Origin of the sequence: Lichenicola cladoniae (genome assembly GCF_013201075.1) — a bacterium.
Lineage (GTDB): Bacteria > Pseudomonadota > Alphaproteobacteria > Acetobacterales > Acetobacteraceae > Lichenicola > Lichenicola cladoniae.
On sequence record NZ_CP053708.1, the window covers coordinates 2,116,374 to 2,227,682 of the forward strand.

110 protein-coding genes and 3 tRNA genes (2 of these 113 running past the window's edge) are annotated in these 111,309 nt (G+C 66.0%); 64 read left to right on the forward strand and 49 right to left on the reverse strand.

Annotated elements, in window-relative coordinates; translation table 11 throughout:
• The 3 genes in view from HN018_RS09790 to HN018_RS09800 are tightly spaced (each overlapping or abutting the next) and all read right to left on the reverse strand, a layout consistent with a single transcriptional unit that may run on beyond the window.
• A protein-coding gene (locus HN018_RS09790; protein WP_171834026.1) for a CinA family protein crosses the window boundary here: on the reverse strand, positions 1-237 show its 5' end (the start). 270 nt of this gene lie to the left of the window's left edge; only the first 237 of its 507 coding nucleotides appear in the window; its start codon is at positions 235-237; its stop codon lies beyond the left edge, outside the window.
• A complete protein-coding gene (locus tag HN018_RS09795) occupies positions 234-734 on the reverse strand; it encodes a phosphatidylglycerophosphatase A family protein (protein ID WP_171834025.1) in 501 nt (166 codons plus the stop codon). The genes HN018_RS09790 and HN018_RS09795 overlap by 4 nt, the downstream gene beginning before the upstream one ends.
• The gene (locus tag HN018_RS09800) at positions 731-2,986 is read right to left on the reverse strand and encodes a lytic transglycosylase domain-containing protein (RefSeq protein ID WP_171834024.1); all 2,256 of its coding nucleotides are present in this window, start codon (positions 2,984-2,986) and stop codon (positions 731-733) included. Before HN018_RS09800 ends, HN018_RS09795 begins: the two co-directional genes overlap by 4 nt.
• A 125-nt stretch (positions 2,987-3,111) precedes the next feature.
• Between HN018_RS09800 and dapA the strand changes: the two genes are divergently transcribed.
• Both dapA and smpB read left to right on the forward strand, forming a co-directional pair.
• Positions 3,112-3,990: a 4-hydroxy-tetrahydrodipicolinate synthase gene (gene dapA, locus HN018_RS09805; RefSeq protein WP_171834023.1), complete on the forward strand. Its 879-nt coding sequence runs from the start codon at positions 3,112-3,114 to the stop codon at positions 3,988-3,990.
• Between the two features lie 8 nt (positions 3,991-3,998).
• Complete coding sequence (gene smpB / locus HN018_RS09810) at positions 3,999-4,484, forward strand: SsrA-binding protein SmpB (protein WP_171834022.1); 486 nt, start codon at positions 3,999-4,001, stop codon at positions 4,482-4,484.
• A 148-nt stretch (positions 4,485-4,632) separates the two neighbouring features.
• Here the strand turns inward: smpB and HN018_RS09815 are convergent, their stop codons facing one another.
• Genes HN018_RS09815 through HN018_RS09825 form a run of 3 tightly spaced genes read right to left on the reverse strand, consistent with a single transcriptional unit; the run spans position 4,633 to position 7,257 of the window.
• Positions 4,633-5,922: an Hsp70 family protein gene (locus tag HN018_RS09815; RefSeq protein WP_171834021.1), complete on the reverse strand. Its 1,290-nt coding sequence runs from the start codon at positions 5,920-5,922 to the stop codon at positions 4,633-4,635.
• On the reverse strand, positions 5,919-6,596 hold the full coding sequence (locus HN018_RS09820; RefSeq protein ID WP_171834020.1) for a uracil-DNA glycosylase: 678 nt from the start codon (positions 6,594-6,596) through the stop codon (positions 5,919-5,921). Before HN018_RS09820 ends, HN018_RS09815 begins: the two co-directional genes overlap by 4 nt.
• 58 nt (positions 6,597-6,654) lie before the next feature.
• A complete protein-coding gene (locus tag HN018_RS09825; protein WP_171834019.1) occupies positions 6,655-7,257 on the reverse strand; it encodes a LabA-like NYN domain-containing protein in 603 nt (200 codons plus the stop codon).
• Between the two features lie 78 nt (positions 7,258-7,335).
• Here HN018_RS09825 and folK point away from each other — a divergent pair, with 78 nt between their 5' ends.
• The gene (gene folK / locus HN018_RS09830; protein WP_171834145.1) at positions 7,336-7,872 is read left to right on the forward strand and encodes a 2-amino-4-hydroxy-6-hydroxymethyldihydropteridine diphosphokinase; all 537 of its coding nucleotides are present in this window, start codon (positions 7,336-7,338) and stop codon (positions 7,870-7,872) included.
• A gap of 213 nt (positions 7,873-8,085) precedes the next feature.
• On the opposite strand, the gene HN018_RS09835 is transcribed toward folK, so the two are convergent.
• Entirely contained in the window at positions 8,086-9,783 is a 1,698-nt protein-coding gene (locus HN018_RS09835) for a winged helix-turn-helix domain-containing protein (RefSeq protein WP_171834017.1), read from the reverse strand.
• A 217-nt stretch (positions 9,784-10,000) separates the two neighbouring features.
• Here HN018_RS09835 and HN018_RS09840 point away from each other — a divergent pair, with 217 nt between their 5' ends.
• From HN018_RS09840 to gloA, 20 genes are all read left to right on the forward strand, one after another.
• Positions 10,001-10,387: a UrcA family protein gene (locus tag HN018_RS09840; RefSeq protein WP_171834016.1), complete on the forward strand. Its 387-nt coding sequence runs from the start codon at positions 10,001-10,003 to the stop codon at positions 10,385-10,387.
• Positions 10,388-10,527: 140 nt separating this feature from the next.
• Positions 10,528-10,926 (forward strand): DNA-directed RNA polymerase subunit omega, encoded by a 399-nt coding sequence (rpoZ, locus tag HN018_RS09845; RefSeq protein WP_171834015.1) that lies wholly within the window; start codon positions 10,528-10,530, stop codon positions 10,924-10,926.
• An 11-nt stretch (positions 10,927-10,937) separates the two neighbouring features.
• A complete protein-coding gene (locus tag HN018_RS09850) occupies positions 10,938-13,253 on the forward strand; it encodes a RelA/SpoT family protein (protein WP_171834014.1) in 2,316 nt (771 codons plus the stop codon).
• A 37-nt stretch (positions 13,254-13,290) separates the two neighbouring features.
• Positions 13,291-13,710, forward strand: coding sequence for a holo-ACP synthase (gene acpS, locus HN018_RS09855; RefSeq protein ID WP_171834144.1), 420 nt, complete (start codon positions 13,291-13,293; stop codon positions 13,708-13,710).
• Positions 13,711-13,852: 142 nt separating this feature from the next.
• Positions 13,853-14,656, forward strand: a complete 804-nt coding sequence (lepB, locus tag HN018_RS09860; RefSeq protein ID WP_171834013.1) for a signal peptidase I — start codon at positions 13,853-13,855, stop codon at positions 14,654-14,656.
• A 26-nt stretch (positions 14,657-14,682) separates the two neighbouring features.
• On the forward strand, positions 14,683-15,435 hold the full coding sequence (gene rnc / locus HN018_RS09865) for a ribonuclease III (RefSeq protein ID WP_171834143.1): 753 nt from the start codon (positions 14,683-14,685) through the stop codon (positions 15,433-15,435).
• Positions 15,432-16,364 (forward strand): GTPase Era, encoded by a 933-nt coding sequence (gene era / locus HN018_RS09870; protein WP_171834012.1) that lies wholly within the window; start codon positions 15,432-15,434, stop codon positions 16,362-16,364. Before rnc ends, era begins: the two co-directional genes overlap by 4 nt.
• A 140-nt stretch (positions 16,365-16,504) precedes the next feature.
• Positions 16,505-17,266 carry a UMP kinase gene (gene pyrH, locus HN018_RS09875; RefSeq protein ID WP_171834011.1) on the forward strand — a complete coding sequence of 254 codons (762 nt, stop codon included), beginning with the start codon at positions 16,505-16,507 and terminating at the stop codon, positions 17,264-17,266.
• Positions 17,267-17,412: 146 nt separating this feature from the next.
• Positions 17,413-17,934: a ribosome recycling factor gene (gene frr / locus HN018_RS09880; RefSeq protein ID WP_239479273.1), complete on the forward strand. Its 522-nt coding sequence runs from the start codon at positions 17,413-17,415 to the stop codon at positions 17,932-17,934.
• A gap of 116 nt (positions 17,935-18,050) precedes the next feature.
• Complete coding sequence (gene uppS, locus HN018_RS09885) at positions 18,051-18,725, forward strand: polyprenyl diphosphate synthase (protein ID WP_239479274.1); 675 nt, start codon at positions 18,051-18,053, stop codon at positions 18,723-18,725.
• On the forward strand, positions 18,709-19,626 hold the full coding sequence (locus HN018_RS09890; protein WP_239479183.1) for a phosphatidate cytidylyltransferase: 918 nt from the start codon (positions 18,709-18,711) through the stop codon (positions 19,624-19,626). Before uppS ends, HN018_RS09890 begins: the two co-directional genes overlap by 17 nt.
• A gap of 4 nt (positions 19,627-19,630) precedes the next feature.
• Positions 19,631-20,788 carry a 1-deoxy-D-xylulose-5-phosphate reductoisomerase gene (gene dxr / locus HN018_RS09895; RefSeq protein ID WP_171834007.1) on the forward strand — a complete coding sequence of 386 codons (1,158 nt, stop codon included), beginning with the start codon at positions 19,631-19,633 and terminating at the stop codon, positions 20,786-20,788.
• A 34-nt stretch (positions 20,789-20,822) separates the two neighbouring features.
• A complete protein-coding gene (gene rseP, locus HN018_RS09900) occupies positions 20,823-21,944 on the forward strand; it encodes an RIP metalloprotease RseP (RefSeq protein ID WP_171834142.1) in 1,122 nt (373 codons plus the stop codon).
• 109 nt (positions 21,945-22,053) lie between these two features.
• Positions 22,054-24,555: an outer membrane protein assembly factor BamA gene (gene bamA, locus HN018_RS09905; RefSeq protein ID WP_171834006.1), complete on the forward strand. Its 2,502-nt coding sequence runs from the start codon at positions 22,054-22,056 to the stop codon at positions 24,553-24,555.
• 7 nt (positions 24,556-24,562) lie between these two features.
• Positions 24,563-25,510: an OmpH family outer membrane protein gene (locus HN018_RS09910; RefSeq protein ID WP_171834005.1), complete on the forward strand. Its 948-nt coding sequence runs from the start codon at positions 24,563-24,565 to the stop codon at positions 25,508-25,510.
• Positions 25,510-26,607 (forward strand): UDP-3-O-(3-hydroxymyristoyl)glucosamine N-acyltransferase, encoded by a 1,098-nt coding sequence (lpxD, locus tag HN018_RS09915; RefSeq protein WP_171834004.1) that lies wholly within the window; start codon positions 25,510-25,512, stop codon positions 26,605-26,607. Before HN018_RS09910 ends, lpxD begins: the two co-directional genes overlap by 1 nt.
• 61 nt (positions 26,608-26,668) lie before the next feature.
• Complete coding sequence (gene fabZ / locus HN018_RS09920) at positions 26,669-27,187, forward strand: 3-hydroxyacyl-ACP dehydratase FabZ (protein ID WP_171834141.1); 519 nt, start codon at positions 26,669-26,671, stop codon at positions 27,185-27,187.
• A gap of 223 nt (positions 27,188-27,410) precedes the next feature.
• Complete coding sequence (lpxA, locus tag HN018_RS09925) at positions 27,411-28,274, forward strand: acyl-ACP--UDP-N-acetylglucosamine O-acyltransferase (protein ID WP_171834140.1); 864 nt, start codon at positions 27,411-27,413, stop codon at positions 28,272-28,274.
• On the forward strand, positions 28,271-29,116 hold the full coding sequence (locus tag HN018_RS09930; protein WP_239479186.1) for an LpxI family protein: 846 nt from the start codon (positions 28,271-28,273) through the stop codon (positions 29,114-29,116). The genes lpxA and HN018_RS09930 overlap by 4 nt, the downstream gene beginning before the upstream one ends.
• 16 nt (positions 29,117-29,132) lie before the next feature.
• Positions 29,133-29,519 (forward strand): lactoylglutathione lyase, encoded by a 387-nt coding sequence (gene gloA / locus HN018_RS09935; RefSeq protein ID WP_171834003.1) that lies wholly within the window; start codon positions 29,133-29,135, stop codon positions 29,517-29,519.
• Between the two features lie 119 nt (positions 29,520-29,638).
• On the opposite strand, the gene HN018_RS28645 is transcribed toward gloA, so the two are convergent.
• Complete coding sequence (locus HN018_RS28645) at positions 29,639-30,070, reverse strand: hypothetical protein (protein ID WP_239479188.1); 432 nt, start codon at positions 30,068-30,070, stop codon at positions 29,639-29,641.
• Positions 30,071-30,284: 214 nt separating this feature from the next.
• On the opposite strand from HN018_RS28645, the gene rpmH reads away from it, so the two are divergent.
• The 6 genes from rpmH to argB all read left to right on the forward strand — a co-directional run bounded on the left by rpmH (position 30,285) and on the right by argB (position 34,648).
• On the forward strand, positions 30,285-30,419 hold the full coding sequence (rpmH, locus tag HN018_RS09945) for a 50S ribosomal protein L34 (protein ID WP_171834002.1): 135 nt from the start codon (positions 30,285-30,287) through the stop codon (positions 30,417-30,419).
• A gap of 160 nt (positions 30,420-30,579) precedes the next feature.
• The gene (gene rnpA, locus HN018_RS09950; protein WP_171834001.1) at positions 30,580-30,957 is read left to right on the forward strand and encodes a ribonuclease P protein component; all 378 of its coding nucleotides are present in this window, start codon (positions 30,580-30,582) and stop codon (positions 30,955-30,957) included.
• A 47-nt stretch (positions 30,958-31,004) separates the two neighbouring features.
• Positions 31,005-31,268, forward strand: a complete 264-nt coding sequence (gene yidD / locus HN018_RS09955) for a membrane protein insertion efficiency factor YidD (RefSeq protein ID WP_171834000.1) — start codon at positions 31,005-31,007, stop codon at positions 31,266-31,268.
• Complete coding sequence (gene yidC, locus HN018_RS09960; protein ID WP_171833999.1) at positions 31,268-33,034, forward strand: membrane protein insertase YidC; 1,767 nt, start codon at positions 31,268-31,270, stop codon at positions 33,032-33,034. The genes yidD and yidC overlap by 1 nt, the downstream gene beginning before the upstream one ends.
• Positions 33,031-33,696 carry a ribosome biogenesis GTP-binding protein YihA/YsxC gene (yihA, locus tag HN018_RS09965; protein ID WP_408886792.1) on the forward strand — a complete coding sequence of 222 codons (666 nt, stop codon included), beginning with the start codon at positions 33,031-33,033 and terminating at the stop codon, positions 33,694-33,696. The genes yidC and yihA overlap by 4 nt, the downstream gene beginning before the upstream one ends.
• Positions 33,697-33,742: 46 nt before the next feature.
• On the forward strand, positions 33,743-34,648 hold the full coding sequence (gene argB, locus HN018_RS09970) for an acetylglutamate kinase (protein ID WP_171833998.1): 906 nt from the start codon (positions 33,743-33,745) through the stop codon (positions 34,646-34,648).
• A 4-nt stretch (positions 34,649-34,652) separates the two neighbouring features.
• On the opposite strand, the gene HN018_RS09975 is transcribed toward argB, so the two are convergent.
• Entirely contained in the window at positions 34,653-35,645 is a 993-nt protein-coding gene (locus tag HN018_RS09975) for a hypothetical protein (RefSeq protein ID WP_171833997.1), read from the reverse strand.
• Positions 35,642-37,111 (reverse strand): sensor domain-containing diguanylate cyclase, encoded by a 1,470-nt coding sequence (locus HN018_RS09980; RefSeq protein WP_171833996.1) that lies wholly within the window; start codon positions 37,109-37,111, stop codon positions 35,642-35,644. The genes HN018_RS09975 and HN018_RS09980 overlap by 4 nt, the downstream gene beginning before the upstream one ends.
• 186 nt (positions 37,112-37,297) lie before the next feature.
• Here HN018_RS09980 and dapD point away from each other — a divergent pair, with 186 nt between their 5' ends.
• From dapD to HN018_RS09995, 3 genes are read left to right on the forward strand one after another with little or no spacing between them, the layout of a single operon-like run.
• The gene (gene dapD / locus HN018_RS09985) at positions 37,298-38,173 is read left to right on the forward strand and encodes a 2,3,4,5-tetrahydropyridine-2,6-dicarboxylate N-succinyltransferase (RefSeq protein ID WP_171833995.1); all 876 of its coding nucleotides are present in this window, start codon (positions 37,298-37,300) and stop codon (positions 38,171-38,173) included.
• Complete coding sequence (dapE, locus tag HN018_RS09990) at positions 38,170-39,339, forward strand: succinyl-diaminopimelate desuccinylase (protein ID WP_171833994.1); 1,170 nt, start codon at positions 38,170-38,172, stop codon at positions 39,337-39,339. The genes dapD and dapE overlap by 4 nt, the downstream gene beginning before the upstream one ends.
• Positions 39,336-39,938, forward strand: coding sequence for a hypothetical protein (locus tag HN018_RS09995; protein ID WP_171833993.1), 603 nt, complete (start codon positions 39,336-39,338; stop codon positions 39,936-39,938). The genes dapE and HN018_RS09995 overlap by 4 nt, the downstream gene beginning before the upstream one ends.
• A 21-nt stretch (positions 39,939-39,959) precedes the next feature.
• On the opposite strand, the gene truA is transcribed toward HN018_RS09995, so the two are convergent.
• The 3 genes from truA to def are packed head-to-tail and all read right to left on the reverse strand — an operon-like array spanning position 39,960 to position 42,244.
• Positions 39,960-40,748, reverse strand: coding sequence for a tRNA pseudouridine(38-40) synthase TruA (gene truA, locus HN018_RS10000; RefSeq protein ID WP_171833992.1), 789 nt, complete (start codon positions 40,746-40,748; stop codon positions 39,960-39,962).
• A gap of 7 nt (positions 40,749-40,755) precedes the next feature.
• On the reverse strand, positions 40,756-41,673 hold the full coding sequence (gene fmt / locus HN018_RS10005; protein WP_171833991.1) for a methionyl-tRNA formyltransferase: 918 nt from the start codon (positions 41,671-41,673) through the stop codon (positions 40,756-40,758).
• Between the two features lie 16 nt (positions 41,674-41,689).
• On the reverse strand, positions 41,690-42,244 hold the full coding sequence (gene def, locus HN018_RS10010) for a peptide deformylase (RefSeq protein WP_408886793.1): 555 nt from the start codon (positions 42,242-42,244) through the stop codon (positions 41,690-41,692).
• A 156-nt stretch (positions 42,245-42,400) separates the two neighbouring features.
• Between def and HN018_RS10015 the strand changes: the two genes are divergently transcribed.
• Both HN018_RS10015 and HN018_RS10020 read left to right on the forward strand, forming a co-directional pair.
• A complete protein-coding gene (locus HN018_RS10015; protein WP_171833990.1) occupies positions 42,401-42,904 on the forward strand; it encodes an Hsp20 family protein in 504 nt (167 codons plus the stop codon).
• Between the two features lie 74 nt (positions 42,905-42,978).
• Positions 42,979-43,227, forward strand: coding sequence for a DUF1150 family protein (locus HN018_RS10020; RefSeq protein ID WP_171833989.1), 249 nt, complete (start codon positions 42,979-42,981; stop codon positions 43,225-43,227).
• 52 nt (positions 43,228-43,279) lie between these two features.
• On the opposite strand, the gene hpf is transcribed toward HN018_RS10020, so the two are convergent.
• From hpf to HN018_RS10055, 7 genes are all read right to left on the reverse strand, one after another.
• Positions 43,280-43,879: a ribosome hibernation-promoting factor, HPF/YfiA family gene (gene hpf / locus HN018_RS10025; RefSeq protein WP_171833988.1), complete on the reverse strand. Its 600-nt coding sequence runs from the start codon at positions 43,877-43,879 to the stop codon at positions 43,280-43,282.
• A 47-nt stretch (positions 43,880-43,926) separates the two neighbouring features.
• Entirely contained in the window at positions 43,927-45,462 is a 1,536-nt protein-coding gene (rpoN, locus tag HN018_RS10030) for an RNA polymerase factor sigma-54 (protein WP_171833987.1), read from the reverse strand.
• A 9-nt stretch (positions 45,463-45,471) separates the two neighbouring features.
• Positions 45,472-46,248 carry an LPS export ABC transporter ATP-binding protein gene (gene lptB, locus HN018_RS10035; RefSeq protein ID WP_171833986.1) on the reverse strand — a complete coding sequence of 259 codons (777 nt, stop codon included), beginning with the start codon at positions 46,246-46,248 and terminating at the stop codon, positions 45,472-45,474.
• Entirely contained in the window at positions 46,245-47,303 is a 1,059-nt protein-coding gene (locus HN018_RS10040; protein WP_408886774.1) for an LptA/OstA family protein, read from the reverse strand. The genes lptB and HN018_RS10040 overlap by 4 nt, the downstream gene beginning before the upstream one ends.
• Positions 47,300-48,205, reverse strand: a complete 906-nt coding sequence (gene lptC, locus HN018_RS10045) for an LPS export ABC transporter periplasmic protein LptC (protein WP_171833985.1) — start codon at positions 48,203-48,205, stop codon at positions 47,300-47,302. The genes HN018_RS10040 and lptC overlap by 4 nt, the downstream gene beginning before the upstream one ends.
• Before the next feature lie 219 nt (positions 48,206-48,424).
• Positions 48,425-49,078, reverse strand: coding sequence for a ribonuclease D (locus tag HN018_RS10050; protein WP_171833984.1), 654 nt, complete (start codon positions 49,076-49,078; stop codon positions 48,425-48,427).
• Positions 49,079-49,227: 149 nt separating this feature from the next.
• Positions 49,228-49,314 (reverse strand) — tRNA-Leu (locus HN018_RS10055).
• Between the two features lie 204 nt (positions 49,315-49,518).
• Between HN018_RS10055 and HN018_RS10060 the strand changes: the two genes are divergently transcribed.
• From HN018_RS10060 to gltB, 3 genes are all read left to right on the forward strand, one after another.
• Positions 49,519-50,466 carry a complex I NDUFA9 subunit family protein gene (locus tag HN018_RS10060; RefSeq protein WP_171833983.1) on the forward strand — a complete coding sequence of 316 codons (948 nt, stop codon included), beginning with the start codon at positions 49,519-49,521 and terminating at the stop codon, positions 50,464-50,466.
• Between the two features lie 173 nt (positions 50,467-50,639).
• A complete protein-coding gene (locus HN018_RS10065) occupies positions 50,640-52,097 on the forward strand; it encodes an NAD(P)-dependent oxidoreductase (protein WP_171833982.1) in 1,458 nt (485 codons plus the stop codon).
• Positions 52,098-52,107: 10 nt separating this feature from the next.
• Positions 52,108-56,667, forward strand: coding sequence for a glutamate synthase large subunit (gltB, locus tag HN018_RS10070; protein ID WP_239479189.1), 4,560 nt, complete (start codon positions 52,108-52,110; stop codon positions 56,665-56,667).
• Positions 56,668-56,767: 100 nt separating this feature from the next.
• On the opposite strand, the gene HN018_RS10075 is transcribed toward gltB, so the two are convergent.
• Together HN018_RS10075 and HN018_RS10080 are read right to left on the reverse strand one after the other, a co-directional pair.
• Positions 56,768-58,795: a glycosyltransferase 87 family protein gene (locus HN018_RS10075; RefSeq protein WP_171833981.1), complete on the reverse strand. Its 2,028-nt coding sequence runs from the start codon at positions 58,793-58,795 to the stop codon at positions 56,768-56,770.
• Between the two features lie 15 nt (positions 58,796-58,810).
• Positions 58,811-59,896 (reverse strand): class I SAM-dependent methyltransferase, encoded by a 1,086-nt coding sequence (locus HN018_RS10080; RefSeq protein ID WP_171833980.1) that lies wholly within the window; start codon positions 59,894-59,896, stop codon positions 58,811-58,813.
• Between the two features lie 467 nt (positions 59,897-60,363).
• Between HN018_RS10080 and HN018_RS10085 the strand changes: the two genes are divergently transcribed.
• From HN018_RS10085 to HN018_RS10100, 4 genes are all read left to right on the forward strand, one after another.
• Positions 60,364-61,995, forward strand: a complete 1,632-nt coding sequence (locus HN018_RS10085) for an inorganic phosphate transporter (protein ID WP_171833979.1) — start codon at positions 60,364-60,366, stop codon at positions 61,993-61,995.
• Positions 61,996-62,294: 299 nt separating this feature from the next.
• Positions 62,295-63,365 (forward strand): DUF1176 domain-containing protein, encoded by a 1,071-nt coding sequence (locus HN018_RS10090; RefSeq protein WP_171833978.1) that lies wholly within the window; start codon positions 62,295-62,297, stop codon positions 63,363-63,365.
• Positions 63,362-63,685 carry a YnfA family protein gene (locus tag HN018_RS10095; RefSeq protein ID WP_171833977.1) on the forward strand — a complete coding sequence of 108 codons (324 nt, stop codon included), beginning with the start codon at positions 63,362-63,364 and terminating at the stop codon, positions 63,683-63,685. The genes HN018_RS10090 and HN018_RS10095 overlap by 4 nt, the downstream gene beginning before the upstream one ends.
• Positions 63,686-63,776: 91 nt before the next feature.
• A complete protein-coding gene (locus tag HN018_RS10100) occupies positions 63,777-64,679 on the forward strand; it encodes a cation diffusion facilitator family transporter (protein WP_171833976.1) in 903 nt (300 codons plus the stop codon).
• Between the two features lie 19 nt (positions 64,680-64,698).
• Here HN018_RS10100 and HN018_RS10105 read toward each other — a convergent pair whose 3' ends face one another.
• From HN018_RS10105 to HN018_RS10140, 8 genes are all read right to left on the reverse strand, one after another.
• Entirely contained in the window at positions 64,699-65,472 is a 774-nt protein-coding gene (locus HN018_RS10105) for a FadR/GntR family transcriptional regulator (protein WP_171833975.1), read from the reverse strand.
• A gap of 48 nt (positions 65,473-65,520) precedes the next feature.
• Entirely contained in the window at positions 65,521-66,489 is a 969-nt protein-coding gene (gene yjfF, locus HN018_RS10110; RefSeq protein WP_171833974.1) for a galactofuranose ABC transporter, permease protein YjfF, read from the reverse strand.
• Positions 66,486-67,538: an ABC transporter permease gene (locus HN018_RS10115; RefSeq protein ID WP_239479191.1), complete on the reverse strand. Its 1,053-nt coding sequence runs from the start codon at positions 67,536-67,538 to the stop codon at positions 66,486-66,488. The genes yjfF and HN018_RS10115 overlap by 4 nt, the downstream gene beginning before the upstream one ends.
• On the reverse strand, positions 67,535-69,055 hold the full coding sequence (locus HN018_RS10120) for a sugar ABC transporter ATP-binding protein (protein WP_171834133.1): 1,521 nt from the start codon (positions 69,053-69,055) through the stop codon (positions 67,535-67,537). Before HN018_RS10120 ends, HN018_RS10115 begins: the two co-directional genes overlap by 4 nt.
• Before the next feature lie 29 nt (positions 69,056-69,084).
• Entirely contained in the window at positions 69,085-70,041 is a 957-nt protein-coding gene (gene ytfQ, locus HN018_RS10125) for a galactofuranose ABC transporter, galactofuranose-binding protein YtfQ (protein ID WP_171833973.1), read from the reverse strand.
• A 162-nt stretch (positions 70,042-70,203) separates the two neighbouring features.
• A complete protein-coding gene (locus HN018_RS10130) occupies positions 70,204-70,803 on the reverse strand; it encodes a LysE family translocator (RefSeq protein ID WP_171833972.1) in 600 nt (199 codons plus the stop codon).
• A 204-nt stretch (positions 70,804-71,007) separates the two neighbouring features.
• Entirely contained in the window at positions 71,008-71,787 is a 780-nt protein-coding gene (locus HN018_RS10135) for an exodeoxyribonuclease III (RefSeq protein WP_171833971.1), read from the reverse strand.
• Between the two features lie 20 nt (positions 71,788-71,807).
• On the reverse strand, positions 71,808-72,188 hold the full coding sequence (locus HN018_RS10140; protein WP_171833970.1) for a HesB/IscA family protein: 381 nt from the start codon (positions 72,186-72,188) through the stop codon (positions 71,808-71,810).
• A 228-nt stretch (positions 72,189-72,416) separates the two neighbouring features.
• Between HN018_RS10140 and HN018_RS10145 the strand changes: the two genes are divergently transcribed.
• The 11 genes from HN018_RS10145 (at position 72,417) to HN018_RS10195 (ending at position 85,447) form a co-directional block, all read left to right on the forward strand.
• Positions 72,417-74,222, forward strand: a complete 1,806-nt coding sequence (locus tag HN018_RS10145) for an arginine--tRNA ligase (RefSeq protein ID WP_171834132.1) — start codon at positions 72,417-72,419, stop codon at positions 74,220-74,222.
• Complete coding sequence (locus tag HN018_RS29095; protein WP_171833969.1) at positions 74,219-75,037, forward strand: SPOR domain-containing protein; 819 nt, start codon at positions 74,219-74,221, stop codon at positions 75,035-75,037. The genes HN018_RS10145 and HN018_RS29095 overlap by 4 nt, the downstream gene beginning before the upstream one ends.
• A 1-nt stretch (position 75,038) precedes the next feature.
• Entirely contained in the window at positions 75,039-76,037 is a 999-nt protein-coding gene (gene nagZ / locus HN018_RS10155; RefSeq protein ID WP_171833968.1) for a beta-N-acetylhexosaminidase, read from the forward strand.
• On the forward strand, positions 76,034-76,807 hold the full coding sequence (locus HN018_RS10160; protein ID WP_171833967.1) for a segregation and condensation protein A: 774 nt from the start codon (positions 76,034-76,036) through the stop codon (positions 76,805-76,807). The genes nagZ and HN018_RS10160 overlap by 4 nt, the downstream gene beginning before the upstream one ends.
• A complete protein-coding gene (scpB, locus tag HN018_RS10165) occupies positions 76,804-77,400 on the forward strand; it encodes an SMC-Scp complex subunit ScpB (protein ID WP_171833966.1) in 597 nt (198 codons plus the stop codon). Before HN018_RS10160 ends, scpB begins: the two co-directional genes overlap by 4 nt.
• Positions 77,401-77,450: 50 nt before the next feature.
• Positions 77,451-78,083: a Sec-independent protein translocase protein TatB gene (gene tatB / locus HN018_RS10170; protein ID WP_171833965.1), complete on the forward strand. Its 633-nt coding sequence runs from the start codon at positions 77,451-77,453 to the stop codon at positions 78,081-78,083.
• Complete coding sequence (tatC, locus tag HN018_RS10175; RefSeq protein WP_239479193.1) at positions 78,083-78,862, forward strand: twin-arginine translocase subunit TatC; 780 nt, start codon at positions 78,083-78,085, stop codon at positions 78,860-78,862. Before tatB ends, tatC begins: the two co-directional genes overlap by 1 nt.
• Positions 78,862-80,133, forward strand: coding sequence for a serine--tRNA ligase (gene serS / locus HN018_RS10180; protein WP_171833964.1), 1,272 nt, complete (start codon positions 78,862-78,864; stop codon positions 80,131-80,133). The genes tatC and serS overlap by 1 nt, the downstream gene beginning before the upstream one ends.
• 110 nt (positions 80,134-80,243) lie before the next feature.
• Positions 80,244-82,202: a glycosyltransferase family 2 protein gene (locus HN018_RS10185; protein ID WP_171833963.1), complete on the forward strand. Its 1,959-nt coding sequence runs from the start codon at positions 80,244-80,246 to the stop codon at positions 82,200-82,202.
• Positions 82,203-82,272: 70 nt separating this feature from the next.
• Positions 82,273-83,808, forward strand: coding sequence for a glycosyltransferase family 4 protein (locus HN018_RS10190; protein ID WP_171833962.1), 1,536 nt, complete (start codon positions 82,273-82,275; stop codon positions 83,806-83,808).
• 7 nt (positions 83,809-83,815) lie between these two features.
• Positions 83,816-85,447, forward strand: coding sequence for a glycosyltransferase family 4 protein (locus tag HN018_RS10195; protein ID WP_171833961.1), 1,632 nt, complete (start codon positions 83,816-83,818; stop codon positions 85,445-85,447).
• A gap of 63 nt (positions 85,448-85,510) precedes the next feature.
• Here the strand turns inward: HN018_RS10195 and HN018_RS10200 are convergent, their stop codons facing one another.
• Positions 85,511-86,377 carry an ATP-binding protein gene (locus tag HN018_RS10200; protein WP_171833960.1) on the reverse strand — a complete coding sequence of 289 codons (867 nt, stop codon included), beginning with the start codon at positions 86,375-86,377 and terminating at the stop codon, positions 85,511-85,513.
• A 102-nt stretch (positions 86,378-86,479) separates the two neighbouring features.
• Here HN018_RS10200 and yajC point away from each other — a divergent pair, with 102 nt between their 5' ends.
• Positions 86,480-86,863 carry a preprotein translocase subunit YajC gene (gene yajC / locus HN018_RS10205; protein WP_171833959.1) on the forward strand — a complete coding sequence of 128 codons (384 nt, stop codon included), beginning with the start codon at positions 86,480-86,482 and terminating at the stop codon, positions 86,861-86,863.
• A 54-nt stretch (positions 86,864-86,917) separates the two neighbouring features.
• Here yajC and HN018_RS10210 read toward each other — a convergent pair whose 3' ends face one another.
• A complete protein-coding gene (locus HN018_RS10210; RefSeq protein ID WP_171833958.1) occupies positions 86,918-87,526 on the reverse strand; it encodes a superoxide dismutase in 609 nt (202 codons plus the stop codon).
• A 125-nt stretch (positions 87,527-87,651) separates the two neighbouring features.
• Here HN018_RS10210 and HN018_RS10215 point away from each other — a divergent pair, with 125 nt between their 5' ends.
• Positions 87,652-88,530, forward strand: a complete 879-nt coding sequence (locus HN018_RS10215; protein ID WP_171833957.1) for a squalene/phytoene synthase family protein — start codon at positions 87,652-87,654, stop codon at positions 88,528-88,530.
• A complete protein-coding gene (locus HN018_RS10220; protein ID WP_171833956.1) occupies positions 88,527-89,384 on the forward strand; it encodes an SDR family NAD(P)-dependent oxidoreductase in 858 nt (285 codons plus the stop codon). The genes HN018_RS10215 and HN018_RS10220 overlap by 4 nt, the downstream gene beginning before the upstream one ends.
• Positions 89,385-89,454: 70 nt before the next feature.
• On the opposite strand, the gene HN018_RS10225 is transcribed toward HN018_RS10220, so the two are convergent.
• Complete coding sequence (locus tag HN018_RS10225) at positions 89,455-90,000, reverse strand: DUF6622 family protein (protein WP_171833955.1); 546 nt, start codon at positions 89,998-90,000, stop codon at positions 89,455-89,457.
• A gap of 147 nt (positions 90,001-90,147) precedes the next feature.
• On the opposite strand from HN018_RS10225, the gene HN018_RS10230 reads away from it, so the two are divergent.
• Positions 90,148-90,585 (forward strand): hypothetical protein, encoded by a 438-nt coding sequence (locus tag HN018_RS10230; protein ID WP_171833954.1) that lies wholly within the window; start codon positions 90,148-90,150, stop codon positions 90,583-90,585.
• 18 nt (positions 90,586-90,603) lie between these two features.
• Entirely contained in the window at positions 90,604-91,014 is a 411-nt protein-coding gene (locus tag HN018_RS10235; protein ID WP_171833953.1) for a LytTR family DNA-binding domain-containing protein, read from the forward strand.
• Here HN018_RS10235 and HN018_RS10240 read toward each other — a convergent pair.
• Positions 90,969-91,847 (reverse strand): NAD(P)-dependent oxidoreductase, encoded by an 879-nt coding sequence (locus HN018_RS10240; RefSeq protein WP_171833952.1) that lies wholly within the window; start codon positions 91,845-91,847, stop codon positions 90,969-90,971. The two genes, HN018_RS10235 and HN018_RS10240, sit on opposite strands and share 46 nt — an antisense overlap.
• Before the next feature lie 20 nt (positions 91,848-91,867).
• The gene (gene uvrA, locus HN018_RS10245) at positions 91,868-94,798 is read right to left on the reverse strand and encodes an excinuclease ABC subunit UvrA (protein WP_171833951.1); all 2,931 of its coding nucleotides are present in this window, start codon (positions 94,796-94,798) and stop codon (positions 91,868-91,870) included.
• Between the two features lie 166 nt (positions 94,799-94,964).
• Here uvrA and ssb point away from each other — a divergent pair, with 166 nt between their 5' ends.
• From ssb to HN018_RS10270, 5 genes are all read left to right on the forward strand, one after another.
• A complete protein-coding gene (gene ssb, locus HN018_RS10250) occupies positions 94,965-95,540 on the forward strand; it encodes a single-stranded DNA-binding protein (protein ID WP_171833950.1) in 576 nt (191 codons plus the stop codon).
• 308 nt (positions 95,541-95,848) lie between these two features.
• On the forward strand, positions 95,849-98,692 hold the full coding sequence (gene gyrA, locus HN018_RS10255; protein ID WP_171834130.1) for a DNA gyrase subunit A: 2,844 nt from the start codon (positions 95,849-95,851) through the stop codon (positions 98,690-98,692).
• Entirely contained in the window at positions 98,685-99,191 is a 507-nt protein-coding gene (gene coaD / locus HN018_RS10260; protein ID WP_171833949.1) for a pantetheine-phosphate adenylyltransferase, read from the forward strand. Before gyrA ends, coaD begins: the two co-directional genes overlap by 8 nt.
• Before the next feature lie 34 nt (positions 99,192-99,225).
• Positions 99,226-99,729 carry a peptidylprolyl isomerase gene (locus tag HN018_RS10265; protein WP_171833948.1) on the forward strand — a complete coding sequence of 168 codons (504 nt, stop codon included), beginning with the start codon at positions 99,226-99,228 and terminating at the stop codon, positions 99,727-99,729.
• A gap of 52 nt (positions 99,730-99,781) precedes the next feature.
• Positions 99,782-99,856, forward strand: a tRNA-Lys gene (locus HN018_RS10270).
• A gap of 205 nt (positions 99,857-100,061) precedes the next feature.
• Here the strand turns inward: HN018_RS10270 and HN018_RS10275 are convergent.
• Genes HN018_RS10275 through HN018_RS10290 form a run of 4 tightly spaced genes read right to left on the reverse strand, consistent with a single transcriptional unit; the run spans position 100,062 to position 102,370 of the window.
• Positions 100,062-100,859: a sulfite exporter TauE/SafE family protein gene (locus HN018_RS10275; RefSeq protein WP_171833947.1), complete on the reverse strand. Its 798-nt coding sequence runs from the start codon at positions 100,857-100,859 to the stop codon at positions 100,062-100,064.
• Between the two features lie 37 nt (positions 100,860-100,896).
• Entirely contained in the window at positions 100,897-101,271 is a 375-nt protein-coding gene (locus tag HN018_RS10280; RefSeq protein ID WP_171833946.1) for an ArsR/SmtB family transcription factor, read from the reverse strand.
• Positions 101,268-101,945, reverse strand: a complete 678-nt coding sequence (locus tag HN018_RS10285) for a peroxiredoxin (RefSeq protein ID WP_171833945.1) — start codon at positions 101,943-101,945, stop codon at positions 101,268-101,270. The genes HN018_RS10280 and HN018_RS10285 overlap by 4 nt, the downstream gene beginning before the upstream one ends.
• Entirely contained in the window at positions 101,942-102,370 is a 429-nt protein-coding gene (locus tag HN018_RS10290) for a TIGR01244 family sulfur transferase (protein ID WP_275434294.1), read from the reverse strand. Before HN018_RS10290 ends, HN018_RS10285 begins: the two co-directional genes overlap by 4 nt.
• Positions 102,371-102,478: 108 nt before the next feature.
• Here HN018_RS10290 and HN018_RS10295 point away from each other — a divergent pair, with 108 nt between their 5' ends.
• Both HN018_RS10295 and HN018_RS10300 read left to right on the forward strand, forming a co-directional pair.
• On the forward strand, positions 102,479-103,720 hold the full coding sequence (locus HN018_RS10295) for an NAD(P)/FAD-dependent oxidoreductase (protein WP_171833943.1): 1,242 nt from the start codon (positions 102,479-102,481) through the stop codon (positions 103,718-103,720).
• Positions 103,721-103,731: 11 nt separating this feature from the next.
• The gene (locus tag HN018_RS10300; RefSeq protein ID WP_171833942.1) at positions 103,732-104,625 is read left to right on the forward strand and encodes an MBL fold metallo-hydrolase; all 894 of its coding nucleotides are present in this window, start codon (positions 103,732-103,734) and stop codon (positions 104,623-104,625) included.
• Between the two features lie 39 nt (positions 104,626-104,664).
• On the opposite strand, the gene HN018_RS10305 is transcribed toward HN018_RS10300, so the two are convergent.
• From HN018_RS10305 to hisG, 10 genes are all read right to left on the reverse strand, one after another.
• A complete protein-coding gene (locus HN018_RS10305) occupies positions 104,665-105,552 on the reverse strand; it encodes a hypothetical protein (RefSeq protein ID WP_171833941.1) in 888 nt (295 codons plus the stop codon).
• 59 nt (positions 105,553-105,611) lie between these two features.
• Complete coding sequence (locus HN018_RS10310) at positions 105,612-106,445, reverse strand: ABC transporter ATP-binding protein (protein WP_171833940.1); 834 nt, start codon at positions 106,443-106,445, stop codon at positions 105,612-105,614.
• Between the two features lie 5 nt (positions 106,446-106,450).
• A complete protein-coding gene (locus tag HN018_RS10315; protein WP_171833939.1) occupies positions 106,451-107,302 on the reverse strand; it encodes an ABC transporter permease in 852 nt (283 codons plus the stop codon).
• Positions 107,303-107,373: 71 nt separating this feature from the next.
• Positions 107,374-107,449: transfer RNA gene (locus HN018_RS10320), tRNA-Phe, on the reverse strand.
• 50 nt (positions 107,450-107,499) lie between these two features.
• Positions 107,500-107,766 (reverse strand): DNA gyrase inhibitor YacG, encoded by a 267-nt coding sequence (locus tag HN018_RS10325; protein ID WP_171833938.1) that lies wholly within the window; start codon positions 107,764-107,766, stop codon positions 107,500-107,502.
• Positions 107,759-108,880, reverse strand: coding sequence for a ribonuclease E/G (locus tag HN018_RS10330; protein ID WP_239479194.1), 1,122 nt, complete (start codon positions 108,878-108,880; stop codon positions 107,759-107,761). Before HN018_RS10330 ends, HN018_RS10325 begins: the two co-directional genes overlap by 8 nt.
• Positions 108,877-109,467, reverse strand: coding sequence for a Maf family protein (locus HN018_RS10335; protein ID WP_239479197.1), 591 nt, complete (start codon positions 109,465-109,467; stop codon positions 108,877-108,879). The genes HN018_RS10330 and HN018_RS10335 overlap by 4 nt, the downstream gene beginning before the upstream one ends.
• Positions 109,468-109,474: 7 nt before the next feature.
• Complete coding sequence (gene infA / locus HN018_RS10340) at positions 109,475-109,693, reverse strand: translation initiation factor IF-1 (protein ID WP_171833937.1); 219 nt, start codon at positions 109,691-109,693, stop codon at positions 109,475-109,477.
• 136 nt (positions 109,694-109,829) lie between these two features.
• A complete protein-coding gene (hisD, locus tag HN018_RS10345) occupies positions 109,830-111,131 on the reverse strand; it encodes a histidinol dehydrogenase (RefSeq protein ID WP_171833936.1) in 1,302 nt (433 codons plus the stop codon).
• Positions 111,128-111,309 carry the final stretch of an ATP phosphoribosyltransferase gene (hisG, locus tag HN018_RS10350; RefSeq protein WP_171833935.1) on the reverse strand. 535 nt of this gene lie beyond the right edge of the window, so only the last 182 of its 717 coding nucleotides appear in the window; its start codon lies beyond the right edge, outside the window; its stop codon occupies positions 111,128-111,130. Before hisG ends, hisD begins: the two co-directional genes overlap by 4 nt.

The window sequence follows — 111,309 nt, forward strand, 5'->3', positions numbered from 1 at the left end:
ACTGACGGCTCCCATGCGGTCGAACAGCTCCATGCCGACGCCCAGCAGCTCGTGCTTCATCGGGTTGGAATAGGTCACCGCACCGCCAAGCACGCTGGCCGAACTTCCCGCATGATGGGTCAGCGACGCGGCAATCAGGCCGCCAGTGCAGCTTTCGGCGGTCGCGACGGTCAGATGCGCCGCCGCCAGCAGGTCGAGCAGTTCCCTGGCCTGCGCCAGCGTGCGTTCGCCGATCATTGCATCCACCTCGAAGCCAGCCGGATCGCCAGCAGCAGGAACGCGCCCACGATCCCAGCCAGCATGTCATCGCCCATGACGCCGAACGCGTCGTGCCGCCGGTCGATCCGCCCGATCAGGCCAGGCTTGCTGATGTCGAGCAGCCGGAACAGACCGAACGCGAGGAGAAGGTAGATCACCATCGCCAGCCCGTGCGGTCCGGCCAATCCCGGTAGTGCCACCAGCCCGAGCAGGGTGATCCAGATGCCGGCCACCTCGTCGATCACGATCCAGCCATGGTCGGCACCGCCAGAGGCGCGCCCGATCGCCGCCCAGCCAACTATCGAAACCGCAACGATCCCGATCACCAGCAACGGCGGTGATTGCAGCAGCGCGTAGCCGAACGGCATGGCGGCCAGCGATCCCACCGTCCCGGGCGCCGAGGGTGCGAAACCGCATCCGCCGAAACTGGCGATCATCCGCGGCCAGAACGCCGCGCGTCCGGGATCTCCGGTCATGCGCGGCCACCTGGATCGTTCTGATACACCCCCATGTTCTCGATGACGCGCTGGACGTAGTTGCGGGTTTCGGCGAACGGGATCATCTCGATCCAATCGATCATCCTCGCCTGCGCATCATCCGCGCTGCCGGCTCCGGCTGTTGCATCGCCGTTCTCGACCAGCCATCGATCGACCCGGTGAGGTCCGGCATTGTAAGCGGCGATCGCGTAGGGAGCCACGTTTCGGAAGCGCGTCATCAGTCCGCCCAGGTAGGCCGTGCCGAGTGCGAGATTGACGTCCGGATCGAACAGCGAGGCTCCGTCCGGACCGGGCGTGAGGTCCGGCCGCCCGAGCGTGCGGGCGGTATCCCGAGCTGTGCCAGACGTCAATTGCATCAATCCCCTGGCACCGGCGGGACTGGCGATCTGCGGATCGAAGCTGCTTTCCTGGCGCATCACCGCAAGAGCCAGCCCAGGCGGCAGGACCGGCGACGGCGGTGGCGCATACGGCCTTGGCCAGCCCGCACCGGCAAGCACCAGCCCATGTCGCCCGGCGGAGCGCGCGATCGCCACCGCGACGTCCGGCAACCCCAGCCTGACCGCCAGCGAAGCCGCCAGCGCGTGGTCGGTATCGCTGCTTACCGACTGGTCGAGCATGAGGAGGAAGGCGCGCGCGTGCCTAGGATCGTTCCAGGCGACTAGTGTCTCGGCAGCGCGGGCGAGCTCCAGGCCTGCGAAGTCGATCGCCTGCGCACTGGTCCAGCGCAGATCGTGAAGGTTGCCCAGCCCGGTGGCCAGAACGGACCGATCGAGCGAGGGATCGAGCAGGATGTCGAGGCCGGATGCGGGGCCCTGCAGACGTGCGATCGCCAGCTGGCCATAGAAGGTGGTGGGAAACGCACTTGCTTCGGTGAGCGCCGCCCGGCCGCCGGCCACGTCGCCGCGCGCCAGCCGGGCACGCCCGGTCCAGTAGTCGCCGCGGCTCCGGGTGATCGCGGAGGTGGATGACAACAGGTGCGAGAACCGCGCCTCGGCACCCGCCGGGTCATGCAGCCGGCGCAGGCTGATCCAGCCGGTCAGGAACGCTCCATCGACCTGGGCGGACGGATCGCTCTGGTAGCCGTCATCCGCCATGACGAGCGCATCGGCATCGTGATGGTCACGCAGCAGGTCCCGGGCCAGCGCGTCCCGCTCGGTCCAGAAGGGGGTCAGCCTCGGACGCGAGACCCGCGTCTCCGCCGTGAAGCCGCGCGCCTTCCAGAGCGCGAGCGCCTCGTCCGGCCGGTCGCGCCGGCGCAGCCAGCGTGCAAGATCCAGAACAAGCACCGGGTCACGCGATGCATCCCCCTGCATGGCTGCGGCAACGCCGTCCGCCCCGTCGGCATTGCGCCGCAACGACAGGCGGGCAGTCGCCAGCTGCTGCTGGCTGGCCTGCAGTAGCGGAATGACACGATTGGCAGCGGCTACGTTGCCGCCCCACTCCAGCCGGTCGAACCGCTGCCAGTTATCGTCCGCGGTCAGGAACCTCCCCCAGCTATGCAGGAAGGCCCTTTCCCGGTCGGGTTGGTCGATGCCGTTCACCCAGGCCGTCCGCGCCGCCTGGATGATGGCTGGAGGAACGATCGCCGCCATGAGGGGCAGCGTCGCGTCTGCTCCCGGCTGTGACGGAAGCCATGCACCGGAGCATCGGAGCAGCGACTCGGAGGATGCGAGGGTTGCCGTGCCGCACAGCGAGCCGAGGGCCGCAACGTCCGTCTCGCTCGCGATCGCCTGATCGAGGCGCTGGGTCAGCAGGCCGCGGTTCGGCCAGGTCGGATTGCGGTGCAGGAAGTCGGCGATCTCGGCCGCGGACCCGCCGCCTGGCGCCAGCAACCGCAGATACCGCACGAGCCGCTCTGCGACGGGATCGGCGGAGCCGGCCGCCAGCGCCTGATAGCCGGCGACACGTGCCGCCTCTTGGGTGCCCGGCGTGGCGGCACCGGCGATCGGCGGGACCGCTGCGGCGACTTGCGTCCGCGCGCAGCCGGCGATCTGCGTAGGGGCAAGCAGCGCCAGGCTTGGCAGCAGCAATCTGCGCAGCAGCCGTGACGCGCCCGGCCGGGAGCCAGGGCGTGCCGATGATGGAGGTGTTCGGGGCTCCAGGACGATCGACGACATCATGGTGCGCTGAACCTGGCATTGCGAGCGCCGCAGCATCAGTCGATCGGCCGGATCGAGCAAGACCCGCCGCCCATCCGGCGTCGTGCCCTCCGTCCCGGGTGGTTCCAGCAACCGCAGGACCGGGCTAGACTGGCCAAGCCTGCTGCGCGTTGACCCGAGGGATCTTCCCACGTTGCCGCCATCACGAGCGCTCACACTCAGGCGGCCCGACCGGGTCGGATACTCTGGAGAAGCCGATGTTCAAGGGGTCCATTGTCGCCCTGATCACGCCGATGCGGCCCGACGGCGCGCTGGATGAAGCGGCTTTCGAGCGCCAGATCGAGTGGCAGGTCGAGTGCGGCAGCAACGGCGTCGTGCCATGCGGGACGACCGGCGAGAGTCCGACCTTGACCCACGCCGAGCATCGCCGGCTGATCGATATCGCGGTACGTGTCGCCGCCGGGCGTATCCCGGTGATCGCCGGCACCGGTTCCAACAGCACCGCCGAGGCGATCGAGACGACGCGCCATGCGCACGAGGCTGGCGCGGATGCCGCCCTGGTGGTCACGCCCTATTACAACAAGCCGACCCAGGACGGGCTGTTCCGGCACTTCACGGCAATCGCCGACGCGGTCGATATCCCTATCATCATCTATAATATTCCCGGCCGCAGCGTCATCGACATGGGCGTCGAGACCATGGCGAAGCTATCGCGGCACCCAAATATCGTCGGCGTGAAGGACTCCACCGCAAACCTGTTGCGCCCGCTTCAGGTCCGGCGCCGGGCCGGTCGGGCGTTCTGCCAGCTTTCCGGCGAGGACGGCACAGCGATTGCCTTCAACGCTGCGGGCGGCAGCGGCTGCATCAGCGTCACCGCCAACGTTGCACCGGCCTTGTGTGCGCAGATGCACGCGGCGTGGGAACGCGGCGACGTAAGGGCCGCGATGGACATCCAGGACCGGCTGCTGCCGCTGCACGACGCCCTGTTCATCGAGAGCAATCCGGCCCCGGTCAAATACGCGGCGAGCCTGCTCGGTCGTTCGGCGGAGTTCTGCCGGCTGCCGCTGGCACCGCTGCAGGACCAGACGCGCGAGCTGGTCCGCGCCGCAATGGAGGAGGTCGGCCTGCTCGGCTGACCCATACGATGACAGCAGACAAGAAAAAGAGCGGGATGATCTCGCACGGGATCGCTTCGCAGAATCGCAAGGCGCGCTTCGACTACACCATCAAGGAGACCGTCGAGGCGGGCCTCGTCCTGAAGGGGCCGGAGGTCAAGAGCCTGCGCCTGGGTCGTGCCACCCTGACCGAGGCCTATGCCGCCGAGCGGGACGGCGAGGTCTGGATGTTCAATTGCTACATCCCGGAATACCAGGGCGGGGTTCTGTCCCGGTTCGAGCCGCGAGCGCCGCGAAAGCTGCTGCTGCACCACAAGCAGATCTCCAAGCTGCTCGGCGAGGTGAAAAAGAGCGGCTATACGCTGGTGCCGCTCGACATCCACTTCAATGAACGCGGCGTCGCGAAGGTTCTGATCGGCGTCGGCGAGGGCCGCAAGAACGTCGACAAGCGGCATGCGATCGCCGCGCGCGACTGGCAGCGCGACAAGGCCAGGCTGCTGCGCGGGCGCGGCTGAACTTCCCGGGCGATGACAGGCAACACACCGCGGCCTGCGCGCTTTTGTTCCGCCCGAAGGGGGCGAGACCGTGAGGTACCGACCGCCTGCATAGTCTGCCGGTCCTACATCGAGCCGACCGGCCTGGACGCCATTCCAGAGCGAGGAGTCAGCGCCCGCGGGTGGCGCCGATCAGGGCCAGGCCTTCAGCGACCGAGACGAACTCGCCGCCATCGGCGATGCAGTCCGGTCCGAACCGGCTGGTGAACAACCGGCGCACCGCCGGCACAAAGGAAGTGCCGCCGGTCAGGAACACCCGGTCGATCCCGCCGGCCGCGATTCCCGCATCGTCCAGGGCGCGGCCGATTGCCGCATCGAGCTGTTTCAGGTCCGGCGCGATCCAGGTCTCGAAGTCGCCGCGCTCGATCGGCTGCTCGATGCGAAGATCCTGGTGGCTGAAGCGAAGCACGGTCCGGTCGTCGCGCGAGAGCTCGGCCTTCGCGGTTGCGACGGCCCGATACAGCGCATGGCCCTGCTGTTCCTCGACCAGCCTGCTCAACTGACGAAGCTGGTCCGGCGCGGATGCGGTCCGGGTGACATCCGCGATCGAGCGGAGCGTTTGCGGCGCACGCATCAGCGACAGCAGGTGCCAGCGCGACAGGCTCGAATACCACTCTGCCGGGACCGGCAGCGGGGTGCCGCCCATGATCCGGTAGGTGCTGTCGCGTCCGAGAAGCGGCGAGACCACCCGGTCGATGATCCGGCTGTCGAACTGGTCGCCGGCCAGCCCGACTCCGGCATGGCCCAGCGGCACGACCGGCCGAACCGAGCCCGGATCGAAGCGCATCACCGAGAAATCGCTCGTGCCACCGCCGAAATCGCCGACCAGCACTACCGACGGCGCATCCAGTCGCTGCATGAAGCGCCAGCCGGCCCCTTCCGGCTCGAGTGCGATGTCGATCCGCCCGAATCCGGCCTCGGCGAACGCGCCGCGCAGCCTGCTCTCGCCGAGCGTGTCGTCGGGCCTGTCGCCGGCGAATCGGACCGGCCGACCGACCGTGGCTGCGATGTCGCCCGGCCGGTAACCGACCGCGCGCATCAGGGCCGCCAGGAAGCGCGCCACCAGTGCTTCCAGCGTCATCACCTGGCCGAACAACCGGGTCTCCCGGAACGAAGATTGTGCCAGGTAGCTCTTCATCGACATGATGAGGCGGCTGTCGGCCGGATCGTCGAGATAGGCCTCGATCGCCTCCTGGCCGATCGCATCGCGCAGTTGGGCGTTGCCGGCGGCATGCTCCAGCCACAGGCACAGGAGCGTGCGGCAGGTATCGCTCGACGGCCCTCCGTCGGTCCCGAACTTCAATGTGTGGGTGGTGCCGGTGTCGTCGACCAGCACCACGACGCTGTTGGTGGTGCCGAAATCGATTCCCAGCCTGACCGGTGCTACGAGCGTGGTCACTCGCCGATACGATCCCGCAACGCCTGCACCACGGCCTCGAACATCGGCGTGGTCAGTCGTCCGGTGTTCGTGTTGTAGCGGGACACGTGATAGCTGTCGGTCAGTAGCAGCCCGTCCGGAAGCGTCAGCACCTGGCCATGCTTGAAGGGTTGGCGGGTCGGTGGAAGGCCACGCGCGCGCAGCACCGCGTTATGCGCCACCACGCCGAGCGCCAGGATCGCGCGCAGCCGGGGCAGGGATGCCAACTCCGCCTGAAGGAAGCCGTTGCACGTCCTGATCTCGATCGGCAGCGGGAGATTGGCCGGCGGAACACATCGCACGGCGTTCACGATGCGTGTGTCCCTCAGGACCATTCCGTCATCGGGCTCCGCGCCGTAGGTGCCGGTGGCAAAACCGAACCTGATCAGGGTCTGGTAGAGCAGCACCCCCGCGAAATCGCCGGTGAACGGACGACCGGTGCGGTTGGCGCCGCGCACACCCGGAGCCAACCCGACGACGAGTAGTTGCGCCGACCGGTCGCCCCAGCTCGGCACCGGGGCGTTCCACCAATCGGGCTGGGCCAGCCGATTCGCATCCCGATAGGCGGCCAGCCTCGGGCAGAGCGGACAATCGTGCGGCGGCTCGGCCGCGTCGGACGGAGCGGAAGATTTAGGACGGGAAGCGGCCTTGGACATCGGCAGCGATCTAGCGCAGCCGATGTCCGATCACAAACGCCGCGCCGTTCGCGTCCGGTCAGACGGTCGCGCCGGCCTCGGCAAGCGGTTCGCCGGCGGGCATCCTGGCCGGTGATCGCGGTCGCGGCTCCACCTGTCTCCTGGTGAATTCCGGTGCGATGTCGGCCAGGTCCAGGAACTGGTCTGCCTGGCGCCTGAGATCGTCGCCCACCATCGGCGGCGTGGTGCGGATCGACGAGACGACCGACACCTTCACCCCCTGCCGCTGCACGGCCTCGACCAGCCGCCGGAAGTCGGCGTCGCCGCTGAACAACACCGCGTGATCCATCTTCGGCGCGAGTTCGAGCATGTCGATCGCGAGCTCGATATCCATATTGCCCTTCACCCGCCGACGCCCGCTCTGGTCGGTGAACTCGCGGGCTGCCTTGGTGACCAGCGTGTAGCCATTGTAGGCAAGCCAGTCGGTCAACGGCTTCAGGGGTGAATATTCCTCGGTATCGAGCACGGCGGAATAGTAATATGCCCGCACGAGGTTGCATCGAGATCGAAAAAACCCGAGCAGGTTGCGGTAATCGACGTCGAAACCGAGGTTGCGGGATGCGGAATAGAGATTGGCCCCGTCGATGAAGAGACAGACCCGTTCGTCCTGCCTGAAAATCATTGTTTGTGATCCTTGCCGATGTTTCCCTCCGGCACATCGCTCTGCGGCAATGTTTCCGGCCCGATGGCGGCGCTGGCGATGATCCTGATCGCGGTCGGCGCTAATCTGTCCGCGCATGACGGACGAACATCGTATCAGGTTTGCACCGAAGCGGTAGATGCGTTGGCACGACTGCCGGGCATCAGGCTGGTCGCCATGTCACCGTGGTATCGGTCCGCCCCGGTTCCGCGCTCGGACCAGCCGGACTACCTCAACGGCGTCGCGCGACTGGCGCCGACAGGCTCGATCGAACCCGACCCGGCGACACTCCTGGCGATGCTGCAGGAAATAGAACAGGCGAACGGTCGTGAGCGCAGCGTTCCGAACGCTGCACGAACGCTGGACCTGGACATTATCGCAATGGGGGAAGGCGGCCAGATCGTCCGGGAACAACCCGACCCGGTGCTGCCGCACCCACGCGCTCATCTCCGGGCTTTCGTGCTGCTGCCCGTGCAGGACGTCGCACCGGACTGGGTTCACCCGGGCCTGGGATGTATCGTCCGTGATCTGATCTCCGGCTTGCCGGCTGGGCAACTGCACCGATCGGCGATCAGCCTTGTTGGTGAGCAACCCTGATCCGGATGTGCAGGCGACGGTCGATCAATGAACCGGCGTGGTGACGCCACGGTAAGGAATGGGGGCAGCCCAGTGATGTCGGTGCCGCCGCTTCGCCGCTAAGAACGCCAGAGTCAACGCAGCGCCGACCAGCAGGAGATAGATATTGTGCGCAAGCGCCGACTTCTTGATGGGTGAGGATGACACGATGGACTCCTGAAGCTCGAGAGATTGTCAGAGAGGCATGCCGGCGGCCTGAAGGTCCTGAACAAAGAGCGTCCAGGCTCCCGGCGGCAGTGCGTAATAACAGCGTCGCAGCGCAGAGACGTGCCGGAACCGTGGCGCAAGTTCTGCCAGCGCATCATGAAGAGCTTTCTTTGCTTCGCGGACTTTGTCGAGCTTCATCAGGATCGACACCTTGAAGAGCATCGTGAAGCCGGTGCTCCAGCTGGTTCCACTCGAGATCAGGACATTATCGATCTGACGAAGGGCCATCGCATAATCGGTCTCGAGATACGAAAGATAGGCCGGCCGATCATCCCAGGGATCTCCGGGATTACTTCCGATATGGATACCGGCCTCGCCAAGCTGGTTTGTCATCATGAACGCCGCAACCAGGAGCTGTTCAAGCGAATAGTATCCAGGACTAATGCTCAAACCGTTTTCCGCAATCAGCTGAGCCTCATTTTCTCTCTCGAGCGTCAGCATGATATAAACCTTGAACCCAATATAGACCGGGTTCATCGGGTAATCGTGAAGTACTTCTTGGATGAGCGACTGTGCCTCAACAGCATCGGCCTCTCCAGCCGAGGCGACGCTGAGTTGCACGGAGTCTGCCAGCAGAAGTGCGAGGAACGCTTTTGCCGGTATCAGGCCGTGGTTCTTTCTGAGCGCCTGCCTGGCAAGCAAGACTCCTTTCGCGACCGGGACTGGGTCGTTGGTATCGGCTGCGGCCAACTGAGCATCGACGAGGAGATCCAGCGCATCCGGTCGCCGATCACCGCGAAGTTCATGTTCCGCGCGGAAAACACTTGATCGAATGCCGGCGATCATCTGGGTCGCGGCATTGGCGCGTTGAACATCCGTGACTTGTGGCGGAAGATGCCTGACCTCAGTATCGATGATCTGCCAGCTCGGTCCCTCCTGGACGGTGATTTCGGCCCTTATGCCATGGTCATCGACAGTGATCGAACCAGTGAGCTTGAAGCGGGGCGCGATGGTTATTCCGCTTAGCGGGTAGAGCTTCAGCTCGGGAAAGTCCTCCAGGTTCGATAGCGTGAGCCTGCGATACTCCTCCGCGAGAATGGCTGCCTCGCTCTTGCCCCCGATCCCGACGAACTCACCGACGCCGACGCTGAGGCGGAGGTCCGGAGCGATCGCTACAACAGTCTGTGTCGACGTTGACATGACTCTTATGATCTCCACCGAGGATACCGTGACGATCAAGATCAAGCCGGCTACCACCAGGGCCGTTGAACGGCGCGGCCTGTAGCGGTTCGGGATTTTGATGTGGGATCCTTCGGTCTTCTGGTCGGCGGCAGAAGGTCGGGCCTGATCAACAGCAGGTTCATCGAGTTCTATCTGTGCGTCGACCTCGACGATGAAGCGGTAGCCCCTTCCAGGGATGTTCACGATTAACTGTTTTTTACCACAGGGCTCTGCAAGCGCGTGGCGAAGAACCGACATCTGGACTGAAAGATTGTTTTCCCCGACCGTAACGCCCCGCCAGACATGGGCCACGATCTCCTCGCGCGTTACGACACGTTCCCGGTTGCGCACGAGATACTCCAGAATATCGAATGCCCTGGACGTAAGCGTGATGGGCCTGCCATTCGCCATGAGCAGGCGCCGTTCCGGCTGAAACCGGAACGGTTCGAAAACAAAGATTTCTGTGCGCGCATGCACGCTTGCAGTTCCATCCGTGCCGTCCACGTGAAACTATACTGATTCCAGTGCCGAAAACTATCTGCATTCGGGTCACAATCATTCTTGTTGCCGTTGTAACAAGCGAAATCGTTAACCGGCATCTCAAAGCGATGACGACGCTGGATTTATTCCGATTAGCTAGTTTTAGCAGCGATTGATTACCGGCCGAGCCAGGCCGGCGCCTATCCAGCGAGCGGTCAAACATCAGCAAAGGATCGCTTCCATGTTCCGCTTTCTGTCGATTATCGACTATCGGGCTTCCCGCCCAACCCAGGCGCTTCTTGCCGGGCTCCTTTTCGCCGCATTCGCGACCACCGCGTCGGCGCAACCTGGGGTCGTGAACGATGATGGGAGCATGACCGAACAGGTCAGCTCGGTCGGGCTCGATCTTGCATCGCCATCGGCTCAGGTCACGATGAGGCAGCGCATCGAGATGGCCGCGCGTCGGGTATGTGGCTTCGACGACCAGGGCGACGCGTCGGGCAGGCGGGCCTACACCGCCTGTCATGAAGCGGCGATGGCAAACGCCATGGGTCAATTCACGACGCTGGTCGCACGCGCGGGTGGCATCGGGAGTGCCAATCTGGAAATGGCCGATACCCGGCACTAGGTCATACCAGCCGGTTGCCGCTATCCAGGGCTGACCCTCGGTCGGAGCATCGGCCGAGGGTGCGCTGCAGCATCGCTTGCGATTGTGATCGCGGCTCCTTATATGCTGCGGTTCCCTGAATTGATCCGGAGATCGGCCGCATGGCGCGCGTCACCGTCGAAGACTGTGTCCAAAGAGTTCCCAACCGCTTCGAGCTTGTGCTGCTGGCTGCCCAGCGCGCGCGCAACCTGAGCCGTGGCGAAGAACTCACCGTGGACCGGGACAACGACAAGAACCCTGTGGTGGCTCTTCGCGAGATCGCCGAAGAGACCGTTGAACTGAGCCGCCTGCACCAGGATCTGGTGAAGTCGTTGGCCCGGGCTCCCGAGCCCGAGCCTGCCGACGAGGAGGTGCTCGACCTCATCCCGACCGACCAGAACATCTTCGGCCTGCAGGATGTGTCGGTCGAAGAGGAAGCCAGTGCCATGGGGACGGAATTGACCCCGGAAGAGCTGGAAGCTGCTATCGAGGCTGAACTCGGCGGACGTTCGCGCCGATAGGAGCATCGGCAATGTGGCCAGGAGCTGACGACAGGATCGGAGCTCCCGGCCGCCCTTCGCGGGCACCTCGCGCACCCGACGGGCCGGTTATCGGCCAGACCGTCGGCCACGACCCGTCGCCGCCCGCGGTGCCCGAGCGCGCGATCAGCTGTGCCGGCCTGATCAGGCGGGTCCGTTCCTACGATCCCAATGCCGACACCGCGCTTATAGAGCGTGCCTTCGAGGTTGCCCGCGCCTCACACGCCGACCAGAAGCGTGACAACGGCGAGCCTTATATCACCCATCCACTCGCGGTCGCCGGCATCCTGGCGGGGCTCCGACTCGATGTCGCCAGCATCTGTACCGGGCTGCTGCACGACACCGTCGAGGATACCGGCCTGAAGCTGCCGCAGCTCGAGGCGCAGTTCGGCCCGACCGTTGCCGCCCTGGTGGACGGCGTCACCAAGCTGACCAGGCTCGAGCTCCAGTCGGATCGCACCAAGCAGGCGGAGAACTTCCGCAAGCTGGTGTTGGCGATGAGCCGCGACATCCGTGTGCTGATCGTCAAGCTGGCCGACCGGCTGCACAACATGCGCACGCTTCACTACGTCAAGGCGCTCGACCGGCGGCAGCGGATCGCTGGCGAGACCATGGACATCTATGCGCCCCTGGCCGGCCGCATCGGCATGGACAAGGTCAAGACCGAGCTCCAGAACCTGTCGTTCCAGGAGCTGGAACCCGAGCACAACGCCACCATCCAGGCACGGCTGAACTACCTGCGCGGGCAGGGTGCCGACGTGATCGAGGAGGTCAGGCGCGAACTGACCCGCCTTTGCCTCGAGGCCGGAGTTCCGTCGGTCGAGGTCACCGGACGCGAGAAATCGTCCTTCTCCATCTGGGAGAAGATGCAGAGGCGCAGCATCGCCTTCGAGCAGCTGTCGGACATCATGGCGTTCCGGGTGCTCGTTCCCTCGAAGGAGAGCTGCTACATCGCCCTCGGCGCGGTCCATTCGGCCTATCCGGTCATCACCGGGCGCTTCAAGGACTACATCTCCACCCCGAAGGCGAACGGCTACCAGAGCCTGCATACCGGGGTGACGCTGCGCGAACCGCGGAACCAGAAGATCGAGGTGCAGATCCGCACCGCCGAGATGCACGACGTGGCCGAGAACGGCGTCGCCGCGCACTGGTCCTACAAGGGACTGGGCGAAGGGGAAGAGGGCACCCCCAAGGTCAAGCGGCTGCGCTGGGTGCAGGACCTCCTGGAGATCCTGGAGAACAGCCAGGCGCCGGACGAATTTCTCGAGAACACCAAGCTCGAGCTCTACCAGGACCAGGTGTTCTGCTTCTCGCCGAAGGGCCAGCTGATCCCGCTGCCGCGGGGCGCCACGCCGGTCGATTTCGCATACGCCGTACACAGCCAGATCGGCGATAGCTGCGTCGGCGCCAAGGTGAACGGCCGGCTGATGCCGTTGCGCCACGAGCTCCAGAACGGCGACCAGGTCGAGATCATGACCGCCCGCGGCGGTACGCCGTCGCCGTCCTGGGAGCGCTTCGTCGTCACCGGCAAGGCGCGTGCGCGAATCCGCCGCTATGTCACTGCGCAGCAGCGCGAAACGCATGTCGATGCCGGTCGAGCATCGCTCGCCAAGGCGTTCCGCCAGGAGGGTCTCGACGGCTCCGAGAAGGTGCTCGAGGCGGCGCTGAAGGGGATGAAATGCCCGACTCTCGCCGACCTCTATGTCTCTGTCGGTAACGGCAATCTCGGCCCGCGCGAGGTTGTGCAGGCGGCCTATCCGGAACTGCGGCAAGCCGGTCGCGGGCCCCGGATGATCCCGAGCCTGCCGCCGCGCAGCGGGCCACGACAGGATGCGGCCGGAACCTCCGGCATGTCGCTGGTCGGGCTCGGATCGGGCGTTGCCACCCATTTCGCGGGCTGTTGCCACCCGCTGCCAGGCGACCGGATCGTCGGCATCGTTGCCACCGGCAAGGGCATCACCGTGCATACCGCCGGCTGCCAGACGCTGGAGAGTTTCGCCGCCACGCCGGAGCGGTTCATCGATATCGACTGGGACTACGACGCGATCGCCCGTGGCTCGAAAGTCGAGACGCATGTCGGCCGGATCAGCGTGATCGCCGCCAACGAGCCGTCGATCCTGGCGACCCTGACCAACACCGCGTCGCGCCACGACGGCAGCGTGGTCAACCTCAAGATCGTCAATCGCCAGCTCGACTTCATGGAGATCCTGATCGACGTCGAGGTGCGCGACCTGCGCCATCTTTCGTCGGTCATCGCGGGCCTCCGGTCCGCAGGCGGCATCACCCAGGTGGAGCGGGCAAAAGCTTGATCGAACGATTGCGCATCCGGACGAGCCCGCAATGTCGATGATGATCGGGCTGGGCTCCGACCTCTGCGACATCAGGCGGGTGGAGCGGGTGCTGGAACGACACGGGCAGCGCTTCATCGAGCGCTGCTTCACCGAAATCGAGCGCGCCAAGGCCGAGCGCCGGACCAGCGCGTTGCGGGCCGCGACCTACGCCAAGCGCTGGGCCGCCAAGGAGGCCTGCGCCAAGGCGCTCGGTACCGGGTTCGCGCAGGGTGTGTTCCACAGCGACATGGGCGTGGTGAACCTGCCCAGTGGCCAGCCGACCCTGCACCTCACCGGGGGCGCGTTGATCAGGCTGCGCCGGTTGATGCCGGCCGCCCATCATCCGAGCCTGCTGCTGACGATGACCGACGAACCCCCCTACGCGTTCGCCCAGGTGATGATCCAGGCAATGCCCGAAGGGCACGGCACCTTCTGACCCAGGCGTTCTGCTTGACAGGGCATGGCCTCGTCGGCTTGATCCGCCTTCCTCCGGTCCGCCTGCTCCGGAGACGACACTGCCGCTCCCCCTGGCGCCATGCGCCATCCCGGACCAGCACAGACCGGACACAATCCACCTCATGACACCGTTCAAGAACGCCTCGCGCAACGCCCGCAACCGTACCCGCTCCACTGCGGCGGCCGGGTCCGGGCTCGGCGAGACCATCCGGACCGTGGTCTATGCGTTGCTGATCGCGGTGGTGGTGAGGACCGTGGCGTTCGAGCCGTTCAACATCCCGTCCGGCTCGATGATCCCGACGCTGCAGGTCGGCGACTACCTGTTCGTGTCGAAGCCGTCCTACGGCTTCTCGAAATTCTCGCTGCCGTTCTCACCCAACCTGTTCTCCGGGCGCATCCTCTATTCGGCGCCGCACCGGGGCGACGTAGCGGTGTTCCGCTACACGCGCGACACCTCGATCGACTACATCAAGCGCATCGTCGGGCTGCCCGGGGATCACGTGCAGGTGCGTGACGGATTGCTCTACCTCAACGGCACCCAAGTCCCGCGCAGCGACGACGGCGACTATGTCGCCATCGACGAGCATCGCAGCGAATTGCAGGGCCGGCTCTTCACCGAGACATTGCCAGGCAGCGGTGGCCATAAGGACGTCATCCACAAGATCCTGCGCCTGACCGACGAAGGCATGCAGAACAACACGCCGGACTATGTTGTTCCTGCGGGATATTTCTTTGCCATGGGCGACAACCGGGACGACAGCGCGGATAGCCGCTTCATGGATGATCTCGGCTACATCCCGATCGAGAACCTGGTCGGCAAGGCCGAACTGATCTTCTTCTCTTACGATGCCCGTCACCCGGTCTGGCAGTTCTGGCAGTGGCCGGCAGAGATCCGCTGGAACCGGTTGCTGAGCTGGGTGCGCTGAACCAGGTGAGCGCGATCCTCCCGGAAATGCACGAGCCCGCCTCGCCGCTGGCCGTTGCCATGGCGAAGGTCGAGGGGGTCATCGGATGGCAGTTCCATAAGCCGGCCTTGTTGCGCGAGGCACTCACGCATCGGTCCGCGGCCCATGAGGCCCAGACCGCCGGCACCGCGCCGGGCGGCGGTCACAAGCGCGGCCGTCGTACGACCCAGAAGGGCCTCGGCTCGAACGAGCGGCTCGAGTTCATCGGCGACCGGGTGCTGGGACTGCTGATGGCCGAATGGCTGATCAGCCGGTTTCCGGACGAGCAGGAGGGCAAGCTCGGCCCGCGTCTGGCACAGCTGGTGTCGCGGCCGGTGCTGGCCCGGATCGCGATCGATCTCGGCCTGCGCGAGGCGCTCGACGTGGCTCCGCACGAGGAGCGTGCCGGGATACGCGATGCCGCCAACGTGCTGGCGGACTCGGTCGAGGCGGTGCTGGGTGCGACATACCTGGATGGTGGGCTGGATCCGGCGCGTCGCTTCGTTCACCAGGCCTGGAACGCGGCGATGACCGGGCAGGCGCTGCCGCCCAAGGATGCCAAGACCGCGCTGCAGGAGTGGCTGCTCGGTCGCGGGCTGGCGCTGCCGATCTATACGGTGGCATCCGCCGAGGGACCGTCGCATGCGCCACGGTTCGTGATCAGGGTCGAGGCGAACGGCCGGTCCGGCACCGGTGAGGCGGGAGCCAAGCGTGCAGCAGAGAGCCTAGCGGCTTCCGATCTGCTAAGTCAGCTCGCATGAGCGATGAAACACCAACGAAACAGATAACCCAGCGCTGCGGATTCGTGGCGATCGTCGGCGCGCCGAACGCCGGCAAGTCGACGCTGCTGAACAAGCTGACCGGCGCCAAGCTGTCGATCGTCAGCCCGAAGGCGCAGACGACGCGCTTCCGCGTGCTCGGCATCCTGATGCGCAAGATCGCCGACGTCAGCGCGCAGATCCTGCTGGTCGATACGCCGGGCATCTTCAAGCCGAAGCGCAAGCTGGACCGGGCCATGGTCGCCGCCGCCTGGACCGGTTCCGAGGATGCGGACATCACGCTCCTGCTGATCGACAGCCAGAAGGGCATCACCGAGGGCGTCCGGGCGATCGCCGAGCGGCTGAAGACCACGCGGCGCCGCACCTGGCTGGTGCTGAACAAGACCGACCTGATCGAACGCGGCCTGCTGCTGCCGCTGACCCAGTCGCTGTCCGAGCTGGTTCCGTTCGAACACGTCTACATGGTGAGCGCACGCAAGGGCGATGGGCTCGACGACCTGCTCGATGCGCTGGCGCTGGCGCTGCCGGACAGTCCGTTCCTCTACCCCGAAGACGACCTGACCGACCTGCCGGACCGCCTGTTGGCGGCCGAGCTCGTACGCGAGCAGATTTTCCTGCAGACGCAGGAGGAGATCCCGTACGCGTGCACCGCCGAGACCGAAAGCTTCCAGGAGAAGCCGGACGGCTCGGTGCGGATCGAGGTCACGATCTATGTGTCGCGCGCCGGCCACAAGGCGATCCTGATCGGCGAGAACGGCAGCCGCATCAAGGAGATCGGCCAGAAGGCGCGGCATGGGCTGGCATCGTTGCTGGAGCGGCCGTGCCACCTGTTCCTGAACGTCAAGGAACGCGCCGGCTGGGACGAGGAACGGGCTCGTCTCCGTGCGATCGGCCTCGACGAACTCGACTGATCGCCCGAGGGGCATCCGGGTTATCCCGGGCCGTGACGCTTGTCGTCAGAATGGCTGGGGATTATGAGGATCGCGTCGTTGCACTATGTTGCCTGCGGCACCGCCACCGCCCTGGCTCCCGCCCTAGCTCTTGAGGATCGATGACCGGACCTTCCGCCGAACCGAACCCTGGCGCGCCCGAAATCTCGCCGACCTATCGTCGCGTCCTGCTCAAGGTGTCCGGCGAGGCGCTGATGGGCAAGGGCAGCTTCGGGCTTGACCCGGAGACCGTCTCGGCGATCGCCAACGATGTCGCCGACGTGCACCGCATGGGCGTCGAGGTTGGGCTGGTTATCGGCGGCGGCAACATCTTCCGGGGTATTGCGGCGGCCGCGCGCGGCATGGAGCGGGCCCAGGGCGATTATGCCGGTATGCTGGCGACCGTGATCAACGCGCTGATGATGCAGAACGCGCTCGAGAATTGCGACGTCGATACCAGGGTGATGTCGGCGATCCACATGTCGAGCATCGCAGAGCCCTACATCCGCAGGCGGGCGGTCCGGCACATGGAAAAGGGCAGGGTGGTGATCTTCGCCGCCGGCACCGGCAACCCGTTCTTCACGACCGATACGGCCGCAGCCCTTCGCGCCGCCGAGATGAATTGCACGGCGCTGTTCAAGGGCACGCAGGTCGATGGCGTGTATTCCGCCGATCCGCGTCTGGACCCGAACGCGACCCGTTACGAGGAGCTGACCTACCTCGACGTGCTGACGCAGGACCTGAACGTCATGGACGCATCGGCGATCAGCCTGGCGCGTGAGAACAGCCTGCCGATCATCGTGTTCAACATCCACATGCCGGGCGCCTTCGCGAAAGTCATCCGGGGCGAGGGGCGGTTCACACGCATCGTCGATCCGTCCTAGACACGTCATCTTGGTCGCGGGCGCCTGCCCGCGTTTGATTGGCCGTCCATCGGCCTCGACACGACGCAGCCAGGTCAGAGGCCGGTTGCCGGGGGAGACGTCAAGTGGCTGACCTGAATACCCTCAAAGAGGATCTCACGCGCCGCATGGACGGTGCGATCGAGACCTTGCGGCGCGACTTCACCGGCCTGCGCAGTGGTCGTGCGAGCCCGGCCCTGCTTGAGCCGGTTCGGGTAGAGGCCTATGGCGGCGAGGTTCCGATCACCCAGGTTGCGACCATCGCCGTTCCCGAGGCACGCATGGTCACCGTCCAGGTCTGGGACCGCACCTTGGTTGGCGCTGTCGAGCGGGCGATCCGCGATGCCGGGCTCGGCCTGAACCCCGCCTCCGACGGCCAGATCGTCAGGGTGCCGATCCCGTTGCTGACCGCCGAGCGCCGGGTCGAGCTCGCCAAGGCAGCCGGGCGCTATGCGGAGAACGCCAAGATCTCGATCCGCGGCGTGCGTCGCGACGGCATGGACCAGATCAAGGGCTTCGAGAAAAAGACCGAGATTGCCGAGGACAGCGTCAAGGAATGGTCGGACGTCGTGCAGAAACTGACGGATTCCTACGTGCGCCGGATCGACGAGAATCTCGCGGAGAAGGACCGCGAGATCAAGCAGGTCTGACGCGCTTGGCCGATCCAGTCTCCGCATTGCTCCAGGCCGCGAGCCTGGCCGCGTCGCCTGCCGCTGTTCCTGCCGGAACGACTGCGACGAAGGTGTGCGATCATGTTGCCGTCATCATGGACGGCAACGGCCGTTGGGCCGCCGCCCGCCGATTGCCGCGCGTCGCGGGCCATCGGGCCGGCGCGAAGGCGGTGAAGCGCGTCATCCAGGCGGCCATCCAGAACAAGGTCCGCTGGCTGACGCTCTACGCGTTCTCCAGCGAGAACTGGGGTCGCCCGGCCGACGAGGTTACCGACCTGACCGGCCTGTTGCGCCATTACCTGCGCAACGAGATCTCCGAACTGCATCGCGAGGGCGTCAGGGTCCGGGTGATCGGCGAGCATGAGCGGTTCGGACCGGAGGTTCGTGCCGAACTCGAGGCCGCGGAGCGACTGACCGCCGGCAATACCCGCCTGACCATGGTGGTAGCTTTGTCCTACGGCGCGCGCGGCGAGATACTGCAGGCGGCCCTGAAGGTGGCGGAGGCGGTGAAGGCCGGCACGCTGGATCCGGCCAAGCTCGACGAGGCCGGATTTGCGCGGTTTCTGTCGACCACCGGGATCCCGGACCCGGACCTGGTGATCCGCACCAGCGGTGAATGCAGGCTGTCGAATTTCCTGCTTTGGCAGTCGGCCTATGCCGAACTGGTGTTCCTGGACGTGCTTTGGCCGGACTTCGACGCCAGCCACTTCGCCGCTGCCCTCACCGCCTTCAACCAGCGTGAACGCCGCTTCGGTGCGCGTCCTGGCTGAGGCGGTATCAGCCAGCCCGGCGGATCCTGCGGCCAAAAAGCCGCGGAACTGGCGCGATCTTCGACTGCGCCTGATATCGGCGGCGATCCTGGCACCGCTCGGGCTGCTGTGCGTGGGGCTCGGCTCGTGGCCATTCGTCGGGCTGGTCCTAGTGGGGATGGTGGGTCTCGGATCCGAATGGGCCGGTATGCTGCAGCAACCGGCCCGCAGCCTGCGCGGGATCGTGCTGCTGGCCTGGCCGGCGATCGCCTGCATCGCGACGCTCACCGTCGGACGCTGGAACGAGGCGCTGCTGATGCTTCTCGCACCGCTGGCGCTCGGGCCGTGGATCGGAATAGGTTCCGTCGCGATCGGGATCGGCGGCATCGGCCTGCTCTGGCTTCGTTTCGCGACCGGCAGCGGCTACGACGGCGTGCTGTTCGTGATCCTGGTGGTCTGGGCCAGCGATACCTTCGCCTACGTCGCCGGCCGGGCCATCGGCGGCCCCAAGCTGGCGCCGCGGATTTCGCCCGGCAAGACGCGGTCCGGTTCACTTGGCGGATTGGCCGGCGCGATGCTGGTCGGCGCCGTGCTGGCGCTGCTGCTGCCCTCGCCCGTCGGTGCGGCGGCATCGGCGCTGCGCGGGCTCGGTTTCGGCCTGCTGCTGGGAATCGCCAGCCAGGCCGGCGATCTGGCCGAAAGTGCGTTCAAGCGCCGGTGCGGGGTCAAGGATTCCGGCCGGTCGATACCGGGCCATGGCGGCTTGCTCGACCGGTTCGACGGGCTCCTCGCCGCAGCTCCGCTCGCCGCGATGTTGTCGCTCGCAGCGCCAACCGGCCAGGGCTTCTGGTATGCCGGTGTGCAAGCCGTATCCCCGCCCGCTTCTCCGTCAGGGCCGGCATCTTCCGTGCCCAAGGACTGACCACATGAAGAGCGTGACCATCCTCGGCAGTACCGGCAGCATCGGCGCCAATACCGTCGATCTGCTGCTCCAGGCGCCGGACCAGTACCGGGTCGCGGTGCTGGTCGGAGGCCGCAACGCTGCCAAGCTCGCCGAGCAGGCGAAGGCGCTCGATGCATCCCACGCGGTGATCGCCGACGAGAGCTGTCATGCCGAGCTGGCGAGCTTGCTCGCCGGCACCGGCATACACACCTCGGCGGGTCGGCAGGCGGTGTGCGATGCGGCTGGTGAACGGGTCGATTGGACCATGGCGGCAATCACCGGTGCCGCGGGCCTGGCCCCGACGCTGGAAGCCATCAAGGGCGGCGGGGCAATCGCGCTGGCCAACAAGGAAGCGCTGGTCTGCGCAGGCGACGTGATGTTGCGCGCCGTGGCGGATGCCGGAGCCACCCTGCTGCCGGTCGATTCAGAGCACAACGCGATCTTCCAGGCGATGGCCGATCGACAGGCCGACCAGGTCGAGAAAATCATCCTGACCGCGTCAGGCGGACCGTTCCGGACCGCCTCGATCGAGGAAATGGAACGCGCACCTCCTGAAGTCGCCCTTCGTCATCCGGTCTGGTCGATGGGCGCCAAGATCACCATCGACTCGGCGACCCTGTTCAACAAGGGCCTCGAGGTGATCGAGGCGGCTCGCATCTTCGGCCTCCCGAGCGAGCGGATCGATGTTCTGGTGCATCCGCAATCGGTGGTCCACGGACTGGTCCAATACACCGATGGCAGCCTGCTCGCGCAGCTCGGTTCGCCGGACATGCGCATCCCGATCGCGCATGCGCTGGCCTGGCCGAAGCGTATGAAGACGAACTCGCCCAGGCTCGATCTCGCACGCGTGGCGCAGCTCACCTTCGAGGCGCCGGACATGGTCCGGTTCCCGGCGTTGCGGCTGGCGCGTGCGGTACTTGCCGCGGGAGGTGCCGCGCCGGCGATCCTGTCGGCCGCGAACGAGGTCGCGGTGGAGGCTTTCCTCGCACGACGGATCGGCTTCCTCGATATTGCCCGCATGGTAGAGGCGGTGCTTGACCGGATCGGGGCGCAAGCCGCCGACACGCTCGAAGCTGTGCTATACTGGGACCAGGAGGCGCGGCGGCAGGCAGGGCTGCACGCGTCGTCCCGCGCTGCTTGACGCGGCCGCGGCACAGGAGACAGCGCTCATCATGATACCCGACTTTCTTCGGACCGTTCTTGCGGCAGCCGTCGTGCTGGGCGTGCTGGTGTTCATCCACGAGCTTGGCCATTATTCGGCGGCACGGTGGCGGGGCGTGCATGTCGAGGTATTCTCGATCGGCTTCGGCAAGCCGCTGTTCCGCTGGCGCGACAAGCACGGCACCGAATGGCGCATCTGCATCCTGCCGATTGGCGGCTACGTGAAGCCGCATGGCTTCGAGGGGCCGGAAGAGGCCTCGCCTGAGACCCGTTCGACCTGGCTGCCGGGACGCACCTTTCACGACAAGCCGGTCCTGAGCCGTGCCATCGTCATCGCCGCCGGCCCGATCTTCAACTTCCTCCTGGCGATCGTGCTGTTCGCGGTGGTGTTCGCGATCAGCGGCAAGCCGGCGGACCAGTCGGACTATGCGGCTCTGCGGCCGAGCATCGGCGGCGTGAGCGTGGGTAGCCCTGCCGACAAGGCGGGGATCAAGCCGGGCGACGTGATCGAACAGGTCGACGGCGTGTCGATTCCCAATTTCGCGAACCTGCAGCGGCTGATCGGTGCCAGCCCTGGGCGCCAGGTGCGGCTCACGGTGCTGCGCGACGGCCACGAGCTTGATCTCCCGGTCAAGCTCGGTTCGACGACGAGTGGCGGCCAGGCGACCGGGCAACTCGGCGTCCAGGCGCAGCTGCCGCCGCCGAAGCATGTTTCCCCGGGTGAGGCCTTCGTCGCCGCCATACAGACGACAGGCGTGGTGATGGTGGGCTGGGTGTCCGGCTTCTGGCAGATCATAACCGGCCATGTCAGCCCGTCTCACCTCGGGGGTACGCTCAGGATCGCGCAGATGTCCGGCCAATTCGCCGCTGCCGGCTTCACCAGCCTGCTGACCTTCATGGCGATCCTGTCGATCAACCTCGGCATGGTGAACCTGCTGCCGGTGCCGGTGCTGGATGGCGGCAGGTTGGTGTTCTACGCGATCGAGGCCCTTCGCGGCCGGCCGGTTTCTCGAGGCGTCCAGGAATACGGCTTCCGCGCCGGCTTCATGCTGATCGTCGGGATATTCCTGTTCGCGACCGTCAACGACTTGACCCAGTTCGGCCTGTTCGACTGGCTTCGTCACGTGATTGGTTGAACAACGGCACGTAACGGCAGGAGCGTGCTTGCGCTCTCGCCTTATATTCGGGTAGCTCGGCGCGAGTGGGTGCAGCCGGCGGTTACCGACAGTTGGTGCCGCACCCGGCATGAAGCAAGCGGGCGATACTGTTCCTCGATGGAACGTCATCGCGTGTGGGGGATGGGTCGTCTTGTCCGGTAAACGTTCTGCGCTGCTCGCTTCGGCCTGCCTTGTCCCTTTCGCCCTCGATGTTCCGGCTCAGGCCCAGGACGTCGCGCAGTCGCATCCTGCGACCCAGCCGGCCTCCGGCCAGGTCCGGCATCGCGCCGCGCATCCGTCGCAGCATCGTTCCGGCACCGTGCCGGTCGCGAGCGGTGGCACGATCGAGGCGATCCGGATCAAGGGCAACGAGCGTATCGAGACGGGCACGATCCTGTCCTACCTCGTCGTCCAGGCCGGTGAGCCGTTCAACCAGGAACAGCTCGATCGCAGCCTCAAGACGCTCTACGCGACCGGCTTGTTCCGGGATGTCACGCTGCACCGCGACGGCGGCACTCTGCTGGTGACGGTAATCGAGAATCCGATCGTCAACCGCATCTCGTTCGAGGGTAACCACGCTGCCAAGGACGAGGATATCCGCAAGGAGATCGGCCTGCGGCCCCGCGCCGTCTACACCTCCGAGACCGCCAGCCGCGACCGCCAGAAGATCCTCGACCTGTATGCCCAGAAGGGACGTTACGCCGTCACCGTGACGCCGCAGATCATCCGCCTGTCGCATAACCGGGTCGACGTGATCTTCCAGATCACCGAGGGCGAGCTGACGCTGATCCAGAAGGTCAGCTTCGTCGGCAACAAGGCGTTCAGCGAGGCGAGGCTGGCGCAGGTCATCACCTCCAAGCAGAGCGCCTGGTACCGGTTCTTCTCGTCGTCGGACGAGTACAATCCGGACCGCGTCAAGTACGACGCCGAACTGCTGCGGCGCTTCTACCTCCGTAACGGCTACGTCGATTTTACCGTCGCCGATTCGACTGCGGAGCTCTCCCCGGATCGCAAGTCGTTCTACGTGACGTTCACCATCAACGAGGGCCCGCGCTATCGCATCGGGCATATCGAGGTGAAGTCGTCCCTGCGCCACGTCACGTCCGAAAGCCTGCGCCCGCTGATCGCCCTCTACGAGCACCAGTGGTACGACGGCGACGACATCCAGCATGTCGCCGAGGGGCTTCAGGATCGACTGCAGGCGACAGGCCAGCCCTTCGCCTCGGTGAAGCCCGAGATAGCTCGCAACACCGACAACCACACGGTCGACCTGCTGTTCGACGTGAGCGACGGCCCGCGGGTCTATGTCGATCGCATCGACATCAACGGCAACACCATCACCCAGGATCACGTGATCCGCCGGCAGTTCGACTTTGCCGAGGGCGACCCGTTCACCCCGGCACAGCAGCGCCGGTCAAAGCAGAGCCTGCAGGATCTGGGCTTCTTCAACAGCGTGACGATCGATACCGCGCCGGGCTCCGCGCCCGACCGGGTCAACGTCAACGCCAACATTTCCGAGAAGCCGACCGGGCAGATCACCCTTGGTGGTGGTTATTCGACGGATGCCGGTGTTCTCGGCAACGCCGGTATCAGGCAGTCGAACCTGGTCGGCACCGGGATCGATGCCAGCCTGACCGGCACGGTCGCTCAGTATGAAAACCAGGTCGACCTATCGATCACCGACCCATACTTCCTCGGCCGCAACATGGTAGCCGGCATCGACCTGTTCGACATCCAGACCGAGGGCAACAGCTCGAGCGTCCAGAACTATTACGAGACCAGGATCGGTGCGACGGCCCGTATCGGCTACGCCTTCAACCGTTATCTGTCGCAGTCGTGGAACTACTCGCTGATCCACCGCAACGTGAACAACGTCTATTCGGCGGCCAGCATCTACGTGCAGGCCGAGCATGGGACGTCGAACCTGTCGCAGGTCGGGACGACACTCGCCTACGATCGCCGCGACAGCCGGTCGGCACCGCACAAGGGCTACATCATCACCGCCGGCGTCGATGTTGCCGGCCTGGGCGGAAACGAGAAATACGTCCGCACCAAGATCGACACCTCGTACTACATCCCGCTCGATTACCTGACCGGCAACCATGACTGGACGATCTCGCTCAAGGCCGGCGCCGGCTACTTGGCCGACTATGGTGGTGGCCGCCAGGACATCGTCGACAACTTCTACCTCGGCGGCGACAATCTGCGCGGCTTCTACGACGGCGGTGTCGGTCCCTATTCGAAGCCGACCAACCAGCATCTGGCGACCGATGCCCTTGGTGGCCGGTTCATCTATACCCAGTCCACGCAGCTGAACTTCCCGCTGCCGCTGTCTCCTGATCTCGGCCTGTCCGGACGTTACTTCGTCGATGTGGGCGGCCTGTCCGGATCTCGCGTGCTCAACAATATTCCCAACCCGAGTGGCGATGCGATTCTCGGCAACAATCTGCGTCCGCGCGTCGGCACCGGCGTCGGCGTTTCATGGAAAAGCCCGTTCGGCCTGATCAACGTCGATCTCGGTCTCCCGGTGGTGAAGCAGAACTCCGACAAACAACAAGTCTTCCGTTTCGGCTTCGGCTCGCAATTCTGAGGTGACTATGTCTCGTTCTACCGGCGCCCTGCTTTTCGCGGGCGCCCTTCTCGCGCAGGCTCCGCTTGCATTCACCTCAGCCGCGTTGACGTCTGCGCACGCACAGCAAAGCGGCGGCTGGTTCGTCCCGAAGAGCAGCCAGCCCGCAGCCGATACCGCTCCCGCTGCCCATCGTCGCACCGGCACGCCGGAGGCGCGTCAGGCCCCGGTCGCGGTACCGCAGCCCGAACCTTTGCAGGATGACAGCCAGGGCGGGGGGCAAGGTCAGGCTCAGGGTCCGCAGGTGCAGCCGGTCCTGCCGCTGCCGCCGATTCCGACACTAGCCGAGCTGCCCAAGAGCGCTCCCCCTCCGGCTGCGGTATTCGGCCTGATCAGCGTGCCGGACGTGATGCGTCAATCGTTCGCCGCCCAGCAGGTTGAGAAGGTGCTCGGTGCCCGCCGCGACAAGCTGAACCAGGAAGCCCAGAAGGAACAGGCAAGCTGGCGCGATACCCAGCAGCAGATCCAGGCTGCCAAGGGCCTGAGCAATGAGCAGCTGCAGGGCCGTGTCCATGCACTCCAGGCGCGCGTCCAGGCTGCGCAGAAGGATTTCCGCAACCGCAACCGCATCATCCAGGACGCGGCGCAGGTCGCGATCGGCCAGATCGAGCGGGAGCTGGTGCAGGTGATCAAGCAGGTCGCGGCGTCGCACGGCATGAACTTCGTGCTGCATCGTGAACAGGTCGCCCTGAACATGCCCGAGTTCGACGTCACCCCGCAGGTGGTCAACCAGCTCAACACGACGCTGCCCGCGGTGTTCATCCCCGCCGATGGCGTCGATCCGGAGCAGCTGGCCAAGACCGGAACCTATCCGACGACGGCGAACCCGGGCCCGACGCCCGTCGCAGCGACTGCCCCGGCACCCGCGACGGCACCGGCCCCGGCCCCGGCACCGGCAGCGGCGACCAAGAAGTAATGCTCTCACCGGCATCAGACGCGCCGGGCGATGCGCGTTTCTTTGCGCGCAGCGGTCCGTTCGGTCTGGAGCGGCTGGCCGAGTGCATCTCGGCCAGCCTACCGACCTCGAACCGGGCGAACGGTGTTGCCGCGTCGTTTACCGGCGTGGCACCGCTGCAGGCTGCAGGACCGGATCAGGTCAGCTTCCTGGACAACCGGCGTTACCTGAAGCAGCTCGCGCTGACCCGGGCAGGGGTGGTGATCGTCTCGCCGGCGTTTGCCGACCAGGTGCCGGCGACCAGCACGGCCCTGGTCACACCCGACCCGTATCTTGCCTGGGCGCTGGTCGCCTCGCTGTTCCACCCACGCTTGTCGGTCTCCGGGAGCATTCATCCCAGTGCCGTCGTCGAGCCGGGTGCCCTGATCGATCCGTCGGCCGAGATCGGTGCCTTCGCGTTCGTGGGTAGGGATGCGGTCGTTGGCGCCGGATGCTCGATCGGCTCGCACGCATCGATCGGCGCCGGGGTGATTATAGGCAGCGACTGCCGGATCGGGACCCATGCAAGCGTCAGCCACAGCATACTCGGCGATCGCGTGACATTGTTTCCAGGCGCCCGGATCGGTCAGGAAGGTTTCGGATTTGCTGTCGGTAAGGCGGGTTTCGTCACCGTTCCGCAACTCGGCCGTGTCCTGATCGAGGACGATGTGGAAATCGGCGCCAATGCCGCCATCGACCGCGGTTCAGCGCAGGACACCGTCATCGGCGCCGGCTCGCGGCTCGACAATCTGGTGCAGATCGGGCACAACGTGCGGCTTGGTCGCTGCTGTATCGTGGTGTCTCAAGCAGGCATCTCCGGCTCGACCGAGCTTGAGGATTACGTGACGATCGCGGCGCAGGCAGGGTTGATCGGCCATATACGCATTGGCCGGAAGGCTCGCGTCGGTGCCCAGTGCGGTGTCATGTCGGATGTGGAACCGGGTGCCGACGTGATCGGCAGCCCGGCAATGCCGTTCCGTGAGTTCTTCCGTAACGTCGCTGCCTTGCGGCGGCTGGCGCGACGCCCGGCAGCCTCTGGCACCGCGGCATCGACTGCGGGCGAGAATGGGGCGGGTTGAGGATAAGGGTTCAATCCCGATGGACGGCCTGATGGATGGAACAACCCGGAACGATGCCCCGATGACACAGGACGTGACTGCATCCTCCGGCGTGACGGTGCCAGCGGATCATGATGGTCCGGTGTCGCAGGACAATGCGTTGGGCACGACGTTCGATGTCCTGCAGATCATGGCGGCGATCCCGCATCGCTATCCCTTCCTGATGATCGACCGGATGATCGATGTCGTGAAAGGCCAATCGGCGGTCGGCATCAAGAACGTCACGATCAACGAGCCGTTCTTCCAGGGACATTTCCCGAGCAAGCCCGTCATGCCCGGCGTGCTGATCATCGAGGCAATGGCGCAGACGGCGGCGGCGCTGGTCGTGCTGACGCTCGGCGACCGGTTCGAGGGCAAGCTGGTGTATTTCATGACGATCGAGAACGCCAAGTTTCGACGACCGGTGGTGCCGGGCGATCAGCTCCGCATCCACGTGGACAAGGAGCGCCAGCGCGGCAACGTCTACAAGTTCCGCGGCGTGGCTCGCGTCGACGGCGTGTCGGTGGCGGAAGCCCACTTCGGCGCGATCATCATGGAGTGATCCGTCGTCGGTCCAGGCAGGCCGGACGCCGGAAAAGCCCCGCAACATGTCTTGTGTTGGACGTTTCCTTGGTGCTGCCTAGTCTGACTGTCGGATGGCTGTGGCTGGCGTACCGTCTTCCTGAATTCGCAGCCGAAGCTGGCCGTCTGGCCAAGCCATGGCGCATCTCGGAGTTTTTAACGTCATGGCGGCTGATCTCGCCGGGCTGCAGCAGGCCGGGCGCATGCACCAACCCGCTCCCCAGCCCACCGCGTCATCCTCGACGATCCACCCGAGTGCACTGGTGTCGTCCGATGCGCGGATCGGCAACAATATCCGTATCGGACCCTGGTGCAGCGTCGGCCCCAATGTCGTGCTCGGCGACGATGTGCAGCTGATTTCCCATGTCGTCATCGACGGCCACACCGAAATCGGCGCGGGCGTGCAGTTCTATCCCTTCTGTACCGTCGGCCTGGCGCCACAGGACCTGAAATATCGTGGCGAGCCGACCCGGTGCGTGATCGGGGCGCGGACGGTCATTCGCGAGAACGTCACCATCCATCGTGGCACCGCGACCGGCGGCGGGGTGACCCGGGTCGGCAGCGATTGCCTGATCATGGCCAATGCCCACGTGGCGCACGACTGCCTGCTTGGCGACCGGGTGATCATCGTGAACAACGTGGTCATGGGCGGCCATGTCGAGATCGGTAACGATGCGCGGATCATGGGTGCCGCCGCCCTGCACCAGTTCGTCAGGATCGGCCGCGCGGCCATGGTCGGCGGTGTGTGCGGTGTCGAGAGCGACGTGATCCCCTACGGCAGCGTCATGGGCAACCGGGCGCGTCTGGTCGGGCTGCACTGGGTGTGGCTGCGCCGCAGTGGGGTCTCGCCGTCCGACATGCACCGTCTGCGTCACGCGTTCCGGATGCTCTATCCGCGCCAGCCCGTCGGCACCCCGGTGTTCGAGCAGCGGCTGGCCCACGTCCGCGCCGAATTCGGCGACGATCCGCGCGTAGCGGAAATCCTGGGCTTCATCGACGCGCCGAGCCGTCGCGGGCTGGTGCGGGTCGCGATCAAGGGCGCCACCGAGGAGAGCGAGGGCGCTTGACCGGCACGCTCGGGATCCTGGCCGGCGGCGGACCGCTGCCGGGACGGGTCGCCGAGCATGCCGTGCAGATGGGCAGGGACGTGTTCATCGTGGCGTTCCAGGATTTTGCCGAACCGGCAATCGTGGGCAGCTGGCCGCACGAGTTCATCCGCCTCGCTGCGGCCGGACGGATATTGTCGTCCCTGCGAGACCATGGCTGTACCGAGCTGGTGCTGATCGGCCCGGTCCGCCGTCCGTCGCTTCGTGATCTGCGTCCGGACGTCGAGGGCGCCCGGATCCTGGCGCGGATTGGCCGGGCACTGTTCGCCGGTGACGACGGCCTGCTGGCCGCATTGGTCCGGGTGCTTGGCGAGGAAGGCTTCGTCGTGCGTGGCGCCCAGGAATTCCTGGGCGCCGGTGTGGGTCGGCTGGGAACGATCGGCCGTCATGCTCCCGATCACGAAGCGCTTGCCGATATCGCGCGCGGTGTCGCCGTGGTGCAGGCGCTGGGGCAGCTAGATATCGGTCAGGGATGCGTTGTGCAGACCGGGCTGGTGCTGGCTGTCGAGGCACTGGAAGGCACCGACCGGATGCTGGAACGGGCAGGAACGCTTCGTCAGCCGGGGCCGGGCGGGGTATTGGTGAAGCTGGTCAAGCCGGGCCAGGACCGCCGGGCCGACATGCCGACGATCGGCCCGCTGACCGTGAGTAATGCCGCTGCCGCGGGACTTCGGGGTATTGCGTTCGAAGCCGGTGGTACCCTTTTGACGGATCCGGAGCGGCTGCGAGACGCTGCAGACCGGTACGGCATCTTCCTGGTCGGTATCGATCCTGCTTCATGCGGCACGGGCGGCCAGGACTGACTGGAGACACACACCAATGAGCAGCTACCTCCACACCATGGTCCGGGTAAAGAACCTGGATGCGAGCCTGGCCTTCTACAGTCTACTCGGCATGCATGAGCTGCGCCGCAGCGAGGTGCCGGACGGGAAGTACACGCTCGTGTTTGTCGGCTACGCCAACAATGCCCAGGGTCAGGCCGAGATCGAGCTGACATACAACTGGGGAGACGATGACGGCTACGAGGTCGGCACCGGTTTCGGACATTTCGCGGTCGGCATGCCGAACATTGCCGATGCGGTGGAGAAGGTCCGTGCTGGCGGCGGAAAGGTGACGCGGGAAGCCGGTCCGGTGAAGTTCGGCACCACCGTCATCGCATTCGTCGAGGATCCCGACGGCTACAAGATCGAACTGATCCAGCGCTAGGACGGTTCGTGCCCGGTCGGTTTCTTGGGATAGCCGGCCGGGCATATCCAACGCGTGAACTCGCAGGCTTATTCAGGCTGCCAGATCGGGGCAGGGGGCCTGCGCTCTAGGCAAGCGCGTCAGGCTCGATACATCCCCTGCGCGGGCTGATCGCGATCGGGTCGCTTCAACCGTTCATCGGCACGCTCGATCGTCGAGATCATCGCCTCTCCGGTGCGACGCGATACCGGGTCCTGGCTGAGTGCCAGCCGATCCGCCGTCAGCATCGCCGGCGACAAAATCCCCCGCAGGTCGTGGCGCATCTCCGCAGCCGCCTTGAGCAGACCTTGCACCCGCGCTTCGGCGATGGCCGCGCGATAAACAGCGTCGGTTTCGGTCGGGCTGGCACCGGGCCAGGCAGCTCGTATGAAAACGATCCCGCCCAGCATCGCGATCAGCGCGGGGACGAGCAGCACGAGGGCAGAGGGCGCGTGCATCCACGCCAGGACAAGCGAGGAGAGCAACACCAGACCGGCTATGCCGGCTGATGGCAGGAGCGAACGCAGCAACATGACGAACCGTTTGTCCGACGAAGCGGGCCTGAGCTCAAGCGTCCAGGACGATTCGCCGCGGCGTAGTGCGCCATGGTTGACGGTTCCGCACCCGGACGACTATAAGGCGCCCCTCTGGAGGCGTCTGCCACGTGCAGGTCGCTTTCGATTATTCGTGTCTAAGACCGGTCCGTGCTGACAAGCAGCGGATCAACTCGATCAGGAGAGTGCAGCCGTGAAGCGCACCTATCAACCGTCCAAGCTGGTCCGCAAGCGGCGCCATGGTTTTCGCGCCCGCATGGCGACCGTCGGCGGTCGCACCGTGCTCGCCAATCGCCGTGCAAAAGGCCGCAAGCGCCTCTCCGCTTAAAACGGCATGGTCCGGGCAGCCGCTGGTGGCTGCCCGGATGATGTATCTACCCCGGGCCGGTTGCGCCGTTGATCAAGTGATCGCGGCCAGCAACAGTGCGGACGGATATGCCGCGAGGCATCCGGCTGGCGGCCCGGTCGGTCGCAGGAGCGACCCGGCCATGGCGACATCCGAAGTCCGCTTGAAGCAGCGTAAGCAGTTTCTGCTTGTTGCCGCCAGGGGCGCGAAGGCACCCATGCCTGGTCTCGTTCTTCAATCAATGAAACGCGACGACCTGCTGCCGGCCCGTCTTGGTTTCACCGTGACCAAGAAAGTCGGCAATGCGGTTGTCCGCAACCGAACCAAGCGCCGCCTGCGCGAAGCAGCCCGGCTGCTGATGCGTGACGAGGCGCGACGTGGAACGCCTCTGGCCGGTGTCGACCTGGTGCTGATCGGCCGCGACAAGACCCGCGGTCGGCGCTTTCCCGCCTTGATCGACGACCTGCGCCGGGCGCTCAAGAAAACCGGCGTTGCGCTCGCCGACCGGGCCTCATCGTGATCAGGCAGTTGGGCAGCCGGATAGGCGCGGGCACAGCGTTCTGCCTCATGTGCTTGATCCGGCTCTACCAGGTCGGGCTCAGCCCGATCCTCGGGCCGAATTGCCGGTTCATGCCGACGTGCAGCGATTACGCACTCCAGGCGATCACGCTACATGGCCCCGTGCGAGGCTCCGCTCTTGCAGGCCGACGCATGCTCCGCTGTCACCCTTGGCACGCCGGCGGCCATGACCCTGTTCCGACCGGATGTTCCTGCTCCGGAGCATCCCGCATTGCCCACCCATTCATCAAACGAGATCGGCCTGCCTGCTGATGGACAATAAACGCCTTTTCCTCGCGGTCGTGCTCTCGGTCGCGATCCTCGTCGGCTTCGAGTGGCTGATGCCGAAGCAGAGCCACCCGGTTCTGCATCGCCAGGCCCAGCAATCGACCCACGCGACACCGGCCGGAAGCGCACCGCGTCCGGTCACCGACCTCGCTCCGCCAGGCACCCAGCCCGCCGCCATCGCACCGTTGTCACCCGACGCGCGACTGCCGATCGACGCGACCCGCATCCAGGGCAGCATCGATCTCGTGGGTGCGCGTCTCGATGATCTGGTGCTCCGCGACTACCAGGAAACCATCAAGCCCGGCAGCCCGCATGTCCGTGTGCTCGAGCCGCAGGACCAGAAGCAGCCCAACCTGGTGCAGCTCGGCTGGAGCTCCAGCGGCACCGACGTGAAGGTGCCCGACGGCACCACGCTGTGGACCGCGGACCAGCCCAAGCTGACCCCCGAGACGCCGGTGACGCTCTCATGGGAGAACGGTGCCGGCCTGACCTTCCAGATCGCGCTCGCGGTCGACCGGAACTACATGTTCACGATCGAGCAACGGGTGCGGAACACCACCGGGCAGCCCGTTTCCCTCTATCCGTGGTCGCGCATCAGCCGCAGCTACACGCCCCAGGTGACCGGTGGCTACCTGGTGCATGAGGGCCCGATCGCCGTCGTCGATGGACGGCTCGAGGAGATGTCCTACACCAGCCTCAAGAGCAAGGCGGCCGAAGGCGGCGGCACCGGCTGGTCGGCGTTGCAGGCCTCGGGCCCGGATGGTGGATGGGGTGGCATCACCGACAAGTACTGGCTGACCGCGATCATTCCCGGCCACGACCAGCCGGTCACCGCCAGCTACCGTTATCAGCCCAACGACGGTGCCGGCACCTACCAGGTCGATTTCATCAGTCAGGCGCCGATGGTCGTGGCGGCCGGTGCGATCGCGAGCACGGCGAGCCACGTGTTCGCCGGCGCCAAGGAAGTGCATCTGCTCGAGGCATACCAGACCCAGCTGCATGCGACCGACTTCTGGAAGGCGGTCGATTTCGGCTGGTTCGCGTTCCTGACCAAGCCGATCTTTTACGTGCTGGACTGGCTGAACACCGCACTCGGGAATTTCGGCCTGGCGCTGCTGGCGTTCACCCTGATCGTCAAGACGCTGTTCTTCCCGCTGGCGATCAAGCAGTTCCGCTCGATGGGCAAGATGAAGCTGCTCACGCCGAAAATGACCGCGGTTCGCGAGCGTCACAAGGGCGACGCGATGGCGATGAATACCGAGATGATGGCCCTGTACAAGCAGGAGGGCGTCAATCCGGCCAGCGGCTGCCTGCCGATGCTGGTGCAGATCCCGGTCTTCTGGTGCCTCTACAAGGACCTCGTGGTGACCATCGAGATGCGGCACGCGCCGTTCTTCGGCTGGATCCGCGACCTTTCCGAGCCTGACCCGACCAACATCTTCAACCTGTTCGGATTGATCCCGTTCGATCCCGGCGTGCTGAGCCCGTTCCTCCACCTGGGCGTCTGGCCGATTGTGCTCGGCGGCACCATGCTGCTGATGCAGAAGCTCAACCCGCCGCCGCCGGACCCGATGCAGGCGCGGCTGTTCCAGCTGATGCCGCTGATCTTCATGTTCGTGCTGGCCCGCCAGCCGGCCGGTCTCGTGATCTATTACTGCTGGAACAACTTGCTGACCGTCTCGCAGCAGTGGCTGATCCAGCGCCGGACTCACCTGGGCGGTTCACGCCAGGTCAGCACGGTGTCCCGCTGACCTCTCCGGACTTCTCCATCAAGCCGCCTTCCGTCGAGGAGCAGGCGGATGCGCTAGAGGCGGGCCGCCTGCTGTTCGCCGGCGAGTGCAAGTTCTTCTATGCCGCCCAACGGCTGGACCAGCTGCCCGAGCCGGATCTGCCGGAGATCGCGTTCGCCGGCCGCTCCAACGTCGGCAAGTCGAGCCTGATCAACGCGCTCACCGGGCACAAGGCGCTGGCGCGGGCCTCGTCGGAACCCGGCCGGACCAAGCAGCTCAACTTCTTCGCGCTTGCCGACCGGCTGACGCTCGTCGACATGCCGGGCTATGGCTACGCCAAGGCCGCAAAAGAAGTGAAGGAAGACTGGCAGGGCCTGATGTTCGACTTCCTGCGCGGTCGGCCGACGCTCCGACGGGTGGTGCTGCTGCTCGATGCCCGCGTCGAGATCAAGCAGAACGACGTCGAGGCGATGAAGCTTCTGAACCGCGCCGCGGTCATCTTCCAGCTGGTGCTCACCAAATGCGACGCGCCCAAGCCGCCGAAGCTGGCGGCCAAGCTGGCGGAGGTCGAGGGGCTGGCAAAGCTCTATGCGGCGGCGTTCCCGGTCGTTGCCGCGACTAGCAGCGGAACCGGCTTCGGCATTCCCGAACTCCGTGCATCGCTCGCCGAACTGGCTCTATGACCATACGGGACGCCCTTTCGTTGCCGAGAATCCAGGAACCGTGCCGATGCCGATGAGCGAGGACGCCCTCAAGACCGCGCGTGAGCAGGCTGCAGTCCTTGCGAGCGCGTTACCATTCCTGCGCCGCTATGCCGGCGACACCATTGTCGTGAAGTACGGCGGTCACGCGATGGGCGACCCGGCATTGTCGGAGGCATTCGGCCACGACATCGCGCTGCTGAAGCTGATCGGGGTCAATCCGGTCGTGGTGCATGGCGGCGGTCCGCAGATCAACGCGATGTTGCAGCGGCTCGACATCAAGTCGACCTTCATCGACGGTCTGCGCATCACCGATGCCGCGATGATCGACGTGATCGAGATGGTCCTGTCGGGCTCGGTGAACAAGCAGGTTGCCGAGTTGATCAACCGGGCAGGGGCGCTGGCGATCGGCATCTCCGGCAAGGATGGCGGGATGATCCAGGCGCGCAAGCTGGCCCGCACGGTTCGCGATCCGGACAGCCACATCGAGCGTGTGCTGGATCTCGGCTTCGTCGGCGAACCGGAGCGAATCGATACCCGCGTGCTTTATGCTTTGTCCGGATCGGGGGTGATCCCGGTAATCGCTCCGGTCGGCGTCGGCCTGGACGGGCAGACCTACAACATCAATGCCGATACCGCCGCCGGGGCCATCGCCGGGGCGTTGAATGCCACACGCCTCCTGATGCTGACCGACGTGCCGGGCGTGCTAGACGAGAACAAGCAGCTCATTCCGGAGCTGAGCGCGGACGATGCCCGCCGCGGCATCGCCAGAGGCATGATCTCGGGCGGAATGATCCCCAAGGTCGAGACCTGCCTGGCAGCAGTGCAGGCCGGCGCCAGGGCTGCGGTCATTCTCGATGGGCGCGTCCCGCATGCGTGCCTGCTCGAGCTGTTCACCACGGCTGGCCCGGGCACGCTGATCCGCGCGAGCTGAATGCTCAGATCAGCTTTCGGGCCAGGAAGCCGATCTGCCAGACCATTTCCCTACGACTGAGCGGACAGCTTCCGTCGGCCGTCGCGGTCAGCACCGCACAGGTCGGAAACCCGCCCAGCTCGGTCTGCAACAACACGGCGGCACGCATTGAGAAGCCCGCTTTCCAGGCCAGGCTGACCAGGCCACGCCGGCTGCGCAGGCTTATCGCCGTCCCGATCGATTCCGCCGGGACGAGGGCCGCCGCGGCCAGCAGCGCGATCGCGCGCTGGTTGTCGCCGGAGCGCAGTGCGGCCAGCAGGGCAGGCTCGGTGGCTGTCTCGTGGGTCGGAGCAGAGACCGGCCCCATCGGCGGAGCGGCTTTATTACCCTCTCGGCCAGACGCTGCACCAGGCTGCTCGCGATCCGCAGGCGGCATGCCCTCAAAAGTTTGTACCAGATGAGCATGGCAGATCGCTTCGCAAGCCTGACTGAGCCGTCTCAGCGGCGCGTCGGACTCCATGGCAACGAGTGCCGATTCGCGGACGGCCGCAACCGGACTTGCCAGTGCGACCATGGTCGGGTCGACGGGGTCGTCGGCCAGGAGCATCAGCGCCGCTGGCCAGGTGATCGACAGCAGCACTTCCGGCAAGGCCAACTTGACGTCGGGCGCCGGGAGGGCTGGATCATGAAGCACGGGACGATCGCCGATCGATTCATGCCACTGGCGGTCGAGCCTCGCCGCGGCCTGCTTGGTCAGTCTCAGGCCTAGCCGCTCGCGCTCCGACGTCGACAGGTCCGGAAGCAATCGAGCGATAATGGCGGCGCAGAAATCCGGCGCATCGCCCGGCCCCGGAGGTCCAGCCGGGCCAATGACCGGTGGCACATCAGGGGTTTCACGAGCGCCCGGATCCGCCGGCCGCTCATAGACCGTCAGACGGTTCGAATAACCCATCATTGCTCCGGCCGATATCATGCGTCCGCTGGTGGTATCGGCCTGTCCAGGCTGGAACGGAGTCACGGCCCGACTCCCTCGTTGTAGAAGTGCCAGCGGCCACCGCCTGCCAGCTTGATCGCCCCAAGGGCTGCGTGCGCCTGTTCCAGCAGGTTGTCGATGGTCTCGTAGGACCGGCTCGGACGCGTCGCCAGCCCGACCGAAACGTGCAGCGGCTGCTGTTCGTCGATCGTGACCTTGATGCCCTGCTGGCACATCATCTCTGCGCGCTCAGCCGCCGCAAACTGATCCGCACCGTCCAGCCACAGGGCGAACACGTCGCCGCCGAGCCTGGCCACCAGATCGGTTGGACGTACGGTGTCCCTCAGGATGTGCGCCGACTGGCGCAGCACCTCGTCGCCGCTTTCCGGGCCAAGAGCCTCGTTGATCTCGCGAAAGCGGTCCAGCCCAACGACCATCAGGGTTCCTGGCAGGCCCTCCTTGTCGAGCCGGTCCAGCCGGCGATTGACCTCGATGGTGAAGCTGTCGCGGTTGAGCAGAGCGGTGAGGGTGTCGGAGCCGGACTGGCGCGAGAGCTCGCGTTGCACCTGGTCGTGTTCGAGCATGCCGACCAGCGCGGTCAAAAACGCGTCCACCAGCTCTGCATCACCGGCGATCCAGTCGCGAGGTGCGTCCCGCCAGATCATCAGCACGACAGGCTCGCAGAAATGCGTCCCGATCGCGCTCATGATGATCTGCAGGCCAAATTCCGACTCGGACCTCGTCCATGGCGCCGCTTCTCGGGCAGCCGCTCCGCAGATGAACGACACGATGTCCTGGTCGGACATCGGCGGGGCGGAACCCGACCGATGCAGGATGCGTGGCAACAGGCGGGCAGGTTCCTCCTGGGCAGCCGGCATCGGCGAGGCGCCATCGCAGGCGACGATCAGGACGCCGCTGCCGCCGGTCGCATCCAGCAGCTCGTCGAGGCCGATCTTGATGACCATGTCGGGCAGAACCGCCCGCCGCATCCGGCGGGTGATTTCGGTCATGGTCTGGCGCCGCAACAAAGTCTCTGCCAGGATTTCGGCGCGATGGTTGTCCTCGGTGATGTCCTGCGCCACCCCCCTGCAGCCGGCCGGCTCGCCGGCTGCGTCGAGCAGCGGGTAGGCCCAGATCAGTACGCTTGCCAATGCCCCGTCGCCGCGCCGAAGCCAGGTCTGGTGACGGCGCAACGAGGTCTGTGGCCGGAAGGGATTGAAACCGATCGTGCCCGCCGTCTGGACCAGCAGACTGTCGGCGCTCAGGCCCAACAGACGCTCGGCCGACCATCCGAGGGCGGTGTCGGGACCGACGAACACGAATACACCGTGCCGATCGATCTCGAACACCAGGTCCAGAGCCAGCGTCGCGAAGTCTCGCCATCGCGATCGGCTATCGGCCATGGCTGCGACCAGGGAACTGGTTGCAGCCGGCGTGTCGGTGCGGAACTCCCCGGCCGTGGGACCGGGTGACGGATGGAGGGGCGCATCAGCGGCCGAATGATTCGACATGGGGGATTTTGGGGTCATCGCTGACCAGAAGTCTCGTCCCAAAATCTGAAGAGACCGTAAATGTCTGAAACTGCCTACGTCCCAGGCCGGTCGCGCGCCCGCGTTGACATGGGCGGAGTGGCTGAGCATGGTCCGCGCCTCCTTCACCGGTGCCGTGTGCAGGATCATCCACCGGCCGGAAACATCATGACGAACGACGATTTACGCCGACGCATCGAGGCGATCTGGGACCGGCGGGCGGAGCTCTCGTCGGCCAGCGTCGGTGCCGACAGGAGCGATGTCGAACAGGTGCTGGCGGCGCTGGATGACGGGTCGCTCCGGGTGGCGACCCCGGTTGCGGCAGACGGCTCCGGGGAGACCGGCTCCGCAGGCGGTGGCTGGATCGTCAGCGACTGGGCCAAGAAAGCGGTGCTGCTGTCGTTCCGTCTGAACGACAGCGTGCCCATGCCCGGCGCCGGTGGCGCCCCGGTGTTCGACAAGGCGCCGTTGAAGTTCGCCGGATGGGATCAGGCCAGGTTCACGGCGGCCGGTTTCAGGGCGGTCCCCGGTGCTGTCGTGCGCCGAGCTGCCTACGTGGCACCCGGCGTCGTCCTGATGCCGTGCTTCGTGAATGTCGGAGCCTGGATCGGTGCGGGCACGATGATCGATACCTGGGCCACGGTCGGAAGCTGCGCGCAGATCGGCCGCGATTGCCATATCAGCGGCGGCACCGGCATCGGCGGCGTGCTCGAGCCGTTGCAGGCTGCTCCGGTGATCATCGAGGATGGCTGCTTCATCGGTGCCCGTTCGGAGGTGGCCGAGGGCGTCATCGTCGAGCGCGGCAGCGTGTTGTCGATGGGCGTGTTCCTGGGTGCTTCCACCAAGATCGTGGACCGCGCCACCGGCGAGATCTTCATCGGCCGGGTTCCGGCCTATTCGGTGGTGGTGCCCGGCACCCTGCCGCCGGCGCCGGGCTCGGACCCCGATCGCCGTCTGCCGTCGCTGGCGTGTGCGGTCATCGTCAAGCGCGTCGATGCGCGGACCCGCGCCAAGACCTCGATCAACGAGCTGCTGCGCGATTGAACGCCACGGGGCTCATTGTCGATCCGCTGGTGCTGGCGCAGGCCCTGATCCGTTGCCCGTCGGTGACACCCGCCGACGGCGGCGCCCAGGCCGTGTTGGCCGGGACGCTGGAACGTCTCGGGTTCAGCGTCACGTCGCTGCCGTTCGGCGATGCCGGCCGGCAGACCCCGAACCTGTTTGCGCGGATCGGTACGAGCCACCCGCATCTTTGTTTTGCCGGCCACACCGATGTCGTGCCGCCCGGCGAGGCGACGTGGCAGGCGCCCCCGTTCGACGGCGTGCTTCAGGACGGTGTGCTGTACGGACGCGGCGCCTGCGACATGAAGGGAGCGATCGCGGCCTTCGTGGCTGCGGCAGCGACGCATCTCTCGGCAAGGGCCAACCCCGGGTCGGCCGGCTCGATCAGCCTGCTGATCACCGGCGACGAGGAAGGCCCGGCGCTCGACGGCACCGTCCGCGTGCTGGACTGGATGGCGGCGCACGGCCATACCCCGGATTTCTGCCTGGTGGGCGAACCGACCAATCCGACCGAACTCGGCCAGGTGATCAAGATCGGCCGTCGCGGCAGCCTGAATGCCCACATTGTGGTTCCCGGAGTTCAGGGCCATGTGGCCTATCCACAGGTGGCGGACAATCCGGTGCACCGGCTGCTGGCGCTGTTGGCCGAGCTGACCACCATCCCGCTCGATCGCGGCACCGCGTTCTTCGAACCCTCAAGCCTGCAGGTCACCAGCATCGATGTCGGCAACAAGGAACCCAACGTGATTCCCGCGCAGGCCGAGGCCCAGCTCAATATCCGCTTCAACGACCAGCATACCGGCGCATCGCTGACGACGATGCTGCGAGGTGCTATGTCCCGTCATGCGCCGACTGGCCGGATCGACATCAGGGTCAGCGGCGAGGCGTTCCGGACCGAGCCAGGTCCGGAAGTCCAGGCGCTCGGCGATGCGATCGAGATCCATACCGGGCGTCGTCCGCGGCTCGATACCGGCGGCGGCACCTCGGATGCGAGGTTCATCGCCAGGCACTGCGCCGTGGCCGAGTTCGGGCTGGTCGGCGAGAGCATGCACAAGGCAGACGAGAACGTGCCGGTGCGGGATCTGGCACTGCTGTCCGCGATCTATCTGAACATGCTCGACAGGATCATGGCCGGAGCGCCCGCATGAGTGGTCCCGATCGTCCCGCGAAGCCGAAGCGCGCCGTGCGCAACGGCCGCAACATCATCCGCGGGCTGCTGCTGCTCGGCCGCGGCCGGGCGGAAGGGTTCGAGTGTTTCGAGGGCGATCGCGATGCCTTCCTGGCCGGGCTTTCGCCGCCGATCGGCTTCCTGCTGGTGTTGGCCGCCCTGCTGTTGATGCAGCGCCCGACCTTGCCGGCGGTGATATTGCTGCTGGCGCTGGTGTGTGCGGTGCTGCTTCCGCCGGTGATCTCGCATACGATGGCCCGGCTCTGGAAGCGATCCGAGTTCTGGCCACGCTACGCCACCGCCTCGTTGTGGAGCGTCTGGCTCATCCTTCCCGCCTATCTGCCGGCGATGCTGGTGACCGCGATCCTGCTGCAGATGGGCGTCAGCCACGCCGTCGCGGGCCGGCTGATCGTGCTGCTGCTCGGCGCCTATCTGCTCTGGCTGCAATGGTTCATGGCCTGGAAGGGCCTGTCGATCAGCAGGCTCAAGGCCGGGGTCACGGTGCTGGCCCTGACGGTCGGGTCGATGCTGGTGGGCACCTTGATGCAGCCGCTGCTGCCGCTGGTCATGGCGCCCTGAGGCGATATCGGCCGAGTTCGCTCAGTCAGGCGGCTCGATGAACGGGTCGGTTTCGTAGCCGACCTCCATCAGGAACAGCCCATCCGGGGGAGCGGTCGGACCGGCGGCCGCGCGGTCACGCGCCTCCAGGGCGGTCGCGACCTGCGCCGGCGTCCATTTGCCTTCGCCCACCAGCTTGAGCGTGCCGACGATGTTCCGGACCTGGTGGTGCAGGAAGCTGCGTGCCTCGACATGGATATCGATCACCCCGCCGTCCCGGCACAACTCGAGCCGGTCGAGCGTGCGGATGGGGCTCTTGGCCTGGCAGGCGCTGGCCCGGAAGCTGGTGAAATCGTGCCGTCCCATCAGCATCAGTGCCGCCTCGCGCATGCGGTCGAGGTCCAGATCGTGCTTGACGTGCCAGACGCGTCCCTGGTCCAGCGCCGGGCGGGCGGCCCGGTTGAGAATCCGGTAGCGATAGCGCCGGTTGATCGCCGAGAAGCGCGCGCTCCATTTGTCGGCAACGGCCGCCGCCGCCAGCACCGCGATCGGGTGCGGCTTCATGTGGTAGTTGAGCGCATCCCGGAGGCGCCTCGCGGTCATCTGCTGCTGGCCGCCGAGCGAGGACGGCAGGTCGAGATGCGCCACCTGTCCGGCTGCATGCACGCCCGAATCGGTTCGCCCCGCCCCGGTCACCGCCACTGGCGTGCGGTTCACCAGATGACTGGCGGCCTCTTCCATCACGCCCTGCACCGAGATACCGACTGCCTGGCGCTGCCACCCGACGAACGGCGTGCCGTCATACTCGAACAGCAACGCCCAGCGCGTCATGATCCGGTCACTGCAGCACCGTGCCGGGCGGCATCCGGCGGCCGCGCAGGAACGCCGCCGTATCCAGCACGCTGCGACCAGGCGCCTGCAGCCGGTCGATCCGCAGCGCGCCGCTGCCGCAGGCGATCGTCAAATGGTCGTCCAGCACGGTCCCGGGTATTTTGTCGCCGTGCGGATGGGCGGCCATCGGCGTTGCTGCCTCGATCTTGAGCACGACGCCGTCCAGCGCGGTGAAGGCGCCCGGCCATGGCGTCATGGCACGGACCTGGCGGTCGATCGAGGCCGCATCGCGCCGCCAGTCGATGCGGCCGTCGGTGCGGGTCAGCCTCGGCGCGTAGGACGTGCCCTCGGCGGGCTGCGACACCGGCGTGTCGTCATGCTCGAGCGTCTCCAGGATCAGCCGCGCACCCATCGTGGCCAGGGCGTCGTGCAGGCCGGACGCGGTGGTGCCGGCATCGATCGGCACCACGTCCCGACGCAGCATGGGTCCGGTATCGAGCCCTTCGTCCATCTGCATGATGGTGATGCCGGTTTCGCCGTCCCCGGCCAGGATCGATGCCTGGATCGGTGCCGCACCGCGCCAGCGCGGCAGCAGGCTCGCATGGATGTTCAGGCATCCCCGGACCGGTGCTGTCAGCATCGTCGCAGGCAGGATCAGCCCATAGGCCGCCACCACGGCCGCATCGAGCGACAATGCGGCGAACTCGGCGTGCGCGGTCTCGTTCCGCTTCAGCCTGGCCGGGGTGCGCACCATGAGCCCGAGGCGCTCGGCCTCCCGCTGCACCGGCGAGGCACGCACCGCCTGGCCGCGCCCGGCTGGCCGCGGCTGCTGGCTGTAGACCGCGACGATCTCGTGCCCGGCCTCGTGCAATGCGCGAAGCGCGGGCACCGCGAAGTCTGGGGTGCCCATGAAGGCAAGGCGCATGATCCGGCTCCCGCTCTCAATCCGACTTCTGGCGCTGGTCCTTGGCGAGGCGCCGCATGATCATGTTGCGCTTCAGCGTCGACAGGTGATCGACGAACAGCACCCCATCGAGATGGTCGATCTCGTGCTGCAGGCAGGTCGCCAGCAGCCCGTCGGCGTCGAGCTCCTGCCGCTTGCCATCCAGATCCTGGAACCGCACCCGCACGGTCAGCGGCCGTATCACCTCGGCATACTGGCCGGGCAGGGACAGGCAGCCTTCCTCGCGCGCCGAGAGCTGGTCGCTGACGCGGATGATCTCCGGATTGATGAGGGTGACCGGCGACTTCGTCTCGTTTTCCATCAGGTCGACGATCGCGAACCGGAGGTCCAATCCGACCTGCGGCGCGGCGAGCCCGATCCCCGGCGCGAGATACATTGCCTCCCACATGCCGGGCAGCAGGGCTCGGAGGGTCGCCGCATCCTCGGGACGCACGGGCCTGGTCTTGCGACGAAGCATCGGGTGCGGCGCGATCAGGATCGTCGCCGGCTCGATGGCCGTCGCCATCTCGGAAAATGGTGGCAAATCGCTCATTGCGGCGATGTAGCGACCGACGCGACTATACACCAGGGCCGGATCGCGCACACTGACCGCCATGGCTTGCAGAGCAGGCCGCCGATCGCCATATCGGATTGGCCATGGTGCTTCGGGCCGTGGGCTTTCCGTCTCGCTCCCAGGAGGAGGCTATTCATGTCCGGCAGACTTTTCGCGTCTCCGATGTTCCTCGGTTTCGACCATCTCGAGCAGATGCTCGAGCGGGCGGCGAAGACATCGTCCGATGGCTATCCGCCCTACAACATCGAACAGACCGGCCCGACCGGGTTGCGAATCTCGCTTGCCGTTGCCGGGTTCTCCATGGACGATCTCCAGATCACCCAGGAAGACAACCAGCTGGTCATTCGCGGGCGACAGTCCGACGACACCCAGGGTCGAACCTTCCTGCACCGTGGCATCGCGGCACGGCAATTCCAGCGGGCGTTCGTGCTCGCGGAAGGGATCGAGATCGCCGGCGCGTGGCTCGATAGCGGCCTGCTGCATATCGACCTCGCGCGACCGCAGCCCGAGGTTCGGGTGAAGCGGATCGAGATCTCCAAGGGACCGGACCATGGACGTGAGCCCGGACGCATGGCGAGCGCGGATGTCGTGCAGGCGAGGGCACCACGGGTGATCAGGACCGTTCCGACCGAAGACTGACATTTCAGCAGCGATTTCGGAGGTATCCGCATGCCCGTTACGGGATGCCGGTGACCTGCCGTAGGACAAATATTATGGACACCACCACGACGGACTCGAACGAGCTTTCACTGGCCACCCTGGATATCCGTCATCTGACGGCAAGCCAGCTTCTGGCTTTGGGCGTGACCCAGCTTGCCTATGTCAAGTCGGTCGTCGTCGACGGGAATGCGGTATTCGCGATCCATGCGGCCGACGGCACGCCGATGGCGCTGACCGGAGACAGGGACGTGGCATTCGCAGCGATCCGGCAGCACGAGATGGTACCGGCGCTGGTCCATTAGGCAGATCCGAAAGCGCGCTTCCGGGCCTGCCGAAGCGCGCTCCCGGGATCGATCAGTGGGTGGACGGGTCGGGGTCGAGCCACCCGATATGGCCGTCGGGACGGCGATACACCACGTTGATGCCGCCGCTGGCACTGTTGCGGAACATCAGCACGGTGCGATCGGCCAGATCGAGCTGCATGACCGCTTCACCGACCGTCAGTGTCGCAATCTGCGTTTCCTGTTCGGCGATGATCGTGGCGTAGGTCTGCGGGGCGGGTAGCGCCGATACGGTCTCGGCAGAGGCTCCGCGAACGTCCTCCTCCTGCCGCAGGATGTATTGACGGCCTACTTCCGGCCGGCGCTGCGCCAGATCCCGGGAGTGTTCGTTGACCCGCCGCCTGTAGCGCCTGAGCCGCTTCGCGATATGCTCGGCTGCGTCGTCGAATGCGCCATGCGCGTCGGCTGCTTCGCCCTCGCCCCGGACCACCAGGCCGCGCGCGGCATGGACGTTGATGTCGCAGGTGAAGAAGCTGCGTGCCCGTCCAAAGGTCACGCTCGCCTCGAGCGCATGGTCGAAATACTTCTCGGCAATCGTATCCAGATGCATCGTGACGCGGGTTCGGAGCGCGTCCGAGAGGTCGATCTGCTTGCCGGCGACGCTGATCTGCATGCGGTGTTCGCTCCGCTCGAGGAAGCTCGACCGGGGTCCGGGTCGCGTCAGGCAGGGAGGGACTTGTCCCTCTTGCGCTGCACGGAACTCGGGATCCGGAGGGCGTCGCGATATTTGGCCACGGTCCGACGGGCGATGTCCACGCCTTCCCGTCGGAGGGCAGCAACGATCGCGTCATCCGACAGGATGGTCTGGAGTGTTTCAGCCGCCACCATGCCCCTGATCCGGTATCGTACGGCCTCGGCGCTATGGCTCTCGCCACCGGCGGTCCCGGAGATCGCGGCTGTGAAAAAGTATTTCAGTTCGAAAAGGCCACGCGGGGTCGAGATGTACTTGTTGGCCGTGACCCGGCTGACGGTGCTTTCATGCATCTCCACCGCCTCGGCGATGTCGCGCAGGATCAGCGGGCGTAGATGCCCGACGCCCCGACGCAGGAACGCCTCCTGCTGCCGCATCACCTCGCTGGAGACCTTCAGGATCGTCTGCGCGCGCTGGTGCAGCGATTTCACCAGCCAGTTGGCGCTGGCCAGCTTCTCGGACAGGAAGGCGCGGTCCTCCTTCGGCGAGCGCAACAACACCTTGGCGTGGAACGCCTCCGACACGAGCAGCCGCGGCATGGTGTCCGGGTTCAGCTCCAGCAGCCAGTCGCCGCCGGGGGCCGCGCGCATCAGCACGTCCGGCACGATCGGCAGCGCCGGCGTGACGTCGAAGCTGGCGCCGGGCTTCGGATCGAGCGCCTTGATCTCGGCAATCATCTCCGCGAGATCCTCGGCATCGACCTCGCACACCGCCTGCAGGCGCCTGAGCTCTCGCCGGCCCAGCAGCTCCAGATTGTCGAGCAGTGCCACCATGGCCGGGTCGAGCCGGTTGCGATCGGCGAGCTGGGCTGCCAGGCAGCCCTTCAGGTCGAACGCGAAGATGCCGGCCGGATCGAAGCGCATCATCCTCGCCCGCACCGATGTCACCAGCTCCTCGCTGGTGCCAAGCGCCTGCGCGAGCGCGGCATCACCGACAAGCACCCGTCCGGCGCCATCGAGCAGCGCGATCAGGTGCGCGCCGATCAGTCGTTCGGCCGGATCGTCGAACGCCAGCCGCAGCTGCTCGCTCAGGTGCTCGCGCAGCGTACGCGCGTGCGCGACCAGTTGCGCGACGCCGTCGAGCCCCTCCGGGTTGCCGGCCGAGGACGCGCCGCGTCCCATCCCCCAGTCGCTGCGGTCCGTACCGCCGCCGTCATCCTGGTAGCCCCCATCGTAGGGGCCGTCGTCGAACTGCTCCGCGTGGTCGTTATCGAGCGGCGCCTGTTGATCGCTCGGCAGCGTATCGCCGGAGACCAGGAGGTCGGTGGGGACCGGCTCGGCGGAAGCGGCGGTACGATCGTCGACACGCTGGTCGAGCGCCGGGCGTTCGGGCGGGATGTCGATCCGTTCGTCGCGTTCGAGCAGGGGATTGCGCTCGAGCTCTTCCTCGATGAATGCGGCGACCTCGAAATTCGAGAACTGGAGGAGCTTGATGGCCTGACGCAACTGCGGCGTCATGACCAGGTTCTGCGTCTGCCTTAGCTCCAGCCGGGGTCCAATTGCCATGACCGTACGCTACAACGAAAATCTTTCCCCGAGGTAGACGCGCCGTACGTCCTCGTTCGCGACCACCTCCTCCGGCACACCCTCCATCAGCATCTGGCCGCCGTGCATGATGTAGGCACGGTCGATGATCTCGAGCGTCTCGCGTACGTTATGATCGGTGATCAGCACGCCGATGCCCCGATGTTTCAGGTGCGATACGAGATCGCGGATCTCGCCGACCGCGATCGGATCGATGCCCGCCAGTGGCTCGTCGAGCAGGATGTAGTTCGGCTGGCTGGCCAGTGCGCGGGCGATTTCGAGGCGTCGTCGCTCGCCGCCTGAGAGGGCGAGGGACGGCGACCGGCGCAGGTGGCCGATGCCGAACTCGGCCAGCAGCCCATCCAGCATGGTGTCGCGCCGGTCCGGGTCGGGTTCGACCACCTCGAGTGCTGCCATGATGTTCTGCTCGACATTCAGGCCACGGAAGATGCTGGCTTCCTGCGGCAGGTAGCCGATGCCGAGCCGCGCCCGCCGGTACATCGGCAACTGGGTGATGTCGGCACCGTCCAGGCTGATCGAGCCGGTATCCGGCTGGACCAAGCCGACGATCATGTAGAACGTGGTGGTCTTGCCGGCGCCGTTCGGCCCGAGCAGCCCGACCGCCTCGCCGCGACGAACGCTGACCGAAACGTTCTGAACCACTTCGCGCTTCTTGTAGGTCTTGCCGACGGCGTGGGCGTGCAGGCCATCCGTCGCGTGCGCGACGGTGCCGGCAGCGTGGCCGGCGCGCGGCTTGATCTCGTTCATGGCGTGGCTGACGCCCTGGCCGGCACCTTCGGCGGCGCGTCCTGCGCCTCGTTGGGCACGATCAGGCCCTGGACGCGAGCGCCGGGATCCTCGCTCAGGGTCGCGATACCGGTATGCATGTTCACGATGGCGGCGGCCCCGTTCAACTGGTTCTGGCCACGGGTGATGTGGACGTTTCCTACTATGCGCGCAATTCCGGTGTCCGGCACGTATACGCCGCGATCACCGCGCACGGTCTCGGTCTGGGTGCGGACGATGACGTTCCCGAACGCATTGACCTTCTCCAGTTTGCCGCTGCTGCCGATCGGGTCCTGGCCGTTGCCGGCCGGCTTTACACCGGCAGGCTTCACTCCGGCAGGCTGGGCTCCCGGCGGCGCGCTGTAGCCGACCAGCACGTCGGCCCGGATGCGCCGGCCATCGTTGGTGGTGACGACGGCGTCGCCGCGGCCGACAGAGATGCGCGTCTGCGATCCGTATTCCATCTGGTCGCGCGCGGTGAGCACATCCTGCGGCGTGATCAGCCGCAGATCGTGGCCGGTCAGCACCATGACCGCCTGGTCGATGTCATAGATCCCATGGTCACCGAACGCCTGCTGGGTCGCGGTAAAGATGTGTACGTGGCCGATCGCGACGATCCGGTAGATCTCGGTCGCCGACGTGTCCCCGCCGGGCATGATCGTGCTGCCGTTGGCGGCCTTGGCATCGGCGGGCGGCGCTCCGGTGGGGTTTTCCGGCGTGGGGTTCGGCGTCGGCGTCGGCGAAGGGGCAGGCGAGATGGCTGTCGCGGGGGTAGCGGCGACGCCGGCCTTCTTGCGGTAATAGGCGACCAGCCGGTCCGCGGTGATGGTCACGCCTCCGCGCACCGCCTGGGCGCTGCCGTAGGCCGTCACCGTCTGGAGTTTCTGATCCCAGTCGAAGCCACCCAGCGCCGTCACCGTGATCTGCCCGCCATGCGACAGGTCGATCTGCTGCGCCCGTGCATGACCGGCGAACAGCATCATCGCCGCAAATGCGGCTGCCGTCCGGGCCATGGCCCGTGTTCTGGCCAAACTCATCGCGTCGCTCCGGCGGCCAAGGTCTTGGCGGGTTGGGTCTCGGTGGCCGGCCGTGCCACCCGGTCGTCGTTCAGGACCAGCCGGGCCGGCCCGCGAAACTGTGCGAGCCCATCCCGCTGGGAGATGAGAAACCCCTGTGCGTCCAGCACGCCGAACGGGCCTTCCGCATGCACCCAGTCATCGGAGGCCACGACGCCGCTCCGGAGATCGAGGCCGGCGACCGGGCTGGTCATCATGATGCCGTCATCGCGATACAGCATGACGTCGCGGCTGAGGTCGAGAAGCTGGCCGTGCTGCATGTAGACGCCGGCCTGGGCACTGATCCTGGTCCAGTTCCCGGACTGATCCAGCGAGTCCGCGATCGGCCTGGTCAGGTTGACGCGATCGTCGCTCTTGGAGACAGGAGTGCCCGGTGCCGTCTTCTGCACAGTGCCGGCGACCTGCTGCGCCTCGTCGGACGTGATCATGTACGGCCGGTCGTGACTGTCCAGCCCGTGATACCGGGCGCCGAGCATCCGCCCGCTATCCACCTGCACATGGGACGCCTGCTTGAGGCCCAGACGCGCACTGTTCATCGAACGGTCCAGCTCCGGCCAAGTCGCGATCGACACCAGCAGCAACAGCGCCGCAACCGGGAGCACCCATTTGGTCCACCGGAGCAACCTGCGGCGGCGGGCGATCTCGCTGGAGTTCGGAACGCGACGAAAGCCGCGCTGGTTCTGTTCTATGCTGAGCCGCCGGCGTGCGACGGTCGCACTCGGCTGGAGCGCGTCGGCGGCATCCGCAGACGTGCTCGTCCCGCCGGATACCGGCGATCCGGGATCGGGAATGAGCGGGTGCCCGGTGCCGCTATCTGGGGAACCCGGCTGCCGGCCGGTGCGCAGTGTCGGACGAGAGGTCATCGACCGGTTCCCGCGACACGATGCACGCGTCTCGAGGGGGTCGCGGCGCGCCGGACCATCCCGAATTCACCTGCAATCGATGTCATACTGTTCAAGGCGTGTACGATCTCCACAGGCCGCGGGGCATGGTTCGACCGGTCCTTGGCCCGGCTGTCAGGAGCAGGCTTGTATGGACATCGGGGTCGTGCGGCGTCAACCGAACCTACGCGCAAGCGGGATTCAGTGCGCGAAGATATCCGGAACCTCGTAGCCCAGCAGGTCGAGCCTGGCGCGGGCCGGCATGAAGGCGAAGCAGGCCTCGGCCAGATCGAGCCGCTGTTCGCGTATTAGCAGAGCTTCCAGGCGAGACCACAGTGCATGCAGGTGCAGGACGTCCGATGCAGCATAGGCCAGTTGTTCCGGCGAGAGGTCGCGTGCGCCCCAGTCGGAGGTCTGCTGCTGCTTGCTCATCTCGACGCCGAGCAGTTCGCGCGACAACTGGGCGAGGCCGTGCCGGTCGGTGAAGGTGCGCACCAGCTTGGCGGCGATCTTCGTGCACTTGATCGGCGCTACCGTGATGCCGAGTGCATGCTGAAGGATGGCCACGTCGAACCGTGCGAAATGCATCAGCTTCACCACGCCGGTATCAGACATCAGCCGCTTCAGGTTCGGACAGTCGGCGCCATGTCCACCCAGCCGGGATGGTATGATCTGGACCAGGTGCGCGGTGCCGTCGCCGGCGGAGAGCTGCACCAGACAGAGACGGTCGCGGTGCGGTTCGAGACCCATGGTCTCGGTATCGACGGCAACGGAGGCACCGAGAGAGATGCCGTCCGGAAGGTCGCCCTGATGCAGGTGGATCGTCGCGTTCGGCATGAATTGCGTGACGCTCATGGTTTCGGTTCCACGACTTCCGACCGGGAATTCGCTTGAAATCAACGTCTTCCGACCGGGAAGCCGCCTGAAGAGTCAGCGTCTTGCAATATGTCGGGTGAGTGATCGGTCGACCATCCCGACCACTGGCCGGGATGTCGAACGTCCGTTGGTGCCCAGGAGAAGACTCGAACTTCCACGACCTTGCGGCCACAGATACCTGAAACCTGCGCGTCTACCAATTCCGCCACCTGGGCTCAAGGGGCAACCGCGAAACAACCGATCCGCGGGTGGTAGCGGCGATGTAACGGGGCGCAAGGGTGCCGTCAACTGGCTGCGCGCATGAAGGTGCGCAATGCCGCGACGGCGATGCGGCGACGCTTGAACTGGATGTCCCGGCGTGGCTTGAGGCTTGCGCCTTGCCGCCTATAGTGTTGGCGAGGCATGAGGATCGAATACGAATGGCAACCCGCAGCGTAGCGACGGTGTTCGGCGGCTCCGGCTTCCTGGGGCGCTACATCGTCCGGCGGCTGGCAGCCGATGGCCATGTGGTGCGTGTCGCCGCGCGTCACACCGCCAGTGCCAATGCATTACGGATGATGGGACGGGTCGGGCAGGTCGTGCCGATGTTCGCGTCACTTGCCGACGAGGCATCGGTGGCACGTGCACTCGAGGGCACCGATATCGTCGTCAACCTGGTCGGCATCCTGGCCGAGGCCCGCCGTGGCGACTTCCGGCGCGTGCACGAGGAAGGCGCTGGCCGGATCGCAAGGCTCGCCGCTGTCGCGGGCACGACCCGCCTGGTCCAGATGTCGGCGATCGGTGCCGATCCAGACAGTCCCAGCGCTTACGGAAAGAGCAAGGCGGGCGGCGAGGCGGCCGTGCGGGCCGCATTCCCGAGTGCCACGATCCTGCGCCCGTCGGTGGTGTTCGGTCCGGAGGACGCGTTCTTCAACCGGTTCGGCGCGATGGCCAGGTTGTCGCCGATCATGCCGGTGTTCAGCGGCGAGACGAAGTTGCAGCCGGTCTATGCAGGCGACGTCGCCGACGCGGTGCGGGCGGTGGTGCAGGAGAATGCACCGGGTGGCGGTCTGTATGAGCTCGGCGGGCCCAGGGTCTGGAGCTTCCGTGAGCTGCTGGCCTGGATGCTGGCGGAGATGCATCGCAAGCGCCCGCTGATATCGGTGCCGATGGGACTGGCCCGCATCCAGGCGGCCCTGCTGGAGCATGTGCCGGGCAAGCCATTGACCCGAGACCAGCTGGCGATGCTCTCCCGCGACAATGTCGTTGCGGCCGGAGCAGCTGACCTGGAAACGCTGGGTATCGTGCCGACACCGGTCGAGCTTGTGGTGCCGTCTTATATCGCCCGCTACCGGCCAGGCGGCGGGCGCAAGGAAGAGCTCGACTAGACTAGGGCCGAAACGGACCTTGTTTTCGCCTAGTTGGATCAGATTTTAATGCTTGCCGGCCCGAATATCCCAAGAATGGCAGCAATACTGTCTTTTATGTAGCGTTTTGTCTCCGTTATGGTGGTGCAGCCCCGGCGTCCGGTGTGGGAGCATGAACTACTAGGGGATATGCCATGGTCGATCGGATGCTGCAGTTCGTGTCGGTGCATCAGCACCAGCCGGATAAGCGGGTCGCCGCCGAGCGTCGGCACGATTTCGACGAGATCTATCGTGACTTCGATATCCCTCAGGCCGAAGTGCAATCGAGCCGTTGCTCCCAGTGTGGCGTACCGTTCTGTTCGGTGCACTGCCCGCTTTCGAACCACATCCCGGACTGGTTGAAGCTCACCGCGGAAGGCCGCCTCGAGGAGGCTTACGAGGTCAGCTCGGCGACCAACAACTTCCCCGAGATCTGCGGCCGGATCTGTCCGCAGGATCGTCTCTGCGAAGGCAACTGCGTTATCGAGAAGGGGTTCGAGAGCGTCACCATCGGCGCGGTGGAACGCTTCATCACCGACAATGCCTGGGAGCAGGGCTGGGTGAAGCCGGTCCGGCCGAGACAGGAGCGTCGGGAGTCGGTGGGTATCATCGGCGCTGGTCCAGGCGGGCTGGCGGCCGCGGAGCAACTCCGCAAGCAGGGCTACCAGGTCCATGTCTACGATCGCTACGACCGCGTCGGCGGGCTGATGATCTACGGCATCCCGGGCTTCAAGCTCGAGAAGGACATCGTGCTGCGTCGCCATGCCTTGCTGGCCGAGGGTGCGATCGAATTCCACCTGGGCAAGGGTGTCGCCACCGAAGACAGCGACACCGAAATCTCGTTCGCGACCCTGCGGCACCGGCACGATGCGGTCCTGATCGCAGCCGGTGTCTACAAGTCGCGCGAACTGGGCGGGCCGGGCTCCGGGCTGCCCGGGATCGTCAAGGCACTCGACTACCTCACCGTCTCGAACCGGCGCTCGCTCGGCGACGACGTGCCCGAGTTTGATAGCGGGTTGCTGAATGCAGCCGGGAAGAACGTCGTGGTGATCGGTGGCGGCGATACCGCCATGGATTGCGTCCGCACCGCTGTCCGCCAGGGTGCCAAGTCGGTAAAGTGCCTGTATCGCCGCGACCGCGCCAACATGCCGGGATCGCTGCGCGAGGTGAAGAACGCCGAGGAGGAAGGCGTCGAGTTCGTCTGGCTGGCGGCGCCCGAGGCGTTCCTGGGCGACGACATGGTCACCGGCGTTCGTGCCGTGCGCATGAAGCTCGGCCTGCCCGATGCATCCGGACGACAATCCGTCGATGCCGTCGAGCAGAGCGGCTTCACCCTGGAAGCAGACATCGTCATCAAGGCGCTGGGCTTCGACCCGGAGGAGCTGCCGACACTGTGGGGCGAGCCGGCGCTCGAGGTGTCCCGCTGGGGCACGCTGAAGGTCGGCCAGAAGACCTTCATGACCAGCCTGCCAGGCGTGTTCGCGGCCGGCGACATCGTTCGCGGCGCCAGCCTGGTGGTGTGGGCGATCCGCGACGGGCGCGACGCCGCGGCACAGATGCATCGCTGGATGGGAGCGCGCGCCGAGCAGCCGCTCTCCGTTGCGGCCGAGTGAGGGCGTCACCATGACCGACAGGATTGACATCATGGACATCTCGACCGAGAGCGGCGAGCAGTTCGTCACCGCGTGGGCCGAGAACGCCAAGATTCTTGCGCAGACCTACGACGCATCGATGGAGCACGATGCCTGCGGCGTCGGGCTGGTGGCGGCACTCGACGGCAAGCGGCGGCGCGACATCGTCGAGGCCGGGATCGCCGCCCTGCGCGCGGTATGGCATCGCGGCGCGGTGGATGCGGACGGCAAGACCGGTGACGGTGCCGGCATCCATATCGAGATCCCGCAGGACTTTTTTGCCGACGCGATCAGCCGCACCGGCAATAACCCGGACGGCAGCCTGATCGCGGTCGGGCAGGTGTTCCTGCCCAAGACCGATCTCGGTGCGCAGGAGCGTTGCCGGCAGATCGTCGAGACCGAGATCCTGGCGTTCGGCTACGGCATCTATGGCTGGCGGCAGGTTCCGATCGACACTGCCTGCATCGGCGAGAAGGCCAACGCGACCCGGCCCGAGATCGAGCAGATCATGATTCGCAACACGCGCGGATCCGCCGATGTCGATTTCGAGCGCGACCTGTACGTGATCCGCCGGCGTATCGAGAAGCAGGTGATCGCGGCGCAGATCGGCGAGTTCTACATCTGCTCGCTGTCCTGCCGGTCGTTGATCTACAAGGGCATGTTCCTCGCCGAGAACCTGACCGACTTCTATCCGGACCTGCTCGACCAGCGTTTCGTGAGCCGGTTCGCGATCTATCACCAGCGCTATTCGACTAACACCTTCCCGACCTGGAAGCTGGCGCAGCCGTTCCGCAAGCTTGCGCATAATGGCGAAATCAACACGGTGTCCGGCAACACCAACTGGATGAAGAGCCACGAGACCAGGCTCGCCGATCCGGTGCTCGATCCGTTCATGGACGACATCAAGCCGGTGATCCAGGTCGGTGGTTCCGATACCGCAACGCTGGACAACGTGTTCGAGCTGCTGACCTTCACCGGCCGCGATGCGCCGATGGCCAAGGCGCTGCTGGTGCCGGCCGCGATCGCGCAGCCGGGGCAGACCAAGCCCGCGCACAACGCGATGTTCCAGTACTGCAACGCCGTCATGGAGCCGTGGGATGGCCCAGCCGCGATCTGCGGCACGGACGGGCGCTGGGTAATCGCGGGTCTGGATCGCAATGGTTTGCGTCCGCTGCGCTACACCATCACGTCGAGCCAGATGCTGGTGGTCGGGTCCGAGACCGGCATGGTCAAGATCCCCGAGCCCGACATCGTCAGCCGCGGCCGCCTCGGGCCAGGCCAGACCATCGCGCTCGACCTCGACGAGAGCCGGCTGTACGGCGCCGACGAACTGCTCGATGTGTTATCGGCCCGTCAGGACTTCGAGGGCTGGGTCACCCGGATCAACAAGATCGACCGGATCGTGCGCAGCGATTCCATCGAGCCGACCTACTGGACCGGAGAGGAACTGCGCCGGCGCCAGACCGCGGTCGGCACCACGCTCGAGGAACTCGAGATGATCCTGCATCCGATGGTATCGGATGGATCCGAGGCGATCGGCAGCATGGGCGACGATACGCCGCTCGCGGTGTTGTCCGAGCGGTATCGCGGCCTTGCCCATTATTTCCGGCAGGCGTTCAGCCAGGTCACCAACCCGCCGATCGACAGCCTGCGCGAGACCCGGGTGATGAGCCTGGTCACCCGGCTCGGCAATCTCGGCAACGTTCTCGACGAGGACGGCAGCCAGTGCGAACTGCTGCAGCTCGACAGCCCGGTGCTGACCAGCGGCGAATACGAGGCGCTGCTGCAGTTCCTGGGCACCAGCGCCTGCGTCATCGATTGCACCTTTCCGGCCGCCAACGGCGAGGCCGGACTGCGCGAGGCACTGACCCGCATTCGCCGCGAGGCAGAGGAGCGCGTCCGCGAAGGCTGCACGCATGTGTTCCTGACCGACGAGAAACAGGGGCCGGACCAGGCCTACATCCCGATGATCCTGGCGACCGGTGCGGTGCACACGCATCTGGTGGCGACATCGCTGCGCACCTTCACCAGCCTCAATGTGCGGACGGCCGAGTCGCTGGATGTCCATGCAATCGCGGTGATGATCGGCGTGGGTGCGACCACGGTGAATGCCTACCTGGCACAGGAAAGCATCGCGGACCGGCATCGTCGCGGCCTGTTCGGCGATATCCCGCTGCGCACCGCGGTCGAGCGCTATCGCAAGGCGATCGACAAGGGCCTGCTGAAGACCATGTCCAAGATGGGCATCTCGGTGATCGCCTCCTATCGCGGCGGCTATAATTTCGAGGCGATCGGGCTGTCGCGCGCACTGGTGGCGGAGTTCTTTCCTGGCATGCAGTCGCGTATTTCCGGGATTGGCCTGTCCGGCCTGGCGCGCAACGTGCTCGGCTTCCACGAGACGGCATGGCGCGAGGACGCGGTTATGCTTCCTGTTGGCGGGCTCTACAAGCTTCGCCGGCTGGGCGAGGTCCATGCGTTCGATGGCGGCCTGATCCATACGCTGCAGACCGCCGTCGCAAACGACAGCTTCACCACCTATCGCCGTTACGCGGATGCGGTGCGCCGGCAGCCGCCGGTGGCACTGCGCGACCTGTTGGATTTCCGTGGCGGTCGTGCTCCGGTGCAGGTCGAGGATGTCGAAAGCATCACCGAGATCAGGAAGCGCCTGCTGGCACCCGGCATCTCGCTCGGCGCGCTGAGCCCGGAGGCGCACGAGACGCTGTCGATCGCGATGAACCGGATCGGCGCGAAGTCGGACTCTGGCGAGGGTGGCGAGGACCCCGCCCGGTCCAAGCCGCGTCCGAACGGCGACAATGCGTCGTCGGCGATCAAGCAGGTTGGATCGGGACGGTTCGGCGTGACCGCGCAGTATCTCAACGATTGCCGCGAGATCGAGATCAAGATGGCGCAGGGTGCCAAGCCGGGCGAGGGCGGGCAGCTTCCCGGCTTCAAGGTGACCGGTCTGATCGCCAAGCTGCGTCATTCGACACCCGGCGTGACGCTGATCTCGCCGCCGCCGCATCACGACATCTATTCGATCGAGGATCTTGCCCAGCTCATCTACGACCTGAAGCAGATCAACCCGGAGGCGACTGTCACCGTGAAGCTGGTGGCGCGATCCGGCATCGGCACGATCGCCGCCGGCGTGGCCAAGGCCAAGGCTGATTGCATCCTGATTTCGGGCCACTCCGGCGGCACCGGCGCCAGCCCGCAGACGTCGGTCAAGTATGCCGGCCTGCCCTGGGAGATGGGACTGGCCGAGGTGCATCAGGTGCTGATGCTGAACCGGCTGCGGCACCGGGTGAAGCTGCGCACCGATGGGGGACTAAAGACCGGGCGCGACGTGGTGATCGCCGCCATGCTCGGCGCGGAGGAGTTCGGCATCGGCACCGCCAGTCTGGTCGCGATGGGCTGCATCATGGTGCGGCAGTGCCATTCGAACACCTGCCCGGTCGGGGTGTGCACGCAGGACGACAAGCTGCGCGAGAAGTTCGAAGGCACGCCCGAGAAGGTGATCAACCTGTTCTCGTTCATCGCCGAGGATGTCCGCAATATCCTGGCGTCGCTCGGCGTCCGCACGCTGAACGAGATCATCGGCCGCACCGACCTGCTGCACCAGGTAAGCCGGGGCGCCGATTATCTCGACGACCTCGACCTGAACCCGTTGCTGGCACAGGCCGATCCGGGAACGCATGCCCGCTACTGCACCCGCGAGGGACGCAACGAGGTGCCGGAGACGCTGGACGCGCAGATGATTGCCGACGCCAAGCCGCTGTTCGAGCATGGCGAGAAGATGCAGCTGCACTACAACGTGCAGAACACCCACCGCGCGATCGGCACCAAGATCTCCAGCCGGATCGTACGCCGGTTCGGCCAGGAAACCCTGGCGCACAATCACCTGACCGTACGGCTGCGAGGATCGGCCGGGCAGTCGCTGGGGGCCTTCGCGGTCAAGGGACTGAAGCTCGAGGTGATTGGCGATGCCAACGACTATGTCGGCAAGGGCCTGTCCGGGGCGACCATCGTCGTGCGCCAGCCGCCGTCGTCGCAGCTGGTGAGCAACCACAACGCGATCATCGGCAACACGGTGCTGTATGGGGCGACCTCGGGCGCACTCTATGCGGCCGGGCAGGCGGGAGAGCGGTTCGCGGTTCGTAATTCGGGGGCGGTCGCCGTCGTCGAAGGTTGCGGCTCGAACGGATGCGAATACATGACCGGCGGTACGGTCGTGGTACTGGGACCGGTCGGCGATAATTTCGGTGCCGGCTTCACCGGTGGCATGGCGTTCATCTACGACAGCGACGACGATTTCGAGATCCGTGCCAACCCGGACACGCTGACCTGGAGCCGCGTCACCGAAGCGCGCTGGCACGACGAGTTGCTGCGTCTGGTGGAAACCCATGCACGCGAAACCAGCAGCCGGTTCGCGGCCCTGCTGCTGCATGAGTGGAACAAGGCGTTGCCGAAGTTCTGGCATGTGGTGCCGAAGGAATATGCGAAGTACCTCGCGGCACCCGAAGCTGCCACGCCGACGATGACGATGGTTGGCTGAAGACGATCTCCCTGCGCCTTTTAATCATGGCGCAGGGAGACCACTTACCGGATCAGCGAAGCCGTCAAGCCGGTCCATGGGGGACCGGCGCCAGCCTGTGTCAGAGACATTCCTGCGGACGTGCCTGTCGTAGTGTCATGTCCTGAAGCCCGAACGCGAGATGTCGTGGCTCGGCGCTGATATGCAGTTCGTTGAGCGAGCGGATATCGCTGGTCTCGAAGCGGACCAGCACGACGTCTCCCCGTTGCCGGCCCGGCCCCACACACAGCAGGTGCTGCTCGAGTTTCTTGCCGTCGAGTGTCCACTTCGCGACCGGCCCGTCGCCGGCTTGCGCCGACATCCGGTGCGGCGGCGCACCCTGTGGTCCGTTCAGGGCCAGCGCCAGGACGAGTTTGCCGGATGTCGGTGGGGTATGGAACGCCAGCACGGCATTCTTCGACGTGGCCCAGGTCTGGTCGCGGCCGGTCGCATACCAGCCACTGATCTCGTAGATCAGGCCTGATCCCGTCGAGGAGAACAGGACCGGCTTGTCCAGCGCTAGGTCGGATGCGGCATAGGAGCGCGCACCGACGAGACGGCCGTGGCAGAACACCGTATCGAGCCAGACCATGCTCGGTGTCCGAAGACACGGTGACGCCAGCGTGATCCCGTGCCTGCTCATCGCGGCGCGGATCGTCGGGTCGATCTCGGTGTCGAAGTCGAGCAGCCACAGGCGGTCGCCGGCCTGACTGACGATGTGGTCGAGACGCTGTTCCAGATGGCCGCCCTGGTCGACGAGGCTGCTTTCCAGCGTGAAGGCGTGACCGGGCCGTGGGGCGACGGTGGCCCAATAGCCCTGCGGTTGTGACAGCAGGCCAAACACCTGGTCCGCAGGCACGCCTGCAGGGAGATGGGGGACATATCTGTCCGCCCACGGCCGATGGAAGAAGTCGGCGGACCGGGTGGTGACGACCAGGACCGACAGGGCTACCACGACCCCCGGCAGGCGCCAGTGGCTGGCGAACGTCCTGGCTACGGCGAGCAGGATGATCGCGGCGGCCAACATTTCCAGTGAAACCGCGTAGCGCTGGATCGGGCAGAGCAGGAGCCAGAAGCCGGAGCCGACGAGCAGCCAGACTGCGAGAGCTGCAAGCGGATCCGGCGGCTGCGATACGGCACGGGGGGACAGATGCCGGCAGGCGGAGTACGCCGCGATGAACGCTGCGACGGGCAACGCTACCGCGAGGCGGACATCGCGCACGACGATCTCGCTTGCCGCATCCGAGCCGAACGCCAGCGCGAGCGGCAGCAGCAACGCGTGACCGATGCCTTGCCAGTGGTAGCGGGGGTCACTGAAATCCGTAAGCCCGGCCGACGGCGACTGAAAGATAGTGTTCATGAACGGGAACATCGGGCTCGAATAATGTCGCCACATCAGCCACGCCCAGGCGCCGTCGGAGAGTGTGCCACCGAGGACCACGCCTGCGCCGAGCAATCCGAGAGTTCCGACGATACCCGTCAAGGTCGTTTCAGAGGGACTGGCAACGATTGCCGAAGCAGCCAGGGCCGGCAACAGGAACGCGTTCGTCGGCTTTAATCCGACTGCGATGCCGACGAAGAAGCCTGCGACCAGCATCCGGAGTGACCGGCGCTGTTGGCGTTCGGGCGCCCCGGGCAGCACCAGAAGCAGCCCCGACAAGGCCGGTGCCGCAAGGACCAGGTCGCAAAAGCTGGTGCCCGTCTCGGTCAGCACGATCGCCCCGGTGCACGCGGCCAGCGCGGCGGCGACGGCGACCCAGCCTCGGTGAGCAAGGTCCGTTCCGGTTCGCCAGGCGATCGCCCAGATCAGCATCACCCCGGCCAGTTGCGTCGTGGTGACCAGCAATCCGGCGGCGATCGGCCAAAGCACCCGCCGGGACATGTAGGGTAGCAGGTATGGCAGCGGATTCAGGAAACTCTGCGCGCCACCTGGCGCCACGTCGGCATGCAGATGACCGTGCAGGAGCGCATAGGCGTCGTAGAGATGGTAGTTCTGGAGATCCCAGTTGACGTCCTGCCCGCGCTGGATGGTCCATCCGAACATGACCAGCGTGACAAGCACGAGCGCGATCGTGAAAGATTGCGGACGCGAGATGGCGGGCGGCGGCACCGGTGAAATGCCTGCTCACGTCGATCGGGTCAGTGCCCCGCGAAGTGCACGCAACGGCCGGGTGATCCGCCATGAGGTCGAGCGATAGACGGCTTCCAGTTCACGCGATGCCCAGTCCGCATCGTCCGTGTCCAGGGGAACCGGGTCGATCGGTGCCGCGTGGGCGAGGGCCGTGGGAGCGCCGCAATCCGGGTCGGCCTGGACCTCCACCGGGGAAGCAGCTGCTGCCGGGGGGAGGTCGTCCAACCGTTGCAGATGCCATACCGAGGCCCACGGCACTGTCCCGCAAGGATGGAAGGTGCCGTGCCAGCCGGTCCGTGCAAGCGCCTCGCGGAAGTAGACATCGTCGAAGCCGAGTTCAAGCCAGCCGAAATTACGCGCAGCCCACAGCGCCTCTCCATCCATTCGCACGCCCCACGGGGTTCCATACTGCGCAATGATCGGCTCCGAGGCGAGATAGACCGATCCGCCGGGCACCACTGCCCGATGCAGGGCGCGCAGCAGGCGCATGTGATCGTCGCAGTGGTGGAACGAGGCAAAGAACAACGCGGCGTCATACGGCTGCTCGACCGTCTCGGCATGGAAGAAGTCGTCCTCGATCGTCGTGACGGTGACGCCGGCCGTCGCCGCGCGCAGGCAGATCACGTCCAGGAAATTGGGCTCGATGTCGATTACGGTCACATCGAAGCCGATGCGCGCGAGCTCGATCGTGGTGTTTCCCCAGCCCGGGCCGAACTCCAGGATGCGCGCTCCCGGCGGTAGCTCGAGCTTGCAGAGCATGTAGCCGATCGCCAGCAGATGGTGACCGGCAGTCCAGGAGCTTTTCAGGTAGTACGGAAACGGACAGGCCGCCTTGCCGACGGTATCGAAATGGCTGCGCTCGTTCAGGATTTCATAGGACCGGCCGGCGATCGTGCGGTAGAGCGTCATCTGGAAGTCGCGATAGGCCGGGCTGAATGGATCTGCCGGCGCCTCGCTCGAAAAATCCATCCGGAAGCTGTTGAACAGCCGCCGCATCGCGTCGTCGGAGTCATGCGCCAGGATGTGGTTACACTCGGCGATCTTGATTTCCAGATCGGCCAGGCTGGCGATGACGTCCATGCCGGATATCTCCTGGGCGGTCCATACCGCGGCAACTCGAGAACGTCCGGGTGTGAGTATCAACAAGATGAACCCGGCCCCGAACCCGCGGACAAGCGTTCAGCCCGAGCCGGTCGTTCCGCAGGCAGACAGGATGCGCACACTGCAAGAAGCGCGCAACACATCACCCTGGCCATCCCTTAGCCTGGCACACCCAAGGCTGGATCAGGCCATCTGAGGTTCTGGCCGCGCCGACCCGGGGCGCTGGTCCGTCGCTGGCGGGTCGGCCGGAGCTGGCCACAGGGCCTCGGCGGGACAGCCGGCTGGCCTGCCGACCAGAGCGTGGCCCGGCCGAAGCAAGCTACAGCCTGAGGGGCGACCAGACCGCAACGCCGCAGTACAGATGTCATCGAAACGTCACGTTCTAAACGGTGCCGTCTTTCAAGCCCTGGTCTAGAAGATTGGACAGAACTTAAGCAGGTTGTTCCATGTCGGACGCTACCCTCGATACAAGAAGCCCGTTTGCGAAAACGGATACCGGGCAGCGACAGAAACGTGGCCTGCCCGGCATTTCAAGTGCCATCCTCTTCGTGGTGTTGCTCGCCGGAGGCCTGGGATACGCGATCTATGGTCTGGTGTCCGACATGCACGAGACCCACGCTGCACCACTGGCGATCGGGACGCTCGTCCTGCTGGGCCTCGCCCTGCTGATCGCGCTCGGCTTCGAGTTCGTCAACGGCTTCCACGACACCGCGAATGCGGTCGCGACCGTCATCTACACCCGCAGCCTGGCGCCCCCGATCGCGGTGGTGTGGTCGGGGTTCTTCAATTTCCTCGGCGTGCTGACGTCCTCCGGCGCGGTGGCCTACTCGATCATCACCCTGCTGCCGATCGACCTGATCCTCAACTCGGGCAGCACATCCGGCTATCCGATGATCTTCGCACTGCTGCTGGCGGCGATCATCTGGAACCTGGCGACCTGGGCGTTCGGCATCCCGAACTCCTCGTCGCACGCGCTGATCGGCTCGATCCTCGGTGTCGGCCTCGCCAACCAGCTGATGACGCCGGTCGGCGTCGTCAGCTCCGGGGTACAGTGGGACCAGGCATTCAAGGTGCTCAAGGCACTCATCTTCAGTCCGCTGATCGGGTTCGTCGCAGCCGGTGGCCTGCTGCTGCTCGGCAAGCTGCTGATCCGCCGCCCCGATCTGTGGAAGGCGCCGGAAGGCGACAAGCCGCCACCGCTCTGGATCCGTGGCCTGCTGATCGTGACCTGCACCGGCGTATCGCTCTCGCACGGTGGCAATGACGGGCAGAAGGGCATGGGCTTGATCATGCTGATCCTGATCGGCGCAGCCCCCACGGCCTTTGCTCTCAACCGCGCCATACCGGAAAGCAACACGCCGGCCTTCGTCGAGGCCAGCAAACAGGCCGCGACGATCTTCCAGGCGCATTCGAACGGATCGGCCGCGGTCGACCCGGGCAAGTCGCGGGGTGTCGTTGCCAATGCCCTGAAGACCAAGCAGCTCGACACCCCGGTCGTCTATGCTGCGCTGGCATCGCTCTCGACCGATATCGCCACCCAGATCGGCAGCTACGGCGCCATTCGCCGCGTGCCCGCCGAGGCGGTCTCCAACGTCCGCAACGACATGTACCTGGCGGCCGAAGCAGTCCGAACGCTGCCCAAGGCCGGCGCACATTTCTCGGCAAGCGATGACGCGGTTCTCAAGACCTATGCCGGGGACCTCAACCACGGCACCCGCTTCATCCCGGTCTGGGTGAAGGTCTCGGTCGCGGTGGCACTCGGGCTTGGCACCATGGTGGGCTGGAAGCGGATCGTGGTCACCGTCGGAGAGAAGATCGGCAAGACGCACATGACGTATGGGCAGGGCGCGGCAGCCGAGATCGTCGCCGCCGTGACCATCGGGCTCGCCGAAGGCTACGGCCTGCCGGTATCGACCACGCACATCCTGTCCAGCGGCGTGGCAGGCGCGATGGCGGCCAACGGCTCGGGCCTGCAGATGCGGACGTTGCGCAATCTCGGGCTGGCCTGGGTACTGACCCTGCCGGTGGCGATCCTGCTCGCGGGCAGCCTGTACTGGCTCCTGCATTTCGTGTTCTAGGCATTGCTCCTGCCCGGCTTCCGGCGGCTGCTGCAGTCGCCGGAAGCCGGTAGTGGCTCTGCATCGTCGTGTGCTCGTGCCTGAGCCGGCTGCGGCCGGGCGATCCAGGCTCACTCACCGGCTGTCAGTCCGTGTCGATCGGCCGCATCTGGCACTTCCGGCCTTTGTGGTATTCCTGGGGCTCACCTGATCGAGGGTTCCGTGATCCCGTCGCCATCTCAAGAACCCACACCACGGCCACGACAGGCCTCCGCCGACCATTACGACGTGCCAAGCAGGCTCTGACGGTCGCGATCGTCATGCACAGGACAGTCAGCGCGGCATCGGTCCTCTGCGGAGCGGTCCTGCTGGCATCCGCCGGACACGCCGCACCACCGCCGCCACCTCGCAGCGAGCCGGCATCGCAGGCGTTCGGCGACTGGCTGGCAACCTGCGACAACCAGCTCGACTGCGTTCTGGACGGGTTCGGGGCCGATGACACGGCGGCGACCTTGATCCTGAGCCATCCGCGCGGAGCGCCGATCACGACAATAATGCTGCTGCAACCCGACCCTCCGAGCAATCCGGCGTCCGTTCGGCTGCAGCCCGGGCGACGCGGTCCATCCGTCACGATGCCGATGCAGGCTTCTGTCGGCGCCGGCCCCTTGCGAGGCGCCCTGGGCCCCGCCGCGACAGCGTCGCTCGTGTCGATGTTGCGCGCGGGCGGACGCCTGTCGCTGGTAGGCCAGCATGTTGGCGGCGCGCATGCGGATGGAAAGCTTGGCAGCCTCGGGACGATCCGGCTGGCCGGCGCCGGCACCGCGCTCGACTGGATCGAGACGCGGCAGCATCGCCAGCCTGAGCCGCTGCCGGTGGTCCAGTCGCCGCCGGCCGGCATACTGCGCCCGGCCGATCCGCATCGGGTCCCTTTGATGGTGAGCACGTTGCCGGTGGTTCGTGCCTGCGGCCACCAGGATGCCGACGATCCATCACGCGCGCCGGCTGCCTGGAGCCTGACCGCGACCGTCGCACTGTGGCAGGTGCCGTGCGGTAGCGGCAATTTCGATAGCAGCTCGCTGTTCGTATTGACCGACGCCGGTCACCGGGCCGCTCCGGCGGCATTCTGGTCCCCGCCACAGGTTGGCCCGGGCCAGCCGGGACAGCTGATCAATGCGCAGGTCGGGCGTGACGGGATGGAGATCGTGGCGACCGAGCCCAGGCGGGGGCTCGGCGATTGCGGCGACCAGCGCGTGTATCACTGGGACGGCGTCCGCTATCGGCTGACGCTGGCCCGGCTGATGATCGCCTGTCATGGCCTCGCGCCGGAGCACTGGCCGGTGGTGTATCGCAGCCGGAGTATCCCGGCCGGCCCCGGACCGGCATCCCGATGATCACGGCACTCGCCTTCGTCATGGCATCGCTGGCCGAGATCGCCGGATGCTTCGGTTTCTGGCAGTGGGCCCGCGAGGGGCGGTCATGGTTGTGGCTGCTGCCCTCGCTGGTATCGCTGATGGCGTTCGCGCTCCTTCTGACGCGGATCGACAGCGCGTCTGCCGGCAGGGCATTCGCGGCCTATGGTGGTATCTACATCACTGCCGCTCTGGTCTGGATGTGGGCGGTGGAGGGACTGCGTCCGGACCGCTGGGACCTGGCGGGTGTCGCGCTCTGCCTGGTCGGGAGCATTGTCATCCTGCTGGGACGGCATGGATGATATCGGCAGCGCGATCGCGCTTGCGGATGAAGTGGACAGAGGGCAGAGGCCGGGGACGGTATTAACACCGGGGCAGGGAGCGCATTCAGGAATGAAAAAGACGCTGCGTGTCGCATGGGCCAGCCTGCTGATCAGCTTGGTCGTGCTCGGCATGAAGACGGCGGCGTATTGGCTGACCGGCAGCGTCGCGCTCTATTCAGATGCGATCGAGACCGTCATCAACGTGGTCACCGCGGCGACTGCCCTGCTGGCGCTCTGGTACAGCGCCCGCCCGGCCGACACCAACCACCCCTACGGCCACTACAAGGCCGAGTATCTCAGCGCCGTGGTCGAGGGAATGCTGGTGTTGGCAACCTCCGTCATGATCTGCAGCGCGGCCTGGGACGGATGGCACCAGCCGCCGGTCCTGCATGCCCCGCTGCTGGGTATCGGGGTCAATGCGGCCGCCGGCATGCTCAACCTGCTCTGGGCCCTGGTGCTGCTGCGCGAAGGCCGTATCTCGAAATCGCCGGCGCTGGTGGCGGGCGGACGGCACGTGATGACCGATGTCTGGACCACCGGTGCGGTACTGACCGGCTTCGGACTCGTACCTCTGACAGGCTGGACCTGGCTCGATCCGCTGGTCGCGATCTTCATCGCCCTCAACATCCTCAGGAGCGGCTACGGGCTGCTGCGGCAGTCGGTCGGCGGCCTGATGGATGAAGTCACCAACCTGGGCGAGGCGGATGCGGTCCGCCGCGCGATCGTGCACGGCGGTCAGGGCGCCATCGAGGCGCATGACGTGCGGATGCGGGTCGCGGGGCGGATGACCTTCGTCGATTTCCACCTGGTGGTTCCCGGCGGATTCACCGTCGATGCGGCGCACATGGTTTGCGACCGCATCGAGCAGAGCATTCGTGAAGCGGTCGGTGAGGCTGTGATCAGCATCCATGTCGAACCGGCGCACAAGACCAAGCTGCTCCCCTTGCGGCAGGATGTGCTGGTGCTGTCCTGAGGCTCTGGCTCGCCGAATGTCAGGGTAGCGAGGAGCTCGCCGGGCGTTCAGTTTGAGGCTGTAGTTTCGAGCCGCCGCTCCTCAATGCCTCGATGTTGCGAACCGCGGGATCCATGATCACCGCCTCCATGGCGGCCGAAGCGCCAGGCTGGTCCCCGGCTTCCACCGCATCCGCGATCCTGCAGTGTTTGGCGACCGAGTTGCCTTGCCGCACCGGATCGTCGACCGGCGAGGACAGCATGAACGAGGCGGCGAGGGCGGTCTCGATCACCGCCCCGATACCGCGCATCATCGAGTTGGCAGACGCGTCCAGCACAGCGAGATGGAAGGCGAGATCGGCGTCCGCAAAACCCTGTGCGGTCTGGGCCGGCTGGCTCATGACGCGCAACGCCGCACGCATGCGGTCGAGATGCGATGGCTGTCGCCGTGCCGCGGCAAGTGCCGCCGCCGCCGGCTCGATCACCTGGCGGATCTCGACCAGTTCAGTCATGAAACGGGCATCGATGCCGAGCGCCATCCGCCATGCCAGTATGTCCGGGTCGAACATCTGCCAGCGCTGCGTCGCGAGCACGCGGGTGCCGATTTTTGCACGGGATTCAACCAGACCTTTTGCGGAAAGGGTCTTGATGGACTCACGCAACACGGTGCGCGACATCCCGAACCGGGACATCAGCTCGGCCTCGTTGGGAAGCACGGAGCCCTCGGAGATCTCGCCCTTCAGGATCAGGCTGGCCAGTGCCCGTGTCACCACGCCCTGCACCGACCGGGACTGCACCCGCAAACGGCGCCGCATGGCGGGTTCCGTCACCGGATCGGCCGGCTTCGCGAGCTGTCCCGATGATCAGGCATGTGCGGTGCCACGCGACGCGGTGGCCACCAGCACCCGCTGCATCAGGATGAAGCCGAACAGCAGAACGCCGACCGCGATTTTCGTCCACCATGAGGACAGCGTGCCGTCGAAGCTGATGTAGGTCTGGATCAGGCCTTGGATCAGAACGCCGACGAAGGTGCCGAATACGGTTCCGACGCCGCCACTGAGCAGGGTTCCGCCGATCACTACGGCAGCAATGGTGTCCAGCTCGACGCCGGTCGCGGCCAGCGAGGACCCGGCGCCGGTGTAGAAGGAGAACACGATCCCGGCGAGCCCCGCCAGGGTCGAGGACAGCATATAGATGCCGATCGTGGTGCGGCCGACCTTCACCCCCATCAATTCGGCGGAGACGCGGCTGCCGCCGAGCGCATAGACGTTGGTGCCGAAGCGGCTGAGATGCGCGACCACCATGCCGATCCCCACCACGGCAAGCATGATCATCGCGATCACCGACAGCGTGCCGCGGCCGGGGAGTTGGATCGCATGCTTGTAGAGGTTTGCGTAGAGCGGAACGCTGATCGGGATCGAGTCCGTGCTCAGCACGAAGCACATGCCTCGCGCGAAGAACATTCCAGCCAGCGTCACGATGAACGCGGGGAGCCGGAAGATGTGGATGATCGCGCCCATCACCGCGCCGAACCCGGCCGCGATCAACAGGGCAAGGGCGAACGCCACGAACGGCGGCACGTGCAGGCGCTGGATCATGATCGCCAGGAACACGCAGGTGAATGCGATGACCGAGCCCACCGACAGGTCGATCCCACCGGAGATGATCACGAACGTCATGCCGACGGCGACGATGCCGAGGAACGCGTTGTCGGTCAGCAGGTTGGCGAATACGCGCGTCGAGGCGAAGTGCGGAAACTGCAGCGAGCAGGCGATCGAGCCGAGCAGGAAGACCGCGATGGTCACCACCAGCGGCAAAGTGCGGCGGTTCATGAGTTCTTCCTGAAGCCTGAACGAAGAACAGGCAGTGCATTCCGGGTGACCGGGGATTGCAGGAGCAGCACGGCCAGGACCACCAGCGCCTTGACGATCAGGTTGTATTCCGGCCGGATACCGGACAGCAGGATCCCGGTATTCAGGGCCTGGATGATCGCCGCGCCGATCAGCGACAGCACCAGCCGGAAGCGGCCGCCGAACAGCGACGTCCCGCCCACCACGACGGCGAGGATCGCATCGAGCTCGAGCCAGAGACCGGCGTTGTTGGCGTCGGCGCCGTGAATGTCGGCGGCGACGACCAGGCCGGCCAGCGCCGCGCACAGTCCGCTCCAGACGTAGACCGAGATCTGCACGCCACGCGCGCCGATACCGGCATAGGCGCTCGATCGCTCGTTTGCCCCGACCGCCTCGATGAACAGTCCGAGTGCCGTCAGCCTGGTCAGTGCCAGGGTCAGCCCCGCCATGCCCGCGACCAGCAGCACCGGCACCGGTATTCCAAATACGGCACCGGTGCCGATCGCACCCAGCGAACGGCTGTCGAAGGTCACGACCTGGCCGCCGGTGATCAGCTGCGCGATGCCGCGGCCGGCGACCATCAGGATCAGCGTGGCGACGATCGGCTGGATACGCAGCAGCGCCACCAGGATCCCGTTCCACAATCCACACAGCAGCCCGGCACCGATCGAGGCCGCCAGCACCAATGGCAACGATGTTCCGGAATTGACCAGCGTAGCGGCGACGGCGCCACTGATCGCCATCACCGCACCGACCGAAAGATCGATGCCACGCGTCGCGATCACCAAGGTCATGCCGAGTGACAGCAGGGCCACCGGCGCACCGCGGTTGAGCACGTCGATGATGCTGCCGAACAGGCGGCCATCGACCATGTGGACATGGAAGAAGCCGGGCGACACCAGGCGATCGGCCAGCAACACCACGGCCAGTGCCAGGATCTGCGGCCATCCTGCGAAGGCGACGCGTGGACGCCGCTTCGTCGGTACGGTCGGGGTTTCGGGACGCACCGGCGGCGAGACAGCGTTCATCATGCGGCCCCCGCGATCGTGGTCATGATGCGGTCGACGCTGACTTCGGACGGTCCAAGTTCGGCGACATGGCGCCGGTCGCGCAGGATCACGACGCGGTCCGAGTAGGCGGCGATTTCCTCGAGCTCGGACGAAATCACCAACAGGGCCAGCCCGTCCGCGCAGAGCTCCTCGATCAGACGGATGATTTCGGCATGTGCTCCGACATCGATGCCCCGGGTCGGCTCGTCCAGGATCAGGAATTCCGGCTTGGTTGCCAGCCAGCGCGCCAGCAGCGCCTTCTGCTGGTTCCCGCCGGACAGCATTCCGATCGGCCGTTCGGCATCCGGGGTGCGGATATCGAGCATCTTGATGAAACGGTTCGCCAGCGCGTCCTGTTCGGAACGCGGGAGCCGCCGAAGCCAGCCGCGCCGCGCCTGCAGCGCCAGCACGATGTTCTCGCGGATCGAGAGTTCAGCCACGATGCCTTCGGTCTTGCGCTCCTCCGGGCAGTATCCGAACCCGAGCCGTACCGCGTCGCGGGGGGAGCGGATGCGTGCCGGCTTGCCGCGTACGATGGCCTGGCCGCTATCGGCCCGCTCGACGCCGAACAACAGCTTGGCGGTTTCGGTGCGCCCGGAACCGAGCAACCCGGCGACGCCCACCACTTCGCCGCGTCGTACCGAGAGATCGAACGGAGCGATCAGGCGGCGCCTGCCGTACTGCTCGAACCGGACCAGCACCTCACCGGCATCGCCACTGCGACGGCGTGACAACGCGTCGCCGGCCAGTTCGCGTCCCAGCATCATCTGCACGAGCTGCAGGCGTGGAAGCTCGGACGTCAGCCTCTCGCCGACCCGCTTGCCGTTGCGCAGGACGGTGATACGATCGCAAATAGCGTAGACCTGATCGAGGAAGTGCGTGACAAACAGGATCGCCATGCCCTGCGCGCGTAGCGTACGCAATGTCGAGAACAGGCGCTCGACTTCCTCGGCATCGAGACTCGCAGTCGGCTCGTCGAGGATCAGCACCCGGCCGGACAGGTCGACGGCGCGGGCGATCGCGATCAGCTGCTGCACGGCCACGGAGAACGTGCCAAGCGTCGCCTTCACGTCGATATCGAGCCCGTAGCCGGACAGGATGCGACGTGCCTGCACGCGCATGGCGCCACGGTCGACGAGCCCGAACCGGGTCGGCTGACGCCCGATGAACAGATTATCCGCGACCGATAGGTTCGGCAGCAAATTGACTTCCTGGTAGACCGTGCCGATCCCACAGGCCGCGGCATCAGCTACGTCGGCTGGCGCGATCGGCTCGCCATCGAGCAGGATCGTGCCGGCGTCGCGGCGTACGACGCCGGTCAACACCTTGATCAGCGTCGACTTGCCCGCACCGTTCTCGCCCAACAACGCGTGGATCTCGCCGGGAAACAGCCGTAGATCGACACCGTCCAGCGCCCGAACGCCCGGGTAGGAGCGGCTGAGACCTTCGATAACCAGCAGCGGCGCGTTGTTCGCCGCTGCTGTCGTTTCACCGGACATCGTCACGGACAGGCCCAGTGCCGGTTTCGTCAGTACATCGATTTACGACGATCGTATTCCGCCTGCGCAGTGGCCGGCGTGAACAAGGTCGACGGTGTCTTGATCCATTTCGCGGGCTGGGTCTTGTCGGTCTTGAGCGCGATCAGGGCCTTCATTGCAGGGCCTGCCATGTCGGGAGACAACTCGACGGTGCCGTTCGCATCGCCGTCGGCCATCGCCTTGAACATGTCGGGCACGCCGTCGATCGAGACCACCAGGATATCCTTGCCCGGCTTCAGGCCGGCTTCCTTGATCGCCTGGATCGCGCCGATGCCCATGTCGTCGTTGTGGGCGAACACGGCACAGATATCGTGGCCGTTATTTTCGGCCTTGATGAAGCTCTCCATCACCTGCTTGCCGCCCGACCGCGTGAAGTCACCTGACTGGCTGCGGACGATCTTCATGTCGGGGTGGGCGGCGATGGCTTCCTCGAAGCCCTTCTTGCGATTGATCGCCGGGCTGGAGCCGACGGTGCCCTGGAGCTCGACGATACGGCACTTGTCATGCGTCAGCCCGGCCAGGTAATCGCCGATCATGTGGCCTTCGAGGATGGTGTCCGACGTCACTGCCGCGGTGTAGAGCGACGGGTCCGATGTCTCGATCTGGCGGTCCAGCAGGAACACCGGAATGTTGGCTTCCTTGGCCTCGCGCAGCACGCCGTCCCAGCCGGTGGCGACGACCGGCGCGATGAAGATGCCGTCCACGCCCTGGGCGATGAACGAGCGTGCGGCCTTGATCTCGTTTTCCTGCTTCTGCTGTGCGTCGGAAATCTTGAGGTCGATGTTGTTTTGCGTCGCGCGGATCTTCGCGGTCTTGGTCTCGGCGGCGCGCCAGCCGGACTCCGAACCGACCTGAGCAAATCCGACGACGAGCTGGCCGGCGGCATGTGCGTTCGCACCGAGCGTGACGGTGAGCGCGGCTGCAACGGCAATGCGATTGAGCTTCATTCTGGTTCCTTCCCTGCCGCCTTCTCTGAGGCGTGCGACGGAATAACCATACAATAGTATTATTGGTTGTCGACATGAATCTCGCGCATCCGTTACGCGGAGTTTTTAAAGAATATTGTTGCTCTGCAGCATTTTGGAATGAGTTGGGATGCGTCGTGCCGGTTACTCGAACCACATGGGTGCGATCGAGGCGGCCAGCATCACGCCGAGCCCGGAATTCAGGATCCGCCATTGAGCGTCCGTCCGGAGCAGGCGTGCCAGCACGAGACCGGCGAGGCACCAGAGGGAAAGCGACAGCAGTGCCCCGACAGCGAAAAACCCGCCGAGTAAGACACCGAGTTGCAGCGGATTGCCGGTGAGCGCGGCAAACGAGGCCGCCGCACCCAGCGTCATCGCCCACCCTTTCGGATTATGCCAGAGCAGCCAGACTGCACCGAGAAAGCGTGTCGGCTTGGCCACCTTCGCGTTCAGATGCGGCGGACCGCTTCGGGAAATCTTCCAGGCCAGCCATAGCAAGTAAACGGAGCCGACAAGCTTCATGACAAGCTGCAGCGAGGGCAGCGCGAGGATGAGGGTTCCCAGCCCCGCTGCGGCAGAGGCCGCCATGGATGCAAGCCCTGCCGCGATGCCGGTCATCAGCGGCAGGGAACGGCGGTAGCCGAAATGCGCACCCGACGCGGTGGCCAGCGTCGTGGCACCCCCTGGGGTGATCGTGGACACCAGCACGAACAAGGCCAGGGGCAGGAAGTGCGTTACCGACATCGTTGCCTCGGGTTGCAGACCCCGGCAATCTATCCCGCCATGGTCCCATCGACGAAGCGCATGTTGCGCACGCATTGCACGAGCAACCCTGATGGCTGGAAGAACCGCACCCCGCGCAGGCACATCCGTCGGTGGAGATCGCGCTCGCGTGCATGGCTTCCCGCACAGACCGGTCATTCGACCGGCTGCGCATCCTCGACCAAGCTAGCGGAGTGTCACGACCATCGGCACGTGATCGGACGGCTGCACTTCGTCGCGCACGGCACGGTCGGGGACGGCGTCAAGCAGACGTTCGGCGACACGCGGCGACAGCATCGCGTGATCGATCCGCAGACCGCGGTCGCGCGGCCAGCAGCCCGCCTGATAGTCCCAGAAGGTATAGACGGATCCACGCGGCGTCACCGCCCGGACCGCGTCGGTGAGGCCGAGCCACTGCAGGGCGCGGAACCGTTCGCGTGTCTCCGGGCGCACCAGCGCATCGTCCGCGCCCATGATTCCGGGGGCCATGTCGTCGTCGGTCGGGCAGACATTATAGTCGCCGGCAAGAATGAAGTCGGTCTCGGCAGCAAGCAACGTCCGTGCATGGGCGGTCAGCGCATCCATCCAGGCGAGCTTTGCGGCATAGCCGTCGGCACCGCCGGAGTTGCCGTTCGGAAGGTATAGGTTCCCGACAGTGATGCCGCCCGCTTCCACCTCGACATAGCGTGCCTGGTGCTCGCCGGTCTCGGGTAGTTCGAGACCGGGGAGATGGCGCTGGGTGACCGTGAAGGGCAGGCGGGAGAGGATGGCGACGCCGTTATAGGCCTTCTGCCCGACGGCGACGCTCTCGTAGCCAAGGCTCGAGAAGCTTTCCGCCGGGAAGGCCCTGGTCTCGCACTTGATCTCCTGCAGCAGCAGCAGGTCAGGCGAATTGATCTCTAGCCAGCGCGTAACGTGTGGTTGGCGTTGCCGGACCGAGTTGACGTTCCAGGTCGCGATCTTCACGGCGTTGGTCCTGGCCGCGCTCAGTCCATCGAGAAGCTGGTGCCGCAGCCGCAGGACGAGGTCGCATTCGGATTACGCACGGTGAAATGTGCCCCCATCAGCGCGTCGCTGTAGTCGAGCTGGGCGCCGCCAAGAAGGTCGAGGCTGACCGGATCGACGAAGACCCGGGCCTGCCCGGCCTGGATCACGTGGTCGTCGGCCGCCATGTCCGGGTCCAGCTTGAAGCTGTACTGGAAGCCGCTGCAGCCGCCGGCCAGCACGGCGACCCGCAATGCCTGCGAGGCCGGTCCGGTATTGCCGGGCTGGGACACGACTATTTCGGCAATTCGCGCCGCCGCCCGCTCGGAGACCGAGAACGAGCCCGGTGGAGGAAGACCTGCGTCGGCAGCATTGGTCGTCATGGCGATGTCCATGCAGCCTAGATAGCGTCTCCGGGGTGATTCTTGAAGACCGGCCGTGCGAAGCCTTTCATTGGTTGACCTTGGAGTGCGCGTCGGGGCGGGGATGCAGCGTATAACGCGTTCGGCGTGCGCGTCTCTCGGCCCGGGAGCCCCCCTGGTTGACGGACCCGTGCATACCGGGCTGAAACCGCGCCTGTCGCCCGCCTGCCTGCTCACGAATGGATCATGATGTCCGATAACCTCTTTGCGCTGTATCGGACCCGTGTCGTCGAGGCGCTGGCGCGGATCGTGCCGGACCTGCCCCAAGACGTCGCGGCACGCGTCGAGGTCACGCCGACCCGCGACCCCGCGCATGGCGACATGGCGACCAACGCCGCGCTGCTGGCGGCCAAGCCGGCCCGCCGCAAGCCGGGCGACATCGCCGCCGAGCTTGCGGTCCTATTGGCAGCCGGCGAGGGGGTGGTTCATGCGGAACCGGCGGGGCCCGGCTTCGTCAACATCACCCTGGCGCCGGCCACGCTGCAGGCGGTGCTGCCGGCGATCCTTCGAGACGGCCATGCCTATGGCGACGGCGTCATCGGCCACGGCATCACCATCAACATCGAATACGTATCGGCGAACCCGACCGGCCCTATGCATGTCGGGCATTGCCGCGGCGCCGTGGTCGGGGACGCGCTCGCCAACCTGCTGTCGAAGGCCGGCCATCGGGTCATCAAGGAATACTACGTCAACGATGCCGGGAACCAGGTCGCGGCCCTCGCCTGGGTCGTCTACTGGCGCTACCTCGAGGCGATCGGCACATCCATCACCGAGGCAGAGTTCGAGACCCTGGTGCCCGGCGGTGCCCTCCAGTATCGCGGCGACTACCTGGTCCCGGTCGGCGAAGCGCTCGCGGCCGCACATGGTCCGGGCCTGGCCACGCCCGACCTCGGTCCGGCCGACCCGGCGATCTGGCTCGACACGGTGCGCGACTTCTCTCTCGACTGGATGCTGCGGATGATCCGCGAGGATCTGGCGCAACTCGGGGTAGGCCATGACGTGTTCACCTCCGAGCGCGAGATCCTGGCGGCCGGCGTTGCGGACGCGGCAATCGCCAGGCTCGACGAGGCCGGGCTGCTGTACGAGGGCGTGCTGGAGCCGCCCAAGGGCAAGATCATGGCCGACTGGGAGGCCCGTCCGCAGACGCTGTTCCGTGCGACCCAGTTCGGCGACGACGTGGACCGGCCGCTGCGCAAGTCGGACGGCAGCAACACCTACTTCGCCAACGACATCGGCTATCACGGCGACAAGATCGCCCGGGGCGCCGACGTATTGGTCGACGTGCTCGGCGCCGACCATGGCGGCTACGTCGCCCGCATGAAGGCAGCCGTGAAGGCGATCGCTCCCTCCTATGCACCGGACCGGCCAGTGACGTTCGAGGCGGTGATCTGCCAGATCGTGCACGTGATCCGCGACGGCCAGCCGGTGCGCATGTCCAAGCGCGCCGGGACCTTCATCACACTGCGCGAACTACTCGACGAGGTCGGCCGGGATGCGGTCCGCTTCACCATGCTGACGCGCAAGCCGGACGCGCAGATGGAGTTCGATCTCGATCTCGCGGTCGCCCAGACGCGCGACAACCCGGTATTCTACGTCCAGTACGCACATGCCCGCTGCCGCTCCGTCCTGCGTGCCGCCGCCGAGCTGGACGGGATCGGCCCTATCGACTCCGCGTCGCTCGCTTCGGTGCCGGTCGATACGCTGGGCAACGACGCCGAGCTCGCGCTGATCCGCCGGCTGAGCAACTGGCCAAGGCTGGTCGAGAGTGCCGCGCAGGCTCGCGAGCCGCACCGGGTTGCGTTCTATCTCAATGATCTCGCAGGTGACTTTCATATGTTGTGGAACCGTGGGCGCGATGATGCCACGCTGCGCTTCCTGCAAGCCGATCGACCGGTCGAGACTCGCGCAAGACTCGCGCTGGTCGAGGCGACTGCCACCGTCATTCGATCCGGGCTGGCCGTTCTTGGGGTCACGCCGGTCGAGGAAATGCGATGAACGATCCCGACCTGACCGACTACAAGCGTCCGAAGGGCATGGATCCCGGGACGAAGCTGCTGGCCCTGTTCGCCGGTGGCATCGGGGCCCTGCTGGTAGTCGTGGTCGGCGGCTGGTCTTTGGTCGGGCACCACGAGACCGGCATCCCGATCGTCGATGCTCCTGCAGGCCCGGTGCGGATCAAGCCGATCGATCCGGGCGGGATGCAGCTGAGCGGCGTGCAGAACCTCACCCAGAGCAACGGCTCGGCGGCTTCGGGACTGGCACCCGGCCCGGAAACCGCGCAACCGCAGGCCCTGCAGGCTCAGGTCGATGCCGCGCGACAGGCTGATGCGGCTCCCGCACCGGCCGTCGCTCCAGCCAAGGCGCCTGCCATCCAGGCTGCACCGCCATCTGACACGGCATCACCCGCGGCATCGGCGTCTGCGGAGCCGGCTGTTGCGGCACCATCGGAAGGCAAGTCGGCCACTGCGCCGGATGCGGCGGCGGCACCAGCTGGCAGCGATGCCGAAGATCAGGAGCCCGTGGCACCAACCCCGGCCGAGCGTCCTGCGGCACCACCGCCACAACACGGCATGGCCGTGCAACTCGCCGCCGTAGAAACCCAGGCGGCAGCCCAGTCGGAATGGGCCAGGTTGTCGCGTCGGGCGCCGAGCCTGTTCGCGCATCGTACACCAGTCATCATACCGTTCAGCCATGGCGGGAAGAACTTCTTCCGCCTGCGCACCGCCGGGTTCGGCACTGCCACGGAGGCGACGTCATTCTGCAGCCATGCCAAGGCGCTCGGCATCGCCTGCACCCTGGCCGACTTCTGACATGACGCCGGAGACGAGAGCGGCAATCGTCGGGTTGGCTGGAACGGCGCTGAGTCCCGACGAGAGCGCGCTTTTATCCCGCCATCCGCCGATCGGCGTTATTCTGTTCAAGCGCAACATCATCGACAAGGTACAAGTCGTTGGACTTGCGGCTTCGATAAGGCGTGTCGTCCCTGATGCGTTGCTGATGGTGGATCAGGAAGGCGGCCGCGTGGCCCGGCTTCGTCCGCCCGAATGGCGTGAGCATCCGCCGGCGGCGGCGATCGGCCTGCTGTATCGGCGTGATCGGACCGCAGGGATCCGCGCGGCATTCCTGACCGGCGCGTTGATCGGGCACGACTGCGCCGGAACAGGCTTCGACGTAGTCTGCGCACCGGTGCTCGATCTCGTGGTTCCGGGTGCCAGTGCAGTGATCGGCGACCGTGCCTACTCGGACAAGCCGATGGAGGTGGCGGGACTTGCGGGCGCTATGGCGAGCGGCCTGCTCGCCGCGGGCGTCCAGCCTGTCGGCAAGCACGCACCAGGGCATGGCCGGGGTATGCTCGACAGCCATCTCGCACTGCCCGAACTGGACGATGTCGACGAGGCCGACCTGGTCCCGTTCCGCGAACTGTCCTGGCTGCCCTGGATGATGACGGCCCATATCCGCTACCGGCAGGTCGATCCGGTGCATCCGGCGACGCTGTCCCGGAGCGTGATCCAGGATGTCATTCGTGGCCGGATCGGGTTCGACAACCTGCTGGTTTCGGACGATCTCGCGATGCATGCGGTGTCCGGCGATCCGGGAGGCGTGGCCCAGGCCAGCCTGCGGGCCGGCTGCGACATCGCACTTCATTGCTCGGGCGTATTCGATGAAACGCGTGGCGTGCTGGAGACCGTCTCGGGCCCGAGCCAGGCTGCCTTGAAGCGTCTCGCCGCAGCCCGGAAGATGGCGTCCGACTATCGCGTGGAGCTGGACCCGGATCTGCTCGCATCGGAGCGAGAGCGTCTGCTCGCATGAGCGAGGCGTCCTCGCCCGCGGCACCGAGCCAGGCGCCGCTGCTGCAACTGGACGGGTTCGAGGGCCCTCTGGACCTGCTGCTGGAACTAGCCCGGAACCAGAAGGTCGACCTCGCCGGTATCTCGATCCTGCAGCTGGTCGAGCAGTACCTGGCAGTGGTGGACGAGATGCGACTGGTCCGGCTCGAGCTGGCCGCCGACTGGCTGGTCATGGCCGCATGGCTCACCTGGCTGAAGTCGCGGCTGCTGCTGCCCGAGGACCAGGTCGCGACCGAGGAGGCCGAGGAGGCAGCCTCGGTGCTGCAGGCCCGGCTGCTCGAGCTGGCGCGGATCGGTGAGGCTGCCGCGTGGCTGCAGGCGAGACCACAGCTCGGCCGCGACGTTTTCCGCCGTGGCGCTTTCGAAAACCTGCTCGAGATCGATCGCAGCGGCCTGTCGCTGGATCTCGGCCAACTGCTCGGCGCCTACCTGGCTGCATGCAGGCGCACCGCGCGGCGACATGTGTATCGGCCGAAGCCGACCAGCTTCTGGACCGTGCAGGATGCGTTGGCCCGGCTGCAGAGGCTGCTCGGAGGCTATGCGACCGGCTGGATCGCGCTGGAACGGTTCCTGCCGGAGGTCGAAGCCGGGCAGGGCCCGAGGCAGCTCCGCGCGGCCACGGCCGGCACGCTCCTGGCCGGGCTGGAGCTGGCCCGCAACGGCGAGCTAGAGCTTCGTCAGGACGAGCAATTCGGGGCGGTGCTGTTCCGTCGTGTCGAGGCTGTCGCATGATGCCGGACGATATCGAGCCGCTGGATTCAGGCTTCACCCTCGCCTGCCGCCTGGTGGAGGCCTTCGTGTTCGCATCCGCCGAGCCGGTCAGCGAGAAGGCGCTCGGCGAATTGCTGGTCACCCAGGGGGTATCGGCCGGGATCGAAGGCGTGGTGCCGGTGATCGAGCAGGTGCGTTCGAGCTGCAAGGGGCGCGGCGTGACGCTGGTGCCGGTAGCGGGTGGCTGGCAGTTCCGGACCGCGCCGGACCTGGCTTCGCGTCTTACCAAGGTCATCGAGCGACCGCGCCGCCTGCCGCGGTCGGCGATGGAGACGCTGGCGATCGTGGCCTACCATCAGCCGTGCACGCGGGCCGAGATCGAGACGATCCGCGGAGTCTCGCTCAGCCAGCAGACCTTCGACCTGCTGATGGAGGCATCGCTGATCGTCCCGGTCGGACGCAAGGAGGTGCCCGGCAGGCCTTCGTTGTGGGGTACGTCTACGGAGTTTCTGAGCCGCTTCGGCCTGAAGGCGATAGGCGACCTGCCGCGACGCGAGGAATTGCTGACCGAACTGCCGGTGCTCGACGCCACCGGAAATCCGCCGGATAGCTGACCGGACAGGGCCGTGTTAGGGAGTGAGCACTCACTGACGTCGTGGAATAGATGTTCGATTTTGCCTGGTCCGAGCTCGCACTGATCGGCGTCGTCGGGCTGCTGTTCATCGGGCCCAAGGACATGCCGGTGGCGATCCGGACTGTCACCAACCTGCTCAAGAAGGGCCGCAAGCTGGCCGGCGAGTTCCAGACCCATGTCGACGACATGGTGCGCGAAGCCGATTTCGGCGAGGCGCGCGATCAGCTCCGGCAGCTGAAATCGTTCAACGTGCGCGGCCAGATCATGAAGGCACTGGACTCGGACGGCTCGATCAAGCGTACGCTCGAGCAACGGCCGCTGGCGGACATGAATACTGCCCCACGTTTCGCGCCGCCAACCGAATCGCTTCCAGTAGGAGACGCGTCGGCTGGGTCAAGCCTGCTGTCTCGGGAAAGCGTGCGCCCGATGCTCGGCACCCCAGCTGGGGACCGGTCCTGGGCGACGGTGGACAGCTTTACCGGACCCGAGGATGAAACCCTGATCGCCGCCGATCCGGCGCCGTCGATCGTGCCGCCGCCGGTAGCACGGCGCCTGCGGGCCGAGCGGGCACAGCCGCATCCGCCGAGCTTCCTGCCACCGCGGGCAGTCCATTCGCAGGCAGTGCGGCTCGACCGCACCACCAGGACAGGAGTGCCTCTTTGATGGATGATCCCATCAAGGATCAGGCGATGCCTCTGCTCGAGCATCTGGTCGAGCTGCGCAAGCGGCTACTCTGGTCGGCCGTCGCCTTCGCCCTGGCATTCCTGCTCTGCTACCATTTCTCGCAGCGGATATACCTCTTCCTGGCGCAACCCCTGGCTCATATCATGCGCCAGAAGGGTGAACAGCCACATCTCATATATACAGCGCTTTACGAGGCGTTCTTCACCTATATCAAGGTGGCATTCTTCGGCGCATCTTTCCTTTCGTTTCCGGTGGTTGCGACCCAGGCTTACATGTTCGTGGCTCCCGGGCTCTACCGAAGCGAGAAACGTGCGTTCCTGCCGTTCCTGATCGCCACCCCGATCCTGTTCTTTGCCGGGGCCGCACTGGCATATTATTTCGTATTTCCATTCGCCTGGAGCTTCTTCCTAAGTTTTCAGACGAGCTCCGGGAACGATCAGCAGCTGCAGATCCAGCTTCAGGCGAAGGTGAGCGAATACCTGGCGTTGGTAATGAAGCTGATCATGGCGTTCGGCATCGCGTTCGAGCTCCCGGTCGTGCTCACGCTGTGCGCAAAGGTCGGACTGGTGAACTCCGCCGGCCTGAAGAAGGTCAGGCGCTACGCCTATGTCGGCGCCTTCATCGCGGCGGCGATCCTGACCCCGCCGGACGTTATCACCCAGACCGGCCTCGCGGTGCCGCTGATCGCGCTCTACGAGATTTCGATCATTACGGCGCGGCTGGTCGAACCCAAGCCGGTCGTCGACGAGGAAACCTGATGCACGATCTGCGTGCCTTGCGAGCCGATCCCGCAGGCTTCGACACGGCCCTGGCCCGGCGCGGCATCGCGCCGGTCGCGGCTGCGGTCCTGGCACGCGACGAGGTCAGGCGCCGGGCGCTGACCGACTTGCAGGAGCTGCAGTCACGTCGGAATGCGCTGTCCAAGCAGGCCGGACAGGCCCGGCGTGACGGCACCGATTCCAGCGCCCTGGACGCCGAGTCAGTATCGCTCAAGGGCGAGATGGATCGCCTGCAGCAGGAAGCCGCGGCTGAGGATGCGGCTGTCCGGGTGGCACTTGCCGAATTGCCGAACCGCCTCGACGAGGAGGTACCGGACGGACGTGACGAAGCCGACAACGTCGTCGTGCATGAGCGCGGCCTTCGCCGGAATTTCGAGTTCACGCCGAAGCAGCATTACGAGTTGGGCGAGGCGCTCGGGCTGATGGATTTCGCCGCGGCGTCCAAGCTGTCCGGCAGCCGGTTCGTGGTGCTGCGCGGCGCATTGGCGCGGCTGGAGCGGGCACTTGGCCAGTTCATGCTCGACCTGCATACGGAGGAGCATGGCTACGTCGAGCACGCCGTGCCGCTGCTGGTGAACGAGGCGGCAATGTACGGTACCGACAAGCTGCCCAAGTTTGCCGACCAGTCCTTCTGCACCACCGACGGACGCTGGCTGATCCCGACCGCCGAGGTTCCGCTGACCAGCCTGGTCGCCGACGAGATCCTTGCTGCGGGCAGCCTGCCGATCCGGGTCACCGCCCTGTCGGCATGCTTCCGCAGCGAGGCCGGTGCTGCCGGGCGCGACACGCGCGGCATGCTGCGCCAGCACCAGTTCATGAAAGTCGAACTGGTCTCGGTGGTGGAACCCGACCACAGCGACGCCGAGCACGAGCGCATGACCCGGGCCGCCGAGACGGTGCTCGAGCGCCTCGATCTCCCATATCGCCGCATGCTGCTCTGTGCAGGCGATACAGGCTTCGGTGCGGCACGTACGTATGATCTCGAAGCTTGGCTGCCGGGGCAACAAGCCTGGCGCGAAGTGAGCTCCTGCTCCAACACGCGTGATTTCCAGGCGCGGCGGATGAACGCGCGCTGGCGACCGGGAGCCAGTGGGCCGGCCGAGTTCGTGCACACGCTGAACGGCTCCGGTATCGCGGTCGGCCGGGCGATGATCGCGGTAATGGAGAACTACCAGCGCGCGGACGGCCGGATCGATGTTCCGGTGGCGCTTCAACCCTATCTCGGGGGCGCGAGCATCATCGGGGCTTAATGCTCGCCAAGGTTGGTAGCGCGATCGTGATGCACGCATTAGTATCACGAGATGCACGATCGCTGCGTTGCCCGATTTTCTAGGCGCCGAGTTTCGGGCGGAAACCAGCCGTGCTGACCCGGCTAATCGACTCTCTCGAGACGATCCGCACGGTATCTCACCTCTACCGTGTCCTGTTGCAGCGACCTCCGGATGGTCCGGGACTGGCACATAACGCCGGTCTGCTGGACGCTGGGGTCGAGGCATCCGAACTCATCGGCGCGATGCTCGCTTCCGGCGAGGCGCAGCATCTCTGGGCCGGGCAGGGCACGGTCGACATCGCCAGGTCGATCTGGGACTGCGGTCAGCCCAGTCTGCGCGGTTTCGCACGCCGTCGGGACGCGCGGTGTTTCGCGAAGGTCTGGAACGAGGCCTCCGGCATCGTGCAGTTCATCATCGAAGCTGTGCAGAGCGACCGGGCACGGTCCGTCCCGATCCTTCCGCTGCTGTTCCCGAACGGTATCGACCCCGACGACCGGGCCGACACGCCCGCCTGGGCCTATCCGCTGTGGGCCGAGGAGAGCGAGCGCGCGATCGAGGCCGGGTTGGCGTCCCTGCTGCCGAGGCTGCTCAGGTCCCGCAAGCGGATCGACCTCGTGCTCGAACTCGATCCGGGCGGCACGACCCCCGACCTGGTCGCCACGATCAATAGTCTGCGTGCGCAGGTCTACCCGCATTGGCGGCTTCTGCTCTCGGGAAGCCCCGCTCCGGGCCAGGGTGTTCCCGTCGACCCGAGGATCGTTCGGAGCGATGAGCGTTCCGTCGGGGATCTGGCGGACTGGATCGGCTGGCTCCGGCCCGGCGATACCTTGGCGCCGACGGCGTTGGCACTGTTCGCACTGACGATCCGGAAACGGCACGGTGCGGTTGCGATCTATTGCGACGAGGATTGCCGGCAACCGGACGGGCTGCAGCCGAGGCCGGTCCTGAAGGCGGGCTGGGATCCGGACGCGGCCGAACGGATCGACGTCATGGGCGCACTGGCCTTGTATCGAGCCAGCCACCTTTATCGCGAGCCACGTACCCCCTTCGATGCAGGCGGCCCGATCGCACGGTGCCGAATCGCTACGCGTGACGCACGTGACCGGCAGGTGGTGCATCTCCCGGCAATCCTGTGCCACCGGATCGAAACGCCGGCCGCGACACTGCCGGTGGCGCCGCGTGATCCGGACAGGCCGCGCCCCACCGTGTCGGTGGTCATCGCCACGCGCGATCTCGCGTCCCGTCTCGCATGCTGCGTGAACTCACTGAGGCGTTGCACCGACTACCCGAACGTCCAGATTGTTCTGGTCGACAACGGTAGCAGCGAACCCGACGCGATCGCCTTGCTGGATCGGCTAGCCGGGGAAGCGGGCTGCCTGTTGCTCCGCAGGCCCGGGGCGTTCAACTGGTCGGCCCTGAATAACGAGGGCGTCCGGGCATCGTCGGGTGACATTGTCGTCCTGCTCAACAACGATGTCGAATGTATCGAGCCGGGCTGGCTGGACGCCATGGTATTCGCCTGCCTGCAGCCGCAAGTCGGCGTGGTAGGAGCGCTGCTGCTGTTCCCGCGCGGCGAGGTGCAGCACGCCGGTATCGTCATCGGCCCCGGCCCGGTCGCGGCCCATGCCTGGAGCACCGGGCATGGGCATCACGCCGACCGGCAGAATTTCTCGGCCGTGACGGGGGCGTGCATGGCATTCAGGCGGTCGGTATTCGACGGTCTGAATGGGCTGAATGCCGCGCAGCTTCCGGTCACCTGGAACGACGTCGACTTCTGCCTTCGCGCTCGTGAGGCCGGCCTGCGTGTCGTTCTGGCGCGACAGGCGGTACTGGTCCACGACGAAGGTTCGACACGCACTCCCGACTCGGCACCGGAGAACCTGCCGCAACTGCTGCGCACCAGCGCCTACATCGCGACCAGGCACCGGCACGCGTTGACGGCCGATCCCTTTCTTAATCCCAACCTGACCGTCAAAAGTGGCGGCAGGCTCCTCGACCCATCGGCACCCCAACAGATCTGGCCGATCCTGCAACGGGGCGGCCGGTAACGGATCATCCGGTGCAATTGACGGTCCGGGCGACACATGGTTTCTGCGCGATCCACAGCATGAGGCACAAATGGGACAGGCATCCGCGGTCTGGATCGATGTAGAGGACCTGTTCCACTACGTCGGCCACAATGCCCGGCTCAGCGGTATCCAGCGCCTGACCTACGAACTCTATGCAGCGCTCGAACAGCAGTCGGCCAGCGGCCGGCAGATCGGTTTCGTACGGATCGATCCCCGGACCGACGAGTTCGTGACCGTTACCTGGGAACAGGTGCACGGCCTCTGCCATGGACTGACCACCTCACATGTCAAACCGGATCTGGAACCGACCGAAGCGCCGCACGGCCGGTTTTTTCGCAAGATCGCGAACAGAGTGCAGGCCCGTCTGCCTGGCCCGGCACAGGAGCAATTCGCACATTTCTGCCGGTTGCAGGTCGCCGCTCTCAACTCGCTTTGCGAGCTTGGCCGCCAGAGCGTCCGGCGCAGGGGCCGCCGTCAGCCGCAATTGCCGGAGTACCGGATGCCGCCGGCGGTCGCAGGATCACCGGCGTCGGTGCAGACGGCCATCGTACGGCCCGATGGCGATGGTCGACTGCTCCACGAGGTGGCACGGTCCGGCGACTGGCTGCTGTCGCTCGGCGCCTCGTGGCATCGGGTCGATTATGGCCGGCTGCTGCACCGGACGCGGATAGAAACAGGCGTCAAGACGGGATTGCTTCTCTACGATCTGATCCCGATCCGGCGGCCGGAATGGTGTCACCATACGTTGGTCGAAACATTCGAGCGCTGGTTCGAAGGCGTGCTGCCATCTGTCGATGCGATGTTCGCGATCTCCCAGGCCACCGCCGACGATGCGATGCGGTTGCTCGGTCAGCGAGGCAGGGGAGGCTTCGGCCCGATCCGGACGATCCCGGTCGGTACCGGGTTTCCGGCCTCGGTGGCCGCGGTCCAGGACGAGGTGGCGCGGGTATCCGCGCGTGCGCTACCGGCGCCAGGCAGCTACGTGCTGATCGTTTCGACGATCGAGGCGCGCAAGAACCATGCGCTGATGTTCCAGGTCTGGCGGAAATTGGCGCGGGACCTGCCGCCGAACGAGGTCCCCACGCTGGTGTTCGCGGGCCGGATCGGCTGGCTGGTATCCGACCTGATGCTGCAGATCGCCAACACGAACTATGTCGACGGCAAGCTCCTGGTGATCGAGGACCCTTCGGACGCGGTGCTGATGCGCCTCTACGAAGGGTGCCTGTTCACCGTGATGCCGTCCTTCTTCGAAGGTTGGGGCTTGCCGGTAACCGAAAGCATGGCGGCGGGCAAGCCGTGCGTGGTGTCCAACGTGACGTCCCTGCCGGAAGCCGGTGCCGGCCTGGTGCGGATGTTCGATCCCTACGACTTCAACGATGCCTACCGTGTCATCTACGAAACCGTCCGGGACCGCGACGGACTGGCTCTCTGGGAACAGGAGGTTCGCCGCTCGTTCCGGCCGGTGGCCTGGGCGACGTCGGCCGATGTTCTTCTCAACGGGCTGGATATGCATGACAGCGATCGGGATGAAGCGTCCTTATCCCGTGTCGGGACCGTTGTGCCGTCCCTGGTGACCCATGGTTAAAATGGCGATGATCCCCCCTGGCGGCGACCTGCCGAAAATCTGGTTCGACGTCGAGGACCTGTTCCACTTCGCGCTTCGCAACGCGCGCCCGACCGGCATCCAGCGTGTCTGTTTCGAGATCTATCAGGCGGCAATGGCCGATCCGGCAATTGCCGACCGGGTCGGCTTCCTGCGCCACTCGACCACCGAGCGCGGCTTCGTGGAGGCGGACTGGTACGAACTGGAGGCACAGTTTCGTCGGGTCACCGAGCGCCTGGGACCGTCGGAACCTGCGCGGGTCAGGCCGGAGAACCCCCGGCGACACTTACCGCAGGAATCAGTGGAGGCTGCGCCGGAGCCGGTGTCGGCAGCGGCTCCGGAAGCGGTCATGTCGCAGCCAGTTGCAACTTGGCGTCAGAGACGCTCGGTCAGGCTGCTCAAGCGCGTGTTCGGCTTGTTCCCGGAACGCCTGGTCCGTCCGGCCATCCTGTTCACCGTCATGCAGGGGCAGGCGGGCATCGCCGTGTCGAAAGCCGCCGGGCTGACCGTCACAGTGCTCGTTCGACGCAGCGCCGGCGTCCGCGCGCGTATTCTAGGCCGGTTGAAGGCGATCGTGCCGCGGCCGAGAGTGCCGGCCGTGCTGCTACAGGCGCTCCGGCCCCGGTCCATGGTCGCGCCGATCGATCAGCCTGTCGAGCAGAAGGCGCCGCGCCGGCTTGCCGACATCGTCAGGCGAGGCGACATCCTGGCAGTGCTCGGGTCACCCTGGTTCGAACTCGATTACGCCGAACTCGCGGGGCATGTCTGTGGTCGGCTCGGCATGCGCGTCGCAGTGCTGTTGTACGACGTGATCCCGGTGGAGCGGCCGGAATGGGCCGATCGCGGCACCACGCGAGTCTACCGTGACTGGTATACGACCGTGTTGCCATTGGCGGACGTTGTCTTTGCAATCTCGCGGGCCACGGCCACGGATGTCACCCGGTGGTGCAAGCGCGACGGCATCACCTTGCGCAATCCGGTGCGCGAACTGCAGCTCGGCACCGGGTTTGGCGACAGCCGGCCCGACCAGGTTCCGGCGCCGATCCCGGCACCGTTGCTGACCGTGCTCGAAGGGCGCCCGTATGTCCTGTTCGTCTCCACGATCGAGGCGCGCAAGAACCATATGCTGCTGTTCCGGGTATGGCGCCGGCTGATGGAGGAGATGGCGCCCGGCACGCTTCCGGACCTGGTGTTCGCGGGCCGGGTCGGCTGGATGGTGTCCGACCTGATGAACCAGATCGAGAACAGCAGCAACCTGAACGGCCGGCTGCACATCGTCGAAGGCCTGGACGATCACGAGCTGAAATCCGTCTATGGCGGGTGCCTGTTCACCGTATTCCCGTCGTTCTACGAAGGCTGGGGATTGCCGGTCAGCGAGAGCCTGTCGATGGGCAGGCCCTGCATCAGTTCGAACTCGACCTCGCTGCCGGAGGCCGGCGGAACCCTTGCCCGTTATTTCGACCCGACCGACCTGAACGATGCGTGCCGGGTGATCCGCGCGACCATCGAGGACAGGGCCGGGCTCTCCGAGTGGGAGGACGAGATCACCCGCAGCTTCCAGCCGATCGCCTGGCACGCAACCGCCTCGGCCGTGGTGGCGATACTGGACGAGGCGGCCTGATCCGGCCCGCGGCAACGTCCAACCGAGCGTTGCCGGCCGGACCCGGATCGAGTGCGGAACGCTTCAGGCGGGATCGCCGCGTCCGGTGAGGTCCTCGATGAATTGCCACGCAACCCGGCCGGAGCGGGCGCCGCGGCCGACCGACCAGGCGTTGGCCTCGGCATGCAGGCGCTCCGGGTCGATCGCCAGGCCGCGATCGGCCGCATAGCCGTCCACCATGGCGAAATAGGTCGGCTGGTCGACGTTGTGGAAGCCGATCCAGAGGCCGAACCGGTCCGACAGGGAAATCTTTTCCTCTGCTGCTTCCGACGGGTTGATCGCCGTCGCCTGCTCGTTCTCGATCATGTCGCGCGGCATCAGGTGGCGACGGTTACTGGTGGCATAAAATAAAACATTTGCCGGACGGCCGCGGATCCCGCCATCCAGCACCGACTTCAGTGCCTTGTAGTCGGCATCCTCGCGCTCGAACGACAGGTCGTCGCAGAACAGCAGGAACCGGCGGTCCTGGGTGCGCAGCAGGTCGAGCAGCGCCGGCAGGCTGGTGAGGTCGTCGCGCTGGATCTCGACCAGGACCAGGCGGCGGGCCGGGGGCGTGTCGTCCGGAAGCCCGGCATTGGCCGCCTCGTGCACCGCCTTCACCAGCGATGATTTTCCGGTGCCGCGTGCGCCCCACAGCATGGCGTTGTTCGCCGGCAGTCCTGCTGCGAAGCGCTCCGTGTTGTCGACCAGCAGCCGGCGCTGGCGGTCGATGCCCTTCAGCAGGTGCAGTGCCACGCGGGAGACAAGTGCAACCGGTTCCAGCCTGCCGTCACGCGGTGCCCAGACGAAGGCATCCGCATGGTCCATCGAGTGCACGACCGGCGGCGTCGGGCTGAGCCGTTCGAGGGCCTCGGCGATCCGGGTAAGCATCGGCAGCAACGACTGATCCATGAGGCGCGGTTTCCTTGACGAATGGGCCGCGAAACCTATGGTCCGGGCCAAGCGACCGCAACACGCGTCTCCGCAAACCCTGCTGTCCGGAAATCCTGCCCCATGAACTTCCTGATTTCGCCTGCCTATGCCCAGGATGCCGCCTCGAGTGCCGGGCCGCTCGGAAACCTCGGCGGGATCGTGCAGATCCTGCCGTTCGTCCTGGTCTTCATCGTGTTCTATTTCCTGCTGATGCGTCCCCAGCAGCAGCGCCAGAAGCAGCTCAAGGCGACCGTGGCCGCGCTGAAGCGTGGCGACCGGGTGGTGACGGCGGGCGGTATCATCGGCGTCGTGCAGAAGGCCCGGGAAGGTACGTCCGAGATCGAGGTCGAGATCGCGGCGGGCGTCAGGGTCATGGTGCTGCGCGACACCATCAGCTCGGTGATGGGCGATGCTCCGCCGGCCGCGAACGATTCGGTGGCGGAAAAGCGGGTCGTGAAGAGCTAGGCCACAAGCCGGCGAACGAATGGGGCTGCCGCGATGCGGCAGCCCCGGTCAGGTTCAGGCCGACTTGAACTGTGCGTCCGCGAACTCGTAGTTCGCCAGCTTGTCCAGGAAGTTGGTGACGTAGTCGGGACGGCGGTTCTGGAAGTCGACGTAGTAGGAATGCTCCCACACATCGAGACCGAGCAGCGGCTTGCCTGCATCCTCGGCGAGCGGGTTGGACCCGTTCGGTGTCTTGGTCACCTTCAGCTTGCCGTCGGTGCCGAGCACGAGCCAGGCCCAGCCGGAGCCGAACTGCGTGGTCGCAGCGGTCTTGAACTGCTCCTTGAAGGTTTCGACGCTGCCGAAATCCTGGGTGATCTTGCTCTCGAGGCTGGTCGGGATGGTGCCGCCGGTGGGTGACAGGGACTGCCAGAACAGGATGTGATTGTAATGCTGGCCGGCATTGTTGAAGACCGGTGCCAGGTCCGCCTTGCCGTGCGCGAACTTGACGATGTCCTCGAGCGACTTGCCCTGGAGCGCCTCGTTCTTCTCGACGAAGCCGTTCAGCGCGGTAACGTAGGCCTGGTGATGCTTGTCATGATGCAGCTCAAGGGTCTGCTGGCTCATGCCGCGGGCGGCTAGGGCGTTGTGCTGGTAGGGCAGTGCCGGTAGTTCGAAGGCCATGACCATGTTCTCCTCGGTTGTGCGGCGACGCGACCCGCCTGATTTGCGGGTCATGGGCCGCAAGGACGTGCTGGAGAGCTATGAGCCGGCACCCTCACAGTCAAGCCGATGAGCGATCAGAACCGATGACCATCGAGCCCGCCCCGACGCCTGAAACGTGCCTGGCGATCGCCAGGCGTTCCGATCCCGACCGGTTCCTGACGGCCCTGTTTGCGCCGCCCGGTGGGCGGGATGCCGTGTGCGTGTTGATCGCCTTCAATCACGAGCTGGTTCGTGCGGTCGAGATGCCATCCGCCCAGTCGGGAGCAGGGCCGATCGCCACGCTGATCAGGCTGCAATGGTGGCGCGAAGTGGTGGAAGGCAGCCGCGGCGACTGGCGGCACCACGAGGTCGCCGAGCCGCTGCACCGGCTGATCGACAGCGGCGCGTTGTCGTCGACGACGCTGCTCCGGCTGATCGATGCCCGGGAAAGCGATGCCGAAGGGTTGTCGGACCTGGAAGCTTGGCGCGTGTCATTGCTGAACGGCGCCGGAGCCTTGCAGCAGGCGATCGGCGAGGCGCTGCATGTGGATCCGGCGCTGAGCGATCGGCTATCCGAAGTCGGCGCCGCGTATGCAATCGGTGCCCTGGCTCGCCACCTCGCCGAGATGCTGCGTGTCGGACGATGCACGCTGCCGGACGATCTGCTGGCAGTCGCCGGCACCACCCGCGAGGCGCTGCTCCTGGACCCCGGGCCGGACCTGCTGGCACGGTTGCGGCCGGTGCTGGTGCAGGAAGGCATCGGGTTTCTCGGCCGGGCCGGCAGATTTCACCTGCCGCGCGACCGGATCGCCGCGGCGCTGCCGCTGGTGCTGGCAGCCCGCGATCTTGGACGGGCCGCGACATCTTCCACTCAGGTCCAGCGTTCGGGGCAACGTGGCATTGGCGATCGGGTCGCCGTGCTCGCGTCATACGCCACCGGTCGCGCAGGCCGCCCTTCCTTAGTTCCGGAGCTGAACCGATGAGCAACGATTTCGTCCTGGGCAACGGCGTGGCCGTGGTCACCGGAGGCGCCTCGGGCATTGGGCGTGCTGCCTGCCTGCGCTTCGCGTCGATGGGCCATCCGGTGGTGATCGCCGACCTTGCCGGGGCCGCGCTGGACCAGGCGGTCAGGGACGTTGCCGCGGTCTCGCAGCTCGGACCGGACGCTGTATCGGGGATCGCCACGGACGTCGCGTCGCGGGACGCGATGCAGGCACTGGCATCGGCAGCGCGCGGGCGTTTCGGCCGCATCGCCATGCTGATGGCCAATGCCGGCGTGCAGCCCGGTAGCGACCTGCTCGGCCCGGTCGCCGACTGGTCGCGGGTGCTCGATGTCAACCTGCACGGGGTGATCAACACGGTGCAGGCGTTCCTGCCCGGGATGATCGCCGAAGGCGGGCCGGCACGGGTGGTCGTCACCGGATCGAAACAGGGGATCACCACACCACCGGGCGATCCGGCCTACAACGTGGCCAAGGCCGGGGTGAAGGCCTTCGCGGAGGCGGTGCAGCATGATCTGCGCAACCGGGCCGGCTGTGAAATCACCGCTCACCTGCTGATCCCCGGGTTCGTGTTCACCGGGCTCACCGCGCGCGGCCGGATCGACAAGCCGGACGCTGCCTGGACGCCGGAGCAGACCGTCGACTTCATGATGGACCGGCTCGAGGCGGGCGACTTCTACATCCTGTGCCCGGACAACGACGTCCCGCGTGCTCTCGACGAGCTTCGGATCCGGTGGGCGGCCGGCGACATCGTCGAGAACCGGCCGCCACTCTCACGCTGGCATCCGGATCACGCGGCTGCGTTCGCGGCCTTCCTGCGCGCCGGCGGTCAGTAGCGTCGGCTCGAGGATACGGACCCCTCGACGCTCGTCGGACCTTCGCCGGGAGCGCCCCTGGGGCAGGCGGCTAGACTGAGCGGAGAAGATGGGGGGCGGCGGCGATCGATACCTCCGCGGACACCGTCGATGCGGTTCGGTAACTGCGGCGGAACGAGATCGCCCACCCGATGAAGTAGCCGGCGGTGGCACCCGAGATCGATCGGCTGAACAGGCTCAGCTGATCCCTTTCGTGTGGATGCAGGGCGCCGTAGGTCGCAACGCCGTACTGAAGGGTGAACAGCAGCACGTTGCGGATCAGAGGCACCATGCTGCCCTTGCGAACGATCCGGCGGGAGACCGGATCGATACCGAACAGGCGCGGACCGGTGAGAAGTCCGAGCGGTAGGAGGAGCGCGGCGCCCGCGAGCCAGGCGATGAACGGCCAGGCACCGGCAGAGCGGCCCGTCAGCAGAACAGCCAGTCCCATCAACAGGAACACCGCCGGCACACTCAAGACCCGCCACACCGGCATGGATCGTGAGGTCTGAGACTGGATGCCCTGCCAGATCAGATAGGCGAACAGGATGAAGACCCACGGCGGGGTGTGGGACAGGATGTGAAACGCGAACTGCATGTCGTCTCCAAGGCTGGTGGGAACGGATCCAACCTGGTTCGGTGCGGTCCTGATGGGCAAAGCGGTTTGCGCGAACGGCGTACGGTTTTCGCGATCCGCTGCTACGATCGCTTCACGAAGCGTAAAATGCGGAGGGATCGCGTGACGATGCGTGGACCGGCCATCGACCAGGGCCCGACACTCGTTCGGCGGGGCGGGCCTCTATGGATCAGGGCGTCGCTTCGTCGGCTGGTGCTGATCCTTGGCGCGGTGGTGTTCCTGACCGTCCTGGCGCCATGGGATACGAATCATCTCGGGGTCGGGCGGCGTGCGTTGCAGTTCCTGTTGTGCACCCTCTCAAGGGAAGTCAGTGTCGTGCTAATCGGCCTCGCCTTGCGCCGGAAATACGGGGACCTGTTTTACGGCCGGTCTGCATGGCGGATGCTGCTGGTCCTGGTGATCAGCTCGTTGCCGGCCAGTCTCGGCATGCTGGCGGCGATCGGTGCTGTCAGTGGGCGATGGCCGCCTTTCTTCCAACTCTACATGCAGTCGCTACCGCTGGGGCTGGTGATCGCGTTCGCGCGCCGCGGGGTCGTGAGCGGATAGGTTTCGTCATCCGGCTCGTTGGCAGCGCCGCCGATACCGCCACCTGAACCCGGACCGGCAGCGGTCGGGACGTCGTCCTTCCTGTTACGGCATGCGCCGGACCTGGCCGGAAACCGATTGCTGGCACTGCAGGCGGAAGACCATTACCTGCGCGTCCATACCGATGGAGGTGCCGTTCTGGTGCTGATGCGCCTGCGCGACGCGATCGCATCGCTTGGAGACAGCACCGGCTGGCAACCGCACCGCTCGTTCTGGGTGGCGAGCGATGCCGCCACCCGGGCCCAGCGTCGTGGTCAGGGGTGGCAGCTGGTGCTGGAGAACGGGCTGGTGGTGCCGGTCAGCCGGAACGCGGTTCCGTCGATGCGCGCGAGCGGATCCGTATCTCAGCCTTTCGCCAGCGCCTCGGTGACCGGCAGCACGGAAGAGTAGTCGTCCTTCGCGTGATGCTGCTTGGTCAACGCCAGCAGTTGGGTGGCCGCGGCAATGGTCGGCAGCGGCACCGAATGGACGGCGCCATCGGCCAGCAGCAGGCCCATGTCCTTGTGCATCAGCGCGGTCGGGAATTGCGGGCTGATGTTGCCGCTGCTGGCGGCCTTCAGCTTGCGCTTGTGGTGCGGCGAAATCACCGCGAGACCATCGAGCGCGCCAAGGAGCATCTCGCGATCGAGACCGGCGACGAGGCCATAGCCGACCGCTTCCGCAAGTGCCGTCATGCTGGCACCCATGATGCCGTTCACGACCAGCTTGAGGACGGATCCCTGGCCGGCGGCGCCGGCATGGACGGTCATCTTGCCGATCGCGTCGAGGATCGGGCGCGCCCGCTCGACGTCGGCTGCCTCGCCGCCGACCAGCACCACCAGGGCGCCGGCTTCGGCCTCCGGCGTGCTGCCGGACACCGGCGCATCCAGTACGGCGACGCCGCGATCGATGCCGGCCTTGGCCAGGCGGCGCGAGGCATCGGGAGACACCGAGCTGGTGTTGATCAGCAGCCCGCCGGTGCGCATTCCGGCCAGTATGCCATGCTCGCCATACGAGGAGGCATCCAGCGCGGCGTCGTTCGGCACCGATATCATGACGATGTCGGAGGCTTCCGCGAGAGCACGAGGCGAACCGAGCAATCTGGCTCCGTCGGACGCAGTCTCGCTCTTGGCCGACGGCGTGTAGGCAACGACCTCATAGCCTGCATCGCGAATATGCTGTGCCATGCGCGACGCCATCGCGCCGTAGCCGACGAAGCCGACAATCTGTTTCTGTTCCGGCATGTCCGATAAGTCCTTGAGGTTCAGGCTCTTTTACGTTTACGCGCCGGCTCGGGAGCCGGAAGGATCGGCGCCAGGAACCGGCCGGTATGGCTGTCCTTGGCAGCGGCGATATCCTCTGGCGTACCCACCGCGACGATGCGACCACCGCCGTCGCCGCCTTCGGGACCGAGGTCCAGTACCCAGTCGGCGGTCTTGATGACCTCGAGGTTATGCTCGATCACCAGCACCGTGTTGCCCTGGTCGACCAGGGCATGCAGCACCTCGAGCAGCTTGCGGACGTCCTCGGTGTGCAGGCCGGTGGTCGGCTCATCGAGGATATACAGCGTGCGTCCGGTGGCGCGGCGGGCGAGTTCCTTGGACAGCTTCACCCGCTGCGCCTCACCGCCGGACAGCGTGGTCGCCTGCTGGCCGAGCTTCACGTAGCCGAGCCCGACCTGCTGCAGGATGGTGAGCCGATCGCGGATGCGGTTGGCAGCGGAGAAGTACGGCACCGCCTCGTCGACCGTCATGTCGAGCACGTCGGCGATCGAGTGGCCCCGGAACTTCACCTCCAGGGTCTCGCGGTTGTAGCGGGCGCCCTTGCAGGTGTCGCAGCGCACGAACACGTCGGGCAGGAAGTGCATCTCGATCTTGAGCACGCCGTCGCCCTGGCAGGCCTCGCAGCGGCCACCCTTGACGTTGAAACTGAAGCGGCCCGGCGTGTAGCCGCGCGCCTTGGACTCGGGCAGCTCGGCGAACCAGTTGCGGATCGGCGCGAACAGATCGGTGTAGGTGGCCGGGTTTGAGCGCGGCGTGCGGCCAATCGGCGACTGGTCGATGTCGATGATCTTGTCGAGCAGGTCCATGCCCTCGATGCGGTCGTGCGGCGCCGGCACCTGGCCGGACCCCATCAGCCGGCGGGACAGCGCCTTGTAGAGCGTGTCGATCACCAGGGTGGACTTGCCGCCGCCGGATACGCCGGTGATGCAGGTGAAGGTGCCGAGCGGGAAGGCGGCGGTGACGTTCTTGAGGTTGTTGCCGGTGGCGCCGACCACCCGCACCTGGCGCTTCGGGTCGCTCACGCGCCGCTCGGTCGGAACCTCGATCCGGCGGCGGCCTGACAGGTAGGCGCCGGTCAGGCTGTCCGGGTGGGCGGCGACCTCGTCCGGGGTGCCCGAGGCGATGACGTTGCCGCCGAGCACGCCGGCGGCCGGCCCCATGTCGATCAGGTAGTCGGCGGCGCGGATCGCCTCCTCGTCGTGCTCGACCACGATCAGGGTGTTGCCGAGGCGCTTGAGCCGGTCGAGCGTGCCGAGCAGACGCTCGTTGTCGCGCTGGTGCAGCCCGATCGACGGCTCGTCCAGCACGTAGAGCACGCCGGTCAGGCCGGAGCCGATCTGGCTGGCGAGCCGGATCCGCTGGCTCTCGCCACCGGACAGGGTGGCCGAGCCACGGGAGAGGGTGAGGTAGTCCAGGCCGACATCATCGAGGAAGCGCAGCCGGTCCAGGATCTCGCGCAGGATGCGGCGGGCGATCTCGGCGCGCTGCGGGGTGAGCGTCGCCTCGACGGTGGCGAACCATTCCAGCGCACGGCGGATCGGCAGCTCGGACGCATCGGCGATGGTGTGGCCGGCGATCTTGACCGAAAGCGCCTCGGGGCGGAGGCGGGCGCCGTTGCAGACATGGCACGGCTTCTCGGACTGGTAGCGCGACATTTCCTCGCGGACCCAGGCGCTGTCGGTTTCGGTGTAGCGGCGCTGAAGGTTCTTGATGACGCCCTCGAACGCCTTGTTCACCTTGTACGAGCGCTTGTCGTCCTTGTAGGTGAACTCGACGCTCTCCTCGGTGCCGTGCAGGACGGCGTCGCGCACCGGCTCGGTAAGGCCTTCCCAGGTGACGGTCATCGAGCTCTTGAAATGACGCATCAGGCTCTGCAGCGTCTGGATGTAATACGGGCTCTGGCTGCCGTTCCAGGGTGCGACGGCGCCGCCATTCAAGCTCAGCGTCTCGTCCGGCACCACCAAATGCGGGTCGAAGAAGCTCTCGATGCCGATGCCGTCGCAGGCCGGGCAGGCGCCCTGGGGTGCGTTGAAGCTGAACAGCCGGGGCTCGATCTCCTCAAGCGTGAAGCCGCTGACCGGGCAGGCGAAGCGGGACGAGAATACGGTGCGGACGGGCTCGGTCGCATCGTCCTTGCCGGTCTTGGCGACTTCCTCGGCATAGACCACGCCGTCGGCCAGTCCGAGCGCCTGCTCGAAGCTGTCGGCCAGCCGGCTCTCGATGCCTTCCTTGACCACGACCCGATCGACCACGGCCTCGACCGTGTGCTTGAGCTTGCGGTTCAGGTTCGGAACGTCGGCGATTTCGTAGAGGGTGCCGTCGACCTTGGCGCGGGTGAACCCTTTGCGGGCGAGGTCGGCCAGCTCCTTGCGATACTCGCCCTTGCGATCCTTGATGATCGGCGCCAGCAGCATCAGCCGCGTGCCGTCCGGCATCGCCATCACGCGATCGACCATCTGGCTGACCGTCTGCGCTTCGATCGGCAGGCCTGTGGCGGGGGAGTAGGGAATACCGGCACGCGCCCAGAGCAGGCGCATGTAGTCGTGCACCTCGGTGATGGTGCCGACGGTGGAGCGCGGATTGCGGCTGGTGGTCTTCTGCTCGATCGAGATCGCCGGCGACAGGCCCTCGATCGAATCGACATCCGGCTTGCCCATCAGCTCCAGGAACTGGCGCGCATAGGCCGACAGGCTCTCGACGTAGCGGCGCTGGCCCTCGGCATAGATGGTGTCGAAGGCGAGGGATGACTTGCCCGAGCCGGACAAGCCGGTGATGACCGTCAGCTGGTCGCGCGGGATGTCGACGTCGATGTTCTTGAGGTTGTGCTCACGCGCGCCGCGTACCCGGATCGCGGCGTTGCGGGACGGATGATGACCGGAACGGTCGTTGCTGGAACCGTCGGCCACCGCCATCGGAGCACTCCTCTTTGCCAAATCGCTCTCCTCGTTCATACTATGTTCTTGTTCCGCTCGGATAGTCCGGCGGGTAGACAGACGATCTCTGACCCACGGATCAGACAGCGTGGGAACGCGCCGGACCGCTCAAGTGGCCCGGCCCTCGGAAAGACAGGAAGTTGCGATGGCGGGCAGCGTCAACAAGGTGATCCTCGTTGGGAATCTCGGGAAAGATCCCGAGGTCCGGAACGCACAGAACGGCACCAAGATCGTGACCTTCACGCTGGCGACCAGCGAGACGTGGAACGACAAGGCATCCGGCGAACGCAAGGAACAGACCGAGTGGCACCGTGTCGTGGTGTTCAACGAGCGCCTGGCCGACGTTGCGGAACGGTTCCTGAAAAAGGGCAAGAAGGTCTACGTCGAGGGTGCGTTGCAGACCCGGAAATGGACCGACCAGTCCGGCGTCGAGAAATACACCACCGAAGTCGTGCTGAGCCGGTTCCGTGGCGACCTGACGATGCTCGATTCGGGGCGGGGCGACGAAAGCGGCGGTGGCGATAGCGGTTATGGTGGCGGCGGCGGTGGTGGCGGCGGAAGCAGCTATGGCGGCGGTTCGCGGCCGGCGAGCGGTCCGCGCGGTGGCCGAAGCCCGGGCGGCACGCCGGCTCCGGCCGGTGGCGGTGGCCAGGGCGGCGGCGGTGCCGGCGGCGGTTGGGAGCCGTCCGGCAACGACCTGGACGACGAAATTCCGTTCTGAGGCGACGCGGCTGCCTGACGGTGGCCGCAGTTCCGTGTCAGCCGCGCGCATGCTAGAGTTTGAGACGCGACGCGGCCCCTGCAGCGTCGCCATGACCCCGCGTGCCAGACCGGTTTGCCGACGCACTTCGCGCCCGGCAATCGCCGCGTCGGCTTCTGACTGACGGATCCCAATTGAGCGATAGACCCGAACCACCGGTGCCGCCGAATCTGCCTGAAACGGACCAGTCCGAGCTGGACGAGTCCAATGTCGGCCCGACCATGATGGATCCTCCGAACGATCCGCCCGGCCTGGCCGGCGGTGGTGGCATGGTGCCGGGGATGGTGCCGATCACCATCGAGGAGGAGATGCAGACCTCCTACCTCGCCTATGCGATGTCGGTCATCGTCAGCCGTGCGCTTCCCGATGTGCGCGATGGGCTCAAGCCGGTGCATCGCCGCATCCTGTACGGCATGCGCGAAAGCGGGTTCACGCCCGACAAGCCGTATCGCAAGTCCGCACGCGCCGTCGGCGACGTGATGGGTAAGTATCATCCGCACGGCGACAGCTCGATCTACGATGCCATGGTGCGCATGGCGCAATCCTGGTCGATGCGGGTCAAGCTGATCGACGGGCAGGGCAATTTCGGCTCGGTCGACGGCGATAGCCCGGCGGCGATGCGCTACACCGAGGCCCGGATCGCCAAGGCGGCGATGTTCCTGCTCGACGACATCGACCGCGATACGGTCGATTTCCAGCCGAACTACGACGAGAGCGAGGAGGAGCCCAAGGTTCTTCCAGCCGCCTATCCGAACCTGCTGATCAACGGCGCGTCCGGCATCGCCGTGGGCATGGCGACCAACATCCCGTCCCATAATCCGGGCGAGATCATCGATGCCACGCTGGCCTTGATCGCCGAGCCGGACATGTCGCTCGACGACCTCATGAAGATCGTACCGGGTCCCGACTTCCCGACCGGCGGCATCATTCTCGGCCGGTCCGGCATTCGCTCGGCATTCGAGACCGGCCGCGGCTCGATACTGATCCGTGCGCGGGCCGAGATCGAGGATATCAGGCGCGATCGCAAGGCGATCGTGATCAACGAGATCCCGTACCAGGTGAACAAGTCTACGCTGCAGGAGCGTATCGCCGAGCTGGTGCGTGCGAAGCAGATCGAGGGCATCTCCGACATACGCGACGAGAGCGACCGCTCCGGCATGCGGCTGGTCATCGAGATCAAGCGCGACGCCACGCCGGAAGTGGTGCTGAACCAGCTCTATCGCTTCACCCAGCTGCAGACCTCGTTCGGGGTGAACATGCTGGCGCTGAACAACGGCCAGCCGCAGCTGATGGGGCTGAAGGATGCGCTGGTCGCGTTCATCCTGTTCCGCGAGGAGATCATTCTCCGGCGGTCGCGCTTCGACCTGAACAAGGCGCGCGATCGCGGCCATCTGCTGGTCGGACTTGTGCTCGCGGTCGCCAACATCGACGAGGTCATCAGGCTGATCCGCGCATCGCCCGACGCGGCGACCGCACGCGAGTCGCTGATGGCGCGCGACTGGGATGCGGCCGAGATCGAGCCGCTGCTGGCGCTGATCCATGACGAGGGTAACGTCGTCATCGACGGGCGCGTGCACCTGACCGAGGCGCAGGCCCGCGGCATCCTCGAGTTGCGTCTGCAGCGCCTGACCGGGCTGGAGCGCGACAAGATCCAGGCCGAGCTGAACGACGTGGCCATCCGGATCAACGAGCTGCTCGACATCATCGGCAGCCGGCCGCGCCGGCTCGAAGTGATGCGGGACGAGCTGGCGATCGTTCGGGCGGAAATCGCCGTCCCGCGCATGACCGAGATTTCGGATGTCGCCGGCGATCAGACCGACGAGAGCCTGATCGAGCCGGGCCAGATGGTGGTCACCATCACCCGCGACGGCTTCATCAAGCGTACTCCGCTTGAGACGTTCCGGGCGCAGAACCGTGGCGGGCGCGGGCGTACCGCGTCCGGCCGCCGTGGCGACGACATCATCACCCGCAGCTTCAATGCCCATACCCATCAGTGGGTGCTGTTCTTCTCCTCCGGCGGCAAGGCGTTCCGCGAGAAGGTCTGGCGGCTGCCTGAAGCCAGCCCGACCGCGAAGGGCCGTGCACTGGTGAACCTGCTGCCCGAGCTCGGTAGTGATTCGATCACCACCGTGCTGCCGTTGCCGCAGGACGAGACGATGTGGGAGAGCCTGCATCTGGTGTTCGCGACAGCGAGCGGCAACGTGCGGCGCAACCGGCTCAGCGACTTCCGCAACGTGCGGTCGTCGGGCCTGATTGCCATGAAGCTGGACGAGAGCTGGGGCGACAAGGGCGACCGGCTGATCGGCGTCGCCACCTGCCGCGACGGGCAGGATGTGATGCTGGCGACCAGGCTCGGCCGTTGCATCCGGTTCCAGATCAGCGACGACACCCTGCGCGTGTTCGCCGGGCGCGATAGCTCTGGCGTGCGCGGGATCCGGCTGGCCGAGAACGACGAGGTGAACAGCCTGGCCGTGCTGCACCATATGCAGGCCGATGTCGCCGAGCGTGCGGGTTACATGAAGATGGCGGTCGCCAAGCGTCGTACCGAGACCACGCCCGAGGATGGCGAGGCCGCGGTGGCCGAGATCGAGGCGGAAGCCGATGGCGAGGAGGGCGTCGTCGCGACGTCTCTGTCCGCCGAGCGTTTCGCCGAGATGGAGCAGGGCGAGGAGATCCTGCTGACGGTCACCAACGGTGGATTCGGCAAACGAACGTCCGCCTATGATTACCGGGTCAGCGGCCGTGGCGGCCTCGGCATTGCCAACGTCACGCTGTCGGCGAAGAACGGCAAGGCCGTGGTCGCGACCCTGCCGGTGCTGCACGGCACCGACGTGATGCTGGTGACCGATGTCGGCCGCCTGATCCGGGTGCCGGTCGACCAGGTGCGTATCACCGGACGCCAGTCGATCGGCGTCACGCTGTTCCGCCTTGGTGGCTCCGAGCGAGTGACCAGCGTGTTCCCGGTACTCGAGGACGAGGTTCCGGAGACGGATGCCACCGTCGAGGACGCCACGATCGGCTCGGTCGAGGCGTCGGGCACCGGCATCCAGGAGATCGGCATCGAGCCGGGCACCGACAGCAACCCCGACACCGAGGATGGAGACGATGCCTGAGCCGATGCCCCATGTCGGGCTCTATCCGGGAACGTTCGATCCGATAACCCGCGGCCACCTGGACGTCATCGCCCGGGGCGCCAGGCTGGTGGAGCGGCTGGTCGTCGGGGTCGCGGCCAATGTCGGCAAGCAACCGCTTATGACGCTGGAGGAACGGGTCGAGTGCGTCACCCACGAGGTGAAGCCGATCGCTGCGGATACCGGAACGGTCATCGAGGTGGTCGGCTTCGATAAGCTGCTGGTCCAATGCGCCCGGCAGAACGGCGCTAACGTGATCATCCGCGGGCTTCGGGTCGTCACCGACTATGATTACGAGACGCAGATGTTCGGAATGAACCATCGTCTCGACCCGGGCATCGAGACCATCTTCCTGATGGCGACCGAGCGCTACCAGTTCATCTCCTCGCGACTGGTGAAGGAAATCGCGCAGCTGGGCGGTGACATTACGTCGTTCGTTCCAAGCTTCACGCATAGCAGGATCATCGCCAGACTGCGCTGATCCGGTTGATGCCAGACTGATCAAGGAAACAGACATGTCCGAAACCACTCCCGCGGCGGACGCGGACACCATCATCCATCTCGAGCTCAAGACCGGCCGGGTGGTGATCAAGCTTCGTCCGGACCTGGCGCCGCAGCATGTCGAGCGGTTCCGTACGCTTGCAGCCGAAGGCTTCTACGACAATATCGCGTTTCACCGCGTCATCGACGGCTTCATGGCGCAGAGCGGCGATCCGACCGGAACCGGCAGCGGCGGCAGCAAGCTGCCCGACCTGAAGTCGGAATTCACCAACAAGGCGAAGTTCGTGCGCGGGACCCTCGGTGCCGCCCGCACCGGCAATCCGCATAGCGCGAACAGCCAGTTCTTCATCATGTTCGCACCGGCGCCGAGCCTGGACGGGCAGTATTCGATCTTCGGCGAAGTGACCGAGGGCATGGAACTGGTCGATCAGATCAAGCGTGGCGCTGGTGGAAGCGGCGTGGTATCCGACCCGGACCGTATCGTAAGCATGCGGCCGGCAAGCCAGACGGCCACCTGACACGATCCGGAGGATGACTGGCGTGAGCCTTTCATCCTCCACCCGCCAAGGCGGGCCGGTAGCTCAGCGGTAGAGCATTCGACTTTTAATCGAATGGCCGTGGGTTCGAACCCCACCCGGCCCACCATTTCCATGATCTGACCGTCGGCACGGTATCCCGCATCCGCGCTTCCGCCGACACCGGCGCGCCAAAAACCGGGGTCTCCTTCTTCTGGCGAGAGCGGACCTGCCGAAGATCGATGCGAGCGCGGCCGCAACCGCCTATGCGACCAGGGTGTGGCTGAAACAGAGCCGGCAGGCGGAGTTGTGCCTGAGCGACATCTCGGGGATCCCTAGATCAGGTAAGCCACGCCTGCATTCCTGTAGAGCATGTAGATGGCCATGAGGCAGACCACGCCTGCAAAGATCCGGTTCAACGTTGTTTTGTGGCTCGCCAGGCGACATGCGAGGCGCATCCCGATCCAGCCGCCGAGGAAGCCGCCTGCGATGTATTCGGCGGCGATCGGCCAGTTTACCAGGCCCGAGAGAGCATAGTTCGCCGCCGTGGTCAGGCCGAAGCCGCCGACCGCCAGTAGCGAAGACCCCACCGCATACAGCATCGGCATCCCGGTCGCGAACAGCAGGGCGGGCACGATCAGGAACCCGCCGCCGATCCCGAAGAAACCCGAAAGCATGCCGACCGCCATGGCAGAGCCGGCGATCTTCGGGATGCTCTTCCGGTTGCAGTAGCGATACCCCACCGGAACATCCTGCAGCGACGAGCCGGCCGTCGAGCGGAACATCCTGACGCTCACCACCATCATCAGGATGGCGAACAGGAACAGGAGCTTCTTGCCATCGACCGACTTGCCGAGCTCCGAGCCGATGAAGGCCCCGAACATGCCGATGATCGCGAACAGGCCGGCGCTGCGCCAGCGAACGTTTCCGGCCCTGAAATGCGTCGCAAAATTGGCGAACGCACTGGCCGAGACTGCCAGGGCTCCGGTCCCGATCGCCTGGTGAGGTCCGAGGCCGATCACGTAGAGCAGCAAAGGCGTCGCCAGGATCGAGCCGCCGCCGCCGAGCAGACCCAGCGCGAAACCGACGACGCCACCGCAGAGAACGGCCAGCAGGGGTTCGAGTCCCGACATCAGGCCGACCCGGTCGGTCCGGCAATCATTGACCGGTTCATCCCGTACCGATCCGGGCAAAGACCGCCGCCTGCTGTTGTGGCCGGGATACCGGCCGCTGGACGCTAGCCTGCGAGGCTGTCTGTGCGCCGAAGGCGAGCAGCAGCGCCTGGACCAGGCGGCGCTGCCGGTCGTCGGCAAGGCTGTAGATCATGTTTCGCGACTGGCGTTCGGCGCTCACGACCCCGGCGTCACGGAGTTCCGCCAATTGCTGGGACAGGTTGGGCTGCCGCAGTCCCAGCTCGGTTTCCAGCGTAGCGACGGTGCAGGAGCCTTGGAGCAGCCGCAGCGCCACCGCCAGGCGCATCGGATTGGCCAGGGCCCGCAACATCGACGCGGCGGCGTCGACATCGAATGGCGGCTCCAGGGTCATGGGCGGCGCTTCGGCTTGTGAGCCAATGCTTCGGGGGAAGCCGTCCGGTAATACCAGTCGCCCTCGGCGCCACCCGCGTCGAGCGCATCCGGGGCGGTCATCGGCGGCGGCAGGATGACGTCCTGTCCGGGCTGCCAGGCTTCCGGCGTGGAAACTCCGTGCGCGTCGGTCATCTGCAGGGCGCTGACCAGGCGGAGCAGTTCGGCGACGCTGCGTCCCGTTGTCATCGGATACCAGGAGATCGCGCGGATGATACCCTCGGGATCGATCACGAAGATCGCCCGCACCATCGCGGTATCACGCGCCCGGGGGGAGATCATCCCATAGGCCTGGGCGATCGCCATCGAGGGGTCCTCGATGATCGGGAATGGCACCGTCACGCCGAACTGTGCGCGGATGCTGCGGATCCAGGCTAGGTGCGAGAACAGGCTGTCGACCGAGAGCGCCAGGAGCGCGCAGTTCAGCGCCGAGAAATCATCGGCCGCCCGGGCGAAGGCCACGAACTCGCTGGTGCAGACCGGAGTGAAGTCGGCCGGATGCGAGAACAGCAGCAACCACTGGCCGCGGTAGCCCAGGAGGGAACGGTCGCCCATCGTGGTGCGGGCAAGGAAATCAGGGGCCGGATCATGCAGCAGAGGCGGGCCGAGGCGCTCCTGTGCGACCGCGCCGCTCATGTCGGCTGCCGGTCGAGCCAGGCGAAGGCCGCGGCAAGATCGACCTGATGCTGTTGCGCCCATCGTGACGCATCCTGTCGCGACATGCGGCCGCGCCTGATCTGGCTCAGGGCCCAGAGCAGGGCCGACCGGTGGCCGGAGGCGCAGTGCGCATGCACCGGGCCGGGCGCGGTATCAATCGCATCGGCGAACTGATCGACCTCTTCCGGCCGTAGCGTCGCGAGCCTTACGGGAATGTGCCGATACGCAAGTCCGGCACGGTCGGCCGCGTCCTTTCCGTCCGCCGCCGTAAGCTGTCCTATGGCTTCACCATCCGGGCGGTTGTTGATGACCAGCCCGACGCCCTGGCTGGCCAGCAGCGCAAAGTCGTCCAAGCTGAGCTGCGCGGAGACGGTCATGCCGTTTCCAATGGCCTTGCGATCCATAGGCGATCAACTCTCCCGATATCTAAGGAATAGGCTAGGTGTTGAGTTATTAATTTGCAAGTGTCGTGGCCGATGCGGCACTCCTGTGGCCCGACAGGAGACGAACCCATGAGTGCAGCCGGTTTCGACGTCGTCATAGTCGGTGGTGGGGCCGCCGGTATCACCGTCGCCGCCCAGCTCAGGCGGCATCGCACGACCCTGAGCATCGCGCTGGTCGAGCCATCGGAGACCCATGCCTACCAGCCGGGGTGGACCATGGTCGGTGCCGGCGTGTTCTCGATGAAGCAGACGCAGCGCCGCCAGGAGACGCTGATCCCGCCAGGCGTGACCTGGTTCCGGATCGGTGCCGACGCCTTCGAGCCCGAGCGGAATGCCGTCATCCTTGCCGATGGCCGGCGCCTGACCTACGCCTCGCTCGTGCTCTGTCCCGGCCTGCAGCTCGACTGGAACAGGATCGAGGGCCTCCAGGATGCGCTCGGCGCCAACGGCGTCTGCAGCAACTACGCTTCGGCCCATGCCGAGTATACCTGGCGCTGCATCCAGGAGCTCGACGGCGGTACTGCCTTGTTCACCCAGCCGGCTATGCCGATCAAATGCGCCGGGGCACCGCAGAAGATCATGTACCTGGCATCGGACGCCCTGCGCCGGACCGGACGGCTTGATCGGGTCGATGTCGAGTTCTGTCTGTCCGGGAGCGTGCTGTTCGGTGTCCCGTTCTTCGTGCCGGCATTGCAGCGCTCGATCGACGAGTACGGCATCCGGGTGAATTACGGCCATACGCTGACGGCGGTGGACGGGCCGGCCCGCAAGGCGGTGTTCTCGGCGATCGGCCCGGGCGGGCAGACACGCGAGATCGTCCGCGACTTCGACATGCTGCATGTGACGCCGCCGCAGGGCCCCCCGGACTTCATCAGGAACAGTCCGTTCGCCGACGCGGCAGGATGGGTGTCGGTCGATCCCGAGACCTTGCAGCACACGCGGTTCCCGAACGTGTTCGGTCTTGGCGATGCGGCCGGGACGACCAATGCCAAGACTGCCGCCGCAGTACGGCTGCAGGCGCCGGTGGTCGTGCGGAACCTGCTCGCCGCCGTCGACGGTAGGTCGTTGACGGCGGCCTACGATGGTTATGGCTCATGCCCGTTGACGACGGCCTACGGCAGGGTTGTTCTCGCGGAGTTCGGCTATGGTGGCAGGATCATGCCCAGCTTTCCGATCGATCCACGCGTGCCGCGATTCAGTGCCTGGCTGCTCAAGCAGAATATCCTGCCCGCCCTGTACTGGAACTGGATGCTGAAAGGCAGCGAGCTCGACATCAGGCATCGCGAACGCACGTTCGAGAAAGCGGCCTGATCGTGACGGGCATGTCGAGCCGGGCGAACATGCGGCCGGAGGTAACGGGCTTTCACGATGCCCGGACGTCCAGCGTGCAGTATGTCGTGACGGACCCTGCTAGCCGTCAGTGCGCGATCATCGACCCGGTGCTCGACTATGACGAGAAGTCGGGCAGCACGGCGACACGATCCGCGGATGCGATCCTGGAACACGTACAGGCGCACGGACTGAAGGTCGCGTGGATACTCGACACGCACCCACATGCCGACCACTTCTCGGCCGCCGGTTACCTGAAAGGCATGACCGGCGCTCCGACCGCGATCGGTGGCCGTGTGGTCGAGGTGCAGCGTCTCTGGCAGGAGATCTACGACCTGCCGGACTCGTTCCGGACCGATGGCTCGCAGTGGGACCGGCTGTTCGAGGATGGCGATCGTTTCCCGATCGGCGACCTCGATGTCCGCGTCATGCATTCGCCCGGTCATACGTTGTGCTCGGTCACCTATGTCGTTGCCGATGCGGCGTTCATCCACGACACCCTGTTCATGCCGGACAGCGGCACCGCGCGGACCGATTTTCCGGGCGGCGATGCGGCACAGCTATGGCAAAGCATCCAGACGATCCTGGCGCTCCCGGCCGATACCCGGCTCTTCACCGGGCACGACTACGAGCCCGGCGGACGGCCACTGGCCTTCCAGAGTTCGATCGAAGAACAGAAGCGGGGAAATGCGCATCTGCAGATGTGCGACGAAGTGGCCTTCGTGGACATGCGCGCCGCTCGCGATCGCATGCTGCCAATGCCGAGACTCATCCTGCACGCCCTGCAGGTGAATATATGCGGCGGCAGGTTGCCGGAGCGCGACGAGAAGGGCAGGCGCTTCCTGAGGATCCCACTCGACGCGCTCGGCACGCCGCCCTGGGCCTGATGGCCTATCGCCGCCGCAAGCCTGAACGGGCAGTTGGTCTCAGAAGCTCCAGGCCAGCCCGGTCGTCAGCACGATGGTCTGGGTCCAGCTGTCCGGCTCGGTATAGGTACTGTGCACGGAACGGCCATGGATCGTGGCCCTGGTTTTCCCCTGCGCGTAGCCGAACCGCTGGAAATCGACGCCGCCGTACAGGTGCACGTGACGCGTCATCCGGTAATCCAGCGACGAACCCGCCTGCCAGACCGGCCGATCGCCGAGCGGGAAATGCAGCGGGTCGAGCGTGTATGAATGTCGATCGATGGTGACGGACTGGCCGGTCGCGGTCATCTTCGGATCGAGCGTTTCGGCCCATCCCAGACGAGCCGACAGCACCAGGCGCCGGGTCAGTGCGAAATCGCCATGCACGGCCGCACCGACTGCAAGCTGACGATAGTCTTCGCTGTAGTCGCTGAGGGTCCGGTTCCAGTCGTGATAGGCGAACTGGACGACCGGTGTGATCAGGAGCCGGTCGCCGATCAGGAAACCCTTGCCCAGCTCGGCTCGGACATCCTTGGTTTCCAGGCCGTCCGTCGCGATCAGCGGATCGTGCGAGCGCTGGTAGGCACCATTATAGCGTGTCGTTCCGTTATTGTATCGGAACTCCACCGAGGCATAGACATGCCGGATCGGGCCGATATCGAGCATGTCCTCGGCCTTGAACTCGAAGCCGGGCGTTCCGCCGGTTTCGCGATCATGCAGGCCCTTTGCGGTTTCGACCGAGAAGTTCTCCTTGTAGTTGGTGAACTGTCCCTCGGCCGCGAGACCGACTTCCCGGTGGATGGCGATGACCGGTAGCGGATCCGCACGAGCGGCGAGCCCGGCCCCGGTGACGGCAAGAGCGGTGCAGCCGGTCCTGATAATGAAGCGGTTCGACACTACGAATTTCAAAAGAAGGGCATCCGGGCAAGGTTCGAAAAGGCGGGGCGAAACTCCGGCAACGCCGGACTCTAGGTCAGCTCGGCCGCGGTCGCCGCCTCGGACATCGACGCCTCGTGGCTGAGATATGCGGGGATGACCACCTCCGGTGGTCCTTCGAGCTTGATCGAGCCCTGGTCCATCCAAAGCACGCGGGTACACCATGCCGATACGACATCGAGCTGGTGCGTCGAGATCACCAGGATCTCGGCCTGCTGCACGAGCTGCTCGAGACGGCCCTGTGCCTTCAGCATGAAGTTCGTATCCCCGGCCAGGAACCACTCGTCCATCAGCAGCACGCGCGGCCGGATCGAGGTGGCCAGCGCGAAGCCGAGCCGGACCACCATGCCGGAGCTGTAGGTCCGCACGGGCATGTCGAGGAAGCTGCCGAGATCGGCGAAATCCTGGACATCGGTTTCGATCGCGCGGATGCGACGGGGCGACATTCCGGCATGCAGCCCGCGCAGGGTAATGTTCTCCCGGCCGGTCAGGTCCACGTTCATGCCAAGATTGGTGTCGAGCAGTGCGTTGATCTCGCCGCGTATGACGACGCGGCCGGCCACCGGCTCGTAGATGCCCGCCAGCGAGCGCAGCAGTGTGGTCTTGCCGGCACCGTTGCCGCCGACCAGCCCGAGCCGGTCGCCGGGCTTCAGGGATAACGAGATGCCGCGGAGCGCCTGCACCACCATGCGCTGCTGCTGGTCGCGCTCGAAGCGGCCGGTGGTGGCCTTGGCCAGCGTCTTGCGGAGCGTGCGGGCACTGCCGTGATAGAGCGGGAACGTCACGTGCAGGTTCTGCACCTCGACGCTCGCGCCGGTCCCGGACCGGGTGTCCGTGTCATTCGGGGTGTTGATGAAGGGGCGCATTAACGTCAGAGCCAGTAGGCGAGACGGGCGCGCACACGCATGAACAGGAGTATGGCGCCGATCCACAGCGCCACGCTGTCACCGATCGCCAGGTTCCACAGATGCTGGGATGCGTCCTCGCCCAGCAGCGGACGACGCACGATCTCGATCAGCGCATAGAACGGATTGAGCTGCAGCAGCGCATGGCCATGGGTGATCAGCTCCGGCTTCCAGATGATCGGGCTGATGAAGAAGAAAATCTGCATGAGGCTGCCGATGATCGGCGGAATGTCGCGGTAGCGGGCACCCAGCGTGCCCAGCAGCAGGCAGGCGGCGATCGCATCCAGCAGCCACAGTCCGGCGGCCGGCAGCGCCCAGAATGCGTGCGCGCCCGGCCAGACACGGAAGATCGCGAACACGACCACGATGACGATAACGTTGTGAAGCAGCACCAGGATGTTGCGGACCAGCACCCGGGCGGCGTGGAGCCCGAAGGGCAGCCGCATCGAGCGGATCATGCCTTCCGCCGAGGTGAAGCAGGTGGTGCCCTCGTTCACGACGCTGCCGATGAACCCCCACAGCACCAGCGAGAGCGACAGGAACGGCATGTAGTTCTTGATATCGATATGGAAAAGCGTCGTGTAGAGCAGGCTCATCGCCGCGATCATCACGGCGGTCGATGCCGTCAACCAGAATGGTCCCAGCAGCGAGCCGCGATAGCGCAGTTTCACATCGAGCCAGCCGAGCGTGAGGCATAGCCGCCACAGCCCGGCGCTCTCGCGGAGATCCTGAAGCGCATGTCGCAGGCGGGCGCCGGCAGTCTCCGGACTGAGGTCGAGAACCGGGCCGGGTTCGACGGATCCGTTCACAGCCGTCATGGATGGGAGTCTCCAATCGATGAACGGACCGAACGGGTAAGAACCGGGCGGGAAAGCTGCTGGCTGGCAAATGGTGCCCAGGGGCGGATTCGAACCACCGACACTGCGATTTTCAGTCGCATGCTCTACCAACTGAGCTACCTGGGCATCGGTCCTGCTGGACCGGCGAGGCAGCCAGTCCGTTGGTGGCGCAGGCTTTAACCCAGCCCGTCTTCGGGATCAAGATGCCGAACGCCGGTCCGTGACGCACTCTCGGGGTGGGACGCCGGATCGTCCGGATCGAGGGCGGCGCCGGGCACCCGATACTGCCCGGTCAGCCAGCGTCCGAGATCGGCATCGGCGCAGCGTACCGAACAGAACGGCCGGTGCGAGACCTCGGCAGGCCGGCCGCACATCGGGCATTTCGCCGCGAGGCTTGCGGCGACGGTCGGCGAAGGCCCCGCAGGGTCGCTTGAGTCAGTCATGTTCCAGCTTCCAGGCGAGGGAGGGCAGGGATGGATCCACGCGGATCGAGATGGGTTGCCCGGCCCGGCGCGCCAACGCCTCGCGTGCCACACCGTCGCGCTCGAGCGCCGTCGCCACGCCCAGGCCGGCAACCAGCCGCGGTAGCCGGTGCGGCGGGTTTGCCATGTGGCGACCAGCCTCGCGCAGGGCCGCCAGCCCGGCTGCATGCGCCCCGGACAGCAGTTCGTGCAGCGGCGGATGAATGCGGGGTCGCAGGATTTCAGCAAGGCCGAGGGCCGTGAAGCCGAGCAGGCGCGGCTGCAGCGGATCGAGTGCCAGTGCTGCCTCGATGTCCGGACGCAACGCCGCCCGCTTGCGCGATGCGAGCCCGGCCAGGTCGATCAGGATCGCGCCGGAGAGGTTGCGCAGCCGGAGCTGGTGCAGGAGCGGTGGGATCGCCAGCCGATTCGCGGCGAACTGGGCGGTCTGCTTGGTCTGCCGGCCGGCACTGGCACTGCCGGTGTCCATGTCGATCGCGACGAGCGCCGGCGTGGCATAGATGCTGGCGCGCATGCCTCCGGGCAGCGTCACCTCCGGGCCGGACAGCGCGTCGATCAGCGTCTCGATCTCGGCAGGGATCGCCTCGTCGGCCAGTCTGATCCGGTGGCGGAGCGCCGGTGCCAGCAGCGAGGCGAGCGACGGATCGTCGGTGGTGATCGTGGCGTCCGGATAGGTATCTGCCAGGCTGGCGAGCGGGTCGGGGCCGCGTGTGAGCAGGGCGACCGGGCCTGCGAGCTTCTGGTCGGCCGGATGGGGGACGAGCACCAGCCGGGGTCCCTTGCCGCCCTGGGCACTTCGGCTGACCCGGACCAGGACATGATCGCCCTGGCTCAGCGTCGCCGTGCCGTCTCGCAACGGCAGGAAGCCGGATCCCGACTCGAGAACGACGAACATGCCGCCCAGTGCCGGCACCACCGTATCGACCCGGCCGCGATGCAGGTCGCTTACACCGTCCGGCATGCCGGGGCGCCAAAGCACATAGTCCAGGAGCATCCGGTCCTGGCCGGCATCATCGCCCGTCACCGCGATCCGGATCTCTCCCGGGCTGCAGGCGGCAAGCAGCTGAACCGTCACGGCATCCAGCCCCGCCCACGCAGGAGCTGCGCCGTCTCGAACAGCGGCAGACCGACGACGTTGGAATAGCTGCCGGACAGGAACCGCACGAAGGAAGCCGCGTGACCCTGGACGGCATAGCCGCCGGCCTTGCCATGCCAGTCGCCGGCCGCGATCAGCCCGTCGATCTGGTCGGTGGTGAAGCGAGACAACGCGACCACGCTCTCCACCAGCCGGCTGGTCTGGGACCCGTCGGCTGCCCGGAGGACCACGGCGGTCATGACCGTATGGCGACGGCCCGAGAGCAGGCCCAGGCAGCGCCGGGCGGTCGCTTCATCCTCTGCCTTGGGCAAGATACGCCGGCCGAGAGCGACGCTCGTGTCGGCTGCCAGCAACAGGTCACCAGCGGTGAGGGACGAGGCGGCGGCCAGGGCCTTGGCTTGTGCGATGCGCACGACGTAGGCACGCGGCAGTTCGTCGCGTTTCGGCGTCTCGTCGATGTCGGGCTTTACGATACCGTCCGGGATGATGCCGATCTGGGCGAGCAGATCCCGCCGGCGCGGGCTCGAAGAGGCCAGGAGCAACCTGGCGCGCACAGGCGCCGGCAACCCGGAACTACTTGAAGCGGAAGGTGATGCGACCCTTGGAGAGGTCGTATGGGGTCATCTCGACGTTGACCCGGTCGCCGGCCAGGACCCGGATGCGGTTCTTGCGCATCTTGCCGCTGGTATGAGCGAGAATCGTGTGCTCGTTATCGAGCTTCACGCGAAACATCGCGTTGGGCAGCAGCTCCATGACGGTGCCGCTGAATTCGATCATGTCTTCTTTAGACATTGCGTCCTTCGATCTGTCGTTGAAGAAGGCGATGAAGCATCAGGCACCTCCTGGTCTCGGCCATGGGAACGGGCACCCGACGGTGTTCCGCAAAACTTGATTTCGGGCCGGAACATGATGATTGCGTTGCTCCGGGTCAAGCTTGGCCGAGGCGCACCGCCACGCTGCTGGCATGCGCATGCAATCCTTCCGCCTCCGCAAGCGCTACCGCAGCCGGCCCGACCCGGCCCAGTGCAGCCGCATCGGCGGCAATCCAGGTCGTGCGCTTGAGGAAGTCATAGACCGACAGGCCGGATGCGAATCGCGCGGTGCGGTTCGTCGGCAGCACGTGGTTCGGGCCGCCGACATAATCGCCGATCGCCTCGGGGCAGTGCCGGCCGCGGAATATCGCACCGGCATGACGGATGGCGGCAAAGGCGCGCGTGTCGTCGCCCAGCATGAGCTGCAGGTGCTCTGGGGCCAGCCGGTTCACCAGCGGCCAGGCTTGCTCCATGGTCCCGACCAGGATGATCGCGCCGTAGCGGTCCCAGCTCTCGCGGGCGATCGCGGCGCGCGGCAGGGTTTCCAGCACGGTCTGCACGTTTGCCGCAACCGCATCGGCGAAGGCTGGATCGTCGGTGATCAGGATCGATTGCGCATTCTCGTCGTGCTCGGCCTGGGCGAGCAGGTCGAGCGCCACATGATGCGGGTCGTTGTCGCCGTCAGCCACGATGACGACCTCCGACGGTCCGGCAATGCTGTCGATCCCGACCTGGCCGAACACCTGGCGCTTCGCCTCGGCGACATAAGCGTTGCCGGGGCCGACGATCCGGTCGACGACGGCAATGGTGCGCGTGCCATAGGCGAGTGCGGCGACTGCCTGGGCGCCCCCGATCCGGTAGATCTCCTCCACACCCGCCCGCCTGGCCGCGGCGAGAACCAGGGGATTGAGCACCCCGCCCGGACAGGGAACGCACATGGCGATCCGCCCGACACCGGCGGCACGCGCCGGAATCGCGTTCATCAGCACCGATGACGGGTAGGCCGCCTTGCCGCCCGGTACATAGATCCCGACCGCATCGAGCGGTGTCCAGCGCAGGCCCAGCATCAGGCCGGCCTCGTCCTGGAACTCCAGGTCGCGGGGCAATTGCGCACGATGGAACGCCTCGATCCGGCACGCGGCGAGGTCCAGGGCGCCGAGCAGGTCGGGCGATACCGCGCTGCAGGCCTGGTCGATCTCGGCTTCGGTAACGCGAAGATCGCCCGGTGTCAGCGCCGGTAGGCCAGGCCGGTCGAAGCGATCGGTGTAGGCACAGACCGCGGTGTCGCCACCGGCCCGGACCGCGGCGATGATATCGCGCACCGGCCCGTCGACCGGGCTTCCGCCATCGCGTGTCTCACCAACCAGTGCCCGGAAGGCCGCTTCGAATCCGTTATCGGAGATGTCGAGACGTCTCACGTGCAGGTGCTCGCATTGATGCTAAGGCTCTCCAGCGCCATCCGGAACCGCTGGATCCAGGCGCCGATCGCTTCCGGCTGGGTTTTGAGGGCGGTCCGGTTGATGATCAGCCGGCTGGTCACGTTGGCGATCACCTCGACCTCCTGCAGCCCGTTCGCCTTCAGGGTCGATCCGGTCT

What these genes read in the sequence shown, in the direction of transcription:
- HN018_RS09795 (WP_171834025.1), bottom strand. Translation starts at nt 734, where the DNA reads ATGACCGGAGATCCCGGACGCGCGGCGTTCTGGCCGCGGATGATCGCC.
- dapA (WP_171834023.1), top strand. Translation starts at nt 3,112, where the DNA reads ATGTTCAAGGGGTCCATTGTCGCCCTGATCACGCCGATGCGGCCCGAC.
- smpB (WP_171834022.1), top strand. Translation starts at nt 3,999, where the DNA reads ATGACAGCAGACAAGAAAAAGAGCGGGATGATCTCGCACGGGATCGCT.
- HN018_RS09820 (WP_171834020.1), bottom strand. Translation starts at nt 6,596, where the DNA reads ATGTCCAAGGCCGCTTCCCGTCCTAAATCTTCCGCTCCGTCCGACGCG.
- HN018_RS09825 (WP_171834019.1), bottom strand. Translation starts at nt 7,257, where the DNA reads ATGATTTTCAGGCAGGACGAACGGGTCTGTCTCTTCATCGACGGGGCC.
- folK (WP_171834145.1), top strand. Translation starts at nt 7,336, where the DNA reads ATGATCCTGATCGCGGTCGGCGCTAATCTGTCCGCGCATGACGGACGA.
- HN018_RS09840 (WP_171834016.1), top strand. Translation starts at nt 10,001, where the DNA reads ATGTTCCGCTTTCTGTCGATTATCGACTATCGGGCTTCCCGCCCAACC.
- rpoZ (WP_171834015.1), top strand. Translation starts at nt 10,528, where the DNA reads ATGGCGCGCGTCACCGTCGAAGACTGTGTCCAAAGAGTTCCCAACCGC.
- HN018_RS09850 (WP_171834014.1), top strand. Translation starts at nt 10,938, where the DNA reads ATGTGGCCAGGAGCTGACGACAGGATCGGAGCTCCCGGCCGCCCTTCG.
- acpS (WP_171834144.1), top strand. Translation starts at nt 13,291, where the DNA reads ATGATGATCGGGCTGGGCTCCGACCTCTGCGACATCAGGCGGGTGGAG.
- lepB (WP_171834013.1), top strand. Translation starts at nt 13,853, where the DNA reads ATGACACCGTTCAAGAACGCCTCGCGCAACGCCCGCAACCGTACCCGC.
- rnc (WP_171834143.1), top strand. Translation starts at nt 14,683, where the DNA reads ATGCACGAGCCCGCCTCGCCGCTGGCCGTTGCCATGGCGAAGGTCGAG.
- era (WP_171834012.1), top strand. Translation starts at nt 15,432, where the DNA reads ATGAGCGATGAAACACCAACGAAACAGATAACCCAGCGCTGCGGATTC.
- pyrH (WP_171834011.1), top strand. Translation starts at nt 16,505, where the DNA reads ATGACCGGACCTTCCGCCGAACCGAACCCTGGCGCGCCCGAAATCTCG.
- frr (WP_239479273.1), top strand. Translation starts at nt 17,413, where the DNA reads ATGGACGGTGCGATCGAGACCTTGCGGCGCGACTTCACCGGCCTGCGC.
- uppS (WP_239479274.1), top strand. Translation starts at nt 18,051, where the DNA reads ATGGACGGCAACGGCCGTTGGGCCGCCGCCCGCCGATTGCCGCGCGTC.
- dxr (WP_171834007.1), top strand. Translation starts at nt 19,631, where the DNA reads ATGAAGAGCGTGACCATCCTCGGCAGTACCGGCAGCATCGGCGCCAAT.
- bamA (WP_171834006.1), top strand. Translation starts at nt 22,054, where the DNA reads ATGAAGCAAGCGGGCGATACTGTTCCTCGATGGAACGTCATCGCGTGT.
- HN018_RS09910 (WP_171834005.1), top strand. Translation starts at nt 24,563, where the DNA reads ATGTCTCGTTCTACCGGCGCCCTGCTTTTCGCGGGCGCCCTTCTCGCG.
- lpxD (WP_171834004.1), top strand. Translation starts at nt 25,510, where the DNA reads ATGCTCTCACCGGCATCAGACGCGCCGGGCGATGCGCGTTTCTTTGCG.
- fabZ (WP_171834141.1), top strand. Translation starts at nt 26,669, where the DNA reads ATGACACAGGACGTGACTGCATCCTCCGGCGTGACGGTGCCAGCGGAT.
- lpxA (WP_171834140.1), top strand. Translation starts at nt 27,411, where the DNA reads ATGCACCAACCCGCTCCCCAGCCCACCGCGTCATCCTCGACGATCCAC.
- gloA (WP_171834003.1), top strand. Translation starts at nt 29,133, where the DNA reads ATGAGCAGCTACCTCCACACCATGGTCCGGGTAAAGAACCTGGATGCG.
- HN018_RS28645 (WP_239479188.1), bottom strand. Translation starts at nt 30,070, where the DNA reads ATGTTGCTGCGTTCGCTCCTGCCATCAGCCGGCATAGCCGGTCTGGTG.
- rnpA (WP_171834001.1), top strand. Translation starts at nt 30,580, where the DNA reads ATGGCGACATCCGAAGTCCGCTTGAAGCAGCGTAAGCAGTTTCTGCTT.
- yidD (WP_171834000.1), top strand. Translation starts at nt 31,005, where the DNA reads ATGTGCTTGATCCGGCTCTACCAGGTCGGGCTCAGCCCGATCCTCGGG.
- yidC (WP_171833999.1), top strand. Translation starts at nt 31,268, where the DNA reads ATGGACAATAAACGCCTTTTCCTCGCGGTCGTGCTCTCGGTCGCGATC.
- argB (WP_171833998.1), top strand. Translation starts at nt 33,743, where the DNA reads ATGCCGATGAGCGAGGACGCCCTCAAGACCGCGCGTGAGCAGGCTGCA.
- HN018_RS09980 (WP_171833996.1), bottom strand. Translation starts at nt 37,111, where the DNA reads ATGTCGAATCATTCGGCCGCTGATGCGCCCCTCCATCCGTCACCCGGT.
- dapD (WP_171833995.1), top strand. Translation starts at nt 37,298, where the DNA reads ATGACGAACGACGATTTACGCCGACGCATCGAGGCGATCTGGGACCGG.
- HN018_RS09995 (WP_171833993.1), top strand. Translation starts at nt 39,336, where the DNA reads ATGAGTGGTCCCGATCGTCCCGCGAAGCCGAAGCGCGCCGTGCGCAAC.
- truA (WP_171833992.1), bottom strand. Translation starts at nt 40,748, where the DNA reads ATGACGCGCTGGGCGTTGCTGTTCGAGTATGACGGCACGCCGTTCGTC.
- fmt (WP_171833991.1), bottom strand. Translation starts at nt 41,673, where the DNA reads ATGCGCCTTGCCTTCATGGGCACCCCAGACTTCGCGGTGCCCGCGCTT.
- def (WP_408886793.1), bottom strand. Translation starts at nt 42,244, where the DNA reads ATGAGCGATTTGCCACCATTTTCCGAGATGGCGACGGCCATCGAGCCG.
- HN018_RS10015 (WP_171833990.1), top strand. Translation starts at nt 42,401, where the DNA reads ATGTCCGGCAGACTTTTCGCGTCTCCGATGTTCCTCGGTTTCGACCAT.
- HN018_RS10020 (WP_171833989.1), top strand. Translation starts at nt 42,979, where the DNA reads ATGGACACCACCACGACGGACTCGAACGAGCTTTCACTGGCCACCCTG.
- hpf (WP_171833988.1), bottom strand. Translation starts at nt 43,879, where the DNA reads ATGCAGATCAGCGTCGCCGGCAAGCAGATCGACCTCTCGGACGCGCTC.
- rpoN (WP_171833987.1), bottom strand. Translation starts at nt 45,462, where the DNA reads ATGGCAATTGGACCCCGGCTGGAGCTAAGGCAGACGCAGAACCTGGTC.
- lptB (WP_171833986.1), bottom strand. Translation starts at nt 46,248, where the DNA reads ATGAACGAGATCAAGCCGCGCGCCGGCCACGCTGCCGGCACCGTCGCG.
- HN018_RS10040 (WP_408886774.1), bottom strand. Translation starts at nt 47,303, where the DNA reads ATGAGTTTGGCCAGAACACGGGCCATGGCCCGGACGGCAGCCGCATTT.
- lptC (WP_171833985.1), bottom strand. Translation starts at nt 48,205, where the DNA reads ATGACCTCTCGTCCGACACTGCGCACCGGCCGGCAGCCGGGTTCCCCA.
- HN018_RS10050 (WP_171833984.1), bottom strand. Translation starts at nt 49,078, where the DNA reads ATGAGCGTCACGCAATTCATGCCGAACGCGACGATCCACCTGCATCAG.
- HN018_RS10060 (WP_171833983.1), top strand. Translation starts at nt 49,519, where the DNA reads ATGGCAACCCGCAGCGTAGCGACGGTGTTCGGCGGCTCCGGCTTCCTG.
- HN018_RS10065 (WP_171833982.1), top strand. Translation starts at nt 50,640, where the DNA reads ATGGTCGATCGGATGCTGCAGTTCGTGTCGGTGCATCAGCACCAGCCG.
- gltB (WP_239479189.1), top strand. Translation starts at nt 52,108, where the DNA reads ATGACCGACAGGATTGACATCATGGACATCTCGACCGAGAGCGGCGAG.
- HN018_RS10080 (WP_171833980.1), bottom strand. Translation starts at nt 59,896, where the DNA reads ATGGACGTCATCGCCAGCCTGGCCGATCTGGAAATCAAGATCGCCGAG.
- HN018_RS10085 (WP_171833979.1), top strand. Translation starts at nt 60,364, where the DNA reads ATGTCGGACGCTACCCTCGATACAAGAAGCCCGTTTGCGAAAACGGAT.
- HN018_RS10090 (WP_171833978.1), top strand. Translation starts at nt 62,295, where the DNA reads ATGCACAGGACAGTCAGCGCGGCATCGGTCCTCTGCGGAGCGGTCCTG.
- HN018_RS10095 (WP_171833977.1), top strand. Translation starts at nt 63,362, where the DNA reads ATGATCACGGCACTCGCCTTCGTCATGGCATCGCTGGCCGAGATCGCC.
- HN018_RS10100 (WP_171833976.1), top strand. Translation starts at nt 63,777, where the DNA reads ATGAAAAAGACGCTGCGTGTCGCATGGGCCAGCCTGCTGATCAGCTTG.
- HN018_RS10105 (WP_171833975.1), bottom strand. Translation starts at nt 65,472, where the DNA reads ATGCGGCGCCGTTTGCGGGTGCAGTCCCGGTCGGTGCAGGGCGTGGTG.
- yjfF (WP_171833974.1), bottom strand. Translation starts at nt 66,489, where the DNA reads ATGAACCGCCGCACTTTGCCGCTGGTGGTGACCATCGCGGTCTTCCTG.
- HN018_RS10115 (WP_239479191.1), bottom strand. Translation starts at nt 67,538, where the DNA reads ATGATGAACGCTGTCTCGCCGCCGGTGCGTCCCGAAACCCCGACCGTA.
- HN018_RS10120 (WP_171834133.1), bottom strand. Translation starts at nt 69,055, where the DNA reads ATGTCCGGTGAAACGACAGCAGCGGCGAACAACGCGCCGCTGCTGGTT.
- ytfQ (WP_171833973.1), bottom strand. Translation starts at nt 70,041, where the DNA reads ATGAAGCTCAATCGCATTGCCGTTGCAGCCGCGCTCACCGTCACGCTC.
- HN018_RS10130 (WP_171833972.1), bottom strand. Translation starts at nt 70,803, where the DNA reads ATGTCGGTAACGCACTTCCTGCCCCTGGCCTTGTTCGTGCTGGTGTCC.
- HN018_RS10140 (WP_171833970.1), bottom strand. Translation starts at nt 72,188, where the DNA reads ATGACGACCAATGCTGCCGACGCAGGTCTTCCTCCACCGGGCTCGTTC.
- HN018_RS10145 (WP_171834132.1), top strand. Translation starts at nt 72,417, where the DNA reads ATGTCCGATAACCTCTTTGCGCTGTATCGGACCCGTGTCGTCGAGGCG.
- HN018_RS29095 (WP_171833969.1), top strand. Translation starts at nt 74,219, where the DNA reads ATGAACGATCCCGACCTGACCGACTACAAGCGTCCGAAGGGCATGGAT.
- nagZ (WP_171833968.1), top strand. Translation starts at nt 75,039, where the DNA reads ATGACGCCGGAGACGAGAGCGGCAATCGTCGGGTTGGCTGGAACGGCG.
- HN018_RS10160 (WP_171833967.1), top strand. Translation starts at nt 76,034, where the DNA reads ATGAGCGAGGCGTCCTCGCCCGCGGCACCGAGCCAGGCGCCGCTGCTG.
- scpB (WP_171833966.1), top strand. Translation starts at nt 76,804, where the DNA reads ATGATGCCGGACGATATCGAGCCGCTGGATTCAGGCTTCACCCTCGCC.
- tatB (WP_171833965.1), top strand. Translation starts at nt 77,451, where the DNA reads ATGTTCGATTTTGCCTGGTCCGAGCTCGCACTGATCGGCGTCGTCGGG.
- tatC (WP_239479193.1), top strand. Translation starts at nt 78,083, where the DNA reads ATGGATGATCCCATCAAGGATCAGGCGATGCCTCTGCTCGAGCATCTG.
- serS (WP_171833964.1), top strand. Translation starts at nt 78,862, where the DNA reads ATGCACGATCTGCGTGCCTTGCGAGCCGATCCCGCAGGCTTCGACACG.
- HN018_RS10190 (WP_171833962.1), top strand. Translation starts at nt 82,273, where the DNA reads ATGGGACAGGCATCCGCGGTCTGGATCGATGTAGAGGACCTGTTCCAC.
- HN018_RS10195 (WP_171833961.1), top strand. Translation starts at nt 83,816, where the DNA reads ATGATCCCCCCTGGCGGCGACCTGCCGAAAATCTGGTTCGACGTCGAG.
- HN018_RS10200 (WP_171833960.1), bottom strand. Translation starts at nt 86,377, where the DNA reads ATGGATCAGTCGTTGCTGCCGATGCTTACCCGGATCGCCGAGGCCCTC.
- yajC (WP_171833959.1), top strand. Translation starts at nt 86,480, where the DNA reads ATGAACTTCCTGATTTCGCCTGCCTATGCCCAGGATGCCGCCTCGAGT.
- HN018_RS10210 (WP_171833958.1), bottom strand. Translation starts at nt 87,526, where the DNA reads ATGGCCTTCGAACTACCGGCACTGCCCTACCAGCACAACGCCCTAGCC.
- HN018_RS10215 (WP_171833957.1), top strand. Translation starts at nt 87,652, where the DNA reads ATGACCATCGAGCCCGCCCCGACGCCTGAAACGTGCCTGGCGATCGCC.
- HN018_RS10220 (WP_171833956.1), top strand. Translation starts at nt 88,527, where the DNA reads ATGAGCAACGATTTCGTCCTGGGCAACGGCGTGGCCGTGGTCACCGGA.
- HN018_RS10225 (WP_171833955.1), bottom strand. Translation starts at nt 90,000, where the DNA reads ATGCAGTTCGCGTTTCACATCCTGTCCCACACCCCGCCGTGGGTCTTC.
- HN018_RS10230 (WP_171833954.1), top strand. Translation starts at nt 90,148, where the DNA reads ATGCGTGGACCGGCCATCGACCAGGGCCCGACACTCGTTCGGCGGGGC.
- HN018_RS10240 (WP_171833952.1), bottom strand. Translation starts at nt 91,847, where the DNA reads ATGCCGGAACAGAAACAGATTGTCGGCTTCGTCGGCTACGGCGCGATG.
- uvrA (WP_171833951.1), bottom strand. Translation starts at nt 94,798, where the DNA reads ATGGCGGTGGCCGACGGTTCCAGCAACGACCGTTCCGGTCATCATCCG.
- ssb (WP_171833950.1), top strand. Translation starts at nt 94,965, where the DNA reads ATGGCGGGCAGCGTCAACAAGGTGATCCTCGTTGGGAATCTCGGGAAA.
- gyrA (WP_171834130.1), top strand. Translation starts at nt 95,849, where the DNA reads ATGGTGCCGGGGATGGTGCCGATCACCATCGAGGAGGAGATGCAGACC.
- coaD (WP_171833949.1), top strand. Translation starts at nt 98,685, where the DNA reads ATGCCTGAGCCGATGCCCCATGTCGGGCTCTATCCGGGAACGTTCGAT.
- HN018_RS10265 (WP_171833948.1), top strand. Translation starts at nt 99,226, where the DNA reads ATGTCCGAAACCACTCCCGCGGCGGACGCGGACACCATCATCCATCTC.
- HN018_RS10275 (WP_171833947.1), bottom strand. Translation starts at nt 100,859, where the DNA reads ATGTCGGGACTCGAACCCCTGCTGGCCGTTCTCTGCGGTGGCGTCGTC.
- HN018_RS10280 (WP_171833946.1), bottom strand. Translation starts at nt 101,271, where the DNA reads ATGACCCTGGAGCCGCCATTCGATGTCGACGCCGCCGCGTCGATGTTG.
- HN018_RS10285 (WP_171833945.1), bottom strand. Translation starts at nt 101,945, where the DNA reads ATGAGCGGCGCGGTCGCACAGGAGCGCCTCGGCCCGCCTCTGCTGCAT.
- HN018_RS10290 (WP_275434294.1), bottom strand. Translation starts at nt 102,370, where the DNA reads ATGGATCGCAAGGCCATTGGAAACGGCATGACCGTCTCCGCGCAGCTC.
- HN018_RS10295 (WP_171833943.1), top strand. Translation starts at nt 102,479, where the DNA reads ATGAGTGCAGCCGGTTTCGACGTCGTCATAGTCGGTGGTGGGGCCGCC.
- HN018_RS10300 (WP_171833942.1), top strand. Translation starts at nt 103,732, where the DNA reads ATGTCGAGCCGGGCGAACATGCGGCCGGAGGTAACGGGCTTTCACGAT.
- HN018_RS10310 (WP_171833940.1), bottom strand. Translation starts at nt 106,445, where the DNA reads ATGCGCCCCTTCATCAACACCCCGAATGACACGGACACCCGGTCCGGG.
- HN018_RS10315 (WP_171833939.1), bottom strand. Translation starts at nt 107,302, where the DNA reads ATGACGGCTGTGAACGGATCCGTCGAACCCGGCCCGGTTCTCGACCTC.
- HN018_RS10325 (WP_171833938.1), bottom strand. Translation starts at nt 107,766, where the DNA reads ATGACTGACTCAAGCGACCCTGCGGGGCCTTCGCCGACCGTCGCCGCA.
- infA (WP_171833937.1), bottom strand. Translation starts at nt 109,693, where the DNA reads ATGTCTAAAGAAGACATGATCGAATTCAGCGGCACCGTCATGGAGCTG.